This window comes from Burkholderia sp. MSHR3999, from assembly GCF_000833595.1.
In the GTDB taxonomy this organism is placed as follows: domain Bacteria; phylum Pseudomonadota; class Gammaproteobacteria; order Burkholderiales; family Burkholderiaceae; genus Burkholderia; species Burkholderia ubonensis.
The window spans coordinates 1-114,736 of sequence record NZ_JRFO01000006.1 but is presented as its reverse complement, the minus strand read 5'-3'; the positions used below and the strand labels follow the sequence as shown (position 1 = coordinate 114,736).

Sequence of the window (114,736 nt, the reverse complement as noted above, 5' to 3'; positions counted from 1 at the left end):
CCGTGTGCACGAGCGCGACGTGCGAGAACGCCTGCGGGAAGTTGCCGACGAGGCGGCCCGCGACCGGGTCGTACTCCTCGGCGAGCAGCCCGAGGTCGTTCGACAGCGACAGCAGCCGGCGGAACAGGCGATGCGCTTCGTCGATCCGGCCGAGCAGCGCATACGCGTCGACGAGCCAGAAACTGCATGCGAGAAACGTGCCTTCGCCGGGCGGCAGGCCGTCGTCGTATTCGCTCGTGCGGTAGCGCAGCACGAGGCCGTCGTGCAGCAGTTCGCGTTCGATCGCGTCGATCGTGCCGACGATGCGCGGGTCGTCCGGCGGCAGGAAGCCGAGCTGCGGCAGCAGCAGCACGCTCGCGTCGAGCTCGTCGCTGCCGTAGCTCTGCGTGAATGCCTGCTTGTCCGCATGCCACGCGTTTGCGCAGACGTCCGCGTGGATCTGTTCGCGCAGGTCGCGCCAGCGCTCGAGCGAGCCGGGCAGGCGGAACATTTCCGCAGACTTGATCGCGCGGTCGAACGCGACCCACGCCATCACCTTCGAAAACGTGAAGTGGCGGCGGCCGCCGCGCGTTTCCCAGATGCCTTCGTCGGGCTGCCGCCAGATTTTCTCGAGATGGTCGAGCAGCGTGCACTGCACCGACCATACGGTGTCGTCGGCCTGCAGGCCGCCCACGCGCGCGAGGTGCAGCGCCGCCATCACTTCGCCGAACACGTCGAGCTGCAACTGGTTCGCGGCGCCGTTGCCGACCCGCACGGGCTTCGAATCCTGGTATCCGGGCAGCCAGTCGAGCTCCATTTCCGGCAGCCGGCGCTCGCCCGCGATCCCGTACATGATCTGAATCTGCTCGGGCGAGCCGGCCATCACGCGGCCGAGCCACGCGCGCCATGCGCGCGCCTCGTCGTAATGGCCGCCGCGCATCAGCGCGAGCAGCGTGATCGTCGCGTCGCGCAGCCAGCAGTAGCGGTAATCCCAGTTGCGGGTGCCGCCAAGGTGCTCGGGCAGCGACGTGGTCGGCGCCGCGACGATGCCGCCCGTCGGCTCGTACGCGAGCGCCTTCAGCGTGATCAGCGAGCGGCGCACCGCGGCTTCGTAGCGGCCGTGCACCTGGCAGCGCCCCGACCATTCGAGCCAGTAGTTCTCGGTGCGCCCGAGCATCGACAGCGGGTCGCGCGCGGGCGGCAGCCGCAGGTGCGACGGCGCGTAGCCGAGCGAGAACGGCACGCGTTCGTCGGCGCTCACCGTGAATTCGGCGAGCGTGTGCAGGTTCTTGCCGGTGAGCGGCACGCTCGTGCGCAGCACGACGGTGTCGGGCCCCGCGATCGCCTTCACGCCGTCCTCGCGCGACAGCTGCGTGACCCACGGAATCGAGAAGCCGTAGTCGAAGCGCAACACGAGCTCCATGCGCATCTTCATCGTGCCGTGCCGGCCGACGACGATCCGCACCAGCTCCGACCAGCCGTTGCCGGGCGGCATGAAATCGATCACGGTGACGGCGCCGTCGGCGCTCTCGTAATCGGTTTCGAGTATCAGTGTGTCGCCGCGATAGCGGCGCGTCGTGTGCGTGATCGCGACGTCGGCGGCCGGCGCGAGCAGCCAGCGGCCGTGCTCGGGCGTGCCGACGAGGGCCGCGAAACAGGCGCCCGAATCGAAGCGGGGCCAGCACAGCCAGTCGACGGAGCCGTCTTTCGCGATCAGCGCGGCCGTGTGGCCGTCGCCGACGAGGGCGTAGTCTTCGATCAGGGCGGGCATGGGCGGCGATCCTTGTTACGCGTTCACTATCCGGACGACGGCAGCCGGGCTTCACGTCCCGGCTTCGCGCCCCGTATACTCGGCCGGGCGGCGGAGCGCGCAACGGCCGGCGTTTCGTCACATATCAACACTTGACGCGGCTCGATGCAAGGAGGATTCAATGCCCAGCCGTTTACGCGCACGTGACGCGCGCGCTTCGACCCGAGGGTTTCCGCTTAGGCTCGCGCACTGGATGAAAGGTTTCGCGATCGTGCTTTCCTTATCCGCGACCCATGCGTTCGCGCAACAGTCCGCGACGGCGCCCGCGGACGGCGTCTACAATCTGCTGGTCGGCACCTACACGGACGGCGGCAGCGACGGGATCTACGTGTATCGCTTCGACACGAAGACGGGCAGCGTCGCGCCGGTGTCGTCGACGAAGACCGTCAATCCGTCGTACCTGTTGCCGAGCCGCGACGGCCGCACCGTATACGCGGTCAACGAGTTGCCCGGCGACAACGGTCCGGCCGGCCAGCGCGGCGGCATCAGCGCGTTCCGCTTCGACGCGAAGACGGGCGCGCTGGCGTTCATCAACCGCGTGTCGTCGGAAGGGAACGATCCGTGCTACCTGAGCCTGTCCCCGGACGGCAAGTACCTCGTGACCGCGAACTACTCGGTCGCGGCCGACCCGGGCGGCAGCTTCGCGGTGTTTCCGCTGCGCGAGGACGGCGCGGTGGGCCAGGCCGCGCTGACCGTGCATCACGCGGGCAGCGGGCCCGTGAAGGGGCGCCAGGACGGCGCGCACGCGCACTCGGCGGTGTTTTCGCCGGACGGTCGCATCCTGTTCGTGCAGGATCTCGGCGCGGACAGGATCTTCGGCTATCGTTACACGGTCGACGGCAGCCGCGGCCTGATCAGCCCGACCGACACGCGCTACACGCCCGTGAAGCCGGGTTCGGGCCCGCGCCACATGGTGTTCGACGCGAACGGCCGCTACGCGTACGTGACGAGCGAGCTGAACGCCGCGGTCGAGGTGTTCGGCCACCAGGACGGCAAGCTGACGCCGGTCCAGACCGTGCCGATGGCCGCGCCCGGCTTCAAGGGCAAGGTCGGCGGCGCGGCGCTCCACCTGTCGCCGGACGGCCGCTTCCTGTACGCGAGCAATCGCGGCGACGCGAACGAGATCGTCATCTACGCGGTGAACCCGGCCGACGGGCGCCTGAAGACGGTCGGCCGCCAATCGAGCCTCGGCAGGACGCCGCGCGAGTTCCTGATCGACCCGACCGGCCAGTGGCTGATCGTCGGCAACCAGGACAGCGACACGTTCTACGTGTTCAGGCGCGATGCGGAAACCGGCAGGCTCGACGCGAACCCGCAGAAGGTCACGGTCGGCAAGCCGGTCGATTTCAAGCTCGTTCCGGCGCTGTAAGACGCTTTACGCCGTAGATGCAAGAAGGGCGCTGCCGATGCAGCGCCCTTCTTGCTTGTGCGGGGGGCGGAGCGCCGCTTACTCCGCGGCGGCCGGCACCAGCACCTCGCGGCTGCCGTTGATGCCCATCGGCGACACGAGCCCGGCTGCCTCCATCTGCTCGACGAGGCGCGCGGCGCGGTTGTAGCCGATGCGCAGCTGCCGCTGCACCGACGAGATCGACGCGCGGCGCGTGCGCACGACGAACGCAACCGCCTCGTCGTACAGCGGGTCCGCTTCCGCGTCCGGCGCGTCGCCGAACAGGTCCTGCGCCGCGCCTTCCGACGCCGGGCCGTCGAGAATCCCTTCCTCGTACTGCGGCTCGCCGAACTGCTTCAGGTACTCGACGATCCGGTGCACTTCCTCGTCGGCGACGAACGCGCCGTGCACGCGCTGCGGGTAGCCGGTGCCCGGCGGCAGGAACAGCATGTCGCCCTGGCCGAGCAGCGACTCGGCGCCCATCTGGTCGAGGATCGTGCGCGAGTCGATCTTCGACGACACCTGGAACGCGACCCGGGTCGGGATGTTCGCCTTGATGAGGCCGGTGATCACGTCGACCGACGGACGCTGCGTCGCGAGGATCAGGTGGATGCCGGCCGCGCGCGCCTTCTGCGCAAGGCGGGCGATCAGCTCCTCGATCTTCTTGCCGGCGACCATCATCAGGTCGGCGAGCTCGTCGATCACGACGACGATCAGCGGCAGCGTCGACAGCGGCTCGGGATCTTCCGGCGTCAGCGAGAACGGGTTGCCGATCTTCTTTTCCTTCGCCTCGGCGTCGCGGATCTTCTGGTTGAAGCCGGCGAGGTTGCGCACGCCGACGGCCGACATCAGCCGGTAGCGCTTCTCCATCTCGCCGACGCACCAGGTGAGCGCGTTCGCGGCGAGCTTCATGTCGGTGACGACCGGCGCGAGCAGGTGCGGGATGCCTTCGTAGACCGACAGCTCGAGCATCTTCGGGTCGATCATGATGAGCCGCACGTCCTCGGGCGTCGCCTTGTACAGCAGCGACAGGATCATCGCGTTGATCGCGACCGACTTGCCCGAGCCCGTCGTGCCCGCGACGAGCATGTGCGGCGCCTTCGCGAGATCGGTGACGACCGGATGGCCGGTGATGTCCTTGCCCATCGCGATCGTGAGCTGCGACGTCGAATGCTGGTACTGGCGCGACGCGAGGATTTCCGACAGGCGGATCATCTGGCGTTTCGCGTTCGGCAGCTCGAGGCCCATGCAGGTCTTGCCGGGGATCGTCTCGACGACGCGGATCGACGTGAGGCCGAGGCCGCGCGACAGGTCCTTCATCAGGCCGACGATCTGGCTGCCGCGCACGCCGAGCGCGGGTTCGATCTCGAAGCGCGTGATCACCGGGCCGGCCGACGCGCCGACGACCGTCACCGGCACCTTGAATTCCTGCAGGCGCTGCTCGATCACCTGGCCGGTCTGGGCGAGCTGTTCGTCGGAGATCGTCTGGACGTCGTCCGATGCCGGTTCGAGCAGGTCGAGCGTCGGCAGCTCGACGCTGAACGTGGCCGGCGCGTGGAATTCGAATGCGTTCGGCCGCGGCTGGGGTGGGGGCGGCGCGGCAGGGGCGGCGTCGGGCGTCGGGGCGGCGATCGTTGCCGTGGGCGCTCCTGGCATGGACGTGCCGACGATTGCGGCGGCGGGCGCAGCCGGGGTGACCGGAACGGCTGCGGGTGCTGCCGGCGCGTCAGGCGCGGCGAATGCCGTGGCGGCAGGCACTGCAACGTGCGCCGGAGCGACCGTCGTCGTAGCGGGCGTCGCCAACGTTGCTCCGACGACTGTAGCAGCGGCTGTCGAAGCGGCCGTGTTTGCCGCCGGCACCGAGGGAATGGCGATTGCCGCAGTGGGTGCTGCGGCCTGCGCCGGAACGGCGGCCGCCGCCGCGGGCGTCGTCATCATCAGTGCCGGCGCACCGCCGATTACAGCGGCGGGTGCAGCGACAGACGCCGGAGCGGCAGCCATCGACGACGGCTGCGCGGGCGTGGCAGTTGTCGTGGCAGCGGAGTAGGGTTCTGCAGCGGGCATTACGCGTGCCGACGTGTCGACGATTGCGGCGGCAGGTACCGCAACGGTCGCCGTCGGGGTTGCCTGAGTGGAAGTTGTCGCCGCAGGCGTTGAGGGCGCAGCCGTGCCCGATGTCGCGGACAGGCCGTACAGCGACGGCGTGGCTGGCGTCGAGGACGAAAGCACCGGTGCAGTCGAAACGACCGGGGCAACCGGCGAGGGGGCTGCGGACGTCGGCGGGACGGCAGGCATGACAGTCCACCCGCTTGCGATGGACGGCGCCGACGGTTGTGCCGTCGCACTTGCGACTGCCGGTTGCTTGGTTGCGCCGGGCAGCCCTGCCGCACCTGCGGCGGGCGAATTCGTCAACGTCGACCAAGCGGGCGCGGCCGCCGGTGTGGGCACCGGTTCCGCGGCCGGTAAAGCGAACGACGGCGTCATGGCGGGTTCGACCGCCACCGAAGAGGGGAGACCTGCGCCCGCAATCTCGGACTTCGCTGCGCGATCGGTATCGTCCGGGCCCGCGGTCATTGCAGCCGCAGCGGCCGCGAGCGCGGCCGGTTCGATGGCGGACGCGTCGCCCGTTGCGACAGGCGTCGGCGCGGCCGCGGCGAGCGTACCGGCCGGTTGCGCCGTCGCGCCGGACGCGTGCGGCGGCGTAGTCGTTTCGGTCGCGGCCGTCGTCGCAACGGATGCGAAGGCCTCCGGGGCGGCGATGGATTCGGCACGCGACGCGTCGGCAATCGACGGCGCGACGACGTTTGCAGTCGACGCAGGCGTCACGGCGCTCGCTTCGACGGCTGCCGGCTTCGGAGGCGGCGCGGTTTGGGCGGCGTCCGACGGCACTTCTCCGAGCGGCGGGGCGGCCGACGCGGACGCGTCTGCGGCCTGCGTGGCGGCGACGTTCGTCGCGACCTCGGGGGCGTCGCTCGTCATGCCGGCCGGCGTGAACGTATCGGCCCCGGGGGCATCGGCGTTGCGCGCGACGGTAGCGGTTCCGACGAAGACCGCAGGAGCGGCATCGATCGCCGACTGCGCGGCCTTGGCCGATTCGGCCGGCTGAAGGTGCGCGCCGATTGCCCCGGCCGACGTCGTGGCGGCGTCGGCTTGCGGCGCAAGCGACGGCGTGTCGATCGCAGGCGTGTCGGCGGGCACTGCGTTGGCCGTTTCCGTCCCGGCGATGTCTTCCCACGGGGCGAGGTCGATCGGGGCGTCAGTTTGCGGCACGGATTGCGTATCGGTCGTCGTCGCGAAGCCGGTTTCGATTTCCTGAGCGGCGTCGTCGGCGCCCGTAATGATCGGCGTGTCGGCAACGGCATCGGTCGCTGCGGCGATTGTGTCCGGCGCTGCGTCGACCGTCGCTTCCGGTGCCGATGCTTCGACGCCGGCTGTCACGATGGCGTGCGCTTCGGACCGGATCTCCGGCGCGGCGGCGTCGGCCGGCGCGAACGCAGGCAGCACGATTGCATCGTCGTGGCCGATGTCCGCCTTGAGGTCGTCGGCAATGCGCGTGGATTCGTCCGTCTCCACGGCGGATGGCACGGAAACCAGCCCGGCGGATGCCGCCGGCCACCTCGACGCAGCGGCGCCTGCCGCCGCGGCTGCGCCGGCCAGCGGCGCAGCCGCGCGTGCGGCTTCGGCCGGCGTCGCGTTGGCCAGCGACGCCCATTGAGCGGTGCTGGCCTCGATCGAACGCAGCGTCTCGTGGACGCTCGGCGCGGGGGTAATCGGCGTCGCGGGTTTTTCGGTCCATGCGTAAAGCGGCGCGCGCGCAGGCACGGCCGGTCGCTGGCGGGGTACGGCGGGCGGCACGGGGGCGGTCGTCGTCGCGGCAGGCGGGCGCGACAGCGGCCGTGCCGGCGCAGCGCCGGTCGGGCGGGGCGCGACGGTTGCGCGCGGCGCGACCGGCTGCCGGGGCGTCACGGCAGGGCGCGCGGGCGTTGCCGGCGCCGGCCGGGGGCGGGCCGGCTCGAGCTCGAGCGGGGCCGGAGCGGGGCGCAGCGACTGGATGTTTGCTGCGGGGCGTGCAGGAGCCGCCGCGCCAACCGTGCCGGAGGTCGAAGAGGGCTTCGCCGGGCTTGCCGCGGGCGTCACGGCCGGCCGGCTCGTCGGCGCGGGCTTCAGCCAGCCGGTGGGCGCAACCGGCTCGGTGTGCGCCCGGGGCGCCGTCTGGCCGCGCGTTTTCGGGCGCGCTTGCGGATCGGGCTTCCAGAGCGTCGGGCGGGAAAACCGGCCGTTCTGCCGGGGCGCCATCGCGTTGACGGTATGCGCGGTGGTCGGCTGGACGTCGCCGGCGCGGCGCACGCGGCGCTCGTCGTCGCGATGCAGCGCGCTGCGCGGCAGGTCGGCGACGCCGCGCGCATCGTCGTCGCCGTTGCGCGACAGCCGAAGCCCGAACGACGTGTCGAGCCACGCGGCGACGCGTTGCCAGCCGATGCCGGTCAGCCAGGGCAGCCCCGCGAAGAACAGCACGACCATCGCGAGCGGCGTGCCGATGTGGCCGAGCACGCGCTCGAAGCCGGCGGACAGCGCATGGCCGAGCAGGTTGGCGTCGGCGCCGGACAGCGGGCTCGTCAGCGTGCAGCTCGCGACGAACACGCACGCGAAGCCGAGCCAGAGCCGGATCGAGCCGTGACCGGCGAGCCCGCCGCTGCCGGGCAGCATCGCTTTCGCGAGGCGCCAGATGAGAGGGATGAACCAGACGGCGGAGACGCCGAACCAGCCGAGGACAACCGTGTGCATGCTTTGAAACAGGAGTGGAGCGGGGAGCGCGGTGCGCGACCCGCCGAGTTTAACCGGCTGACGATGCAGAAGACTTTAAAAGACGATCAGACGCGCCGCCGTGGGGCGCGCGTGCGTGACGCTTCACGCGGCGGGACGCGGTTAGCCGGACGCGGTCGGCCAGACGCGGTCGGCCAGACGTCTTCCACGCGGGCCGCCGCATTACGGGCCGCGGCGCGTGAAGGTCAGCGTCGCGCCGCCGTCGGTCACGAGCAGCAGCTGCTGCGGCGCGCGCATCTGCACGCCGGCCTTCGCGACGTGCGCGAGCGCGTCGAGGTACGCGCGTTCGAGCTGGCCGCCGAGCGTGCCGGCGCAGGCCATTCGCGTGCCCGCGAGCGGGCCGAAGCTCAGCACGCCGTTCTTCACGTCGTAGGTGCCCATGTAGCGGTTGCAGCCGGAAAAGCCGCTCGCGCGGCGCACGCCGGACTCGGTGGACAGCGCGAGCTTGATCGGCTCGCCGTTGTCGCCGTGCGGGATCGTCCGCGGCGTGCCGTCGGCGTTCTGCCAGCCGGTGAGCTCCCAGCTCGTGTCGTCGAGCAGCTGGACGGCGGCGGGATTGAACGGATCGGGCGCGGGGGCGCTGGCGTCGGGGTGCGTCGGCATCGAGCAGGCAGCGAGAAGCGTGGCAAGCGTCAAAGCGCAGAGCGGCGCGCGCAACGGGCGAAACGGGCGGGTGCGCGTGCGTGCGGCTGCGATCGGTTGGGACATGAGCCTCGTTCCTCATCATCGGGTTCTGAACAAGGCGTAAGAGTAACGCACTCGCGTCGCGTCAGGCGAGGCGACCGTGCGCGCACGAAAACGTTCTCGGCCCGCCGGCGCGTCGCGCGCGGCGACGCGAAACCGGCCCGAATGCGGCCCGAATGCGGCCGGACCGGCGTCGATGCGCGTGGTAGCATCGCAGTCGTTTTCGACCTCCAACCAGAAGCGGGAAATCACATGCAGATCGGTCAGCGGCTCGGTACGCCGCTTTCGTCCTCGGCCACGCGCGTCATGCTGCTCGGCGCCGGCGAACTCGGCAAGGAAGTCATCATCGCGTTGCAGCGGCTCGGCATCGAGGTGATCGCAGTCGACCGCTATCCGGACGCGCCCGGGCACCAGGTCGCGCACCGCGCGCACGTGATCGACATGACCGACGCCGATGCGCTGCGCGCGCTCGTCGAGGCCGAGCGTCCGCACCTGATCGTCCCCGAGATCGAGGCGATCGCGACCGATGCGCTCGCGGCGATCGAGGCAGCAGGCATCGCCGAGGTGATCCCGACCGCGCGTGCGACCCAGCTCACGATGAACCGCGAGGGCATCCGCCGGCTCGCCGCCGAGGAGCTGGGCCTGCCGACGTCGCCGTACGCGTTCGCGCAGTCGTTCGACGAGTTCAGGGCCGCCGTCGCGAAGATCGGCATGCCGTGCGTCGTGAAGCCGGTGATGTCGTCGTCGGGCAAGGGCCAGTCGGTCGTGCGCAGCGAAGCGGACGTCGAACCCGCGTGGCAGTACGCGCTGGCGGGCGGGCGCGTGAATCACGGGCGCGTGATCGTCGAGGGCTTCGTGGATTTCGACTACGAGATCACGCAGCTCACGGTGCGCGCGATCGATCCGGCCAGCGGCGACACGCGAACCTATTTCTGCGAGCCGGTCGGCCACGTGCAGGTCGCGGGCGACTACGTCGAGTCGTGGCAGCCGCAGCCGATGTCCGCGGCGGCGCTCGCGCGTTCGCGCGAGATCGCGCACAAGGTCACCGAGGCGCTCGGCGGGCGCGGGCTGTTCGGCGTCGAGCTGTTCGTGCGCGGCGACGAAGTGTGGTTCTCCGAAGTGAGCCCGCGGCCGCACGACACGGGCCTCGTCACGCTCGCGTCGCAGCGCCAGTCGGAATTCGAGCTGCACGCGCGCGCGATCCTCGGCCTGCCGGTCGATCCGGCGCTCGGTTCGCCGGCCGCCTCGGCGGTGATCTACGGCGAGCTCGACGAGCGCGGCATCGCGTTCGAGGGCGTGCGCGACGCGCTGGCGGTGCCGGGCGCCGACCTGCGCCTGTTCGGCAAGCCGGAGAGCTTCGCGAAGCGGCGCATGGGCGTCGCGCTCGCGACCGGCGCCGACATCGACGAAGCCCGCGACCGCGCGAAGCGCGCCGCCGCGGCCGTCAAGCCCGTTTCCGGGCGCTGACGCCGCGCGAACACCGGCGCGCCCGCGCGGGCGCGCCTGCTCGCAACAACGTCTCGTGAGAGGACCTGCATGATTCGTCAAACCCTCGCCGCGCTCGCGCTGGCCGGACTGTCCGTTTCCGCTGCGCAGGCCGCGCAGCTGACCGTCGAGGAGATCGACGCGGACGCGCGCCAGAACGCCGTCTACCAGTGCGCGAACCAGAAGCAGCCGGTGCGCGTGTCGTACTGGCTCGCCGGCAACGGCCAAAGCTTCGCGCTCGTGCCGGTCAACGGCCAGCGGCTGCTGTTCGTCGACACCGTGTCGGCGTCCGGCGTGCGCTACCAGGCCGGTCGCTATACGTGGTGGACCAAGGGCAAGGAGGCGACGCTGCGCGACGAGATTGCCGACGAGAAGGCGCCGCCGCTGCTGTCCGATTGCGTGCAGGTCGAGAAGAAAAAGAAGAAGGGGTGATGCGAGCGGGGCGGTTTGCCGGGGAGGACTCCCGGCCGAATCCGGACCGAACCTGCCTGCGGACCGTTGCGCCGGCCGCGGCGCCTGAACGCCGGGTTTGAATGCCCGGTTTGACCGCTGCGCCCGGCTGTCACGGACACGTCGCCGCGCAGTGCTACAATACGGCCCTTTCCGCCGGCATTCGCGCCGGACGGAGTCCGCACGGCCCTGGGCCCTGATGGTCCATCGCGCCAGAGCGGCGCCGCGCGGCGCGCCGCGGCTCCGTCTACTTCCGAAATGTGATTTGCGCAGCGGCCCGCCGGGCCGAGCTGACGCGTGATGTCCCCGCCGCGCCTTTTGAGCGAAACGCCACCATGTCCGATTCTGTCGCCAAGCCAGTCGACGCAACCTTCGATCAATTCGGCCTTGCCGCCGACATCCTGAAAGCCATTGCGGAGCAGGGCTACACGACGCCGACGCCGATCCAGGCGCAGGCGATTCCGGTCGTGCTCGCCGGCCGCGACGTCATGGGCGCCGCGCAAACGGGCACCGGCAAGACCGCGAGCTTCTCGCTGCCGATCCTCCAGCGCCTGCTGCCGCAGGCCAACACGAGCGCATCGCCCGCGCGCCACCCGGTGCGCGCGCTGATCCTCACGCCGACCCGCGAGCTCGCCGACCAGGTCGCCGCGAACGTGCATGCGTACGGGAAGCACACGCCGCTGCGCAGCGCGGTGGTGTTCGGCGGCGTCGACATGAACCCGCAGATGGCCGAGCTGCGCCGCGGCGTCGAGATCCTGATCGCGACGCCGGGCCGCCTGCTCGACCATGTGCAGCAGAAGACCGCGAACCTCGGGCAGGTGCAGATGCTCGTGCTCGACGAGGCCGACCGGATGCTCGACATGGGCTTCCTGCCGGACCTGCAGCGCATCCTGAACCTGCTGCCGAAGGAGCGCCAGACGCTGCTGTTCTCGGCGACGTTCTCGCCGGAAATCAAGAAGCTCGCGTCGACCTACCTGCGCAACCCGCAGACGATCGAGGTCGCGCGCAGCAACTCGACGAACGCGAACGTCACGCAGATCGTCTACGACGTCGCCGAGGGCGACAAGCAGGCGGCCGTCGTGCAGTTGCTGCGCAGTCGCGGGCTCAAGCAGGTGATCGTGTTCTGCAACAGCAAGATCGGCGCGAGCCGGCTCGCGCGCAACCTCGAGCGCGACGGCGTGGTCGCGTCGGCGATCCACGGCGACAAGACGCAGATCGAGCGGATGCAGGCGCTCGACGCGTTCAAGCGCGGCGAAATCGAGGCGCTCGTCGCGACCGACGTGGCTGCGCGCGGCCTCGACATCGCCGAGCTGCCGGCCGTGATCAACTTCGACCTGCCGTTCAATGCCGAAGACTACGTGCACCGGATCGGCCGTACCGGCCGCGCGGGTGCGACCGGCGACGCACTGTCGCTGTGCAGCCCGAATGAGCGCAAGCAGCTCGCCGACATCGAAAAGCTGATCAAGCGTCCGCTCGAGGTGCAGACGCTGGCGATCGACAAGCCGGCGCGGCACCGTCACGACGAGCGCGGCAGTGAGCGTGGCGGCGAACGCGGCGGCCGGCGCGAGCGCGACGAGCATCGCGGCGCAGCGGGGCGTCGCCCGGCCGGCGCCGAGCGCGGCCATCATCGCCGCCACGAGGCGCCGATCGACGATTTCTTCCTGAAGCCGTACGAGCCGTCGGCGTCGGCGAAGCAGCCGGAAGAGGCGAAGCCCGCGCCGCACGAGAAAAAGGGGCCGAAGCGCCAGGTGGCTGCGCTGCTCGGCGGGTTCGGGATGCCGCGCAAGCCGTCGGCGTAAGCGTAACAAGCGATCGGCCGCGATCGAAAGGTCGCGGCAAGGCGGGCGCATGCAGGCAGCATGTGCCCGTTTTTCATTTGCGGGGGCGCAAGGCCGTCCCGGAATCGCTGAGAATCGGTGCCGGATCGATTGCGGCGGCGCAGGGCGACGCCCGCGTCGGCGCGCGAGCTAGTTCGCCCGAGGCCCGAAGCGCCGCGCCCACGCGGCCGTTGCCGCTGCGAGGAACGCGTCGAGCGTTGCGCCCGGCAGCGCGCCGTGGTCGGGCGCCAGGCCGAGATGGGCGGCCGCGGCTTGCAGCGCGGGCAGCGGATCGTCGCGTTCGAGCGCGATCGCGCCGGTCTGCTTGCTGAGCTTCTCGCCGTTCGCGTCGACGACGACCGGCACGTGCAGGTACGACGGCGTCGGCGCGCCGAGGCAGCGCTGCAGGTAGATCTGCCGCGCGGTCGAGTCGAGCAGGTCGGCGCCGCGCACGACGTGCGTGATGCCCGCATCGGCGTCGTCGACGACGACCGCGAGCTGGTAGGCCCACAGGCCGTCCGCGCGTTTCAGCACGAAGTCGCCGACCTCGGTGGCGAGATTCTGCGATTGCGTGTGCTGCCAGCGATCGTCGAACGTGACGATCGCGGCGTCGCCGTCCGGCACGCGCAGCCGCCATGCGCGCGCGGGCTTGCCGTGCAGGCCCGATCGGCAGGTGCCCGGGTAGGCGAGCGTCGTGTGGCGTTCGTGCGCGGCGCGCAGCGAATCGGCGATTTCCTTGCGCGTGCAGCCGCACGGGTAGACGAGCCCCGCCGCCTTGAGCCGCTCGAGCGCGGCCGCGTAATCGGCCTCGCGAGTGCTCTGCCAGACGGGCGGCTCGTCCGGCGTCATGCCGAAATGCGCGAGCGTCGCGAGGATGTCCTCGGCCGCGCCGGGCACCGTGCGCGGCCCGTCGATGTCCTCCACGCGCACGAGCCATGCGCCGCCGTGCGCGCGCGCGTCGAGCCAGCTCGCGAGCGCACCGACGAGCGAGCCGAAATGCAGCGGCCCGGTCGGCGACGGCGCGAAGCGGCCGCGATAGCCGTTCATCGATGGGCGGGCCGGAACGCGCTTACGCCGCGCGGACGTCGCTGGCGGCGTTCAGGCAGGCCGGGCAGGACTGGCCTGCCACGTAAGCCGGCGATTGCTGCTGTTCCGGCGTGACGACTGCGCGGCACGCGAAGCAGGTGACGTTCGCGGTCGGTTCGAGCTGCGGGTTCAGCGCGGTGCGATAGTCGAACACGAAGCAGTCGCCGTGATAGTGCGCGCCGCCGACTTCCTCGAAATACTTGAGGATGCCGCCTTCGAGCTGGTACACGTTGTCGATGCCGACGTCCTTCATGTGGATCGCCGCCTTCTCGCAGCGGATGCCGCCCGTGCAGAACGACACGATCGTCTTGCCTTCGAGGTCCGCGCGGTTCGCTTCGATGACGTCCGGGAGCTCGCTGAACTTGGTGATGCGGTAGTCGAGCGCGTTGTCGAACGTGCCGACGTCGACCTCGAATGCGTTGCGCGTATCGAGCATCACGACCGGGCGGCCCGCGTCGTCGTGGCCGCGGTCGAGCCAGGCCTTCAGCGTGCGCGCGTCGACGAACGGTGCGCGACCGAGCTCCGGCTTGATCGCCGGCTTCTTCATCGTGATGATCTCGCGCTTCAGGCGCACGAGCATGCGGCGGAACGGCTGCGCGTCGGACAGGCTTTCCTTGAACTGCAGCGTCGCGAACTTGCCTTCGAACAGCGGGTCGTGGCGGATGTAGTCGATGAACGCGTCGGCCGCTTCGCGCGGGCCGGCGATGAACAGGTTGATGCCTTCCGGCGCGAGCAGGATCGTGCCGCGCAGGCCGAGTTCGTTGCAGCGGGCGGTGACGAGCGGGCGCCACTGTTCGATCGCGTCGAGCGAGACGAAGTGGTAGGCGGCGAGATTGACGATACTCATGGTGGTCGAACGAGAGAGCGGCCGCGGCCGTGCGACGGTCGCACGGAGGCTTGCAAAAAAGGGTGCGAAGCCGGGCGGCGGATTCGAAAACCCGTATTATCCCGCAAACCGCGCGCCGGCCGGCATTCCGCCGTTCGGCCAACGGCGCGGCGCACGGTCGCGGGCATCGGCCGAACGGCCAGCGGGGGGATTTTTTGGGCAGCCCGCGCGGCGGGGCGGCTACAATAGCGCCCATGTCAGATCCCCGCTTCGTCCATCTTCGCGTTCACTCCGAATTCTCGATTGCCGACGGCATCGTGCGTCTCGACGACATCGTCAAGGCGGCGGCCGCGGACGGCCAGGGCGCGCTCGCCCTCACCGATCTCGGCAACGCGTTCGGCCTCGTCCGTTTCTACAAGGAAGCCCGCGGCAAGGGCATCAAGCCGATCGCCGGCTGCGACGTCTGGATCGCCAATCCCGACGATCGCGACAAGCCGTCGCGGCTGCTGCTGCTCGTCAAGGACAAGCGCGGCTACCTGAATCTCTGCGAGCTGCTGTCGAAGGCGTGGCTCACGAACCAGTACCGCGGCCGCGCGGAACTCGACGCGAGCTGGCTTGACGGCGAGCTCGCGCAAGGGCTGCTCGCCCTGTCGGGCGCGCAGCAGGGCGACATCGGCCTCGCGCTCGCGGCCGGCAACGAGGAGGCCGCGCGCCGTCACGCGCAGCGCTGGGCGAAGGTGTTCCCGGGCGGCTTCTACATCGAGCTGCAGCGCTATGGCCAGCCGGGCGCCGAGGCGTACATCCAGCAGGCGGCGACGCTCGCCGCGGAGCTGAAGCTGCCGGTCGTCGCGACGCATCCGACGCAGTTCATGACCGACGACGATTTCACCGCGCACGAGGCGCGCGTGTGCATTTCGGAAGGCGACATCCTCGCGAATCCGCGCCGCCAGAAGCGTTTCACGACCGACCAGTACTTCCGCACGCAGGACGACATGGCCGCGCTGTTCGCCGACCTGCCGTCCGCGGTCGCGAACACCGTCGAGATCGCGAAGCGCTGCAACCTGACGCTCGAGCTCGGCAAGCCGAAGCTGCCGCTGTTCCCGACGCCGGACGGCATGTCGCTCGACGACTACCTGATCCAGCTGTCGAAGGAGGGGCTCGAGAAGCGCCTCGTGCAGCTGTATCCGGACGAAGCCGAACGCGACGCGCAGCGCGACACGTATTACAAGCGCCTCGAATTCGAGTGCGGGACCATCACGAAGATGGGCTTCCCGGGCTACTTCCTGATCGTTGCCGACTTCATCAACTGGGCGAAGAACAACGGCGTGCCGGTCGGGCCGGGCCGGGGTTCGGGCGCGGGTTCGCTCGTTGCCTACGCGCTCGGCATCACCGACCTCGATCCGCTGCGCTACAACCTGCTGTTCGAGCGCTTCCTGAACCCGGAGCGGGTGTCGATGCCCGACTTCGACATCGACTTCTGCCAGCACGGCCGCGATCGCGTGATCCAGTACGTGAAGGAGAAGTACGGCGCGGACGCGGTGTCGCAAATCGCCACGTTCGGCACGATGGCCGCGAAGGCGGCCGTGCGCGACATCGGCCGCGTGCTCGACCTCGGCTACATGTTCACCGACGGCGTCGCGAAGCTGATCCCGTTCAAGCCGGGCAAGCACGTGACGATCGCCGACGCGATGAAGGAGGAGCCGCAGCTCCAGGAGCGCTACGACCACGAGGACGAAGTGCACCAGCTGCTCGACCTCGCGCAGCGCGTCGAGGGCCTGACGCGCAACGTCGGGATGCACGCGGGCGGCGTGCTGATCGCGCCCGGCAAGCTGACCGACTTCTGCCCGCTCTACACGCAGGGCGACGACGGCGGCGTCGTCAGCCAGTACGACAAGGACGACGTCGAAGCGGTCGGCCTCGTGAAGTTCGACTTTCTGGGCCTCACGACGCTGACGATCCTCGACTGGGCGGAGCGCTATATCCGCCGCCTCGATCCGTCGAAGGCCGACTGGTCGCTCGCGCAGGTGCCGCTCGACGATGCCGCGTCGTTCCAGATCCTCAAGAAGGCCAACACGGTCGCCGTGTTCCAGCTGGAAAGCCGCGGCATGCAGGGCATGCTGAAGGACGCGCAGCCGGACCGCTTCGAGGACATCATCGCGCTCGTGTCGTTGTACCGTCCGGGCCCGATGGACCTGATCCCGAGCTTCTGCGCCCGCAAGCACGGCCGCGAGAAGGTCGACTATCCGGACCCGCGCGTCGAACCCGTCCTGAAAGAGACCTACGGTATCATGGTCTATCAGGAGCAGGTGATGCAGATGGCGCAGATCATCGGCGGCTACTCGCTCGGCGGCGCGGACTTGCTGCGCCGCGCGATGGGCAAGAAGAAGCCCGAGGAGATGGCCGAGCATCGCGAGATCTTCGCCGCGGGCGCCGCGAAGAACGGCCTGTCCCGCGAGAAGTCCGACGAGATCTTCGACCTGATGGAGAAGTTCGCGGGCTACGGCTTCAACAAGTCGCACGCGGCGGCCTACGCGCTGCTCGCGTATTACACCGCGTGGCTGAAGGCGCACCATCCGGCCGAATTCATGGCGGCCAACATGACGCTCGCGATGGACGACACCGACAAGGTGAAGATCCTGTTCGACGATTGCGTCGTGAACAACCTGGCCGTGCTGCCGCCGGACATCAACCAGTCGCATTACCGGTTCGAGCCGGTCGCGGAAGCCGACGGCAAGCGCTCGCGCACGATCCGCTACGGGCTCGGCGCGGTGAAGGGCAGCGGCCAGAACGCGATCGAGGAAATCCTGCGCGCGCGCGAGGAGAAGCCGTTCGCCGACCTGTTCGACTTTTGCGAACGGATCGACCGGCGCGTCGTGAACCGCCGCACGATCGAGGCGCTGATTCGCGCCGGTGCGTTCGATTCGCTGAACGCGAACCGTGCGCAGCTGCTCGCGTCGGTGCCGCTCGCGATGGAAGCGGCCGACCAGGCCGAGGCGAATGCGATGCAGGCGGGCCTGTTCGACATGGGCGCCGAGTCGCCGCATGCGCATGCGCTCGTCGACGAGCCGGCCTGGGACGACAAGCGCCGCCTGCAGGAAGAGAAGGGCGCGCTCGGCTTCTACCTGTCCGGCCACCTGTTCGATGCGTATCGCGACGAGGTGCGCTGGTTCGTGCGCCAGAAGGTCGGCGAGCTGAAGGAGGGGCGCGACAAGGTCGTGGCCGGCATCATCGCGTCGCTGCGCACGCAGATGACCCAGCGCGGCAAGATGCTGATCGCGCTGCTCGACGACGGCACCGGCCAGTGCGAGATCACGATCTTCAACGAGCAGTTCGAGGCGAACAAGGCGCTGTTCAAGGAAGACGAGCTGCTGATCGTGCAGGGGCAGGCGCGCAACGATGCGTTCACGGGCGGCATCCGCTTCACGGCCGATACCGTGATGGATCTCGAGCGTGCGCGCAGCCGCTATGCGCAGGCCGTGCGTGTGACGATGAACGGCAGTGCGGATGCAGCCGTGCTGCGTCGCGTGCTCGAGCCGCACGTGTCGAAGGCCGATCCGGCCGCGGCGAACGCCGTCGAAGCGCCCGCGCCGCGCGGCGGCGGGCGCGACGGCGGCCGCCGGCAGCAGGCGCCGCTGCCGAACGGGCTCGCGGTCCAGATCCACTACAGCAATGCGCGCGCGCAAGGCGAGATGCGCCTTGGCGAAGCGTGGCGCGTGAAGCCGAGTGATACGCTGCTGGCCGAGCTGCGTGCGGCGTTCAGCGGCAGCGTGGTCGAGATCACCTACTGAGCGCGCGGCCGGGTGCCGGCCGCGCGACGCGGGCCGGCCCCGTCGCACCGGCGCCGGCCGCCGCCTACCACCCCGCGCCGGCAGGCGCAAAATCCTGTACATTGCCGGCTTTGTTTGCCAGCTAGACGGAACGATTGCCGTGGCCCTGTTTTCTTCCGCCCGCCCGCCCAGAACCATCCTCGTCGCCGCGCCGCGCCGCATCGGCGACGTGCTGCTGACGACGCCGCTCGTGCGCTCGCTGAAGGCCCGCTGGCCGGACGCGCAGATCGACATGCTGGTGTTTCGCGGCACCGAGGGCGTGCTCGAGCACAACCCGGACGTGCGCCGCGTGATCGTGGTCGCGCAGCGCGCCGGGTTTCGCGAGCGACTGCGCGACGCGCTGTCGATGTGGCGTCGCTACGATCTCGCGTGCGCGGCGCTGAGCTCCGACCGGCCGCGCTTCTATAGCTGGTTCGCGGGCCGCAAGCGGGTCGGCCTCGTCGATCCCGAGCGCGTCACGTGGCTGACGCGGATGATGCTGAACGGGATCGCGATCAACCACCACCAATCCGCGCATACCGTCGTCAGCACGCTCGCGCTCGCCCCCGTGATCGGCATCGAGCCGGTTTCCGAGGTCGTCGCGCCCGGCATCGGCGACGACCCCGCGCGGCGCGCCCGTTTCGACGCGCTGCTCGCCGAGTCGCCCGCGGTGCGCGACGGCAAGCCGCTCGTCGTCCTGCATCCGTATCCGATGTTCCGCTACAAGCAATGGCGGCTCGACGGCTGGGTCGAGATGATCGACTGGCTGCGCGGGCACGGCTTCGCGGTCGCGCTGTCGGGTGGTCCGGCCGACGGCGAGCGCGAGTATGCGGCGCGGGTCGCGGCCGAGGCGGGCGGGGACGTGCTGAATCTCGTCGGCCGCCTGACCTTCGGCGAGAGCGCGGAACTCGTGCGGCGCGCGCGGCTGTTCATCGGTCCCGATACGGGCGCAACGCACGTCGCCGCGGCGACCGGCACCGACACGATCGCCCTGTTCGGGCCGTCCGATCCGGTGCGCTGGGGGCCGTGGCCGCAGCACTGGCCCGCGACCGAGAACCCGTGGCCGCTGCGCGGCTCGGGGCGGCACGGGAACGTCTGGCTGCTGCAGGGCGAAGGCGATTGCGTGCCGTGCCGGCATGAGGGATGCGAGCGCCACGTCGAGAGCCGCAGCGACTGCCTCGTCAACCTGGGCGCGCAGCGCGTGAAGGCCGCGGCGGCCGAAATGCTCGGGCTGAGCGGGCCGGATGCGGCGGCGGTTGTCGACACGTCGCGGCTGCGGCGCGCCGAATCGAACTGAATCGCGCGGCGGCGCGAGCCCGCGCGTGACGTGAGCCGGCGCTAAGTGTTGTGCCGGATCGCCGACGTCTCGCGCGGCAGCGACTCGCCGCGCTCGGCACAGCCGAGCAGGATGCCCGCGAGCAGCACGATCAGGTGGCCTTCTGCGAAGTCGAGCAGCAGCGAATTCGCGACGCTGCCGATCGTGAAGATCGCGAGCCACGCGAGCAGCAGGTGCCGCGAGCGCGGATCGAGCGCGAGGCTGCCGCGCGCGATCTGCACGATCAGGTTGACGAACAGCAGCAGGCCGAGCGTGCCGAGCTGGACGGCCATCAGCAGGTATTCGTTGTGCGGATTCGACGTGAGCTGCCCTTCGGCGGCGCTCTTGCCGGCCGCCAGCTTCTGGAATTCGAACTCGAGGCCGCCCGCGCCGTAGCCGATCACCGGCCGCGCGCGATACAGCTCGAGCCCCTTCTTGTACCACTCGAGCCGCAGCCCGGTCGACGTGACGGCATCGTTCTGCCGGTATTCCCGCACTTCGGACGCGACCTGCGCGAGTCGCCCGCCGTGGGGCGTGCCCACGGCGACGGCGAGCACGGCCGCCGCGACGAACGCGCCCGCCGCGAGGCCCGCGCGCAGCGGCGACTGCCTGCGCAGCACGAGCAGCAGGCGCACCGCGACGACGCCGATCAGCAGCAGTGCGATCAGCTGGCCCGTGCGTCCCTGCAGCATCACGAACACGTATGCGAGCGACCACGCGGCGATGCCCGCGCAGGCGGCGCGCGTCAGCGCCGTGCGCGCCGACAGCGCGAGATCGGCCGCCTGGTAGAACAGCAGCGCGCCGAACATGCCGGCCGCGATGTGGTTCTTGAACACCCATGCGCGCGAGACCGGCAAGTCGGCCGCGTGCGCGGGCCCGATCGCGGTCAGCCCGAGATAGTTGGTCGTCGACAGCAGGAGGATCACGCACAGCGTGCCGAACCAGCAGCGCCGCACGATCGGCGCCCAGTTCGCCGCACGGCGGAACGCGATCACCGCAAACGGCAGCAACAGCAGCTTGTCGTATTTCGCAACCCAGCTCCATGCCTTGTCGTGCGGCGCGACCGTATACGCGACGCTCGCGGTCAGCGCGGCGAGCACGAGCAGCGCAGCGAGCGATGCGGGGTGGGTGACGAACGAGCGCAGATTGCGCCAGAACTCGGGCGTGACGACGAGCGCGACCGCGAACAGCGCGCAGAACACGTTGGTCAGCGCGGTCGACACGGGCACCATGCACAGCGCGGCGACGGCGAATGCGCGGGCGGCGGTCAGGCGCCGCGGCGCGGGGGCGGAAAACGATAGCATCGGAACCTGTCGGTTGGGCCGGTGGCGGCACGCATCACGGTGCCGCCCGCCGTGCGTCCCGGCAGCGGGGCCGGGCCAAACCGCGAAGTATACGCGAACCGCCGGGCGTTTCCGGACGGTCGACGGGGCCGGATCAGCTGAACGCCCGCTTGATCCTCGAGCGCAGCAGCGCGCGTTTCAGGCCACCGGCGACAGGCGGCGTATCGAGCGCGACGCGCGTGCCGGCCGGTTCGCCGCGATGCAGGTAGTAGCGGTCGAAGGTTGCCTGCGTCATCCCCCATTTGTTGAGGAACTGGCGGCGTCCGTCGTTCTTGACGATCTTGCCGGTGCTCTTCTGCTGGAAGTGGTAGACGAGGCTGTCGCCGGCGCCGAGGAAGATCCGGCAGCCGGCGTCCCAGAATTTCATCGAGAAGTCGTTGTCGCTGCTCATGCCGGGCGACAGCTCGCTGCTGTAGCCGCCGATGCGGTTCCACCAGTCGCGGTGCACGAGCGTGGGCGGCCAGGTCGAGCCGAGCCAGTCGGCGCGCGCGAGCTTCGGCGCGGCCGCGACGAGTCCCGCCGCGTCGAAATGCTCGGCGTCCCGGCCGAAATCGCCGACGACGACGCACGGGTTGCGCGTGTCGACCGGCTCGACCATCGTGCCGGACAGCATGAACAGGTCGGTCGGCATCTGCTCGATGCGCCGCACGAGCGCGGCATCCCAGCCGGGAAGGCAATACATGTCGTCGTTCATGTAGACGACGTAGTCGCGCGTCGCGCGCGCCGCGGCGAGGTTCACCGCGTGGCAGATGCCGATGTTCGCCGGCGACGCCGTGTGCTCGATGCCTTCGCTGCGCACCCAGTCGAGCGTGCCGTCCGAGCCGTCGTTCACGTGCACGATGATCTGGTGTTCGTGCGCGGAGTGGCGGCGCAGGCTGTCGACGACAAGCTTGAGGTACGGCAGGTTGTTCCAGGTCGGGATGATGATGGAGAACATGGCGGTCGGATTCGGTGGTCGTCGTGTCGGGCGGCGCGGCCTCGTCGGCATGCGCGCCGCGCGGGCAGGCCGGCATTGTAACGCCGGGCGGGGCGGGCGCCGCCGGCGGCGCAGCGGCGGATGAGCCGGCGTCAGCGCGCCGGCTCGTGGCCGAGCTTCAGGAAGCGGTAGTAGACGGTCTCCGCGTTGAAGACCGCGATCATGAAGCCCGCGCGCCCGTCGAGAAAGCCGCGCCGGAGCACGTAGGTGCGCAGGAATGCCCACGCGCCGCGCGCGAGCGCCTTGCCGAAGCCGCCGCGCTGGCCGGCCGCGCGGCGCTGGCGCGCGCCGGCCGTCGAGTACGCGTCGAGCTTGCGCACGACGGTCTCGAAATCCTCGTACGAGTAATGCATCAGCTTGCCGGACAGGCGCTGCGCGGGCGTGTCGAACACGAGCCGCTCGTGCACGAGATCGTCGGAGAAGCGTGCGCTGCCGCGGCGGAACAGGCGCGGCACCCAGTCCGGATACCAGCCGCTGTGGTGGACCCACTGGCCGCAGAAGCTCGACAGCCGGTCGAGCGCGTAGACCTGCGCGGCCGGCGTCCGGATCGCGGCGCGGATCGACTGCGCGAGTTCGGGACTGACGATCTCGTCGGTGTCGAGCGACAGGATCCAGTCGGTGGCCAGCGCGTCGAGCGCGCGGTTCTTCTGCGGGCCGAAGCCGGGCCAGTCGCGCGCGACGATCACGCGCGCGCCGTGCGCCTGCGCGATCGCGACGGTGTCGTCGGTGCTGCCGCCGTCGATCACGACGATGTCGTCGGCGAAGGCCAGCGCATCGAGGCATTGGGCGAGCCGCGCGGACGCGTTGAGGGCGATGAGAGCGACGCCGAGGGTGGGTTCTGCCATGAAATCGTCGGAACTGCGGGTGGAACGGTGAGCGGCAGTATACCCGCGGCCCGGAGGCCGGCCGTGCCGGCAAGGGTGTGCGGCTATAATATCGGGCCTTTTCGGCACCCGCCCGGCGGGGTCGGAGTGCCGGTCGAAACCCGCCCGGGCGCCGCGCCGCGGCTCAAGAAGGATTGCCTTGGAAACCCAGAACACTCTTCGCAAATCGCTGAACGCCGGCGGCACGTCGCCGGTCACGGTCTTCAAGCGCCTGTGGCCGTACATCAAGCCGCTCGTCGGCATCGTGCTGCTCGCCGTCGTCACGATGGGCGTCGTCGCGGCGACGGAGGCCGGGATTCCGGCGCTGCTCAAGCCGCTCCTCGACCACGGCTTCGGCGCGCACGGCAGCGACCGCGCGAAGTGGTACGTGCCCGTCGCGGTGATCGGCCTCGCGCTCGTGCGCGGCGTGTCGCAGTACGCGTCGGGTTACCTGCTCAGCTACGTATCGAACCGCATCCTGCTGCAGCTGCGCCTGGAGATGTTCCAGCGAATGATCCATACGAGCGCGTCGTTCTTCCAGCGCGAGACCGCGAGCACGGTGATCAATGCGATCGTCTTCGAGGTGAACCAGATTCTCTCGGTGCTGACGGGCGTGATGGTCACGCTCGTGCGCGACTCGATGACGGTGATCTTCCTGCTCGGCTACCTGTTCTACCTGAACTGGCGGCTCACGCTGATCGTCGCGGTGATCCTGCCGGGCATCGGCTGGCTCGTCAGCAAGATCAACCGCCGGTTGCGCCGCCTGAACCGCGAGCACCAGACGCTCACCAACGACCTGTCGTACATCGTCGAGGAGACGGTGGGCGGCTACAAGGTCGTCAAGGTGCATAACGGCGAGCCGTACGAAATCGACCGCTTTACCGCGATGAGCAAGCGCCTGCGCGGCTATGCGATGCGGATGACGGTCTCGGGCGGCCTCGCGCAGCCGATCACGCAGTTTCTCGCGTCGATCGCGCTGGCGGTCGTGATCACGATCGCGGTCGTTCAATCGTCGAACGACCAGACGACGGTCGGCGGCTTCGTGGCGTTCGTGACGTCGATGCTGCTGGTGATCTCGCCGCTCAAGCACCTGATCGACGTGAACCAGCCGCTGCAGCGCGGGATGACGGCCGCCGAGCTGATCTTCGGCCTGATCGACGAGCCGGCCGAGCCGCAGGGCGGCGGCCGGCCGCTGCCGCACGCGCGCGGCGAGATCGAGTTCCGCGGCGTGACGTTCGACTACGGCGCGGCCGAGCGGCCGACGCTCGACCGGATCTCGTTCAAGGTCGCGCCGGGCGAGATGGTCGCGCTTGCGGGGCCGTCCGGCAGCGGCAAGACGACGCTCGTGAACCTGCTGCCGCGCTTCTTCGATCCGACCGGCGGCTCGGTTCTGCTCGACGGCGTGCCGATCGCCGACTACGACATCCATGCGCTGCGCAGCCAGATGGCGATGGTGAGCCAGGACGTCGTGCTGTTCAACGACACGATCGCCGCGAACGTCGCCTACGGACAGACGCCGGATCGCGCGCGCGTGCAGGCCGCGCTCGAGGCGGCGAACCTCGCGGACGCGGTCGCAGCGATGCCCGACGGGCTGGACACGGTCGTCGGCGGCAACGGGATGCGCTTGTCCGGCGGCCAGCGCCAGCGTCTCGCGATCGCGCGTGCGATCTACAAGGACGCGCCGATCCTGATCCTCGACGAAGCCACGTCGGCGCTCGATTCCGAATCGGAACGCCACGTGCAGGCGGCGCTCGAGCGGCTGATGGAAGGCCGCACGACGCTCGTGATCGCGCACCGGCTGTCGACGATCGAGCGCGCCGACCGCATCCTCGTGCTCGAGGCCGGCAAGATCGCCGAAGAGGGCTCCCACGACGAACTGCTGCGACACGGCGGCCTGTACGCTCACCTGCACCGCATCCAGTACCAGCAACAGGCGGCCTGACGGGCGCGCGGCGAGCCGCCGCGCGTCTGCCGTCACGCCGGCGTGATAGTCTTCACTGCGCAGTCCGCAGTCGTTTCATTCGACCGAACAACACGGAGGAAACGCATGAAGATGACGCACCGCATGATGTTTGTCGCATTGATCGCGGCGACTTTCACGGCGCCGCTCGCGATGGCCCAGGACGAGGACGGGAATGGCCACCACGGCGGCCCCGGGATGAAGCATGGTCATGGACCGAAGCATATGCCGCCCGGCCAGATGCGGCGCGGCGACGATGCGCCGCCGCGCTGGGCGGACGAGCCGCACCGCGAATGGCACAAGGGCGACCGGCTGCCGGACGAATTCCGCGACCGCCAGTACGTGGTCGACGACTGGCGCGGCTATCGCCTGAGCGCGCCGCCGCGCGGCTATCACTGGGTCGGCATCGGCGGGGACTACCTGCTCGTGCAGATCGGCTCGGGCGTCGTGCTGCGAGTCGGGCCGTAAGCGCCGCTCGCTGAGCCGGGCGTGCCAGCGTCCGGCGAAACCTTCCTTCCCCATTGCCGCGCTACGTGCGCGCCAGCCAGCGCCGCTCGATCTTCGACGTCGCCCAGCACACGCCGAGCGCGCACACCGTGCCGAGCGTCACCTCGCCGAGCCGCACGAGCGGAATGTCCCACAGCGGGCCGCTGCCCGGAAACAGCATCACGATCGTCGCGGTGACGCCGCCGAGCCGCGCCGCGCTGCCGACGTTCAGGCACCAGCAGCAGACGATCACGACCGCGACCGCGATCGCATAGGCGAGCATGTCGTGGCCGCCGCCCAGCGCGGCGCCCGCGAAGCCGAGCACGCCGCCGACCATCGCGCCGACGAACTGGTCGCGCGACAGCGACATCGTGTCCGCGTAGTTGTGCTGGGTGACCGCGATCGCGGTGATCGCGGCCCAGACCGCCTGCTCGGTGTGCAGCGCGCGGCCGATGCCGTAGGCGAGGCACGCGCCGCAGACGGCCTGCAGCGCCATCAGCCCGCCTTGCGCGAGCCGCTGGCGCAGCGACAGCCCCTTGAACAGGTCGAAGACCGACTGCTGGATCTGCTGCCGGGTTTCGTTGAGTGTCCTGAGCGTATTCATCGTCTGGCTGCCATGAATCGGGTGACGCGGGCGCCCGGCGTCAGTGCGCCTGTTCGGGCGACGCGGGGGCGGACGCCTCGGCCTGGTCGTCGCCGTTCTCGACGCGCGTTTCGGGCATCGCGAGCCACACGAGCAGCACCGCGAGCGCGCCGGCCGCGGCGAGCCCGAAGAAGCTGACCGCATTGCCGAAATGGTCGGCGATGTAGCCGGCCACGGCCGTGCTGAAGGTGGCGCCGATCCCCGCCGCGAGGCCGAACAGGCCGATGCACAGGTTGTAGCGGCCCTTGCCGCCCGCGACGTCCGCGGCGATCAGCGGCAGCATCACGCCGAACACGGCGGCGCTGATGCCGTCGAGCATCTGCACCGGCACGAGCAGGTACGGGCTGCTCACGCCGGCGAACAAGAGCGCGCGCACCGGCAGCGCCGAGAAGCCGAGCAGCAGGATCGGCCGGCGGCCCCAGCGCTGCGCGGAGCGGCCAACCCACGGCGACAGCATCGCGACGATCGCCTGCGGCACGATGATGCACGCGGCGATCACGAGCTGCACGTTCTCGCCCATGCCGGCCGTCACTTCGCCGGCCGCGAGGTTCAGCATCGCCGCGTTCGACAGGTGGAACAGCACGACGCACGCGGCGAAGGTCAGCATCCGCCGGTCGCGCAGCAGCTCGAGCAGCGTCTCGCGCTCCTCGCCGTCGTCCTTGTCGTCGTGCCTGGCGCCGACGTGCGGGATCACCGTATGGGTCGGCTGGATCATCGCGAGCGCGAACAGCGCGGGCAGCGCGAGCACGGCGGTCAGCCAGAACACCGCGCGCGCGGAGAAGTATTCGCCGGTGAGCCCCATCAGGCCCGCCGCGACCGCGCTGCCGATCGACGCCCAGCGCGCGTTGCGGCCGAGCCGGTCGCCGAGGTCCGCGCGGCCGACCAGCGAGAACGAGATCGCCGCCATCGCCGGCACCAGCATGCAGCTCGCGAAGCCGTGGAACACCTCGGCCGCGATCACCGGCACGATCGTCGGGCTGGCGGCCAGCAGCACCGCGGACAGGATGATCGCGGCGATCGCCCATGCGGCCGCGCCTTTCTTGTTCTTCAGCGCGTCGACGGCCGCGCCGCCCGGCACCTGGCTCACCATCGCGCTGATCGTGCCGATCGACAGCACCATGCCGATTTCGCCCTGCGTCCACTTGTGCGACGCGAGGTACGACGCGATGAACGGACCGAAGCCCGTTTGAACGTTTGCCACGAAGAAGTTGAGCCAGTCGAGCGCCCGGAGGCTGCGCACGCTGACGGTCTGGTGGATCGTCATCGCGTGGCACCCGCAGACGAGGCCGGCGCGGGGGCGGGCGGCGGCGAGACGGCGACGAGCGGCTTGTCTGCCGCGTAGGGCGGCGACGCCTTGATCTGCGCGTCGTTGAGGTCGAGCTGCGGGCGCAGCGTCTTGTCGCGCGTGACGAAGCGCAGCGCGGCCCAGTTCGCGGCGATCGAGCGGCGATCCGTGTTGACGAGCCCGCCGAGGTCGAGCACGACCGCCTGCGGTTGCGCGTCGCGGTCGATCAGCACGTCGACGACGCGGCCGATCTTCGTGCCGTTCGGCCGTTCGACGTCGCTGTCGAGCATCGGCAGGCGCGTGGCCGGCGACGCGGCGGACGAGCCGGACAGCGGCACCGCCTTCGGCCGGGCGGCCGGCGGCAGCTCGCCCGACGGCACGTCGAGCACGATCGGCTCGCGCTTGCCGCCCGGCAGGAAGCGGAACACGCTCCACGGGAAGCTGACCTTGCGGTCGCCGACGCCCATGAAGCCCTGCAGGTTGACGATCATCTCGCGCGGCTTGCCGCTCGGGTCGGTCACCATGTCGACCGCGCGGCCGATCACCTTGCCGCCGCGCCGCCGCACCTCGCTGTCGAGCAGCGCGTGGACCTCGTTGCGGTCGAGCGTGCGCGTCGCGACGAGCGGGGCCGGCGCGGGCGGCGCCGGCGGCGGCGATTCCGGACGCTGGACCGGCTTCGGCCGCGCGACTTCGCGTTGCGGCTTCTTCGGCGCCTCGGCTTCCGGCCGGACCGGCGCGGGCACGGGCGGCATCGTCAGCGGTTCGCCGGCGGTTTCCTCGACCGGCTCGACGAGCGCCTCGCTGATCGGCGCGGGCGGGTTCTGGGTCGGCAGCAGCCCGCAGCCGGACAGCAGCACGGCGGCGGCGAGGATCGGGAAGAGCGTCGTGGACGGGAATGACATGCGGGACGCGTGAAGCGGATATCCGCCGCTCATTGAAAACTCACTCCAAGGGTCGGGGGCGGGCCCGGAGGCACGCGGCTGGCGATGGAAGGCGGGTGCGTGCGGCGCACCACGCGAGGGGAGAGTTTACCGTGTCTCGCGGGAGAGGCCGAAGAACGGCGGGCGATCGACGCGAATCGGCGCGTGAGAGCCGCGTGCGGCGGCGCTCGCGCGGGCGTCGCCGCATCGCGGCGACCGGAGCCGGAAGGCCGGCGTGCCGGACCATGCGACATGGCGCCGCAGCGGCCGGCCCGGGGCGCGTGTGCGTCGATTCGCGCGACGCACGCGCGAAGGCTTACGCCTCCGGATACCAGGCGTCCGTGAAGTCGCTGACGGCGACGTCGGCCAGTTCGGGCCGGGCCTCGAGCCACCCGCGAACCGATTCGCGGTCCGCGTCGGTCGTCGTGCCGCGCGGCGCGCCGGAAATCACGTAGGCGCTGATGCCTTCGTCCGCGGACGCGACGGTCAGCAGCCCGTTCGCCTCGACGAAGTCGATGAATGCGTCGATCAGTTCGCCGCGCTGGAGGTCGCTCAGCTCGGTGCGGTATTGGGCCGATGCGCAGAAGGCCAGCTCCTGGAATTCGCCGATGTGGAGTTTCTTGCGCTGGCGGCGGTTGTGTTGCTTGCTCATGGTGCTTGATTGAATGCTGTAGGGATGGAAAAAAGAGGCTTCGTGCGGCGGGAGCGCGTGCGTTCACTTCACTTTACTTTACGCACTGCACATCCTTCCTGGGCACGGAGATGATCACCGGGTAGGTTCCGCGCTCGAGCTCCACGCGCGCGACCACGACCAGCGTCTGCGCGTCGCTGTCGTCGTAGACGCTGACCCGCTCGTGCCGAAGATACGTGACGCCGGTGCAGCCGGACGTGCGGCTGTCTTCGGAGACCTTGCAGTCGAGCGGATTGTCGGCGAGGTAGCGATACTTTTCCGGGGTCGCGAGGTATTCGCGCAGGCTTTGCGCGGATCCGCCGACACCGGTGACGGTCGCGATCGCGCACGATTGCTGCGACGCGTCGCCGGCGGCCGGCGTTTCGGCCGTTGCCGGCACGCTCGCGAACGCGAGCGCGGCGACGAATGATGTGGATGCGATGATGGACTTCATGGCGCGGTTACCCGTGTGCGGACTCAGCGCGGGATTGTAACCAACCCGCGCGGGGCGGGGTGTCGACAGGGCATCGCGCCGTGCGTCACATCAGCACGATGTCGTACTGCTCCTGGCTCAGATTCGACTCGACCTGCAGCGACACCGGCTTGCCGATGAAGTCGATCAGCATCGCGAGATGCTGCGATTCCTCGTCGAGGAACAGGTCGATCACCTGCTGCGCGGCGATCACGCGGAATTCGCGCGGATTGAACTGCCGCGACTCGCGCAGGATCTCGCGCAGGATGTCGTAGCACACGGTGCGCGACGTCTTCACCTGGCCCTTGCCCTGGCAGGTCGGGCACGGCTCGCACAGCACGTGCGCGAGCGATTCGCGCGTGCGCTTTCTCGTCATCTCGACGAGCCCGAGCTGCGAGAAGCCGTTGACGGTAACGCGCGTGCGATCGCGCGCGAGCGCCTTCTTCAGCTCGGCGAGCACCGCGTCGCGATGCTCGGCGTTCTCCATGTCGATGAAGTCGATGATGATGATCCCGCCGAGGTTGCGCAGCCGCAGCTGCCGCGCGATCGTGTGCGCGGCCTCGAGGTTGGTCTTGAAGATCGTGTCGTCGAAGTTGCGCGCGCCGACGTAGCCGCCCGTGTTCACGTCGATCGTCGTCATCGCCTCGGTCTGGTCGATCATCAGGTAGCCGCCCGACTTCAGGTCGACCCGCCGCGACAGCGCGCGCTGGATCTCCGTCTCGATGTTGTACAGGTCGAACAGCGGCCGCTCGCCGGTGTAGTGGTGCAGCTTCGGGCTCACGGCCGGCGTGAACTCGGCCGCGAATTCGGCGAGCCGCTGGTGCGTTTCGCGCGAATCGACCTGGATGCGCGACGTGTCGTCGTTGGCGAAATCGCGCAGCACGCGCTGCGCGAGGTCGAGATCCTGGTACAGCAGGCTCGTCGCCGGCAGCCGCTGCGCCTGGCCGACGATCGTCGCCCAGGTCTTGCGCAGGTAGGCGACGTCGCCGGCCAGCTCGTCGGAGGTCGCGTCCTCGGCGATCGTGCGCACGATGTAGCCGCCTTTCTCGTCCGCCGGGATCACCGCGGTCAGGCGCGCGCGCACCGCCTCGCGCTCGGCCTCGCTCTCGATCTTCTGCGAGATGCCGATGTGCGGCTCCTGCGGCAGGTAGACGAGCGTGCGGCCCGCGATGCTGACCTGCGTCGACAGCCGCGCGCCCTTCGTGCCGATCGGGTCCTTGATGACCTGGACCATCAGCGTCTGGCCCTCGAACACGGTCTTTTCGATCGGCTGATGCGGCGCGCTCGTGTGCGGTTCGCCGTTCAGGCGCGGCTGCCAGATGTCGGCGACGTGCAGGAACGCCGCGCGCTCGAGCCCGATGTCGATGAACGCCGACTGCATGCCGGGCAGCACGCGCACGACCTTGCCGAGATAGATGTTGCCGACGCGTCCGCGCGACAGCGTGCGCTCGACGTGAAGCTCCTGCACCGCGCCTTGCTGGACGAGTGCGACCCGCGTTTCCTGCGGCGTGATGTTGATCAGGATTTCTTCGTTCATGGCGGGATTCAGAAGTCGACGCGCGCGGCGCGCAGCAATGCTGCAGTCTCAAAAAGGGGCAGACCCATGATACCTGAATGGGAACCGGCGATTTGCTCGACGAATTCGGCCGCGCGCCCCTGGATCGCGTACGCGCCGGCCTTGCCGAACGGCTCGCCGGTCTCGACGTAGCGCGCGAACGCGTCGCGCGGCGCGGCCGCGAAGCGCACCGACGAGCGCGACAGCGCGGGCGGCAGCAGCGCGCCGCCCGCGTCGACCACGGCGACCGCGGTCAGCACTTCGTGCTCGCGCCCCGCGAGGCGGGTGAGCATCGCGAGCGCGTCGGCGGGATCGGCGGGCTTGCCGAGGATCGCGCCGTCGATCGTCACGGTCGTGTCGGCGACGAGCACCGGCGCGGCGGGCTTGCCGCTCGCGACCAGGCGCGCACGCGCGGCGTCGGCCTTCGCGACGGTCACGCGCAGCACGTAGTCGTCGGCAGATTCGCCGGGCAGCTCGGCTTCGAGCGCCTCGGCGTCCTCGTCGGGGCGGGGCAGCAGCAGTTCGAAGCGCACGCCGATCTGCTGCAGCAGTTCCTGGCGGCGCGGGCTTTGCGAAGCGAGGTAAAGGGTCGGGAAGAGTTCGCGGGAAACGCTGGACGGCATGGTGTCGTTATCTCGTGGGGCGCGCGGCGCGCGCGTCGCGAGGACGACGCGTCATGCGCGGTGATAGGGGTGATTCTGCGTGATGCTCCACGCCCGGTAAAGCTGTTCGGCGAGCAGCACCCGCACCATCCCGTGCGGCAGCGTCATGCTGGAGATGCGCAGCAGCAGGTCGGCGCGCGCCTTGAGCGCCGGGTCGAGCCCGTCGGCGCCGCCGATGATGAACGCGACGTCGCGGCCGTCCTGCTGCCAGCCGGGCAGCGCCTGCGCGAGCTGCATCGTGGTCCAGTCGCGGCCGCGCTCGTCGAGCGCGACGATCCGCGCGCCCTTTGGCAGCGCGGCCTCGATCTTCTGCCGCTCGGCGGCCATCACGCTTTCGGCGCTGCGCCCGCCGGAGCGCAGCTCGGGCTTGATCTCGCGCAGCTCGATGCGCAGCTCGGGCGGCATCCGCTTCGTGTACTCGTCGAAGCCGGATGCGATCCAGCCGGGCATCTTGTGGCCGACCGCGACGATGAAGAGCTTCATCGGGACGAGGCGTGACGACTCAGCGGCGGCGGGCGGGCGTCTTGCGCGCCGGACGGGCGACTTCTTCCTCGTCTTCGTCGTCGTCTTCGGCCTGCGCTGCCGCGCCGTTCGGGGCCTTGCCGCCGCCGAGCTTCATGCGCACCGGCTTGTCGCCCCAGATTTCCTCGAGGTTGTAGTACTGGCGCAGCGCGGGCTGCAGGATGTGCACGACCGCGTCGCCGCAGTCGACCAGCACCCATTCGCCGGTGTCCTCGCCTTCGGAGCTGACGACGTCGCCGCCGGCCTCCTTGACCTTGTCGCGCACGTTCGACGCGAGCGCCTTGGTCTGGCGGTTCGACGTGCCGGACGCGACGATCACGCGGTCGAACAGCTCGGTCAGGTGGCTCGTGTTGAAGACCTTGATGTCTTGTGCCTTGACGTCTTCGAGGGCGTCGACGATGACGCGCTGCAGTTTGCGGATATCCATGGATTCAGGATTGGTAGAGACGATGTTGAAGAATATAGGCCCAGACGGCAGGCGGCACGTGCTCGGCCGATGCGTCGGGCATTTGCGCGCGGCGCGCGATGCATTCGCGCAGGTGCGCGCGGATGTCGGTCGCGGCGATGTCGAACGCGAGCGTCGTGTCGATCAGCAGGCGCCCGGCCGGCGTGGCCATCAGCACGTCGGCGCCGGCCTGCCGCGCGGCGACTTCCTGCGCGACCGCCTGCGGCGCCGCGCCAAGATCGAAGCCGGGGCGGGTCGATACGCAGATGTGCGCGTAGTCGAACAGCCGGCGCCAGTCGCGCCAGGTGTCGAGCCGCACGAGCTGGTCCGCGCCGATCAGCAGCGACAGCGACGCGTCCGGGCCGACGCGCGCGCGCCAGCGCGCGAGCGTGTCGACGGTGTAGGTCGGCCCCGCGTGCTCGATCTCGTCGGTCGCGACGCTGACCGTCGTGCCCGGCAGCGCGAGCGATTGCGCGGCGGCGCGCGTCATCGCCAGGCGATGCTCGGCGGCCGACACGTCGCGCTTCTGGTACGGCTGCCCGGCGGGCAGCAGCACGAGCTCGGTTAGGCCGAGCACGGCGGCGAAGCGGCCGGCGAGCGCGAGATGACCGTCGTGGATCGGGTCGAACGTGCCGCCCAGCAGGCCTATGCGCCGCAAGAGCGGGCGCGGCAGCGGGGCGGGGCGGGTGGTGTTTTTCAGAGCGTGTCCCTTTCGTTGCGGTGGCGCGGGGGCTCAGACCCAGTCGCGCGGCACGAGGAAGTCGCTGGTGAGGCGCGCTTCGGGCGTTCCCGGCTCGGGCTGCCAGTTGTAGCGCCAGTTCGCGACGGGCGGCATCGACATCAGGATCGACTCGGTGCGGCCGCCGCTTTGCAGGCCGAACAGCGTGCCCCGGTCGAACACGAGGTTGAACTCGACGTAGCGGCCGCGGCGGTAGGCCTGGAACGCGCGCTCGCGCTCGCCGTACGGCGTGTCGCGGCGGCGCTCGACGATCGGCAGGTACGCGGCGAGGAACGCGTCGCCGACGCTTTGCATCATCTCGAACGCGCGTTCGAAACCGGGCTCCGCGTAATCGTCGAAGAAGATCCCGCCGATGCCGCGTGCCTCATTGCGGTGCTTGAGGAAGAAATACTCGTCGCACCATTTCTTGAAGCGCGGATACAGGTCCGCGCCGAACGGATCGAGCGCGTCCTTGCAGGCCTGGTGGAAATGCCGCGCGTCGTCCTCGAAGCCGTAAATCGGCGTCAGATCCATGCCGCCGCCGAACCAGAACACCGGCGCCTCGCCGGGCTTGGTCGCGATCAGCATCCGCACGTTCATGTGCACGGTCGGGCAGTACGGATTGCGCGGGTGCAGCACGAGCGACACGCCGAGCGCCTCGAAGCCGCGGCCCGCGAGCTGCGGGCGCGCCGCGCTCGCCGACGGCGGCAGCGCGTCGCCCGCGACGTCGGAAAAGCCGATGCCGGCGCGCTCGAACACCTGGCCGTCCTCGAGGATGCGCGTGCAGCCGCCGCCGCGCAGACGTTCGCCGGGGCCGCGCTGCCATGCGTCGGTCGCGAGCGGCGTGCCGTCGAGCGCGCCGAGCGCGTCGGCGATGCGGGTCTGCAGGCCCTGAAGGTAGGCGCGCACGCGCTCCACGTCGTAGGTCGAATCGGTCATGTCTGAACTGCCTGCCCCTTCGGAAAGAGGGCGTAAGAAATGCATCTGCCGGGCATTCTATCGAACCCCGGCAGAGGAGACTGCGCCGCCGCGGGAGGCGGCGCCGGTTGCCAACGTTACGTGCTCTTGCGGTTCAGCGCGCGGTAGCCGATGTCGCGGCGGTACTGCATGCCTTCGAAATTGATCTGGTTGATCGTTTCGTATGCATGCTGCTGCGCCTCGCGCACCGAGTCGGCGAGGCCGACCACGCACAGCACGCGGCCGCCCGACGTCGTCAGCTTGTCGCCGTCGAGCGTCGTGCCCGCGTGGAACGTCACCGCCTGTTCGGTCTCGGCCGGGATGCCGTTGATGCGGTCGCCCTTGCGCGGCGCGTCCGGATAGCCGTGCGCGGCCAGCACGACGCCGAGCGCGGTGCGGCGGTCCCAGTCGAGCTCGACCGTGTCGAGCGTGCCCGCGATCGCCTGCTCGACGACCTTCGAGAAATCGCTCTTCAGGCGCGCCATGATCGGCTGCGTCTCCGGGTCGCCCATCCGGCAGTTGAATTCCAGCGTGCGCGGATTGCCGTCCTTGTCGATCATCAGGCCCGCGTACAGGAAGCCCGTGAAGCGGATGCCGTCCTTCTCCATCCCGCGCACGGTCGGCATGATGATCTCGCGCATCACGCGCGCGTGCATCTGCGGCGTGACGATCGGGGCAGGGGAATACGCGCCCATGCCGCCCGTGTTCGGGCCGCGGTCCTCGTCGAGCAGGCGCTTGTGGTCCTGGCTGGAGGCCAGCGCGAGCGCGTGCTTGCCGTCGACCATCACGATGAAGCTCGCTTCCTCGCCGTCGAGGAACTGCTCGATCACGACGCGCGCGCCGGCATCGCCGAGCTTGTTGCCCGACAGCATCATGTCGACGGCCGCGTGCGCTTCTTCCAGCGTCATCGCGACGACGACGCCCTTGCCGGCCGCGAGGCCGTCGGCCTTGACGACGATCGGCGCGCCCTTCGCGTCGAGGTACGCGTGCGCGGCGGCCGCGTCGGAGAAGGTCTCGTAGTCGGCGGTCGGGATGCCGTGGCGCTTCATGAACGCCTTTGCGAAGTCCTTCGAGCTTTCGAGCTGCGCCGCTTCGCGGGTCGGGCCGAAGATCTTCAGGCCGCGCGCGCGGAACAGGTTGACGATGCCGGCCGCGAGCGGCGCTTCCGGGCCGACGAGCGTGAACGCGACGCCTTCGCTTTCCGCGAAATCGGCAAGCGCGTCGAGCGACGTGATGTCGACATTCTTCAGGCGCTCGTCCTGCGCCGTGCCGCCATTGCCGGGCGCGACGTAGACCATCTGGACGCGCGGCGACTGCGCGAGCTTCCACGCCAGCGCATGTTCGCGGCCGCCGGAACCGACGACGAGTAGTTTCATGGGATTCCCCGCAGACTGGAAAACAGGGCGGCCGGCACGCTCAGGCGCGCCGGCCGCGATAATCGGTCGGGCCGCCGCCGCGAACGACGCACGGCGGCAGGCATCTCATTCCTCGACGACGACGGCGTTGGTATACACCTCCTGCACGTCGTCGAGGTTCTCGAGCGCGTCCAGGAGCTTCTGCATCTTCACCGCGTCGTCGCCGGTGAATTCGACTTCGTTCTGCGGCTTCATCGTCACTTCGGCGAGTTCCGCCTTGAAGCCGGCGGCTTCGAGCGCGTCCTTCACCTTCGAGAATTCCTGCCAGTCGCACAGCACTTCGATCGAGCCGTCGTCGTTCGTGCTGACGTCGTTCGCGCCCGCCTCGAGCGCCGCTTCCATCAGCGCGTCTTCCGACGTGCCCGGCGCGAACAGGAACTGGCCGACGTGATCGAACATGAACGCGACCGAGCCGTCGGTGCCCATGTTGCCGCCGAACTTCGAGAACGCGTGGCGCACTTCCGCGACCGTGCGGGTGCGGTTGTCGGTCAGCGTGTCGACGATGATCGCCGCGCCGCTGATGCCGTAGCCTTCGTAGCGGATTTCCTCGTAGTTCGCACCGTCCGCGCCGCCGACGCCGCGATCGATCGCGCGCTTCACGTTGTCCTTCGGCATGTTCGCGTCGGCCGCCTTGTCGACCGCGAGACGCAGGCGCGGGTTCGAGCCGATGTCGCCGCCGCCGAGGCGCGCCGCGACCTGAATTTCCTTGATCAGGCGGGTCCAGATCTTGCCGCGCTTCGCGTCGGCCGCTGCCTTCTTATGCTTGATGTTGGCCCATTTCGAGTGACCAGCCATACGTTTCTCCGTAGCCCCGGCGCTCTGCGCGGGCGTTTAAGCCAATGTGTCGTTGAATCGGCGGCCGTTGGGGCGGGCGTGAAGCCGCGGGGCCGCGCGTGTCGAGTGGACCGGGATTTTATCACGCGGCGGCCGTCCGCTTGGGGCCGTCGCGCATGGCCGAACGGCCGGGGTCGGCCGCCGCGAAACCGGCGGAGGGCCGGATGGCCGGTCCCGGGATCGCCGGCCCCCGGATGGCCGGCCCCCGGATGGCCATTGCTCAGTTCTTCGTGCCGAACAGCCGGTCGCCCGCGTCGCCGAGGCCCGGCACGATGTACGCGTGCTCGTTCAGGTGCGAATCGAGCGACGCGACGTACAGCTTCACGTCCGGATGCGCGTCCTGGAACACCTGCACGCCTTCCGGCGCGGCGACGAGCGCGACGAACATGATGTTCGCGGCCGGCACGTTGCGGCGCTTGAGCACGTCGACCGCGTGCACGGCCGAGTAGCCGGTCGCGACCATCGGGTCGCACAGGATGAAGATCCGGTCCTCGAGGTCCGGCAGGCGCACCAGGTACTCGACCGGGCGGTGGTCGTCCGCGCGGTACACGCCGATGTGGCCGACGCGCGCCGACGGGACCAGGTCGAGCAGGCCGTCCGACATCCCCACGCCCGCGCGCAGCACCGGGACGATCGCGAGCTTCTTGCCGGCGATCACCGGCGCGTCGATCTCGACGAGCGGCGTTTCGACCCGCTTGGTGGTGATCGGCAGGTTGCGGGTGATCTCGTAGCCCATCAGCAGCGTGATTTCGCGCAGCAGCTCGCGGAACGTGCGCGTCGACGTGTCCTTGTCGCGCATGTGGGTCAGCTTGTGCTGGATCAGCGGGTGATCGAGGATGAAGAGATTCGGGAAACGGCTGTCCTGTTTCATGACGGGGGCGCCCTGGCGCAAAAGGGGTTCGGGACGGCAGGCGGGCGGCGGGCCCGTCTGCGCGCAACGACGCAAGTTTACCAAGACGGGCCGCGCGATCCGGATATTATCGACGTCTGACCGACAACCCGCGCGCCGGCCGGCGCGCCGCAATCAACGGATATCGACGATGGATCTCGGCATCGCAGGGAAGACCGCGCTCGTGTGCGCGGCAAGCAAGGGCCTCGGGCGAGGCTGCGCGCAAGCGCTGGCCGCCGAGGGCGTCAATCTCGTGATCGTCGCGCGCACGCGCGACACGCTGGAGGCGACCGCGGACGCGATCCGCGCGGCGTCGGGCGTCGCCGTGACCGCGGTCGCGTGCGACATCACGACGCCGGACGGGCGCGCGGCCGCGCTTGCCGCCTGCCCGCAGCCGGACATTCTCGTGACGAATGCGGGCGGCCCGCCGCCGGGCGACTTCCGCGATTTCTCGCACGACGACTGGATCCGCGCGCTCGAGTCGAACATGCTGACGCCGATCGAGCTGATCCGCGCGACCGTCGACGGGATGATCGCGCGCCGCTTCGGCCGGATCGTCAACATCACGAGCTCGGCCGTGAAGGCGCCGATCGACGTGCTGGCGCTGTCGAACGGCGCGCGCTCCGGGCTGACCGGCTTCGTCGCGGGGCTCGCGCGCCGGGTCGCCGCGCACAACGTGACGGTCAACAACCTGCTGCCGGGCCTGTTCGACACCGACCGGATCGCGACGACGCTCGCCGCATCGGCGCAGGCGAAGGGCGTGACGGTCGACGAAATGCGCGAGCAGCGCGCGCGGGAGATTCCGGCGGGCCGCCTCGGCACGCGCGACGAGTTCGGCGCCGCGTGCGCGTTTCTGTGCAGCGTGCATGCGGGCTACATCACCGGGCAGAACTGGCTGCTCGACGGCGGCGCTTACCCGGGTACGTTCTGACGGGCGCCGCGCAGCCGGCTTTTACGACGACAACGAACCGAAGGACTTGGAGATGAGCACACCCCGCATCGCACTGATTGCGCACGACGCGAAGAAGGACGAGATCGTCGCGCTCGCGGGCGAGTATCGCGCGACGCTCGCGCGCTGCCGGCTGGTCGCGACCGGCACGACGGGCGGCCGCATCGCGGGCGCGCACGGGCTCGACGTCGAGCGCAAGCTGTCCGGGCCGCTCGGCGGCGACCTGCAGATCGGCGCGGAGCTGGCCGAGGGCCGGGTCGACATCGTCGTGTTCCTGCGCGACCCGATGACCGCGCAGCCGCACGACCCCGACATCACCGCGCTGGTGCGCGCGTGCGATGTGCACAACGTGCCGTGCGCGACCAACGTCGCGACCGCGCGGATGCTGCTCGACGATCTGATGAGGAAGATGGGTGCGGCCGGCTAGGTGCGACCGGCTAGGTGCGGCCGGCCGCGCGCATCCCGCACGCGACCCCGAATTACCCCTGCCGCCGACAGGGCGATGCACGAATCGTGACGACGCGCGAGAATCGGCCGTTGCGATGCGTGCCGACGGGCGGCTCGCCCGCCAGCGCCTGAACTTTTCAGTGACTGCAGACGAAACGAGGAGCGATACGATGCCGAAAGCAATCCGATACGACCAGGCGGGCGGCCCGGAGGTGATGAAGTGGGTCGACGTCGAGGTCGCCGAGCCGCAGGCGGGCCAGGTCCGCGTCAAGCAGCATGCGGTCGGGCTCAACTACATCGACGTGTATTTCCGCACCGGGCTCTATCCGCAGCCGCTGCCCGCCGGGCTCGGGATGGAGGCGGCAGGCGAGGTGACGGCGGTCGGCGACGACGTGACCGCGTTCAAGCCGGGCGACCGCGTCGCCTACGTGTGGTCGTCGCCGGGCGCATATGCACAGGAGCGCGTGCTGCCCGCCGATCGCGTGGTCAAGCTGCCCGACGCGATCACTTATGAAGACGCGGCGTCGGTGATGCTGCAGGGCCTGACCGCGCACTACCTGCTGCGCCGCACGTATCGGGTCAAGGCCGGCGACACGATCCTGATTCATGCGGCGGCGGGCGGCGTCGGCCTGCTCGTGTGCCAGTGGGCGAAAGCGCTCGGCGCGACCGTGATCGGCACGGTCAGCTCCGACGAGAAGGCGGAGATCGCGAAGGCGCACGGCTGCGATCACCCGATCGTCTATACGCGCGAGAACTTCACGGAGCGCGTGCGGGCGATCACGAACGACGCGCTGCTGCCGGTCGTCTACGATTCGATCGGCAAGGATACCTACGTCGGCTCGCTCGACTGCCTGGCGCCGCTCGGGCTGTTCGTCAGCTTCGGCAACGCGTCCGGCCCGCTGCCGCCGATCGACTCGAAGGAGTTCTCGTCGCGCGGCTCGCTGTTCTTCACGCGGCCGACGCTGTTCTCGTACATCGCGAAACGCGCGGACCTCGAAGCGGCCGCGGCCGAACTGTTCGACGTGATCCAGTCGGGCAAGGTGAAGACCAGCATCAACCAGCGCTATCCGCTCGCGGAAGTCGCGCGCGCGCACGCGGATCTCGAGGCGCGCAAGACCACCGGCTCGACGATCCTCGTGCCCTGACGCCGCCGCGCCGGCCGCCGGGCCGGCTCGCGATCTCCCCCGGGCGGCGCTGCGGCGCCGCCTTTCCGTTTACGCGCTTTTTACACGCCCCCGACGACCTTTGATCCGTCCTTTACGCGCGTTCCAATAAGGTTCTAGTCGTCCGATTTCGACGACGGAGAACACAAAAATGGATGGGGTTTTCATCGGCGCTCTGGTGCTGTTCACCGCGCTGATCCTCGGTTTGATCGCCGGTTGCGAGAAGCTCGCGCAATACGGCCGCGGGGGGCGGGCATGACCTGGATGCTGTGGTTGGCGGGCGCTTCGTCCGCCTTGCTGTTCGCGTATCTCGTCTTTGCGCTGCTGTGCGCGGAGGACATCGAATGAACGCGAACACGATCTTTCAATCGGTGCTGTTCATCGTCGTGCTGCTGGCGGCGGCCGTGCCGGTCGCGCGCTATCTGTCGGCGGTGATGGACGGCAGCTCGCGCGTCGTGCGCGTATTCGGCCCACTCGAGCGCGCGCTCTATCGCATCGCCGGCGTCGACGCCGGCAGCGAGATGAACTGGAAGCAGTATGCGATCGCGACGATCGCGTTCAACGCGCTCGGCGCGCTGTTCCTCTACGGTCTCCTGCGCCTGCAGGGCTTGCTGCCCGGCAACCCGCAGCAGTTCGGCCCGATGACGGTCGACGGCGCGTTCAACACCGCGGTCAGCTTCGTCACCAACACCAACTGGCAGGACTACACGCCCGAGCAGACCGTCAGCTACCTGACGCAGATGCTCGGCCTCACCGTGCAGAACTTCCTGTCGGCCGCGACCGGCATCGTCGTCGTGATCGCGCTGATCCGCGGCTTCGCGCGCCACACCGCGCAGACGATCGGCAACTTCTGGGTCGACCTCACGCGCGTGACGCTGTACGTGCTCGTGCCGATGGCGGCGCTCGTCGCCGCGCTGCTGATGAGCCAGGGCGTGATCCAGAACATGAAGGCGTACCAGGACGTGCCGGCGCTGCAGGCGAGCACCTACGCCGCGCCGAAGCTCGACGCGCAGGGCAACCCGGTCAAGGACGACAAGGGCAATCCGGTGACGGTCGCGACACCGCTCACGAAGCAGACGCTCGCGATGGGCCCGGTCGCGTCGCAGGAAGCGATCAAGATGCTCGGCACCAACGGCGGCGGCTTCTTCAACGCGAACTCCGCGCATCCGTACGAGAACCCGACGCCGTTCGCGAACTTCGTGCAGATCTTCGCGATCCTGATCATTCCGGCGGCGCTGTGCCTCGTGTTCGGCCGCATGATCGGCGACCGCCGGCAGGGCATCGCGGTGCTCGCGGCGATGACGGTCGCGTTCACGGTCGCGGTCGGCGTCGAGGTGAGCGCCGAGCAGGCCGGCAACCCGGCGCTCGCGGCGCTGCACGTCGACCAGTCGGCGGGCGCGCTGCAGGCGGGCGGCAACATGGAAGGCAAGGAGACGCGCTTCGGCATCGCGCAGACCGGCATCTTCACGGTCGCGACCACGGCCGCGTCGTGCGGCGCGGTCGACACGATGCACGATTCGCTGACGCCGCTCGGCGGCCTCGTGCCGATGCTCCTGATGCAGCTCGGCGAAGTGGTCTACGGCGGGGTCGGCTCGGGCCTCTACGGGATGCTGGTGTTCGCGCTGCTCGCGGTGTTCGTCGCCGGCCTGATGATCGGCCGCACGCCCGAATACGTCGGCAAGAAGATCGAAGCGTACGAGATGAAGATGGTGTCGATCGTCGTGCTGCTCACGCCGCTGCTGGTGCTGGTCGGCACGTCGATCGCGGTGCTCGCCGATGCGGGCAAGGCCGGCATCCTGAACCCGGGCCCGCACGGCTTCTCGGAAATCCTGTACGCGTTCAGCTCCGCCGCGAACAACAACGGCAGCGCGTTCGCGGGCCTGACGGTGGGCACGCCGTTCTACAACTGGATGACGGCGATCGCGATGTGGTTCGGCCGCTTCGGCACGATCGTGCCGGTGCTCGCGATCGCGGGCTCGCTCGCCGCGAAGAAGCGCATCGCGACGACGAGCGGCACGCTGCCGACCCACGGGCCGCTGTTCGTCGTGCTGCTGCTCGGCACGGTGCTGCTGGTCGGCGCGCTGACCTACGTGCCCGCGCTCGCGCTCGGGCCCGGCGTCGAGCACCTGATGATGTGGCTGGGCGCGTAACCCGCACGCCAGCAAGGACAAGCATTCAAGAGATTGCGATGACTCAACATTCCGCAACACGCTCCATGTTCGATCCGGCGCTCTTGCGCCCGGCGATCGTGGACGCGTTCAAGAAACTCACGCCGCGCACGCAGTTCCGCAACCCGGTGATGTTCTGCGTGTACGTCGGCAGCATCCTGACGACGATCCTGTGGATCGCCGCGCTGCAGGGGCAGGCCGAGGCGCCCGCGGGCTTCATCCTCGCGATCACGCTGTGGCTGTGGTTCACGGTGCTGTTCGCGAACTTCGCGGAGGCGCTCGCCGAAGGCCGCTCGAAGGCGCAGGCCGCATCGCTGCGCAGCGCGAAGAAGGACGTGATGGCGAAGAAGCTCAACGAGCCGCACCCGAAGTCGCCGATCCGCATCACGACCGCGTCCGACCTGCGCCGCGGCGACGTCGTGCTGGTCGAGGCGGGCGACGTGATCCCGGCCGACGGCGAGGTGGTCGACGGCGTCGCGTCGGTCGACGAATCGGCGATCACCGGCGAATCCGCGCCGGTGATCCGCGAGTCGGGCGGCGACTTCTCGTCGGTGACGGGCGGCACCCGCGTGCTGTCCGACTGGATCGTCGTGAAGGTCACCGCGAACCCGGGCGAGGCGTTCCTCGACCGGATGATCGCGATGGTCGAGGGCGCGAAGCGCAAGAAGACGCCGAACGAGATCGCGCTGACGATCCTGCTGGTCGCGCTGACGATCGTGATGCTGCTCGCGACCGCGACGCTGCTGCCGTTCTCGATGTTCTCGGTGGAGGCGATGAAGGCGGGGCACGTGGTGACGATCACCGCGCTCGTCGCGCTGCTCGTGTGCCTGATCCCGACGACGATCGGCGGCCTGCTGTCCGCGATCGGCGTGGCCGGCATGAGCCGGATGATGCAGGCGAACGTGATCGCGACGTCCGGCCGCGCGGTGGAAGCGGCCGGCGACGTCGACGTGCTGCTGCTCGACAAGACCGGCACGATCACGCTCGGCAACCGTCAGGCATCGGCGTTCGTGCCGGCGCCGGGCGTGACCGAGGAAGCGCTCGCCGATGCCGCGCAGCTGTCGTCGCTCGCCGACGAGACGCCGGAAGGCCGCAGCATCGTCGTGCTCGCGAAGGAGCGCTTCAACATTCGCCAGCGCGACATGGCGCAGCTGCACGCGACGTTCCTCGGCTTCTCCGCGCAGACGCGGATGAGCGGCGTCGACCTGTCCCCCGAGGGGACTTCCTCCGGGGCGCCGCACCGCGAGATCCGCAAGGGCGCGGCCGACGCGATCCGCCGCTACGTCGAGACGCACGGCAGCCGCTTTCCGGACGAAGTGCGCCGCGCGGTCGACGACGTCGCGCGGCGCGGCAGCACGCCGCTCGTGGTCGCGGAGCTGCGCGACGGCGCGGCACGCGTGCTCGGCGTGATCGAGCTGAAGGACATCGTGAAGGGCGGCATCAAGGAGCGCTTCGCGGAGCTGCGCAAGATGGGCATCAAGACCGTGATGGTGACGGGCGACAACCGGCTGACCGCGGCGGCGATCGCGGCGGAGGCCGGCGTCGACGACTTCCTCGCGGAAGCGACGCCGGAAACCAAGCTCGCGACGATCCGCGAGCACCAGGCGGCGGGGCGCCTCGTCGCGATGACGGGCGACGGCACCAACGACGCGCCGGCGCTCGCGCAGGCCGACGTCGCGGTCGCGATGAACACCGGCACGCAGGCGGCGAAGGAGGCGGGCAACATGGTCGACCTCGACTCGAACCCGACCAAGCTGATCGAGATCGTCGAGATCGGCAAGCAGATGCTGATGACGCGGGGCTCGCTGACGACGTTCTCGATCGCGAACGACATCGCGAAGTATTTCGCGATCATCCCGGCCGCGTTCGTGACGACCTATCCGCAACTGCGCGTGCTCGACATCATGCACCTGAGCTCGCCGGCGTCCGCGATCCTGTCGGCGGTGATCTTCAACGCGCTGATCATCGTCGCGCTGATCCCGCTCGCGCTGAAGGGCGTCACGTACCGGCCGCTCGGCGCCGCGTCGCTGCTGCGCCGCAACCTGCTGGTCTACGGCCTCGGCGGCGTGCTGCTGCCGTTCCCGTTCATCAAGCTGATCGACATGACGCTCGCCGCGCTCGGCTGGGCCTGAGGGAAATTCACCATGAAAACGTTGATTCGTCCGCTGCTCGTGATCTTCGTCGTGCTGACCGCGGTGACGGGGCTCGCCTATCCGGCCGTGATGACCGTGTTCGGCCAGGCCGTGTTCCCGTCGCAGGCGAACGGCAGCCTGATCGAGCAGGACGGCAAGGTGGTCGGCTCCGCGCTGATCGGCCAGCCGTTCGATGCGCCGCAGTACTTCTGGGGCCGCCTGTCGGCGACCACGCCGATGCCGTACAACGCGAGCGGCTCCGGCGGCTCGAACCTCGGCCCGCTGAACCCGTCGCTCGCCGACCAGGTGAAGGCGCGCATCGCCGCGCTGCGCGACGCGGGCACCGACCTGTCGAAGCCGGTGCCGGTCGACCTCGTGACCGCGTCCGCGAGCGGCCTCGATCCGGACATCACGCCGGCCGCGGCCGCCTACCAGGTCGAGCGCGTCGCGAAGGCGCGCAACCTGTCGCCCGACGCGGTCGGGCATCTGGTTGCCGCGAACACGACCGGGCGCCAGTTCGGCGTGCTCGGCGAGCCGCGCGTGAACGTGCTGAAGCTGAACCTCGCGCTGGACGCGGCGCAGGCCGCGCACTGAGCGCGATGCCCAACCGGCGTGCGGCGCGGCCCGACCCGCGCCGCACGCGCGTTTGCCCGACGGCGCTTGCGCCGTCTTTGCCTTTTATGACGATTTGGATCAACAATGCTCGTACGCGCGCGAATCGCGCGTTTCGTTCCTCTGACGCATGAACCGCCCCGATCCCGACCAACTCCTCGACAAGCTGCAGCGTGACGAAGAAAAGCAGCGGCGCGGCCAGCTCAAGATCTTCTTCGGCGCCTCCGCCGGCGTCGGCAAGACCTACGCGATGCTGCAGGCCGCGCGCCAGCGCAGGCAGGAAGGCGTCGACGTCGTCGTCGGCATCGTCGAGACCCACGGCCGCAGCGAAACCGCCGCGCTGCTCGACGGCCTCGACGTGCTGCCGCTCGCGAAGCTCGACTACCGCGGCCGCGCGCTCGCCGAATTCGATCTCGACGCCGCGCTCGCGCGCAAGCCCGAACTGATCCTCGTCGACGAGCTCGCCCATTCGAACGTGCAGGGCGCGCGCCACCTGAAGCGCTGGCAGGACGTCTACGAACTGCTCGACGCGGGCATCGACGTCTACACGACCGTCAACGTCCAGCATCTCGAGAGCCTGAACGACGTGGTCGGCGCGATCACCGGCATTCGCGTATGGGAGACCGTGCCCGACCGCGTGTTCGACGCGGCCGACGAGGTGACGCTCGTCGACCTGCCCGCCGAGGAGCTGCTCGAGCGGATGCGCGACGGCAAGGTCTATCTCGCGCAGCAGGCCGAGCGCGCGGTGCGCAACTTCTTCCGCAAGGGCAACCTGATCGCGCTGCGCGAGCTGGCGCTGCGGCGCACGGCCGACCGCGTCGACGCGCAGATGCGCGAGTACCGCGCCGACCGCTCGATCCAGCGCATCTGGCAGGCGCGCGAGCGGTTGCTGGTGTGCGTCGGGCCGGGGCCCGAGGCGCCGACGCTGGTGCGCGCGGCCGCGCGGCTCGCCGCGAGCCTGAAGGCCGACTGGATCGCCGTCTACGTCGAGACGCCGCGGCTGCAGCGGCTGCCCGACGCGCAGCGCGAGCGCACGCTGAACGCGCTGAAGCTCGCCGCCGAGCTGGGCGCGGAGACGGCCACGCTCGCCGGCGGCGACGCGGTCGCCGCGCTGATCGGCTATGCGAAGGTGCGCAACGTGTCGAAGGTCGTCGCGGGCGGCTCGCGCAAGACCGGGCTCGCACGCTGGTTCGCGCGGCCGTTCGGCGAGAAGCTCGCGGAGCGCGCGGGCGACGTCGACCTGATGCTGATCCGCGCGTCCGCGAGCGACGAGGTGCGCGCGGCCCCCCTCGACGCGCGCGCGCGCGACTGGCGCGACGCGTTCGCGCGCCTCGGCGGCCGCCGTTCGCCGCCGCGGCACTATGCGTACGCGGCCGCGATCTGCGCGGCGATCACGATGGTCGCGACCGCCGTGTCCGAGCGGCTCGACCTGACCAACCTCGTGATGCTGTACCTGCTGGGCGTCGTGTTCTCGGCGGTGCGCCTCGGGCGCGGGCCGGGGGTGCTGCAGTCGTTCCTGTCGGTGGCCGCGTTCGACTTCTTCTTCGTGCCGCCGCGCATGTCGTTCTCGGTCAGCGACACGCAGTACCTGCTGACGTTCTTCGGGATGCTGCTGACGTCGCTCGTGATCAGCCACCTGACGTCGACGCTGACCCGCGAGGCGAGCATCGCGCAGCGGCGCGAGCGCCGCACGGGCGCGATCTATGCGATGGCGCGCGAGCTGGCCGCGGCGCTGACGACCGAGCAGATCGTCGAGATCGGCAGCCGGCACGTGAGCGAGGTGTTCCGCGCGCGCGTCGCGATCCTGCTGCCGGACAGCGCGGACAAGGTGCAGCAGAAGATCGAGGAGCCGGACGCGGCCGTCACGCTGACGGGCCCCGACCTCGACAACGACGTCGGCCAGTGGGTGTACGACCAGCAGAAGCCGGCCGGCCACGGCACCGACACGCTGCCGGCGACGGCCGCGCTGTACCTGCCGCTGAAGGCGCCGATGCGCACGCGCGGCGTGCTCGCGATCGTGTCGACGGACCCGCGCGAGCTCGAGGAGCCCGAGCAGCAGCGGATGCTCGACGCCTTCGCCGCGCAGATCGCGCTCGCGATCGAGCGCGTGCATTACGTCGAGATCGCGCGCGACGCGCTCGTCAGCATGGAGTCGGAGCGGCTGCGCAACTCGCTGCTGTCGGCGATCTCGCACGACCTGCGCACGCCGCTCACGACGATCGTCGGCTTCTCGTCGATGCTCGCGAACGCGCGCGCGGCCGCGCCGCACGGCGACGCGACGGCCGCGCCGCGGCACGGGCCGCGCGAGGACGAGCTCGTCGAGGCGATTCACGACGAAGCGCTGCGGATGACGGGGATCGTCACGAACCTGCTCGACATGGCGCGGCTGCAGGCCGGCAGCCTGCAGCTGAAGCGCCAGTGGTCGCTGCTCGAGGAGACCGTCGGCGCGGCGCTCGCCGCGTGCCGGCGCGTGCTCGCGCGGCATCCGGCGCGCGTCGCGCTGCCGGCGGACCTGCCGCTCCTGCAGATGGACGCGGTGCTGATGGAGCGCCTGTTCACCAACCTGTTCGAGAACGCCGCGAAGTACACGCCGGCCGACACGCCGCTCGAGATCGGCGCCCAGTGCGTGACCGAGGACGGCCTGCCCGACGGGAACCCGTTCGTGCGCGTGCACGTCGACGATCACGGTCCGGGCCTGCCGCCGGGCATGGAAACGCGGATCTTCGACAAGTTCACGCGCGGCGAGAAGGAATCGGCGACGCCCGGCATCGGCCTCGGGCTCGCGATCTGCCGCGCGATCGTCGAGGCGCACGGCGGTAGAATCGGCGCGCTCAACCGCATCGGGCCCGACGGCCGCGTGACGGGCGCGCGCTTCTGGTTCACGCTGCCGGTCGACACGCCGCCGGCGGCGCCCGCCGTGTCCGACGACGAAGCCGACGCACTGCGCGCGCTGCCGTTCGCGCCGTCATCATCCGAACCTCCGCAAGACCATGAGTGAACCGAGCCTGACCGTCGTCCTGATCGAGGACGAAAAACAGATCCGCCGTTTCGTGCGCGCCGCGCTCGAGGAGGAGGACATCGCCGTGTTCGAGGCCGAGACGGGCAAGCAGGGGCTGATCGACGCGGCGACCCGCAAGCCCGATCTCGTGATCGTCGATCTCGGCCTGCCGGACACCGACGGCCTCGACGTGATCCGCGAGCTGCGCGGCTGGTCCGAGGTGCCGGTCATCGTGCTGTCCGCGCGCACGCAGGAGGACGAGAAGGTCGCCGCGCTCGACGCCGGCGCGGACGACTACCTGACCAAGCCGTTCGGCGTGTCCGAGCTGCGCGCGCGGATTCGCGCGCAGCTGCGGCGGCGCAACCAGGGCGGCGCGAGCGAGTCGCCGAAGGTGAGCTTCGGCGCGGTGAGCGTCGATCTCGCGATGCGGCAGGTCTGGCGCGACGGCGAGATCGTGCACCTGACGCCGCTCGAATACCGGCTGCTCGCGACGCTCGTGCGCCACGCGGGCCGCGTGCTGACGCACCGCCAGCTGCTGCGCGACGTGTGGGGGCCGTCGCACGTCGAAAGCCATCACTACCTGCGCATCTACATGGCGCACCTGCGCCAGAAGCTCGAGCGCGACCCGGCGCAACCCGAATACATCGTCACCGAGACGGGCGTCGGCTACCGGCTGGTCGGCGCGGCCTGAGCGCCGCGCCCGGGGAGCCGCCCGCCCGGGCGTCGGCGTGCCATCCGCGTGAACCGGCCCCGAAGTCGCACACCGGCAGCCGATTCCCCGCTATGCTGGCCGTTGCGCAAACCGAACGAGGAGCATGCGATGACCGTCCGTCTGGCTTTCTCCTGTGTGCTGGCCCTCGCCGCGTCCGGCGCAGGCGCGCAACCGCTGCCGCCCGGGCAGCCGGCGTCGCCCGCGCCGAAGGCCGCGCTGCCCAATCCGGCGTCGGTGAACTGCGTGAAGCTCGGCGGGCGCCATGCGATCCGCAACACGCCGGGCGGCGACGTCGGCATCTGCGTGTTCAAGGACGGCCGCGTGTGCGAGGAATGGGCGCTCTACCGCGACGATCGCTGCGTGGGCGCCGGCGCGCCGAAACGCGTATCGAAGTGAGCGCGCCGCGGCGATGCCGCGCCGTCGCATCCGCCGGCCCCTTGCTATACTCGCCGCCGCCCGGGGACGACCCCGGGCCGTTCGATTCAACGGGGACGACCCCATTCGATCCATGGAGTCGCGTCGAGATGGCGTGGGTATGGTTGTTGATCGCCGGTTTGCTGGAAGTGGCCTGGGCGGCCGGCATGAAGTCGTCGGAAGGGTTCACCCGGCTCGGGCCGTCGGTGTTTACGATCGTCACGGCGCTGGCCAGCTTCGGGCTGCTCGCGCTCGCGATGCGCCAGCTGCCGCTCGGCACCGCGTACGCGGTGTGGACCGGCATCGGCGCGGTCGGCGCGTTCGTGTTCGGCATCGTGATGATGGGCGAGGCGCTGACCGTCGCCCGCATCGCGAGCGCGTCGCTGATCGTCGCCGGGTTGATCGGCCTCAAGCTGTCGTCGGCGGCCTGAGGTTTTTCCTCATGGGGATTTGTGCCGGACGCGCGGCGAGCCTGTCTATAATGGAACGCATTCGAGCCTGATTGCCGTTGCGTCGCGCGCCGCGCGGCCGGCCACATCCAGAATCGATCGGCGACGCGCAAGTCACGCGCAAGGAGAGGGCCATGATCGAAGCCATTTCGCTCGGCGCGGGGCTGGCGTGGGCGAGCGGCCTGCGCCTGTACCTGACGGTGCTGATCGCGGGCGTGCTGGCGCGCGCCGGCTGGCTCCACTTGCCCGACACGCTTGCCGTCCTCACGTCGCCGTGGGTGATCGGCGCCGCGGCGCTGCTCGCGATCGCCGAATTCCTTGCCGACAAGATTCCCGCGTTCGATTCGCTGTGGGATGCGGTGCACACCTTCATCCGCATTCCGGCCGGCGCCGTGCTCGCGGCCGGCGCGCTCGGCCATGCCGACCCGACCGTGCTTGCGGTCGCCGGGCTCGCGGGCGGCTCGCTCGCCGGCGCCGCGCACATCACGAAGGCCGGCACGCGCGCGCTGATCAACCTGTCCCCCGAGCCGATCTCGAACTGGATCGCGTCGTCGACCGAGGACGGCCTCGTGTTCGGCGGGCTCGCGCTCGCGTTCTTCGTGCCGCTGCTGTTCCTCGTGCTGCTCGCGGCCTTCATCGCGTGCTCGGCGTGGGCGCTGCCGCGCCTGTGGCGCGGCGTGTCGGGCGGCTTCCGGGGCATGGCGAACCACATGGTGTCGCGGCTGAACTCGGTCGGGAAGCGCGATTGAAGGGGCGGCCATCCGTGGGGCGGCCATCCGTGGGGCGGCCATCCGGTCGGCGCGATGACGCGGCCGGCGCGACGCATGCCGGGCGATTCGGCCGGCGCGACCTGATCCGGCAGGCCATCCGCATGACCGCGCGCGACTGGCGCGCGGGCGAGCTGACGCTGCTCGTGCTCGCGCTGGTGCTGGCGGTCGCCGCGCTGACGAGCGTCGGCTTCCTCGCCGACCGGCTGCGCCAGGGGCTCGAGCGCGATGCGCGCCAGATGCTCGGCGCCGATTTCGTCGTGCGCGGCGATCGTCCGGTCGACCCGTCGTTCGACCGGCAGGCCCGCTCGCTCGGGCTGCGCACCGCGACCACGGCCATCTTTCCCAGCATGATCGGCTCGACCGTCGGCGAGGCGACCGGCGACGCGCCGCCCGCACGGCTCGCGGCCGTGAAGGCGGTGTCGCCGGACTATCCGCTGCGCGGCGCGGTCGAGATCGCGCCGGCCGGGGGCGCGCCCGCGCGCAAGGCGGCCGCGATTCCCGCGCCCGGCACGGTCTGGGCCGATCCCGCGCTGCTCGACGCGCTGCACCTGAAGGCCGGCGACACCGTACGCGTCGGGCTGCGCACGTTCACGGTCGCGGCGTCGATCGTCCGCGAGCTCGATCGCGGCTTCTCGTTCGTCAATTTCTCGCCGCGGCTGATGATGCGCGCCGACGAGCTGGCCGCGACCGGGCTGACCGGCTACGGCAGCCGCGTCACCTATCGCCTGCTGGTGGCGGGCGACGCCGATGCGGTCGCGCGCTTCGAGGCGTACGCGCACATGCGCGTCGACGGCGGCAGGTTGCGCGGCGTCGGCCTCGAATCGCTGCAGGAAGGGCAGCCGCAGGTGCGCCAGACGCTCGACCGCGCCCGCCATTTCCTGACGCTCGTCGCGCTCCTGACCGCGCTGCTCGCGGCGGTCGCGATCGCGATGGCCGCGCAGCGCTATATGCGGCGCCATCTCGACGGCTGCGCGACGATGCGCTGCCTCGGCGTCAGCCGCCGCACGCTCGGCGCGCTGTTCGCGCTCGAATTTCTCGGCATCGGCATCGTGGGCGGCGTGGCGGGCGCGGTGCTCGGCTACGGCGGCCACTGGGTGCTGCTCGCGGCGCTCGGCGGCCTGATCGACGTCGTGCTGCCGCCGCCGACGCCGTGGCCGGCCGCCATCGGCATCGGCGCGGCGCTGGTGCTGCTGCTCGGCTTCGCGCTGCCGCCGCTCGCGCCGCTCACGCGCGTGCCGCCGGTGCGCGTGCTGCGGCGCGAATGGGGCGACGCGGCACGCATCGCGTGGGCGGCGTATGCGGTCGGCATCGTGCTGTTCGCCGGGCTGCTGATCGCCGCCGCAGGCAGCCTGAAGCTCGGGCTGATCGTCGCGGGCGGGTTCGCCGGCGCGCTGGTCGGTTTCGCGCTGATCGCGAGGCTCGCGCTGTTCGCGGCCGTGCGCGCGGTGCGCAACGGGCGCGTCGCGGCGGGCCTCGGCTGGCGCTACGCGCTCGCGTCGCTGCACCGGCGCGGCACCGCGAGCTCGCTGCAGATCACCGCGCTCGCGCTCGGCCTGATGTGCCTGCTGCTGATCGCGATCACGCGCAACGACCTGGTCGCCGGCTGGCGGCAGTCGACGCCGCCCGACGCGCCGAACCAGTTCCTGATCGATATCCAGCCGGACCAGCGCGCCGACGTCGCCGCGTATCTCGCCGCGCACGGCGTGCGCGATGCGGCGCCCGCGCCGATGGTGCGCGGCCGTCTCGTCGCGATCAACGGCAAGCCGGTGAATCCGGACGCCTACCAGGACGACGACGCGCGCCGGCTCGTCGACCGCGAGTTCAACCTGTCGTATACAACCGAGCTGCCGCCCGACAACCGGATCACGGCCGGCGACTGGTTCGGTACGGCGACGACGCCGCAGATCTCGATCGAATCCGGCCTCGCGCAGATGCTGAACGTAAAGCCCGGCGACGTGCTGCGCTTCGACGTGACGGGCCTGCCGGTCGAGGCGCCGGTCACGAGCGTGCGCAAGCTCGACTGGGGCACGTTCCGCGTCAACTTCTTCGTGCTGATGCCGCCCGCGACGCTCAAGGATTATCCGGCGATCTACCTGACGAGCTTCCACCTGCCGGCCGCGCGCGCGTCGCTGCTCGATCCGCTGATCGCGCGCTACCCGAACCTGACCGCGATCGACGTCGCGCCGATCCTCGCGCAGCTTCAGCGCATGATGGTTCAGGTGATCGGCGCGGTGCAGTTCCTGTTCGTGTTCACGCTCGCGGCCGGCGTGCTGGTGCTCTATACGGCGCTGGCCGGCTCGCGCGACGAGCGGGTGAGGGAGGCGGCGCTGTTGCGCGCGCTCGGCGCGTCGCGTGCGCAGGTGAGCGCGGTGCAGCGCGCCGAATTCATCGTCGTCGGCACGCTGGCCGGCGCGCTGGCGGCGGCGGGCGCGCTCGGCGTCGGCTGGGTGCTCGCGGCGCGCGTGTTCGATTTCCGGCTCGCGGTCGATCCATGGCTCGTGCCGGCCGGCATCGCGGCCGGCGTCGCGTGCGCGGGTGCGGCCGGCTGGCTGAGCCTGCATAATGTGCTGCGGCGCCCCGCGCTGCAGTCGCTGCGCGACGCATGAGCGTCGCCGGCAGCCCCGAATACCCGATTTCCGATTGATTCGTATGACCGATGTGAATGACGACGCGCCGTCGCAGCCGACGGCGTTCGAACTCGTGGGCGGCGAAGGCCGCGTGCGCGAGATGGTGGACCGCTTCTACGACCTGATGGACCTCGAGCCGGAATTCGCGCAGATCCGCGCGCTGCACCCGGCGTCGCTCGACGGCTCCCGCGACAGGCTGTTCTGGTTCCTGTGCGGCTGGCTCGGCGGGCCCGATCACTACATCAGCCGCTTCGGCCACCCGCGCCTGCGCGCGCGGCACCTGCCGTTCCCGATCGCGTCGGTCGAGCGCGACCAGTGGCTGCGCTGCATGGCCTGGGCGATGGAGGACGTCGGCCTGCCCGAGCCGCTGCGCGAGCGGCTGATGCATTCGTTCTACGACACCGCCGACTGGATGCGCAACCGGCCCGGTTGATCGGCCGGTACGCCGCCGCCCGGCTGCCGCCCGGAGTGCGTCTGGGCGTCGCCGCCGCCGCGCGCGACACTGATTGCTCCCCATTCACGACGAGACCCGCCAGATGACGACCCATGCCCTGTTTCGGGAAGACGCATACCTGACGCGCTGCGACGCGATCGTCACGGCGGTCGGCGAAGACGGCATCCAGCTCGACCGCACCGTGTTCTATCCGCTCGGCGGCGGCCAGGCGGGCGACTGCGGCATGCTGACGCTGCCGGACGGCGCATCGATCGCGATCGCCGATACGCGCAAGGCGAAATTCGACGGCGCGACGCCCGACGACGCCGCGCACGTGCCGGCGCCGGGGCAGGAGGCGGGCCTCGCGGCGCTCGCGCCCGGCGCGCGCGTGGTCGCCGAAATCGACTGGTCGCGCCGCTACCGGCACATGCGGCTGCATACGGCCGCGCACCTGATGTGCGCCGTGCTGCCGTATCCGGTCGACGGCTGCAGCGTGACGGCCGATTACGTGCGGCTCGACTTCGCGACGGCCGAGCCGATCGACCGCGACGACGTCGAGCGGCGGCTGGCCGAGCTGATCGGCGGCGCGCATCCGGTCACGACCGAATGGATCACCGACGACGAGATGGCCGCGCGGCCCGAGCTCGTGCGCACGATGAGCGTGAAGCCGCCGATGGGCCTCGGCCGCGTGCGGCTGCTGCGGATCGACGGCGTCGACCTGCAGCCGTGCGGCGGCACGCACGTGCGCAACACGTCGGAAATCGGCGGCCTGCGGGTCGCGAAACTCGAAAAGAAGAGCGCACGCACGCGGCGCGTCGTCCTGGAGCTTGCATGACGATGAATGACACGAACAACACGCACGGCGACGACGCGGCGCTCGATCCGCGCGCCCGCGACGTGCTGGATTTCTGGTTCGGCGCGCCCGGCTCGGCGGAATTCGGCCACCCGCGCAAGCTCTGGTTCAACGGCGGCGCGGCGCTCGATGCAGCGCTGCGCGAGCGCTACGGCACGCTGCTCGACGCGGCGTGCGACGGCGCCTGCGACCACTGGGCCGCATCGCCGCTCGGCGCGCTCGCGCTGATCGTCGTGCTCGACCAGTTCTCGCGCAACGTTCATCGCGGCACGCCGCGCGCGTTCGCCGCGGACCCGAAGGCGCTCGCGGTCGCACGCAGGCTGGTCGCCGCGGGGTGGGATGCCGGCCTGCCGAGCGGCCATCACCGCGCGTTTGCCTATCTGCCGTTCGAGCACGACGAGTCGCCGGACAGCCAGCGCGAGGCCGTGCGGCTGTGCGAGGGGATCAGGGAGGAGGCGGGGTGCGCCGGGTATCACGATTTCGCGCTGGCGCATGCGGACGTGATCGCGCGCTTCGGCCGGTTCCCGCACCGCAACGCGATTCTCGGGCGCGCGTCGACCGCGGAGGAGGCCGCGTTCCTGCGCGAGCCGGGGTCGTCGTTCTGAGTGATGGACGTCGGGTGTGCCGCCTGAAGGCGCGTCGCGCCTTCAACCACCGTCATTGCGGGTGCTGCTCCGGCGTGCGCACGTAGACGCGCAGCATCTCGTTGTCGTCGCCCGGCCGGGCGCCTGTCCAGAACAGCTTCCATTCGCTGCCCGGCGACGGATCGACGGCACGCACGCCCTGGACGATCATCCACGTGCAGCGCGTCGCCGCCGCGTCGGAGACGGGCCGGTGCAGGATGCCGGAGAAGTAGTAGAGCATCGGCGCTTCCGACTCGCCGAGCCCGTTCAGGCTCGCCATGCAGTCGCCGTCGTTCCATTCGAGCGCGAGGTGCGCGTTCAGGTCTTCGTACACCGAACGGTAGCTTTTGGCGACGTCGAGCCACGGCAGCAGCAGCGTGTAGACGAGGCCCCACGCGACGATCGCGCCCGACGCCCACGACAGCGCGCCGCGCCAGCGGCCCATCGTGCGCAGCGTCGGCAGCAGCCAGAGCCAGCCGACCGTCAGCGCGAGCGCGCCGAGCATGAGGCCCGGCTCGATCGGCATCGTCCAGTCGAGCGGCAGCCAGCGGCCGAGCGGCGCGAGGCGTTCGTGCGACGCGGCCGGATCGGCCATCACCGACCAGATCGTCCATGCGAGCACCGCGATGCTGCCGAACAGCGCGCGGCTCAGGTAATCCCACGCGACGTGCAGCTTTTGCGGCAGGCGGTCGATCGCCTGCGCGGCGACCAGCGCGAGCGGCGCGAAGAACGGCAGGATGTAGAGCTGGCGTGACGTCGCGGACACCACCAGCACCGTCAGCCCGACGCCGGCGAACACGACCGGCAGCGCGATGCGTGGCGCGCGCCAGTCGCGCCATGCGCCGCGGGCGAGCGCGACGATCGCGAGCGGCGTGACCGGGATGCCGACGGTCAGGAACGCGCGCAGGATGAACAGCGGCTTGTCGTTTTCCGCACCGAGCTGCGGCACCGAGAAGCCGAAGAAGCGGCCGACGTTGTTGTCCCAGAACCAGGTGAGGAAGAGCGTCTCGGAGCGCAGGAACAGCGCGGTCGGCCAGATGCTCGCGAACGGCGCGAACACCAGCGCGGCGATGCCGAGCGCGCGCGCGAACGCGCGGGTGCGGCATTCGGGATAGACCGCCAGCACGGCGGTCAGCGTGGCGCCGAACACCAGCGGCACGAACAATCCCTTCGCCATCAGCGCGACGCCGACGCCCGCGCCGAACATCGGGGCGGCCCAGCGGTTGCCCGACTCGACCGGCAGGCCGAGCTGCGCGTGCCGTGCGCGGGCGAGGTGCTGCATCACGAGTTCGAGCAGGCCGCAAAACGCGATTGCCGTGCCGGCGAACAGCGCGACGTCCGTCATCATGTCATGCACGTGCTTGATGACGACGAGGCTGCTTGCGCACAGCGCGACCGGCCCGATCACCTTCAGGTCGAACCAGCTGGCCGCGCCGCTCGCGACGCGCGCCGCGCGCGCGGTGAAGCTGAACGCGAGCGCCGCGAACAGCGCGCTCGCGAGCCGCGCCGCGTCGTGCAGCGGCAGCACGCGCTGCAGCAGCCATGCGAGGCTCGTCGCGACCCAGGCGTAGAGCGGCGGCTTTTCCATGAACGGCGCGCCGGCATTGGTCGGCACGACGAGGTCGCCGGTCTCGAGCATGTGCTGGATGATGCCGAACGTGTAGGTTTCGTCCTGCTTCCACGGATCGTGGCCGAGCACGCCGGGCAGCATGTACGCGCAGAATACGGCGGCGACCAGCAGCCATGCGCGCCAGCCGACGCGCGCGACGTGGCTGCGCGCGGGCGACGTCGTGGCGGCGCCCGTCGCGGCGGACGCGCGGCCGACGTGGACGGAACCGGAGAGGCCGGTTTCGGCGGATGCGCGGACGTGCTGAGCCGAGGCGGGCACGGACGCGCGCCGCCGGCTGGGTGCTGCGGAACCCTGCATGGAAAGATCTCTGGTCGAGCCGCCCGGCGGCATGGGCCCGGGGCAATAGGAGCCGCGCGCGGGCGGCGACGGACAGGCGGCGACGCCGGCTGTCGAAGTGCCTGCTAGTAGACCACGAAACTGTTACGGATGTTTACACAATCTGTTGCGGAATTGTGGAGATTTGTCGCGATGTAAGGCGGGGCAAGGGGAAGGGGTGGGGTGCGACATTCGGTCGCAGCGACGGGGCTATCGGCCGCCGCCGACGTCGAGGAGCGCGCCGGTCGTATACGACGCGGCATCGCCGAGCAGCCAGACGATCGCCTCGGCGACCTCCTGCGCTTCGCCCGCGCGGCCGAGCGGCGTCTGCGCGCCGAGGCGGCCGGCGCGGCCCGGCTGGCCGCCGCTCGCGTGGATCTCGGTTTCGATCAGGCCGGGCCGCACGGCGTTCACGCGCACGCCGTGCGGCCCGAGTTCCTTCGCGAGGCCGATCGTCAGCGCATCGACCGCGCCCTTCGACCCCGCATAGTCGACGTATTCGTTCGGCGAGCCGAGCCGGGCCGCGATCGACGACACGTTGACGATCGCGCCGCCGCGGCCGCCGCGATCGGTCGACAGCCGGCGCGCGGCCTCGCGCGCGCACAGGTACGCGCCGAGCACGTTGGTGTCGAACACCCGCTTCAGCCGTTCGACCGGCATGTCGGCGAGCGGCAGCGACGGCGCGACGATGCCGGCATTGTTGACGAGCGCGTCGAGCCGGCCGAGCGTCGCGACGACGGTGTCGAACATCGCGACGACGTCCGCTTCGCGCGACACGTCGCCGGCCACGACGCACGCGCGGCCGCCCGCGTCGCGCACGGCGGCCGCGGTCGCGTCGGCCGCCGCCGCGTCGCGCGCGTAGTTGATGCCGACGTCCCAGCCGCGCGCCGCCGCGAGCACGGCGCATGCGCGGCCGATGCCGCGGCTCGCGCCGGTGATCAGGACGACTTTGCGTTCGGACGGTTCGGTCATCGCGCGCGGCGCCACGTCATTCGGTTTCGTCGGGCGCCCACTTGTCGCGCGTGGGCGGCTGGTAGTCGCGCAGCTGCCCGATCAGCGCGGCCGGATCGGCGTCGATGCACAGCGAATCGAAATAGGCGGGCCGCATGAAGCCTTCGTCGATCGTATGCCGGAGCAGCGCGATCAGCGGATCGTAGAACGCGTCGATGTTGTAGAGCGCGATGGGCTTGCGGTGATAGCCGAGCTGCGCCCACGTGTAGACCTCGAAGAATTCCTCGAGCGTGCCGGCGCCGCCGGGCATCGCGACGAACCCGTCGGCGAGGTCGGCCATCATCTTCTTGCGATGATGCATGTCCGGCACCACGTGCAGCTCCGACAGGCCGGTGTGGCCGACTTCCTTGTCGACGAGCAGCTCGGGGATCACGCCGACCGCGCGGCCGCCGGCCGCCATCACTTCGTCGGCGATCGTGCCCATCAGCCCGACGCGGCCGCCGCCGTAGACGAGCGTGAGGCCGGCATCGACGAGCGCGCGGCCGAACGCGCGCGCGGCTTCCGCATAGACGGGCCGCACGCCGGGCGACGACCCGCAATACACGCATACGGCCTTCATTGCTTCGCGTCCTTTGCGAGGGCCGGCCCACCGGCGCGCGGCGAACCGTCGCGCGGCGGCAGGTAGTCGGCGAATTCGCGCTTGGGCAGCTTGCCGGAGACGAGATCGTCGAACAGCTGCCGCGAGCGGCCGCGCAGGTACGGCGCCATCACGGAGATCACGTGCATGCTGACCTGGTGCAGCTCCTCGCGGATCGCGTCCTGGTCGTTGTACTTGCGCGGGTGCATCACGTACTGATACGACAGCCAGTAGGTCGAGATCACGGCCATGTTGGTCGCGATGACCGCGATTTCGGCAGGCGTCGCGACCATCTCGGCATCGGATACGAGCAGCTCGCACATCTCGCGCGCGAAGCGCACCTTGTGGCTGATGATCTGCTTGAAGTGCGTCTCCAGCGTGCGGTTGCGCGCGAGCAGGTCGTTGAGGTCGCGATACAAAAAGCGGTAGGTCCACATGAAGTCGGCCATGTACTGCAGGTACGACCATGTTTCGTCGATCGTCGGACGGTGATCTTCGGGGAAGCGCAGGCGCTTTTCGATCGCCTGCTCGAACTGCGCGAAGATGCTGTTGATGATGTCGTCCTTGTTGCGGAAATGGTAATAGAGGTTGCCTGGGCTGATTTCCATTTCCTCGGCGATCGTCGTGGTGGTGACGTTCGGTTCGCCGATCTCGTTGAAGAGTTTCAACGACAGCTCGAGAATCCGTTCGCGGGTGCGGCGGGGAGGTTTCGCTTCCATGTCGTCCGGCCCTGTGTATGCCGGACTGGCGGGCGCTGCAATCGATGCTGCGTGAATCGTCCGGCGCGGGTTACTGTTCTATGTCTGGCGGACGATTATAAACCGGGGTTTCGCCGGTCCGGTGCATTTCGTGATCCGGGGGGGGGGGGGCTGCGCGGCGTTGTTGCGCCGCGGCACTGCTGCGCACCGGCCGCTAGAAGCCGAGCCAGCGCGCGACCACCGGGCCGAGCACGAAGCCCCACGTCGTCACGCACGCGAACAGCGCAACCGTGACGGCCGCGCTGCCGAGGTCCTTCGCGCGCTTCGACAGTTCGTGGCGCTCGAGCGAGATGCGGTCGATCGCGGCTTCGACGCTCGAGTTCAGCAGCTCGACGATCAGCACCAGCAGCACCGACGCGATCAGGAGCGCGCGCGACGCGGCGGGCACCGGCGCGAATGCGCCGATGGGCAGCATCAGCGCGGCGAGCGTCAGTTCCTGGCGGAATGCGCTCTCCTCGCGGATCGCGACCCGGAAACCGTTCAGCGAATGCTTGAGCGCGTACCACGCGCGCGTAAGGCCGCGGTTGCGCTTGTACGGATTCGGCGGCAGCGGCGCGAGCGGATCGTCGGTGCCGAGCGGTTCGTGCGCTGCCGCGTCGGCATGCGGCTCGCCGCCTGACGGTTCATCCTCGTCGAACGGCCGGTGCCGTTGCGGTTGCGCGGGCGGTGGGGGAATCTGGTCGTGCGGGTCTCGTTTCAAACGGCGGCACCTTCGGTGGTCGTGTATACGTCCTTCGGCAGCGGTTTCAGATGCGACGCGAACTGCTCGGACGCGGCGCGCCACGAGAAGCGCTCCGCCCACTCGCGGGCGGTCGCGCGCTCGATCTTCAGCGCTTCGAGGCAGGCTTCCTGCAGGTCCTCGTGCATCGCGCCCGCGTTGCCGCCGCCGAGCACGTCGACCGGGCCGGTGACCGGGTAGGCCGCGACCGGCGTGCCGCATGCGAGCGCCTCGAGCAGCACGAGCCCGAAGGTGTCGGTGCGGCTCGGGAACACGAACACGTCCGCGGCCGCGTAGACCTTCGCGAGCTCGGCCTGCGACAGCACGCCGAGGTAGTTCGCCTCCGGATAGCGCGACTTCAGCTCCGCGAGCGCGGGGCCTTCGCCCGCGACCCACTTCGAGCCGGGCAGGTCGAGCCGCAGGAACGCCTCGACGTTCTTCTCGATCGCGACGCGGCCGACGTACAGGAAGATCGGCCGGGCGGTGTTGAGGACCTTGGACTCCATGGGCCGGAAGATATCGAGATCCACGCCGCGTGTCCACAGGACGACGTTCGTGAAGCCGTACTGCTCGAGGTCGTGCTTGACGACCGGCGTCGGCGCCATCACCGCGAGCGACGGCGCGTGGAACCAGTGCAGGAAGCGGTAGGTCGCGGCCAGCGGGATGCCGAAGCGCGCCTGCACGTATTCCGGGAAGCGCGTGTGATACGCGGTCGTGAACGGCAGCTTGCGCGCGCGCGCATAGCGGCGCGCGGCGAGGCCGAGCGGCCCCTCGGTCGCGATGTGCAGCGCGTCGGGCGCGAACGCGTCGATCCGCGCGCGCAGCTTGCGGTACGGCAGGATCGAGAGGCGGATTTCCGGATACGTCGGGCAGGGCACCGTGCGGAATTCGAGCGGCGTCAGCAGTTCGACGCGGTGGCCGAGGGCCGTGAGTTCGCGGGACGTGCTCTTCAGCGTGCGCACGACGCCGTTGACCTGCGGTTCCCACGCGTCGGTGACGATCATGATCTTCATCGCGGCATGTGTCCTGTAAGTGAGTGCCGGGGAGGGGGCGGGGCGTCAGGCCGTAGCCTTGGTCTTGCGCGAGACGGCCGGCGACGGCGTGCGCATCGCCGTCCAGTAGACGACCTTCAGCTCGCCTTCCATCGTTTCGACGAGCGCGGACAGGCTTTCGACCCAATCGCCGTCGTTGCAGTACAGCACGCCGTCGATGTCGCGGATCTCCGCCTTGTGGATGTGGCCGCAGACGACGCCGTCGCAGCCGCGCCGGCGCGCTTCGTCGGTCATCACGGTCTCGAACTGCGAGATGAAGTTGACCGCGTTCTTCACCTGGTGCTTCAGGTACTGCGACAGCGACCAGTACTGGAAGCCGAGCCGGCTGCGGATCCGGTTGAACCAGCGGTTCAGCACGAGGATCAGCGTGTAGAGCGTGTCGCCGAGGTACGCGAGCCATTTCGCGTGCTGGATCACGCCGTCGAACAGGTCCCCGTGCACGATCCACAAACGTTTGCCCGACAGCGTCGTATGGAACGCCTCGCCGCGCACCTGGATGTCGCCGAACGCGAGGTCGCAGAACTGCCGCGCGCCTTCGTCGTGGTTGCCCGGGATGTAGACGACCTGCGTGCCCTTGCGGGCCTTGCGCAGAATTTTCTGCACGACGTCGTTGTGCGCCTGCGGCCAGTACCAGCCCTTTTTCAGCTGCCAGCCGTCGATGATGTCGCCGACGAGGTACAGGTATTCCGAATCGTTGTGGCGCAGGAAGTCGAGCAGGTACGTCGCCTGGCAGCCGCTCGAGCCGAGATGGATGTCGGACAGCCAGATGGTGCGGTAGCGATGCGCGGACGGCTCGTGATCGTCGCGCTGCGTGGCGGACGCGTCGGGCAGTTCATGTGCCGAGAGGGCGTCGGCCGCGGCCGAGCCGGACAGGAAGGCGGTGGCGGCGCGGGCGCCGAGGGGGTGACGAAACAGGGAGGTCGCGGACGGTTTCTGGCCCATGCATGACTCGCGCCGGTTGACATTATCGGCATTGCGCCATGCGGGCGTGACTGTGACGTGACAGTCACAAGACGTTCTTATTACGGCGTGCATGCGCCGTTCAGGGGTGAATTTTCGAGCGCCGCGCGAAGGCGGCGGGGCGGCCGGTCCGGGGCGGCGACGGTCAGCGCGGCAGCGCGACGACGCGGGTGCGCGCGAGCCGGTCGTGCGGGAACTGGCGGCCCGGATGCAGCCGCGCCGCGCCGGCCCACACGCCGATCCACGCGCCGGCGAGCGCGAGCGTGACGGGCACGGACAGGCCGAGGAGCGGGTGCAGCGCGAGCGGCGGCAGGAACCACAGCCAGCCGAGCGTGTAGCGGACGAGCGCGTGGCCGGCGCTCAGCGGCCGGCCGCTCGCCGACTCGATCTTCAGGCGCCAGGTCTTCATCGGCAGCGTCTGGCCGCCGTGCGTCCAGAACCAGACGAAATACGCGCCGACGACGAGCGCGATCCACGCGGCGAGCAGGTTGTGATGGACGAGGCCGTTGCGCTGCTGCGTCGCGAGCGCGAACGCGAGGCCCGCGAAGAACACGATGCCGAACAGCAGGACGCCTTCGTAGAGCAGCGCGGCGAGACGCCGCCGGACGGACGGCGGGGTGGCTGGAGACGGGTTCGTGCGCGGCACGGCCGCTCAGGAGCCCTTGAACAGCGACGGCGCGTCGGCGGGCGACACGGGCGCCGGCGCGGCCGTCGTCGGGGCTGCGCCGGAGGTGGCCGAGGCGACCACCGGCGGGGCGGCGGCGCTGCTCGGCGCGGGCGGCGCCGGCAGCACGACGCTCGCGCCGCTCGCCGGATGCTCGTGCGCGTTCACGAGGCGGCGGACGTCGCGGTCGCCCTTGCCGGTCGGCGGCGCGCTGACGACGGTCGGCCGGCGGCGGCGCTCGGCCGCCGCGAGGCGCTGCTTCTGTTCCTCGGGCAACTGCTGGTAGGCCTTCCACGCGCGCTCACGCGCCTGCGCGGACAGGTCCTTCGCGGTCTGGTAGTTCTCGCGCGCGACGCGGCGCTGCTCGGGCGTCATCCTGACCCATTCGGCCATGCGCTCCTGCAGGCGCTTCTGCGCATCGGGCGTCATCTTCGGGTAGCGTGCCGCGATCTTCAGCCATTTGCGCTTGCGGGCATCGCTGAACGAGTCCCATTGGTCGGCGAACGGCGCGAGCGCGACGTGCTGCGCGGGCGTCAGACGCGCCCACGACAGCGGACCGGCGGCAGCGGGCAGCGGGGCGAGGTCGGCGGTCAGCGCGATGGCGGCCGACGCGAGCGCAGGCGCGTTGGTCGCGACGGCGACCGCCTCGGGTTGCGGGTGGAAACGCGGGTACGTGGCGACGTAGGCGACGGCGATCGCGATCACGCATCCGAAAAATACGGCCAGGCCGCGCTTCTGACTCACCCGTGCGATCCCCTCGTTGCGTGTCTGATTAGTGGGCGTGCGAAAGATACGCGTTGAACCCGTGGTCGAGGTACGCGTTGAGCGGCAGGTCGTCGCTGAGCATCGCCGCGTCGATGTCGGCCAGCTCGGCGGTGCGCTGCATGTCTTCCCAGTACGCGATGCCGACGAGGCCGGCGAGCAGCAGCGCGAGCGGCCACGCGCGCAGCAGGCGGCGCGCGAGCGACACCGGCTGGCGCGCAGGCGTGACCGCCGGGCCGTGGGCGCCGGCCGCGCCTGCGAAGGCGGGGACGAACACCGGCGCCGCCACGGGCTCGGGCTTCTTGCGCGCGAGCGCGGCCTGGCGGGCGGCGGCCAGCCGGTCGGTGGTGGCGGCCGGCAGCGCGGCCGCGCGCTCATCGAGCGCGCGGCGCACCTTCAGCGCGATTTCGAGTTCTCGGTTCGAGGGAGCGGAGCTCATAGCGTGATTCCTTTGGCCTTGAGCGCTTCCGCCAGCGTGTGGGTGGCTCGCGAGCAATGCGTCTTGACGCTGCCTTCGGAGCACCCCATTGCGGCGGCAGTCTCGGCGACATCCATATCTTCCCAGTAACGCATCAGGAACGCTTCCCGTTGACGCGCCGGAAGTTTCTGGATTTCCTCGTCGATCAGGGCCAGAACCTGCTCCCGCTCGAGGCGGTGCTCGCTGCTCTCGACGCCTGGCGTCTGGTCGGCCGCCTCGAGCGTTTCGAGGGGGTCGAAGTCTTCGTCGTCCGTATTGTTCAGCGACGAGAAGAGCGTGACCCAGGTGTTGCGGACCTTCTGCCGGCGGAACCAGTCGTGGATCGCGTTCTGCAGGATCCGCTGAAAAAGCAGCGGCAACTCGGCGGCCGGGCGGTCGCCGTACTTCTCCGCCAGTTTGATCATCGCGTCCTGCACGATGTCGAGCGACGCATCGTCGTCGCGTACCGCGTACGCAGCCTGCTTGAACGCGCGCCTTTCGACGCCCGCCAGAAAGTCGGCGAGTTCCTTGTCTGATGCCATTCCGTGAAGGTATGCGCTGCGGACTGCCGCGTGAAGAAGGTCGAAAAATTTCGTAAAACCCGCGGATGCTAACAAATTTTCGCGCCGCTTGGCACCGGGTTGGGGGCGGCGCGTTGCGCGCGAACCGCGGCGCGGGGCTGCCCGCGGGCGGCGATGATGCACTGCGGGACATTTTGCTTGACGGCGTTCGCACGACCGGCTATCGTCGTCCGTTCGCAACATAAGTGATGGTCTCATTTGAGGCTGGCCCAAGAAGCCCGCCCTTCAAACTGGACGCGCCGCTTGAACCCGAGCCACAAGCCCGGCAGAGAGCACCCGATCAATTTTTTGCCGAAAATTCGATAGGTCAACGATGAACATGCCCAGCGCGGAATTCTCCACGTCGGAACCCCTTTCCCTTCCCGATAGCGACTCGATCGGCGCCACCGTGCTCATGCAGGCACTGGCCGACGAAAACGTCGAATTCATCTGGGGCTACCCCGGCGGCTCGGTTCTCTATATCTACGACGAGCTGTACAAGCAGGACAAGATTCAGCACGTGCTGGTGCGCCACGAACAGGCGGCCGTGCACGCAGCCGACGCGTATGCGCGTTCCACCGGCAAGGTCGGCGTCTGCCTCGTGACCTCCGGCCCCGGCGTCACCAATGCGGTGACCGGCATCGCGACGGCCTACATGGATTCGATCCCGATGGTCGTCATCAGCGGCCAGGTGCCGACTGCGGCGATCGGCCAGGACGCGTTCCAGGAATGCGACACGGTTGGCATCACGCGTCCGTGCGTGAAGCACAACTTCCTCGTGAAGGACGTTCGCGAGCTCGCGGAAACGGTCAAGAAGGCTTTCTACATCGCACGCACCGGCCGTCCGGGCCCCGTGCTGATCGACATCCCGAAGGACATCTCGAAGACGCCGTGCCGCTATGAGCCCGTCAAGAGCGTGTCGCTGCGCTCGTACAACCCGGTTACGAAAGGCCATTCGGGCCAGATCCGCAAGGCGGTGTCGCTGCTGCTGTCGGCAAAGCGCCCGTACATCTACACCGGCGGCGGCATCATCCTCGCCGACGCGTCGCGCGAGCTGAACCAGTTCGCGGACCTGCTCGGCTACCCGGTCACCAACACGCTGATGGGCCTCGGCGGCTATCGCGCGTCGGACAAGAAGTTCCTCGGCATGCTCGGCATGCACGGCACCTACGAAGCGAACATGGCGATGCAGCACTGCGACGTGCTGATCGCGATCGGCGCGCGCTTCGACGACCGCGTGATCGGCGATCCGGCCCACTTCGCGTCGCGGCCGCGCAAGATCATCCACATCGACATCGACCCGTCGTCGATCTCGAAGCGCGTGAAGGTCGACATCCCGATCGTCGGCGACGTGAAGGAAGTGTTGAAGGAGCTGATCGAGCAGCTGCAGACGGCCGAGCACGGCCCGGACACCGAAGCGCTCGCGCAGTGGTGGAAGGACATCGAAGGCTGGCGCGCGAAGGACTGCCTGAAGTACGACCGCGAAAGCGAGATCATCAAGCCGCAGTACGTGGTCGAGAAGGCGTGGGAGCTGACGGACGGCAATGCGTTCGTGTGCTCGGACGTCGGCCAGCACCAGATGTGGGCCGCCCAGTTCTACCGTTTCAACAAGCCGCGTCGCTGGATCAACTCGGGCGGCCTCGGCACGATGGGCTTCGGCCTGCCGGCGGCGATGGGCGTCAAGATGGCGCACCCGGACGACGACGTGCTGTGCATCACGGGCGAAGGCTCGATCCAGATGTGCATCCAGGAGTTGTCGACCTGCCTGCAGTACGACACGCCGATCAAGATCATTTCGCTGAACAACCGCTACCTCGGCATGGTCCGCCAGTGGCAGCAGATCGAATACAGCAAGCGCTATTCGCATTCGTACATGGATGCGCTGCCGGACTTCGTGAAGCTCGCCGAGGCGTACGGCCACGTCGGCATGCGCATCGAAAGGACCGCGGACGTCGAGCCGGCGCTGAAGGAAGCGCTGCGCCTGAAGGACCGCACCGTGTTTCTCGACTTCCAGACCGATCCGACCGAAAACGTCTGGCCGATGGTCCAGGCCGGCAAGGGCATCACCGAGATGCTGCTCGGATCGGAAGACCTGTAACGGCGCGGCGCGCGCGAGGCCGCGTGCGGCCGCCTTCACGAAGGGCGGCGCGGCACGCGGCGGCGCGCGACGCGGGCTTATCGACACGGACACATTCTGGAAGAAGCGAACATGAGACACATCATTTCCGTCCTGCTTGAAAACGAACCGGGCGCGCTGTCGCGCGTGGTCGGCCTGTTTTCCGCACGCGGCTACAACATCGAAACCTTGACGGTGGCGCCGACCGAAGACCAATCGCTGTCGCGGCTCACCATCGTTTCCATCGGCTCCGACGACGTGATCGAACAGATCACGAAGCATCTGAACCGCCTGATCGAGGTGGTGAAAGTGGTGGACCTGACCGACGGTGCACACATCGAACGCGAGCTGATGCTGATCAAGGTACGTGCAGTGGGCAAGGAGCGCGAAGAGATGAAGCGGATGTCGGACATTTTCCGGGGCCGCATCATCGACGTGACCGAAAAGACCTACACGATCGAATTGACGGGCGCGAGCGACAAGCTCGACGCATTCATCCAGGGGCTGGACGCGGGCGCGATCCTCGAGACCGTGCGCACCGGCAGCTCCGGCATCGGACGCGGCGAGCGCATCCTGAAGGTGTGATGCCGAACAGGCACGCCGGGTGCGCCGTCATGTCCCGGCCCGCAGTACTCCATCTGAACGAATTGTTGAATTTTTGAATTAGCGAAGGAACCATCATGAACGTTTTCTACGACAAAGACGCCGACCTCTCCCTCATCAAGGGCAAGCAAGTCACGATCATCGGCTACGGCTCGCAAGGCCACGCCCACGCGCTGAACCTGAAGGACAGCGGCGTGAACGTGACGGTCGGTTTGCGCCGCGGCGGCGCGTCGTGGAGCAAGGCCGAGAACGCCGGCCTCGCGGTCAAGGAAGTCGCGGAAGCCGTGAAGGGCGCCGACGTCGTGATGATGCTGCTGCCGGACGAGCAGATCGCCGACGTGTACGCGAAGGAAGTGCACGCGAACATCAAGGAAGGCGCGGCGCTCGCATTCGCGCACGGCTTCAACGTCCACTACGGCCAGGTGATCCCGCGCGCCGACCTCGACGTGATCATGATCGCGCCGAAGGCGCCGGGCCACACGGTGCGCGGCACGTACTCGCAGGGCGGCGGCGTGCCGCACCTGATCGCGGTTGCGCAGAACAAGTCGGGCGCGGCGCGCGACATCGCGCTGTCGTACGCGGCGGCGAACGGCGGCGGCCGTGCGGGCATCATCGAGACGAACTTCCGCGAAGAAACCGAAACCGACCTGTTCGGCGAGCAGGCCGTGCTGTGCGGCGGCACCGTCGAGCTGATCAAGGCCGGCTTCGAGACGCTGGTCGAAGCGGGCTACGCGCCGGAAATGGCGTACTTCGAGTGCCTGCACGAGCTGAAGCTGATCGTCGACCTGATCTACGAAGGCGGCATCGCGAACATGAACTACTCGATCTCGAACAACGCCGAATACGGCGAGTACGTGACGGGCCCGCGCGTCGTGACGGAAGAGACGAAGAAGGCGATGAAGCAGTGCCTGACCGACATCCAGACCGGCGAATACGCGAAGAGCTTCATCCTCGAGAACAAGGCCGGCGCACCGACGCTGCAGTCGCGCCGCCGCCTGACGGCCGAGCATCAGATCGAGCAGGTCGGCGCGAAGCTGCGCGCGATGATGCCGTGGATCGCGAAGAACAAGCTCGTCGACCAGTCGAAGAACTAAGCACGGACTGAGCAACAAGCGCTGTTCCGGCCCTTCGAGAGGAGGGTCGGTAGCAAAAAGCCGCCCGAAGGCAGCAGTGCCCCGGGCGGCTTTTGCTATCCTACGGGCTTTGCAATTCACCGAACACAGAACGAATCCATGAACTATCCTCATCCGATCATCGCGCGCGAAGGCTGGCCGTTCATCGCGATTGCAGCCGTCATCGCGCTGTTGATCCATGCCGTCGGGGGCTTCGGCTTCGCGTGGCCGTTCTGGCTGCTGCTCGTCTTCGTCGTCCAGTTCTTCCGCGATCCGCAGCGCCCGATCCCGGCGCAGCCGAACGCGGTGCTGTGCCCGGCCGACGGCCGCATCGTCGCGGTCGAGACCGCGCAGGATCCGTATGCGAACCGCGAAGCGCTGAAGATCAGCGTGTTCATGAATGTCTTCAACGTCCACTCGCAGCGTTCGCCGGTGGACGGCGCCGTGACCAAGGTCGAGTACTTCCCGGGCGCGTTCCTGAACGCGGCGATCGACAAGGCGTCGACCGAGAACGAGCGCAATGCGGTCGTGATCCAGACGGCGAGCGGCAAGACCGTCACCGCGGTGCAGATCGCAGGCCTCGTCGCGCGCCGCATCCTGTGCTACGTGCGCGCCGGCGAGCCGCTGTCGCGCGGCCAGCGCTACGGCTTCATCCGCTTCGGCTCGCGCGTCGACGTGTACCTGCCGCTCGGCAGCCGCGCGAAGGTGTCGATCGGCGAAAAGGTCTACGCGTCGTCGACGATCCTCGCCGAGCTGGAACAGTAAGCGGCGGGGCGCACGATGGCCGCATTCAAACCGCGCCGGCCGCGCAATGGCACCCTGCGGCCGTTCCGCCGCAACAAGTCGGTCGCGCCCGACCCGGCGCCGATCGTCGAGAGCCGCCGCGCGAAACGCCGCCAGTTCCTGAAGACGCGCGGCATCTACCTGCTGCCGAACGCGTTCACCACGGCCGCGCTGTTCTGCGGGTTCTTCGCGGTGGTGCAGGCGATGAACGTGCGCTTCGAGATCGCCGCGATCGCGATCTTCGCGGCAATGGTGCTCGACGGGATGGACGGGCGGGTCGCGCGCATGACGCATACGCAGAGCGCGTTCGGCGAGCAGTTCGACAGCCTGTCCGACATGGTGTCGTTCGGCGTCGCGCCGGCGCTCGTGATGTACGAGTGGGTGCTGAAGGACCTCGGCCGCTGGGGCTGGCTCGCCGCGTTCGTCTACTGCTCGGGCGCCGCGCTGCGCCTCGCGCGCTTCAACGCGAACATCGGGGTGGTCGACAAGCGCTTCTTCCAGGGGCTGCCGAGCCCGGCCGCCGCGGCGCTGATCGCCGGCTTCGTGTGGCTCGCGACCGACAACCGCGTGCCGATGAAGCTCGGCTGGCTGCCGTGGGTCGCGTTCGTGCTGACCATCTATGCAGGCGTGACGATGGTGTCGAACGCGCCGTTCTACAGCGGCAAGGCGCTCGACGTGCGCCACCGCGTGCCGTTCGCGGCGACCCTGCTGGTCGTCGTCGCGTTCGTGCTGGTGTCGTCCGATCCGCCGCTGATGCTGTTCTGCCTGTTCGTGCTGTACGGGCTGTCGGGCTACGCGTTCTGGGCCTACATGGCGGTGCGCGGGCGTCCGAACCCGGCGCGCTCGTCGCAGCGCGAGCATTGACGCGCGACGCGTTCCGAAACGGCGGCCTGCGGGCCGCCGTTTTTTATGCGCCCCTTTTTCCACGCGCGCTTCGGGCGTCGTCCGATTGCGCGGTCTGCGGAATGCCGCTATAGTCGTCGGCATGACTGCATTTTCCCGCCTCTCCCTCCTTCTAGCCGGTGCGCCGCTAAGCGCGCGAGCGCTAGCGCGCCTGCCGCGCTGACCGTTTTCGCCCCCCGTCCAGGCTCGTCTGTCGTTCAGCGTCGCCAGCGGTGGCGCGAATCCATCTCGTTGTACCCCCGAACAAAGAGCCTTGGAGCCCCCCATGACAGACAAGCTGATCATTTTCGATACGACGTTGCGTGACGGTGAACAGTCGCCCGGCGCGTCGATGACGAAGGAAGAGAAGATCCGGATCGCGAAGCATCTCGAACGGATGAAGGTCGACGTGATCGAGGCCGGCTTCGCCGCCAGCTCGAACGGCGACTTCGACGCGATCCACACGATCGCGGGCCTCGTGAAGGACAGCACGATCTGCTCGCTGGCGCGGGCGAACGACAAGGACATCCAGCGTGCGGCCGACGCGCTGAAGCCGGCGAACAGCTTCCGGATCCACACGTTCATCGCGACGTCGCCGCTGCACATGGAAAAGAAGCTGCGCATGACGCCGGACCAGGTGTTCGAGCAGGCGCGCCTCGCGGTGCGCTTCGCGCGCAAGTTCACCGACAACGTCGAATTCTCGCCGGAAGACGGCAGCCGCTCGGACATGGACTTCCTCTGCCGCGTGCTGGAAGCCGTGATCGCGGAGGGTGCGACGACGATCAACATCGCCGATACGGTCGGCTACGGCGTGCCGGAGCTGTACGGCAACCTCGTGAAGACGCTGCGCGAGCGCATCCCGAACTCGGACAAGGCGATCTTCTCGGTGCACTGCCACAACGACCTCGGGATGGCGGTCGCGAACTCGCTCGCCGGCGTGAAGATCGGCGGCGCCCGCCAGGTCGAATGCACGATCAACGGTCTCGGCGAGCGCGCGGGCAACACGTCGCTCGAGGAAATCGTGATGGCCGTGAAGACCCGCAAGGACTATTTCGGCCTCGACGTCGGCATCGACACGACGCAGATCGTGCCGACCTCGAAGCTCGTGTCGCAGATCACCGGCTTCGTCGTGCAGCCGAACAAGGCGGTGGTCGGCGCGAACGCGTTCGCGCACGCGTCCGGCATCCACCAGGACGGCGTGCTGAAGGCGCGCGACACGTACGAGATCATGCGTGCGGAAGACGTGGGCTGGACCGCCAACAAGATCGTGCTCGGCAAGCTGTCGGGCCGCAACGCGTTCAAGCAGCGCCTGCAGGAGCTCGGCATCGCGCTCGACAGCGAAGCCGACCTGAACGCCGCGTTCATGCGCTTCAAGGATCTGGCCGACCGCAAGGCGGAAATCTTCGACGAAGACATCATCGCGATCGTGTCCGAGGAAGCCGCGCAGGCGGCCGAGCAGGAGCACTTCAGGTTCGTGTCGCTCGCGCAGCATTCCGAGACGGGCGAGCAGCCGCACGCGAAGGTCGTGTTCGCGGTCGACGGCAAGGAAGTGACCGGCGACGCGCGCGGCAACGGCCCGGTCGACGCGACGTTCAATGCGATCGAAGGCGAAGTCGGCAGCGGTTCCGAGCTGCTGCTGTACTCGGTCAACGCCATCACGACCGGCACGCAGGCGCAGGGCGAAGTGACGGTGCGCCTGTCGAAGAGCGGGCGGATCGTCAACGGCGTCGGCACCGATCCGGATATCGTCGCGGCGTCCGCGAAGGCCTACATTTCGGCGCTGAACAAGCTGCACGCGAAGGACGACAAGGTGAATCCGCAGCGCTCGTAAGCGCGTCGCGCGCGATCGAAACGCCCCGTGCGGCTCCACGCCGCCGGGGCGTTTTTTTCATTCCGCGCCCGCTCACTCCGCGGTGGGCGAGCGGAATTGCCAGCGCCGCGCGGCGGCGCGAGGCGGCGGGCACGGCCGGCGGAACTCGACCGCGATCCCGCGACGCGGCGCGTCGGCGATGAACGCCTCGAGCAGTTCGAGCACGTCGTGGTCGATGTAGTCGGCGCGCGTCGCGTCGATGATCACCGCCGCGCGGTCCGGAATGTGCCGCAGGTGATGCTTGACCTGCACCTTGCCGAGAAACGACACGTCCTTGCGGAACGACAGCAGGAAGTGGTCGTCATGCTGCGCGAGCGTGACCGGGCTCTTCAGGTTCGCGACGGCGACCGTGAGGACGCTGCACGCGAGGCCGAGCGCGATGCCGAACAGCAGGTCGACGGCGAGCACGCCGGCGATCGTCGCGACGAACGGCGCGAACGCGGCCGGGCCCTGTTTCGCGACCGAGCGGAACAGCGCCGGCTTGGCGAGCTTGAAGCCGGTGTGGATCAGGATCGCCGCGAGACTCGCGAGCGGGATCAGGTTGATGAGGCCCGTGAGTGCGAACACGCTGACGAGCAGCAGCACGCCGTGCACGATCGCCGACAGCCGGCTTTGCGCGCCCGCGTTGACGTTGACCGAGCTGCGCACGATCACCGACGTGATCGGCAGCCCGCCCATCGCGCCGGCGACGAGATTGCCGACGCCTTGCGCCTTCAGTTCGCGGTCAGGCTGGGTCTGCCGGCGCTTCGGATCGATCTGCTCGACCGCTTCGAGGCTCAGCAGCGTTTCGAGGCTCGCGACGATCGCCAGCGTGATCGCGACCCGCCAGACGTCCGGATTGACCAGCTGCGCGAAATTGGGGCCGAGTTCCGCATGCTTGAGCGATGCCGCGAACGCCGCAAACGACGCGAGTTCGGGCAGCGCGACCCGGTGCGCGGCGCCGGGCGCGAGCGCGGGCGCCAGCGCGCCGAGCACGAGCGTCGCGCCGATGCCGAGCGCGACGACCGCGAGCGGCGCGGGCACCGCGCGCACGATCGCGAAACGGCGCAGCGCGGGCCGCTCCCATGCGACCAGCAGCGCGAGCGACGCGAGCGCGATCGCCGCCGCGATCCACGCGGCGCTCAGGCCGGGCAGCGCGGAGAGCGGCTGCGCGGCACTGCCGCCGATGCCGAGTGCGAACGGGATCTGCTTGACGATCAGCAGCAGCCCGATCGCCGCCAGCATGCCCTTGATGACGGGGGACGGCACGTAGGCCGCGATGCGGCCGGCGCGCAGCATGCCGAAGCCGAACTGCAGGATGCCGGACAGCAGCACGGCGAGCAGGAACGCCGGGAAGCTGCCGAGTTGCGCAATGCCTTCGACGACGATCACGACGAGCCCGGCGGCGGGGCCGCTGACGGACAGCGACGAGCCGCTCAGGAGCGCGACGACGAGTCCGCCGACGATGCCGGACACGAGTCCGGCGAACGGCTCGACGCCGGATGCATTGGCGATGCCGAGACACAGCGGCAGCGCGACGAGGAAGACGACGATGCCGGCGATGATGTCGCGCGGCAGTAGGGACAGGCGCTCGTTCAGTTTCATGATCGGGGGCGGTTTCGTTGGCGTGTGGGTCGGGATGGGGTTCAGCCGAGCGCCGGTGCGGGCGCTGCCTGCGTGGGTGCGGCGTCCGCCGGCTGCGTCGCGTAGCCGGAATCCAGTTCCTTGAGGCGGCCGTCGGCGAGCGAAAAGATCCAGCCGTGCACGAGCGGCGGCCGTTCGCGGTCGCGCACGATCGGCGACGCGCGCAGCAGCCGGACCTGCTCGAGCACGTTCAGCTCGGCGAGATGGTCGGCGGCCGCCGCATCGTCGAGGCCGGCGAGCGTGTCGTGGTGCCGGCGCGCGAGCGCGCAAAGCGGCGCGATCCGGCGGCTGACGTGCGGCAGGTCGGTCGGCGGCGGCAGCAGCGACGCGCGCACGCCGCCGCAGCCGTAGTGCCCGCAGACGATCACGTGATCGACCTCGAGCACGCGCACCGCGTACTCGAGCACGCTCGCGCTGTTGTCGTCATCGGGCTGGAACAGGTTCGCGATGTTGCGATGGACGAACAGGTCGCCGGGCGCGCTATGCGTGATGGTCTCGGCCGGCACGCGGCTGTCCGAGCAGCCGATCCACAGCACGCGCGGATTCTGGCCGCGCGCGAGCGCGTCGAAGAAGCCGGGCGTGCGCTCGCGCGTTTCGCGGGCCCAGGCGATGTTGGCGACCAGCATGCTCTTGGGGCGATTCATGAGGACTCCTTTTTGATGAAAGCAAATGAAAATCCATCGAAACGGACGGATTAGGATGCTTTCTGAACTGAAAGGTTCAATTTCGGCCGATATTAGGGGTATGCCCTAGATCAAGGGGGCAATGAAACAAATTGTTTCAAATTAAATCGAGATGGTGCATGGATTGCACCAGCTTGATGCATTCGATGCATCGCCGATGCAATTTCTCTCGGAGCTATGTGTGGCGGGGGATTCCGGTTAATGGTTATTGAGTTTCATTGGCCCCGGAAAGGATTGCCGCTCTATTTTGAGATTAAATAGGGTGGCGGTAAAAAAGAAAGGCCATTCGCGCAATAATTCGTGAATGGCCGTTGCGGAAATGCACTGGAATCGCGCCGCGCGCTCAGAAAAGATTGCGGCGATCGGGATCGTGCAGCGGATCGGGGGTTTTCTGCGTGAGCCGCAGGATGCCCTGGCTGTCGAAATAGAAGCTGTACATCATGTACCAGACGTTGTCCTCGAGGTAGCGGTAGGTCCACGCCTCGCGCTTCATCAGCGGAAAGTAGGACGTCTCGACCGGGCGGCCGAAATTGACGAGGACGTCGGTCTTGGTCCACTTGCCGATTTCCGCGCGGTAGAACTCGTTCGGCTGCAGCACCTGCCGAACGTTGACGATCTTGCCGGACCCGTCGACGTCGGCCGCGACCGTGATCTCGCCCATCGGCTGGGTGGGCCACATCAGGCGCTTGCCGCCGCCGGGCAGGTCGTAGATTTCGCGCGGCGGGCCCATGCGCGCGACGATCGCCGACTGGTCCTGGCCGGCCTGATATTGCTGCCACGGTTGTGCGCAACCGGCGAACAGCGCCGCCACGCAGGCGAGCAGCACCGGGACACGAATACGCATGTGTTTCTCCAAGAATCACGGGGAATACGCGTGTTGTATCACGGACCGCGCATTCCGGCGCGCGGCCCGGAAAAATTCGGTGCGGGATCGCGCAAGCGCGCCCGCTTGCCCGCGCGGGGCGCCCGGGCCTATGATCCGCGCTTCTCACGCGGATTCGGGGGCAGGCAAGCCGATGCAGATATGGAAGCGTTGCGCGCTCGCATGGAGCGCGGGCTGGGTGCTGGCGTCGTCGGCGTTCGCGGGCGGCGAGCCGGTGCGCATCGCGCTGATCGAGGGCATGTCCGGCCCGTTCGCGAACGCGGGCGCCGCGGTCGAGCGCAACCTGCGGTTCGGCGTCGAGCGGGTCAATGCGGCCGGCGGCGTGAAGCTGCGCGACGGCGCGCATCCGCTCGAACTCGTCGTGCTCGACAGCAAGGGCAGCCCGGAAGAGGCGCTGGTGCAGCTGCGCGCAGCCGCGGACCGGCACATCGGTTTCGTCGCGCAAGGCAACAGCTCCGCGGTCGCGGCCGCGCTGGTCGCGGCGCTCGACAAGCAGAACGCCCGCAACCCGGACGTCCGGATGCTGTTCCTCAATTACTCGGCCGACGACCCGGCGCTGACGGGGGCGCGCTGCAGCTTCTGGCACTTCCGCTTCGACGCGCACGCGGGGATGCGGATGGCGGCGCTCGCCGACGTGATGGCGCGCGATCGCGCGCTGCGCAAGGTCTACCTGCTGAACCAGGACTACAGCTTCGGACATGACGTCAGCACGCTCGCACGGCAGGCGCTGGCCGCGCGGCGGCCGGACGTGGCGGTGGCCGGCGACGAATTCCATCCGATCGGGCGCATCAAGGATTTCGCGCCGTACGTCGCGAAGATCCGCGCGAGCGGCGCGGACGCCGTCGTGACCGGCAACTGGGGCAACGACCTGACGCTGCTCGTCAAGGCCGCGCGCGAGCAGGGCCTGAACGCGAAGTTCTACACGTTCTACGGCAATAGCCTGGGCGCGCCGGCGGCGCTCGGCGATGCGGGCGTCGGGCGAGTCGTGGCGGTCGCCGACTGGCACCCGAACGCGGGCGGCGCGAAGTCCGACGCGTTCTACCGCGCGTTCCGGACCCGCTTCCCGGCCGCGCAGGACGATTACCCGGTGCTGCGGATGAGCCTGATGATCGAGATGGTCGCGGCGGCCATGAACCGGGCCGGCTCGGCCGATCCGGTGGCGGTCGCGCGTGCGCTCGAGGGCCTGTCGTTCGATAACGGCTTCCACGCGTCGCGAATGCGCGTACAGGACCACCAGCTGATCCAGCCCCTTTACGTGATGGAGATGGACAAGGCCGGCACGCCGGGCGTGCGCTTCGACAACGAGGGTTCGGGCTACGGGTTTCGCACCGTGCTGGCGGTCCCGCCGCCGCAGACGGACGCGCCGTCGACGTGCTCGATGACGCGTCCGTGACAAAGCGGTTCGGATCGTTGCGGAGTTGTGCTAGAATGCGGGCCGGTTGTAAATCACGGCACGGCCATTCTTCCGTGTCCGCCTGTTCAGTTAGAAAGGAAATCAAATGTCTGTCGCAGATATCAAGAAGTCGGAAGTCGTTGCTCAGTTCGCACGTGGCACCAATGACACGGGTTCGCCCGAAGTGCAGGTCGCACTGCTGACCGCACGCATCGTGGAACTGACGGGTCACTTCAAGACCCACGCGAAGGATCACCACAGCCGCCGCGGCCTGCTGCGCATGGTGAGCCGCCGTCGCAAGCTGCTCGACTACCTCAAGGGCAAGGATGCCGACCGTTACCGCGCACTGATCGAGAAGCTGGGTCTGCGTAAGTAATCGGCGCGATTGCCGTCGTCAAGATGCCTGTGTCAGTGCGCTGATGCAGGCATTTTGTTTTTGCGCGGTGCGTAGCGTCGCACGCACCGCGGGTTGTCCGGCCGTCTGGCGCCGGACTGCCCGAACGGCCGATACCGGGGGCGGGATTTGTGTCATTCCAGCGCGGCGCTGCATGCGCGCCGCGCTGGAATGGCATAAAAAACACACCTTGCTCCGGGTGAATCGGCCGGGACGCCGCCGCAACGGTCCGCCGGCGCGGCGAATGTTATGAACGAATCCAAAGGAGCAACCATGTCCATGTTCAACAAGGTCGTGAAGGAATTCCAGTGGGGCCAGCACAAGGTGCGCCTCGAAACCGGTGAAATCGCCCGCCAGGCGAGCGGCGCCGTGATCGTCGACGTCGAAGACACCGTCGTGCTCGCGACCGTCGTCGGCGCGAAGTCGGCGAAGCCGGGCCAGGATTTCTTCCCGCTGACCGTCGACTACATCGAAAAGACCTACTCGGCCGGCAAGATCCCGGGCGGCTTCTTCCGCCGCGAAGGCCGTCCTTCGGAGCACGAGACGCTGACGTCGCGCCTGATCGACCGTCCGCTGCGCCCGCTGTTCCCGGAAGGCTTCTACAACGAAGTGCAGGTCGTGATCCACGTGCTGTCCGTGAACCCGGAAATCCCGGCGGACATCCCGGCACTGATCGGCGCATCGGCAGCGCTCGCCGTGTCGGGCCTGCCGTTCAACGGCCCGGTCGGTGCCGCGCGCGTCGCGTACATCGACAACGCCTATGTGCTGAACCCGACGCGTGACCAGATCAAGGCGTCGAGCCTCGACCTCGTCGTCGCGGGTACGGAACGCGCGGTGCTGATGGTCGAGTCGGAAGCCGACCAGCTGTCGGAAGACGTGATGCTGGGCGCCGTGGTGTTCGGCCACGAGCAGATGCAGATCGCGATCGACGCGATCCACGACCTGGTGCGCGACGGCGGCAAGCCCGAGTGGGACTGGCAGCCGGCGCCGAAGAACGAGGCGCTGATCGCACGCGTGACCGAGCTGGCGCAGAACGACCTGCTCGCCGCTTACCAGCTCCGCGACAAGCAGGCGCGCTCGGCGAAGCTGAAGGAAGTCTACGCGGCAACCTCGGCAAAGCTCGAGGAAGACGCGCTGGCGGCCGGTACGGTCGCGGCCGACAAGGCCACGGTCGGCAACGTGCTGTTCGACATCGAGGCGAAGATCGTCCGTTCGCAGATCCTGAACGGCGAGCCGCGCATCGACGGCCGCGACACGCGCACCGTGCGCCCGATCGAGATCCGCACCGGCGTGCTGCCGCGCACCCACGGCTCGGCGCTGTTCACGCGCGGCGAAACGCAGGCACTCGTCGTCGCGACGCTCGGCACCAAGGGTGACGAGCAGATCATCGACGCGCTCGAAGGCGAGTACCGCGAGCGCTTCATGCTCCACTACAACATGCCCCCGTTCGCGACCGGCGAAACGGGCCGCGTCGGCTCGCCGAAGCGCCGCGAAATCGGCCACGGCCGCCTCGCGAAGCGCGCGCTGGTCAAGTGCCTGCCGAGCGCCGACGAATTCGGCTACTCGATCCGCGTCGTGTCGGAAATCACCGAGTCGAACGGTTCGTCGTCGATGGCGTCGGTGTGCGGCGGCTGCCTCGCGCTGATGGACGCCGGCGTGCCGATGAAGGCGCACGTCGCGGGCATCGCGATGGGCCTGATCCTCGAAGGCAACAAGTTCGCGGTGCTGACCGACATCCTCGGCGACGAAGATCACCTCGGCGACATGGACTTCAAGGTCGCGGGCACCGAGCAAGGCGTGACCGCGCTGCAGATGGACATCAAGATCCAGGGCATCACGAAGGAAATCATGCAGGTCGCGCTCGCGCAGGCGAAGGAAGGCCGCATGCACATCCTCGGCAAGATGACGGCGGCGGTCTCCGGCGCGAACACGCAGCTGTCGGAATTCGCGCCGCGCATGATCACGATCAAGATCAACCCGGAAAAGATCCGCGACGTGATCGGCAAGGGCGGTTCGGTGATCCGCGCGCTGACCGAGGAAACCGGCACGACGATCGACATCTCGGACGACGGCGTCGTCACGATCGCGAGCACGAACAGCGAAGGCATGGCGGAAGCGAAGAAGCGCATCGAGAACATCACGGCCGAGATCGAAGTCGGCCAGGTGTACGAGGGCACGGTGCTGAAGCTGCTCGATTTCGGCGCGATCGTGAACCTGCTGCCGGGCAAGGACGGCCTGCTGCACATCTCGGAAATCGTCAACGAGCGCGTGAAGGACATCAACGACTACCTGAAGGAAGGTCAGCAGGTCAAGGTCAAGGTGATCCAGACGGACGAGAAGGGTCGCGTGCGCCTGTCGGCGAAGGCGCTCCTGAACGAAGCGGCGGCAGCGTCGCAAACGGATACGCCGCCGCAGCAGTAAGCGGAAGGGCGCAAGAACGGCCGGCTGCGCGAAAGCGCGCCGGCCGTTTTTTCTGTAGGATCGGGACGCGCGTAGCAGACGCATGTAACAGGCGCGCAATCCGATCCCGATCCCGGAGCAAAGCTCATGAAAGCCATCGAAATCACCGAATTCGGCGCCCCCGACGTCCTGAAGCTCGCCGAGCGTTCGCGCCCCGAGCCGCAGCGCGGCGAAGTGCTGATCAAGGTGGCGGCCTCCGGCGTCAACCGTCCGGACGTGTTCCAGCGCAAGGGCGCGTATGCGCCGCCGCCGGGCGCGTCGGATCTGCCGGGCCTCGAGGTCGCGGGCGAGATCGTCGGCGGCGATCTGTCCGATCCCGCGCTCAATCCGTTCGGCCTGAAGCTCGGCGACCGCGTGTGCGCGTTGCTGGCGGGCGGCGGCTATGCAGAATATGCGGTGGCGCCGCTGCCGCAGTGCCTGCCGGTGCCGGATGGCCTGACGGACATCGAGGCCGCGTCGCTGCCGGAGACGTACTTCACGGTGTGGAGCAACGTGTTCGACCGTGCGCTACTCGGCGCGGGCGAGGGCGGCGAGCACGAGACGCTGCTCGTGCAGGGCGGCTCGAGCGGCATCGGCGTGACGGCGATCCAGCTCGCGCACGCGCTCGGTTTCCGCGTGTTCGCAACGGCGGGCAATGCCGACAAGTGCCGCGCGTGCGAAGCGCTCGGTGCGGAGCGCGCGATCAACTACAAGACCGAGGATTTCGTCGAGGTCGTGAAATCGCTGACGCACGATCGCGGCGTCGACGTGATTCTCGACATGGTCGCGGGCGCGTACGTGCCGCGCGAGCTGTCTGCGCTCGCGGATGGCGGCCGCCTCGTGCTGATCGCGCTGCTCGGCGGCGCGAAGGCCGAGATCAATCTGAACGAGATCCTGCGCCGCCGGCTGACGGTGACGGGCTCGACGCTGCGTCCGCGTCCGGTGGAGTTCAAGGCGCGCATCGCCGCGCAACTGAAGGCACGCGTGTGGCCGCTGTTCGGCGAGGGTCGCATCAGGCCGGTGATCTACCGCGTGCTGCCGGCCGCGGAGGCGGCGCAGGCGCATGCGCTGATGGAAAGCGGCGAGCATATCGGCAAGATCATGCTCGATTGGGGCGCGAACAGCTGACCGGCCGGCCGCGCCTTGCCGGTCACACCTGGTCGGCCGCGCTTGACATGCGTGGTTTGACCGGTTCAAGCGCTGCGCAGTAAAATCGCGGGTTTGCTTCGCCAGATCAAACCTGACGGCCGGTCGCCGGCCTGTCGATGACGAGACAAACACGATGTCGAAACAGAGAACGAAGCGGGTGATCGGCAACTGGAAGATGCACGGCCGGCTGGCCGGCAACCAGGCGTTGCTGAACGAAGTGGTGCAGGGCGCAGGCTCGGTCGCGGCGGAAACGGCGATCGGCGTGTGCGTGCCGTTCCCGTACCTCGCGCAGGTTCAGGGGCAGCTCGCCGGCGGCCGTATCGCGTGGGGCGCCCAGGACGTGTCCGCGCACGAACAGGGTGCGTTTACCGGTGAAGTGGCCGCGGCGATGGTTGCGGAGTTCGGTGCGCGCTATGCGCTCGTCGGCCATTCGGAGCGTCGCGCCTATCACGGCGAAAGCAGCGAGACGGTTGCGGCGAAGGCGCAGCGCGCGCTCGCGGCCGGGCTGACGCCCGTCGTGTGCGTCGGCGAGACGCTCGACGAGCGTGAGGCGGGCGCGACCGAGCAGGTCGTCGGCGCGCAGCTCGACGCCGTGCTAGCGGTGCTGACGGCCGACGAGGCGGTGCGCATCGTTGTCGCGTACGAGCCCGTCTGGGCGATCGGCACCGGCAAGAGCGCGACGTCGGCCCAGGCGCAGCAGGTGCATGCATTCCTGCGCGCGCGGCTCGCGGCGAAGGGTGCGGCGGACGTGTCGGTGCTGTACGGCGGTAGCGTGAAGCCGGACAATGCGGAAGAACTGTTCGCACAACCGGACATCGACGGCGGCCTGATCGGCGGCGCGTCGCTGAAGGCGGAAGATTTTCTGGCGATCTGCCGGGCCGCGCATTAAGCGGGCCCGGATCGTATTGAACCATGACGGCGGCCGGCGTGAGCGGGTCGCCCGATACAAGCTCGGGTGGGTGAGATGCTGTATTTGAAAACGCTGATTATTGTGGTGCAGGTGCTGGCTGCGCTCGGTGTGATTGGTCTGGTGCTGCTCCAGCACGGCAAGGGTGCCGACATGGGCGCGGCGTTCGGCAGCGGCGCGTCGGGCAGCCTGTTCGGCGCGACGGGCTCGGCGAACTTCCTGTCGCGCGCGACCGCTGTGCTGGCGACGATCTTCTTCGTTGCGACGCTGGCGCTGACGTACCTCGGATCGTACAAGTCGACGCCGTCGGCTGGCGTTCTCGGTGCCGCGGCGACCGCGCCGGCATCGGCGCCGGCCGCGTCCGCGCCTGCCGTGGCGGCGTCCGCGGCCGCGGGTTCGGCCGCGCACGCGCCGGGCCAGGATGTCCCGAAATAAAAAGTTAAAAATTCTTCGATTGTGCGTTGAACAAATCTGGAAGTCAGGTTAGAATTTAATTCTTGAAGCGATTCGCGGGAAACAGCAGTTACAACCCGAGTTGCATGCAGTGCCGACGTGGTGAAATTGGTAGACACGCTATCTTGAGGGGGTAGTGGCGAAAGCTGTGCGAGTTCGAGTCTCGCCGTCGGCACCAAAGTTACTCAATGCCAGCCGCTTCTAGTGGCTGGCATTTTTCATTTCTGGGGTGCGACTTGCGGTTGTCTTGCGATCGCATGCAGTCCGAAATGATTCCTTCCGCCGGATGATGTTATTCTCCGGACGCTCAGAACTAACCGATAGAGGATTGCCTTGAACCTCGCAGCCTATTACCCCGTCTTGTTGTTCCTCCTCGTGGGCACTGGTTTAGGTATAGCGCTGGTCAGCATCGGCAAGCTTCTTGGTCCCAACAGGCCCGACGTCGAAAAGAACGCGCCGTACGAGTGCGGCTTCGAAGCCTTCGAAGATGCACGGATGAAGTTCGATGTCCGGTACTATCTCGTCGCCATCCTGTTCATCATCTTCGACCTCGAGACCGCGTTCCTGTTTCCGTGGGGCGTCGCGCTGCGTGACATCGGCTGGCCCGGTTTCATCGCAATGATGATTTTTCTGCTCGAATTCCTGCTGGGCTTTGCCTATATCTGGAAGAAAGGCGGCCTCGACTGGGAGTGATGGGCTAATCGCCGGTTTGCATGGGTGGCCACGCTCGGTCGCCCGTCTGGAGTGGAAAGCAAATGAGTATCGAAGGGGTCTTGAAGGAAGGGTTTGTCACCACTACGGCTGACAAGCTGATCAACTGGACGCGCACCGGCTCGCTGTGGCCGATGACGTTCGGGCTTGCGTGTTGCGCCGTCGAGATGATGCATGCGGGCGCGGCCCGCTACGATCTGGACCGGTTCGGGGTCGTGTTCCGCCCGAGTCCGCGCCAGTCGGACGTGATGATCGTCGCCGGCACGCTCTGCAACAAGATGGCGCCCGCGCTGCGCCGCGTCTACGACCAGATGGCCGAGCCGCGCTGGGTGATCTCGATGGGGTCGTGCGCGAACGGCGGCGGCTACTACCACTACTCGTATTCGGTGGTCCGGGGCTGTGACCGGATCGTCCCGGTCGACGTCTACGTGCCGGGCTGTCCGCCCACCGCCGAGGCGCTGGTCTACGGCGTGATCCAGCTGCAGGCGAAGATTCGTCGCACCAATACCATCGCCCGTCAATAAAAGCCCCGAGCGTCCCCTCAATATGGCAAGCAAAATCGAGACCCTCAAGGCGAACCTCGAAGCCGCGCTCGGCGCGCGCGTGGTGAGCCTCACCGAAGCAGTCGGTGAACTGACGCTCGTCGTGAAGGCGAGTGATTACCTCGAAGTCGCAACGACGCTGCGCGACGATCCGAAGCTCCGTTTCGAGCAGCTGATCGACCTGTGCGGCCTCGACTACCAGACGTACGGCGACGGCGCGTACGACGGCCCGCGTTTCGCGGCCGTGTCGCACCTGCTGTCGGTGACGAACAACTGGCGCCTGCGCGTGCGCGTGTTCGCACCGGACGACGATCTGCCGATCGTGCCGTCGGTCGTCGACATCTGGACCTCCGCGAACTGGTACGAGCGTGAAGCGTTCGACCTGTACGGCATCGTGTTCGAAGGCCATCCGGACCTGCGCCGCATCCTGACCGACTACGGCTTCATCGGCCATCCGTTCCGCAAGGACTTCCCGGTGTCGGGCTACGTCGAAATGCGCTACGACCCGGAAGAGAAGCGGGTCGTCTACCAGCCGGTGACGATCGAGCCGCGCGAAATCACGCCGCGCGTGATCCGCGAGGATCGCTATGGCGGTCTGAAACATTAAGAGGGCGTCATGGCAGACATCAAGAACTACACGCTCAACTTCGGCCCGCAGCACCCGGCAGCGCACGGCGTGCTGCGCCTCGTGCTCGAGCTCGACGGCGAAGTCATCCAGCGTGCCGATCCGCACATCGGCCTGCTGCACCGCGCGACCGAAAAGCTCGCGGAATCCAAGACCTTCATCCAGTCCGTGCCGTACATGGACCGTCTCGACTACGTGTCGATGATGGTCAACGAGCACGGCTACGTGCTCGCGATCGAGAAGCTGCTCGGCATCGACGTGCCGGAGCGCGCGCAGTACATCCGCGTGCTGTTCGACGAAATCACGCGCGTGCTGAACCACCTGATGTGGATCGGCGCGCACGCGCTCGACGTCGGCGCGATGGCGGTGTTCCTCTACGCGTTCCGCGAGCGCGAAGACCTGATGGACGTGTACGAAGCGGTGTCCGGCGCACGGATGCACGCGGCGTACTATCGTCCGGGCGGCGTCTATCGCGATCTGCCTGACGCGATGCCGCAATACAAGGCGTCCAAGATCCGCAACGAGAAGGCGCTCGCGAAGATGAACGAGGCGCGCCAGGGCTCGGTGCTCGACTTCATCGACGATTTCTTCACGCGCTTCCCGAAGTGCGTCGACGAATACGAAACGCTCCTGACCGACAACCGGATCTGGAAGCAGCGTCTCGTCGGGATCGGTGTCGTCAGCCCGGAGCGTGCGCTGCAGATGGGCCTGACGGGCCCGATGCTGCGCGGCTCGGGCATCGCGTGGGACCTGCGCAAGAAGCAGCCGTACGAAGTGTACGACCGCCTCGACTTCGACATCCCGGTTGGCGTGAACGGCGATTGCTACGACCGCTACCTGGTGCGTGTCGAGGAAATGCGTCAATCGGTCCGCATCGCGAAACAATGTATTGAGTGGCTCCGCAAGAATCCGGGCCCCGTGATGACGGACAATCACAAGGTTGCGCCGCCGTCGCGCGTCGGCATGAAGACGAACATGGAGGACTTGATCCACCATTTCAAGCTCTTCACCGAAGGTTTTCACGTGCCGGAGGGCGAGGCGTATGCGGCGGTCGAGCATCCGAAGGGCGAATTCGGCATCTATCTCGTGTCGGACGGCGCGAACAAGCCGTATCGCCTGAAGATCCGCGCACCGGGCTTCGCGCATCTGGCGTCGCTCGACGAAATGGCGCGCGGCCACATGATCGCCGACGCCGTCACGATCATCGGTACGCAGGACATCGTGTTCGGCGAGATCGATCGCTAATGGTTGCGCCGCCCGCGAGGCGGGCGGCGAGCAGTAAGTCACACGCGAAGCCACATGCGGTATGCGCTGAACCGGCGCGGCTTCGCAAGCTGTCAAAACAGTGAGCGCCAGGTCTGCCCCACGCATGCCGTGCGGCAGGTTGTTCGTTCGGTAGGAATTGAAAGAGTCGTGTCTGAAAATGATCTCAGCTGAAGGCCTGAAAGAAATCGATCGAGCGATCGCGAAGTATCCCGCCGATCAGAAACAGTCCGCCGTGATGTCGGCGTTGGCCGTTGCCCAGGAAGAGCACGGCTGGCTGTCGCCCGAACTGATGCAGTTCGTCGCGGACTATCTCGGCATGCCGGCCGTCGCCGTGCAGGAAGTCGCGACGTTCTACACGATGTACGAGCTCAAGCCGGTCGGCAAGCACAAGATCACGCTCTGCACGAACCTGCCGTGCCAGCTTGGTCCGCACGGCGGCGCGGAAGCGACGGCCGACTACCTGAAGCAGAAGCTCGGCATCGATTTCGGCGAGACGACGCCGGACGGCAAGTTCACGCTGAAGGAAGGCGAATGCATGGGCGCGTGCGGCGATGCGCCGGTGCTGCTGGTGAACAATCACAAAATGTGCAGCTTCATGAGCCGCGAGAAGATCGACCAGCTGCTTGAGGAGCTCTCGAAATGACGTCCCTTCACGACCGCCACATCAAACCGCTGATCCTCGCCGGTCTGAACGGCGAGAACTGGCATCTCGAAGACTACGTTGCGCGCGGCGGCTACAAGCAGCTGCGCCGCATTCTCGAAGAAAAGATCCCGCCCGAGCAGGTGATCGCCGATGTCAAGGCGTCGGGCCTGCGCGGCCGCGGCGGCGCGGGCTTCCCGACCGGCCTGAAGTGGAGCTTCATGCCGCGTCAGTTCCCGGGGCAGAAGTACCTCGTCTGCAACTCGGACGAAGGCGAGCCGGGCACGTTCAAGGATCGCGACATCCTGCGCTGGAACCCGCACGCGCTGATCGAAGGCATGGCCATCGGCGCGTACGCGATGGGCATCACCGTCGGCTACAACTACATCCACGGCGAGATTTTCGAAGTGTATCGACGCTTCGAGGCCGCGCTCGAGGAAGCGCGCGCAGCCGGGTTCCTCGGCAACAACATCATGGGCTCGGAATTCTCGTTCCAGCTGCATGCGCACCATGGTTACGGCGCGTACATCTGCGGCGAGGAAACGGCGCTGCTCGAGTCGCTCGAAGGCAAGAAGGGCCAGCCGCGCTTCAAGCCGCCGTTCCCGGCGAGCTTCGGCGTGTACGGCAAGCCGACCACGATCAACAACACCGAGACGTTCGCCGCGGTGCCGTTCCTGCTGACGGTCGGCCCGCAGGCCTACGCCGAGCTGGGCAAGCCGAACAACGGCGGCACGAAGATCTTCTCGGTGTCGGGCGACGTCGAGCGTCCGGGCAACTATGAAGTGCCGCTCGGCACGCCGTTCGCGACGCTGATGGAGCTCGCCGGCGGGATGCGCGGCGGCAAGAAGATCAAGGCCGTGATTCCGGGGGGCTCGTCCGCGCCGGTGATCCCGGGCGACATCATGATGCAGACCGACATGGACTACGACTCGATCGCGAAGGCGGGCTCGATGCTCGGCTCCGGCGCGGTGATCGTGATGGACGAGACGCGTTGCATGGTGCGCTCGCTGCTGCGCCTGTCGTACTTCTACTACGAGGAATCGTGCGGCCAGTGCACGCCGTGCCGTGAAGGCACCGGCTGGCTGTATCGCGTCGTGAATCGCATCGAGCACGGCGAAGGCCGCCAGGAAGATCTGGACCTGCTGAACTCGGTCGCCGAGAACATCATGGGCCGCACGATCTGCGCGCTCGGCGATGCGGCGGCGATGCCGGTGCGCGGCATGCTCAAGCACTACTGGGACGAATTCGCGTACCACGTCGAGCATAAGCATTGCATGGTCGGCGGTCACACACCGCATGTGGCTTCGGCTGCGGCGGCCTGAAGCGAAACACCCGGTTGCGGAATTTGAGCGCACGGTCGGGCGAATGCGCGAACGAGCGGAAATAGGTTAAGGACCATTCACCATCATGGTTGAACTTGAAATAGACGGCAAGAAGGTCGAGGTGCCTGAAGGCAGCATGGTGATCCAGGCTGCGCACAAGGCGGATACGTACATCCCTCACTTCTGCTATCACAAGAAACTGTCGGTTGCGGCCAACTGCCGGATGTGTCTCGTCGAAGTCGAGAAGATGCCGAAGGCCGTGCCTGCCTGCGCGACCCCCGTGTCGGCCGGCATGATCGTCCGCACCCAGTCGGACAAGGCGGTGAAGGCGCAGCAGTCGGTGATGGAATTCCTCCTCATCAACCATCCGCTCGATTGCCCGATCTGCGACCAGGGCGGCGAATGCCAGCTGCAGGATCTCGCGGTCGGCTACGGCAAGTCGTCGTCGCGCTACAGCGAAGAGAAGCGCGTGGTGTTCCACAAGAACGTGGGCCCGCTGATCTCGATGGAAGAGATGTCGCGCTGCATTCACTGCACGCGCTGCGTGCGCTTCGGCCAGGAAATCGCCGGCGTGATGGAGTTCGGCATGCTGGGCCGTGGCGAGCACTCCGAAATCACGACGTTCGTCGGCAAGACGGTCGACTCCGAGCTGTCGGGCAACATGATCGACCTGTGCCCGGTCGGCGCGCTGACCAGCAAGCCGTTCCGCTACAGCGCCCGCACGTGGGAGCTGTCGCGCCGCAAGTCGGTGAGCCCGCACGATTCCGTCGGCGCGAACCTCGTCGTGCAGGTCAAGAACAACCGCGTGATGCGCGTGCTGCCGTTCGAGAACGAAGCGATCAACGAGTGCTGGATCTCGGACAAGGACCGCTTCTCGTACGAAGGCCTCAACAGCGACGAGCGCCTGACCAAGCCGATGCTGAAGCAGGGCGGCCAGTGGATCGAGACCGACTGGCAGACCGCGCTCGAATACGTCGCGAAGGGCCTGAAGGGCATCAGCGCGGATCACGGCGCGAATGCGCTGGCGATGCTCGCGAGCGCGCACAGCACCGCTGAAGAGCTGTTCCTCGTGAAGCAGCTCGCGAACCAACTGAAGACGCCGAACGTCGACTTCCGCCTGCGCCAGCTCGATTTCTCGGCGCCGGTGCAAGGCGCGCCGTGGCTCGGCATGCCGATCGCCGAACTGTCGAACCTGAGCGCAGCGTTCGTCGTCGGTTCGTTCCTGCGCCGCGACCATCCGCTGTTTGCCGCGCGCCTGCGTCAGGCCGCGAAGAACGGCGCAAAGCTCCACTTCCTGCACGCGACGGGCGACGACGCGCTGATTCCGACCGCGCAACGCATCGTCGCCGCGCCGTCGGCATGGCTCGACGAACTCGCGGGTGTGGCGGCCGCGGTCGCGCAGCTGCGCGGCGTCGCGCTGCCGGACGCGCTCGCGGGCGTCACGGCGTCGCCGGCGGCCCAGCAGGTCGCGCAGTCGCTCGCGAACGGCGAGCGCCGCGCGGTGCTGCTCGGCAACGCTGCCGTTCGTCATCCGCAATTTGCCCAGCTCCACGCGATCGCGCAGTGGATCGCCGACAACACCGGCGCCACGTTCGGCTTCCTGACCGAAGCAGCGAACACGGTCGGCGCATACGCTGTCAACGCGCTGCCGGGCGAAGGCGGCCTGAATGCGCGCGAAGCGTTCGCGCAGCCACGCAAGGGCTACGTGCTGCTCAACGTCGAGCCGGAATTCGACACCGCCGACCCGGCGCAGGCGCTGACCGCGCTGAACCAGGCGGAAATGGTCGTCGTGATGTCGCCGTTCAAGCACGGCCTCGATTACGCGGACGTCCTGCTGCCGATCGCGCCGTTCACCGAAACGTCCGGCACGTTCGTCAACGCGGAAGGCACGGTGCAGGGCTTCAACGGCGTCGTGCGCCCGCTCGGCGACACGCGTCCGGCATGGAAGGTGCTGCGCGTGCTGGGCAGCCTGCTCGGCCTGCCGAACTTCGAATACGAGACGGCGGAAGAGGTGCGTCTCGCGGCGCTCGGCGACGCTGGCGTCGCCAGCCGCCTGTCGAACAAGACGTCGGTCGCGGCGGCGCGTGTCGTGGCTCCGGCGGCTCCGGCGGCGAACGGCAGCTTCGAACGCCTCGCCGACGTGCCGATCTATCACGCCGACGCACTGGTGCGCCGCGCGGGTGCGCTGCACCTGACGGCCGCGGCGAAGGCAGCGAACGCCGCCGGCCTGCCGGCTGCGCTGTTCGACAAGCTGGGCTTGAAGGAAGGCGACGCGGTGCGCGTGCGCCAGGGCGAGCGTGCGGTGCAGTTGCCGGCCGTGCGTGACGAGAATCTTGCGGAGACGGTCGTTCGCGTGTCGGCGGCGACGCCTGCCGGCGCAGCGCTCGGCAGCCTGTCCGGTGAACTGGTGGTGGAGAAGGCGTAAATGAGCTTGTTCGATACGATCAACTCGGGCGGAGCCCAGCTTCTCGGCGTCGCATGGCCGACCGTGTGGGCGGTGGTGCGCATCCTCGTCGTCTCCGTCGTGATCCTGCTGTGCGTCGCGTACCTGATTCTGTGGGAACGCAAGCTGATCGGCTGGATCCACGTGCGTCTCGGCCCGAACCGCGTCGGCCCCGCCGGCCTGCTGCAGCCGATCGCCGACGTGCTGAAGCTGCTGCTCAAGGAAGTGATTCAGCCGACCGCGGCAAGCAAATGGCTGTACCTGATCGCGCCGATCATGACCGTGGTGCCGGCGTTCGCGGTGTGGGCGGTGATTCCGTTCCAGGCCGAAGCCGTGCTCGCGAACGTCAACGCGGGCCTGCTGTACGCGATGGCGATCTCGTCGATCGGCGTGTACGCGGTGATCCTCGCCGGCTGGGCGTCGAACTCGAAGTACGCGTTCCTCGGCGCAATGCGCGCGGCCGCGCAGATGGTCTCGTACGAAATCTCGATGGGCTTCGCGCTGGTGCTCGTGCTGATGACCGCCGGCAGCCTGAACCTGTCGGAAATCGTCGGTTCGCAGCAGCACGGCTTCTTCGCGGGCCACGGCGTCAACTTCCTGTCGTGGAACTGGCTGCCGCTGCTGCCCGCGTTCGTCGTCTATTTCATCTCGGGCATCGCCGAAACGAACCGTCACCCGTTCGACGTGGTGGAAGGGGAGTCGGAGATCGTCGCCGGTCACATGATCGATTACTCGGGCATGGCGTTCGCGCTGTTCTTCCTCGCCGAGTACATCAACATGATCGTGATCTCGGCGCTCGCCGCGACGATGTTCCTCGGCGGCTGGGATGCACCGTTCGAATTCCTGTCGTTCATCCCGGGCATCTTCTGGCTGGTGCTGAAAGTCTTCGCGCTGCTGTCGGTGTTCATCTGGGTCCGTGCGACGTTCCCGCGTTACCGTTACGACCAGATCATGCGTCTGGGCTGGAAGGTGTTCCTGCCGGTGACCGTGATCTGGGTGGTCGTGGTCGGCTTCTGGATCGTGTCGCCGCTCAACATCTGGAAATAAAGGTCGGACGAAATCATGACGGCAATCCAACATTTCTTTAAGACCTTCTTCCTGACCGAGCTGCTGAAGGGGCTTGCGCTGACCGGGCGTTACGCGTTCCGGCGCAAGTTCACCGTGCAGTTCCCGGAAGAGAAGACGCCGATCTCGCCGCGCTTCCGCGGGCTGCACGCGCTGCGCCGCTACGAGAACGGCGAAGAGCGCTGCATCGCATGCAAGCTGTGCGAAGCGGTGTGCCCGGCGATGGCGATCACGATCGAATCGGAAACGCGCGCGGACAACACGCGCCGCACCACGCGCTACGACATCGACCTGACGAAGTGCATCTTCTGCGGTTTCTGCGAAGAGAGCTGCCCGGTCGATTCGATCGTCGAGACGCAGATTCTCGAGTATCACGGCGAAAAGCGCGGCGACCTGTATTTCACGAAGGAAATGCTGCTCGCGGTGGGCGATCGCTACGAGAAGGACATCGCCGCGGCGAAGGCTGCCGACGCGCCGTATCGTTGATTGTGTTTGCAGTGCCGGCCCGGCATGTACGGGCCGAGCCGCCGCGACGGGTGCGGCTCGCGAGAGCGTTCCGCAAGCCGCGCCTGACTATGGCCTAACGATGAACCGGTAATCATGGAATTCACGACCGTACTGTTCTACATCTTCGCGCTGCTCCTGGTGGTATCAGGGCTGAAGGTGATCACTTCGCGCAACCCGGTGGCGTCTGCGCTTTTCCTTGTGCTGGCGTTCTTCAACGCCGCCGCGATCTGGATGCTGCTGGAAGCGGAGTTCCTCGCGATCCTGCTGGTGCTGGTCTACGTGGGCGCCGTGATGGTGCTGTTCCTGTTCGTCGTGATGATGCTCGACATCAACATCGACTTCCTGCGACGCGACTTCAAGAAGTTCGTGCCGATGGCGACCGTCGTCGGCGCGATCATCGTCGTCGAGACGGCGCTGGTCCTGTGGCACGGCTACGGCGCGACCGAAGCGCCGGTGCGCGCGATGGCGCAGGGCGCGATGGCGACCTGGCCGAATACCCGCCTGATCGGCAAGGTCATCTACACCGACTACATCTTCGCGTTCGAAATCGCGGGCCTCGTGCTGCTCGTCGCGATCATCGCGGCGGTGGCGCTGACCGAGCGCAAGGGCAAGGACAGCAAGCGCCAGCGCGTGTCCGACCAGGTCAAGGTGCGTCGCGGCGATCGCGTGCGCCTCGTGAAGATGGAAGCGGACAAGCCGCAGCCCGAGACGGCCCAGAGCGAAGCCGGCACGAGCGCCAACGGCTAAGCGGAGGAGAGAAAAACATGTTGACCCTTGCTCACTACCTCGTGCTCGGCGCGATCCTGTTTGCGATCGCGATCGTCGGGATTTTCCTGAACCGCCGCAACATCATCATCATCCTGATGGCGATCGAGCTGATGCTGCTCGCGGTGAACACCAACTTCGTCGCGTTCTCGCATTACCTCGGCGACGTGCACGGCCAGATCTTCGTGTTCTTCGTGCTGACGGTCGCCGCTGCGGAAGCCGCGATCGGCCTCGCGATTCTGGTGACCCTGTTCCGTAAGCTCGACACGATCAATGTCGAGGATCTCGATCAGCTCAAAGGTTAATTTCAGGCAACGCTGTTATGTCAACGACACTCAATGAAAACCTGCTGCTGGCGGTTCCGCTCGCTCCGCTGGCCGGCTCGCTGATTGCGGGGCTGTTCGGGAACGCAGTCGGGCGCAAGGGCGCACACCGGATCACGATCCTCGGCGTATTGATCGCGTTCCTCCTGTCCGCGAAAGTCTTCGTCGACGTGATGGGCGGCGCGAGCTTCAACGCGACCATCTACGAATGGATGCGCGTCGGCTCGCTGAAGCTCGAAGTCGGCTTCCTCGTCGATTCGATGACCGCGATGATGATGGTCGTCGTGACCTTCGTGTCGCTGATGGTGCACATCTACACGATCGGCTACATGTCGGAGGAAGACGGCTACCAGCGCTTCTTCTCGTATATCTCGCTGTTCACGTTCTCGATGCTGATGCTCGTCATGAGCAACAACTTCCTGCAGCTGTTCTTCGGCTGGGAAGCGGTGGGTCTCGTGTCGTACCTGCTGATCGGCTTCTACTTCACGCGTGAGAGCGCGATCTACGCGAACATGAAGGCGTTCCTCGTGAACCGCGTCGGCGACTTCGGCTTCCTGCTCGGCATCGGCCTGCTGCTCGCGTTCGCCGGCTCGATGAACTACGGCGAAGTGTTCGCGAAGCGCGCGGAGCTCGCGAGCCTGCACTTCCCGGGCACCGACTGGGGCCTGCTGACGGTTGCCTGCATCTGCCTGTTCATCGGCGCGATGGGTAAATCCGCGCAGTTCCCGCTGCACGTGTGGCTGCCGGACTCGATGGAAGGCCCGACCCCGATCTCGGCGCTGATTCACGCGGCGACGATGGTGACGGCCGGCATCTTCATGGTGTCGCGCATGTCGCCGCTGTTCGAGCTGTCGGACACCGCGTTGTCGTTCGTCACGGTGATCGGCGCGATCACGGCGCTGTTCATGGGCTTCCTCGGCATCATCCAGAACGACATCAAGCGCGTCGTCGCTTACTCGACGCTGTCGCAGCTCGGCTACATGACGGTCGCGCTCGGCGTGTCCGCGTATCCGGTCGCACTGTTCCACCTGATGACGCACGCGTTCTTCAAGGCGCTGCTGTTCCTCGGCGCGGGCTCGGTGATCATCGGCATGCACCACGACCAGGACATCCGCAACATGGGCGGCCTGCGCAAGTACATGCCGATCACGTGGATCACGTCGCTGCTCGGCTCGCTCGCGCTGATCGGCACGCCGTTCTTCTCGGGCTTCTACTCGAAGGATTCGATCATCGAGGCCGTGAAGGAATCGCATCTCGCGGGCTCGGGCTTCGCGTACTTCGCGGTCGTCGCGAGCGTGTTCGTCACGGCGCTGTACTCGTTCCGCATGTACTTCCTCGTGTTCCACGGCGAAGAGCGCTTCCGCAAGCCGAAGCATCCTGAATCGCCGATGGGCATGGCGGCCGCGCACGGCCACGACGATCACGGCCACGGCCATGGTCACGACGATCACGCGCACGAACCGCACGAGACCCCGTGGGTCGTGTGGCTGCCGCTCGTGCTGCTCGCGATTCCGTCGGTCGTCATCGGTGCGATCGCGATCGGCCCGATGCTGTACGGCAGCTTCTTCGAGCATGGCGTCGCGTTCGACAAGGTGATCTTCATCGGCGAGAACCACCCGGGCCTCGAGGAACTCGGCAAGGAGTTCCACGGCTGGGCCGCGATGGGCCTGCACTCGCTGACGACGCTGCCGCTCTGGCTCGCGATCGCCGGCGTTGCAACCGCATGGTTCCTGTACCTGAAGCGTCCTGAGCTGCCTGCCGTGATCCGCCGCGCGTTCGGCCCGATCTACACGCTGCTCGACAACAAGTACTACATGGACAAGATCAACGAGGTGGTGTTCGCCCGCGGTTCGGTGGCGATCGGCCGCGGCCTGTGGAAGGAGGGCGATGTCGTGGTGATCGACGGCCTCGTCAACGGCAGCGCCCGGTTCGTCGCGTGGTTCGCCGGCGTGATCCGCTTCCTCCAATCCGGTTACATCTATCACTACGCGTTCGCCATGATCATCGGCATGCTGGGGCTCCTGACCCTGTTTGTAACGCTCGGCGGCAAATAAGGCGGGGGACGACTAATGCACTCTTTTCCGATTCTCAGTACCGCGATCTGGTTGCCGATCGTATTCGGCCTCCTCGTGCTCGCGGTGGGTAACGACAAAAATCCGGGGCCGGCCCGCTGGGTCGCGCTGATCGGCTCGCTGCTCGGCCTCGCGGTGACGGTGCCGCTGATCACCGATTTCGATTCGAGCACGGCCGCGCTGCAGTTCGTCGAGCAATCGACCTGGATCGAGCGCTTCAACATTACGTATCACCTCGGCGTCGACGGCATCTCGATGTGGTTCGTCGTGCTGACCGCGCTGATCACCGTGATCGTCGTGATCGCGGGCTGGGAAGTGATCACCGAGCACGTGTCGCAGTACCTGGCGGCATTCCTGATCCTGTCGGGGATCATGGTCGGCGTGTTCTCGGCGGCCGACGGCCTGCTGTTCTACGTGTTCTTCGAGGCGACGCTGATCCCGATGTACATCATCATCGGGGTGTGGGGCGGCCCGAACCGCGTGTACGCGGCGTTCAAGTTCTTCCTGTACACGCTCGCCGGCTCGCTGCTGATGCTGGTCGCGCTGATCTACCTGTACACGGAAACGCACTCGTTCGACCTGACGACGTGGCAGAACGCGAAGATCGCGATGACGCCGCAGATCATGCTGTTCATCGCATTCTTCCTCGCGTTCGCGGTGAAGGTGCCGATGTGGCCGGTGCACACCTGGCTGCCGGACGCGCACGTGGAAGCGCCGACGGGCGGCTCGGTCGTGCTGGCGGCGATCATGCTGAAGCTCGGCGCGTACGGTTTCCTGCGCTTCTCGCTGCCGATCACGCCCGACGCGAGCCACTTCCTGGCGCCCGTCGTGATCACGCTGTCGCTGATCGCGGTGATCTACATCGGCCTCGTCGCGATGGTGCAGGCCGACATGAAGAAGCTGGTCGCGTATTCGTCGATCGCGCACATGGGCTTCGTCACGCTCGGCTTCTTCATCTTCAACCAGCTCGGCGTCGAAGGCGCGATCGTGCAGATGATCTCGCACGGCTTCGTGTCGGGCGCGATGTTCCTGTGCATCGGCGTGCTGTACGACCGCCTGCACTCGCGCCAGATCGCCGACTACGGCGGCGTGGTGAACGTGATGCCGAAGTTCGCGGCGTTCGCGATGCTGTTCTCGATGGCCAACTGCGGCCTGCCGGGCACGTCGGGTTTCGTCGGCGAGTTCATGGTGATTCTCGCCGCGGTCCAGTACAACTTCTGGATCGCGTTCGGCGCGGCGTTCACGCTGATCCTCGGCGCAGCCTACACGCTGTGGATGTACAAGCGCGTGTATTTCGGCGCGGTCGCGAACGACCACGTTGCGAAGCTGACGGACATCAACCGCCGCGAGTTCGTGATGCTGGCCGTGCTTGCCGCGTTCACGATGCTGATGGGCCTGTATCCGAAGCCCTTCACCGACGTGATGCACGTTTCCGTGGAAAACCTCCTCTCCCACGTCGCGCAGTCGAAGCTGCCGCTGGCCCAGTAATCGCGAGCGGAGGAAATCAAGATCATGCAAAACGCTCCTATGAATGTCCTGTTGCCTGACGCGCTGGTGATGGCCGCCATCGTCGTCGCCTGGCTGAACGACACCTTTACCGGCGCGGCCGGCCGCCGCCTGACCTATCTGATCGCGGTGGTGTCGTCGGTGGTCGCCGGCGTGTGGTTCGCGGTGCAGGCGCTCGACCCGCAGCAGTACTACTTCTTCTCGCGGATGGTCGTCGTCGACTCGTTCGCGAGCATGATGAAGGCGGTCGTGTCGATCGGCTTCGCGGTCGCGCTCGTCTATTCACGCAAGTACCTCGAAGACCGCGACATGTTCCGCGGCGACGTGTTCCTGCTCGGCATGTTCTCGCTGCTCGGCCAGCTGGTCATGGTGTCGGGCAACAACTTCCTGACGCTGTACCTCGGCCTCGAGCTGATGTCGCTGTCGCTGTACGCGGTCATCGCGCTGCGTCGCGACGCAGCGCAGTCGAGCGAAGCCGCGATGAAGTACTACGTGCTGGGCGCGCTCGCGTCGGGCTTCGTGCTGTACGGCATCTCGATGCTCTACGGCGCGACCGGCTCGCTCGACCTGGCCGAGGTGTACAAGGCGGTCGGCGGCAACACCGACGCTGCCGTGCTGATGTTCGGCGTGATCTTCATCGTCGCCGGCATCGCGTTCAAGCTCGGCGCCGTGCCGTTCCACATGTGGGTGCCGGACGTCTACCAGGGCGCACCGACCGCGATGACGCTGTTCGTCGGCGGCGGCCCGAAGGTTGCCGCGTTCGCGTGGGGCCTGCGCTTCCTGGTGATGGGCCTGCTGCCGCTCGCGCAGAACTGGCAGATGGCGCTCGTGATCCTGGCCGCGCTGTCGCTGATCATCGGCAACATCACCGGCATAGTCCAGCGCAACATCAAGCGGATGCTCGCGTACTCGGCGATCTCGAACATGGGCTTCGTGCTGCTCGGCCTGCTCGCGGGCATCGTGAAGGGCGACGCGACGGCGCCGGCGAGCGCGTACAGCTCGGCGATGTTCTACGCGATCGTCTACCTGATCACGACGCTCGGCTCGTTCGGCGTGGTGATGCTGCTCGCGCGCCGCGATTTCGAGGCGGAAACGATCGACGACTTCAAGGGCCTCAACAAGCGCAGCCCGGTGTTCGCGTTCGTGATGATGGTGATGATGTTCTCGCTCGCCGGCATCCCGCCGACCGTCGGCTTCTACGCGAAGCTCGCGGTGCTCGAGGCGACGGTCAACGCCGGCCTCACGTGGCTCGCCGTGCTGGCCGTGATCACGTCGCTGTTCGGCGCGTTCTACTACCTGCGCATCGTCAAGCTGATCTACTTCGATGCGCCGCAGGACTCGACCCCGATCACCGGCGATTTCTGCAAGCGCACGATCCTGGTGCTGAACGGCGTCGCGGTCGTCGTGCTCGGCCTGATCCCGAGCCCGCTGCTGACGGCCTGCCTGCAGGCGATTCGTCACACGCTGCCGCTGTAATGTCGGCAGCCGGCTGGTTTATCGTGCTGTTGGCGCTCGCGGGCGCCAACCTGCCGTTCCTGAACCAACGCCTCTTCGCCGTCGTGCCGCTCGGCGCGGCGAAGAAGAGCGCGTGGGTGCGGATCGGCGAGCTGATCGTGCTGTACTTCGTGGTCGGCGCGCTCGGCTTCTGGCTCGAATCGCGCGCCGGCAACCGTTTCGAACAAGGCTGGCAGTTTTATGCGATCACGTTCAGTCTCTTCGTCGTGTTCGCGTTTCCCGGCTTCACGTTCCAGTATCTCGTCAAACGACGCTGACGGCCCAGGGTCCGCTCCCCACGGCCGTCGCGCTCAACCCCGGAGCCGCCGATGGCCGAATTGCCCAATCACGACGCCGCTTTGACCGAAACCTGCCTCGAAAGCGAGGCGATTTTCGACGGCGCGTTCCTCAAGCTCAAGCGTGACACCGTGCGCCTGCCCGACGGCAAGCATGCGACGCGCGAATACGTCCAGCATCCGGGCGCGGTGATGGTGATTCCGCTGTTCGACGACGGTCGCGTGCTGATGGAAAGCCAGTATCGCTACCCGATCGGCAAGGTGATGGCCGAGTTTCCGGCCGGCAAGCTCGATCCGAACGAAGGGGCGCTCGCGTGCGCGGTGCGCGAACTGCGCGAGGAGACCGGCTATACCGCGCGCGAATACGTGTTCCTGACGCGCATCCATCCGATCATTTCCTATTCGACCGAGTTCATCGACCTGTACCTCGCGCGCGGCCTGACGGCCGGCGAGCGCAAGCTCGACGACGGCGAATTCCTCGAGACCTTCACCGCGACGCTGCCCGACCTGCTCGAATGGGTGCGGACCGGCCAGATCACCGATGTGAAGACGATCATCGGCACGATGTGGCTCGACAAGGCGCTGTCCGGCACGTGGCCGCTCGGCCCGGTGCTGACGCCCTGAAGGCGGCGTCAGCGGCGCGACAGGCGCCGCGCTACAATTCAATGACATCGGGCGCCCGCAGCAGCGGGCGTCGGTTTAGCACGACCGTTCACAAAAATTCTTTTTGCGCTACACTCGTCAAACGCCCTGATTCAGCATGAAGGTCCTCGATTTACAGTGCCCGCATGGTCATCGGTTCGAAGGCTGGTTCGCTTCCGCCGATGAATTCGAAGCGCAGTTGTCTCGCAAGCTGGTCGAATGTCCGGTGTGCGGGGCGACCGAGGTCAGCCGCATGCCGTCCGCGCCGCGCCTGAACCTGTCGGGCGAGACGCAGGCGAAGCCGGCCGATCCGCGCGCGTTGCAGGCGCAGGTGATGCGTGCACTGCGCGAGGTGCTGGAGAAGACCGAGAACGTGGGCGAGCGCTTCGCCGAGGAAGCGCGGCGCATCCATTACAACGAAGCGCCGGTGCGCAGCATTCGGGGCGTTACGACGCCCGAGGACGCGCAAGCCTTGGTCGAAGAAGGCATCGACGTGATGCCGCTGCCGATTCCCGGCGCGCTGAAGGAAACGCTGCAATAACGTGCGCGGCGTGTCCTCGCCGGGCCGGTCGGCCGCGGCGAGGAGACTTTTCGCATGGATCTGGATTATTCCCCCGCCGACGACGCGTTCCGCGCCGACATTCGCGCCTGGCTCGAGGCGAACCTGCCTCACGCGCTGCGCGCCAAGGTTCTCGATCACAAACGGCTCAACCGCGAAGACTACGCGAGCTGGCACCGGATTCTCGGCCAGCGCGGCTGGTCCGCGCCTGCCTGGCCGACCGAATACGGCGGGCCGGGCTGGAACGCGACGCAGCGGCATATCTGGGACGACGAATGCGCGCGGATCGGCGCGCCGACCGTGCTGCCGTTCGGCGTGTCGATGGTGGCCCCGGTGCTGATGAAATACGGCAGCGACGCGCAGAAGCGCCGCTATCTGCCCCGCATCCTGGACGGCTCGGACTGGTGGTGCCAGGGCTATTCGGAGCCGGGCTCCGGCTCGGATCTCGCGTCGCTGCGCACGCGCGCGGAGCGTCACGGCGACCATTACGTCGTCAACGGACAGAAGACCTGGACGACGCTCGGCCAGCACGCCGACATGATGTTCTGCCTCGTGCGCACCGATCCGGCCGCAAAGAAGCAGGAAGGCATCTCGTTCCTGCTGATCGACATGAAGACGCCCGGCATCACCGTGCGGCCGATCATCACGCTCGACGAGGATCACGAAGTCAACGAGGTGTTCTTCGAGGACGTCAAGGTGCCGGTCGAGAACCTCGTCGGCGACGAGAACCGCGGCTGGACCTACGCGAAATACCTGCTCGGTCATGAGCGGACGGGCATCGCGCGCGTCGGCAACTCGAAACGGGAGCTCGCGTTCCTGAAGCGGATCGCGCTGAACCAGCGGAAGAACGGCAAGCCGCTGCTCGCCGATCCGGTGTTCGCCGCGAAGGTCGCGTCGCTCGAAGTCGAGCTGATGGCGCTCGAGGTGACGGTGCTGCGCGTCGTCAGCCGCGAGACGAGCGGCAAGGGGCCGGGCCCGGAAGCGTCGATGCTGAAGATCAAGGGCACCGAGGTGCAGCAGGCGCTCACCGAGCTGATGTTCGATGCGATCGGCCCGCAGGCGGCGCCGTTCGACGTGCCGTTCCTCGAAGGCGAGCGCGCGCACAGCCTGGCGGGCGACGACGATGCCGCGCCGCTCGCCGCGTACTACTTCAACTTCCGCAAGACGTCGATCTACGGCGGCTCGAACGAAATCCAGAAGAACATCATCGCGCAGATGATTCTCGGACTGTGAGGAGCGGCATATGGACTTCACCTTTACCGACGAGCAGCAGCAATTCGCCGACGCGCTGCGTCGTTATCTCGACGAGCAATACGGCTTCGAAACGCGCCAGGCGATCGTGCGCAGCGAAGCCGGCGTGTCGGACGCGCAATGGCAGGCGTTCACGGAACTGGGGCTGACCGCGCTGCCGGTGCCGGACGCGCAGGGCGGTTTCGGCGGGAGCGCGATCGACATGCTGGTCGCGCTGCAGGCGCTCGGCCGCGCGCTCGTCGTCGAGCCGTACTGGGCGACGGCGGTCGGCGTCGAGGCGTTGCGTGTCGCCGGCTCGGGCGCGGGCGAGGACGCCGCGTTGCTGGAAGGCGTCGCACAAGGGCGGAAGCGTCTCGCGGTCGCGTTCCACGAGCCGCACGCGCGCTACGACCTGTTCGCGCTCGACACGCGCGCGAGCGGACCGGACGGCGCGCAGCGCCTGACCGGCATCAAGTCGATCGTGCAGCACGGCGCGCAAGCGGACGTGTGGATCGTGCCCGCGCGGCTCGACGACGGCGCGGTGGGCCTGTTTGCCGTCGAGCGCGGCGCGGCGGGCGCGGACGTCGTCGACTACCGGACGATCGACGGCCAGCGCGCGGCGACGATCCGGCTCAACGACACGCCCGCGCGCCGGCTCGCGGGGGGCGAACGCGATGCGGCGGCGCTCGAGCGGATCGCCGATTACGCGACCGTGCTGCTGTGCGCCGAGGCGATCGGCGCGCTCGACGAACTGAACCGCGCAACCGTCGAATACACGAAGACGCGCGAGCAGTTCGGCGTGCCGATCGCGCGTTTCCAGGCGCTGCAGCACCGGATGGTCGACATGCTGATCCACGCGGAGCAGGCGCGTTCGCTGACCTATCTTGCCGCGGTGCGCTACGCGAGCGACGATGCCGATGCGCGGCGCAAGGCCGTGTCGGCCGCGAAGGCGCGCGTCGGGCAGGCCGCGCGCTTCGTCGGCCAGCAGGCGGTACAGTTGCACGGCGGGATGGGCGTGACCAACGAGGTGGCGGCCGCGCATCTGTTCAAGCGCCTGTCGATCATCGAGACGACGCTCGGCGACACCGATCACCATCTCGCCCGCATCGCGGCGCTGCCTGATTTCATGCAGGCCGACGCGGCATAGCGGCAAATACGGCGCGTGCGCGCGCAAACCAAGGAGAGACTAGAGTGGGTATCAGTTACGAAGATCTGGTGGTCGGCGCCACGACCGAAGTCGGGCGCTACACGTTCGAGGCGGACGACATCAAGACGTTCGCCGGACGCTACGACCCGCAGCCGTTTCACATGGACGAGGCGGCGGCGGAAGCCTCGCCGTTCGGCGGGCTCGTCGCGAGCGGCTGGCATACCTGCTCGGTGTTCATGGGCATGCTGGTGCGCAACGTGCTGCCGGGTTCGACCAGCATGGGTTCGCCCGGCATCGACGAGATCCGCTGGCTGAAGCCGGTGCGCGTCGGCGACACGATCACGATGTACCAGAAGATACACGACAAGCGCGTGTCGGCGAGCAAGCCCGATCGCGGCATCGTGACGACCGAGTGGATCGGCGTCAACGGCGGCGGCGAGACGGTGATCACCGTGCGTTCGAAGGTGATCTTCGGGTTGCGCGATCCGGCCGGAGCGAGCGCGTGACGGCGGCGGCCTTGCCGCTGATCGCGTCGGCGCAGGCGCTGACGGCGCGCGTCGGCGAAGCGCCGCTCGCAAGCGGATGGATCGTCGTCGACCAGCCCCGCGTCGACGGGTTCGCCGACGCGACGGGCGATCATCAGTGGATTCACGTCGATCCCGAGCGTGCGCGACGCGAATCGCCGTTTGGCGGTCCGGTTGCGCACGGTTTCCTGACGCTGTCGCTGATCCCCGTGTTGATGACCGACGCGATGCGTTTCGAGCAAAAGATGGGCGTGAACTACGGACTGAACCGCGTGCGCTTCGTGAGGCCGGTGCCGGTCGGCGCGCGCATCCGCGCGCTGTTTGCCGTAAAGAACACCGCCGACGTGGAGAAGGGCGGCGTCCAGGCGACGTGGGCCGTGTCGATGCAGGTCGAAGGTGCCGAGACGCCGCGGCTCGCGTGTGCGGCCGAGTTCGTCACGCGGCACTATTTCTGAAGCGCCGGCGGGCTCGCGCATCGGGCGTCGCGCGATGTGCGGCCCCATGCGCGATGCCCGTAACGTTCAGTGCTTCGCGTACTGCGTTGCGCCGAATAGCACCTCGCGCGCCTTGTCGTCCTGCAGCGCCTTGCGCAGCGACGCCAGCACCTCGACGCCGCGCTGCACCGCCGGCCGCGCGGCGATCGCCTCATGCCAGCGCTTCACGTTCGGGAATTCGTCGAGCTCGATCCCCTGGTTCTGCCACGAGCGCGTCCACGGGAACGTCGCGATGTCGGCGATCGTGTAGTCGTCGCCGGCGAGATACGCGGTTTCGCCGAGCCGCTTGTCCATCACGTTGTAGAGGCGGTGCGCTTCGTTCGTATAGCGGTTGACCGCGTAGTCGATCTTCTCCGGCGCGTAGAGGCGGAAGTGATGCGCCTGCCCGAGCATCGGGCCGATGCCGCCCATCTGGAACATCAGCCATTGCAGCGTCGCGTAGCGCGCGGCAGGGTCCGCCGGCAGGAACCGGCCGGTCTTTTCCGCGAGATAGATCAGGATCGCGCCCGACTCGAACAGCGCGATCGGCTTGCCGCCGGGGCCGTCCGCATCGACGATCGCCGGGATCTTGTTGTTCGGGCTGATCTTCAGGAAATCCGGCTGGAACTGGTCGCCCGCGCCGATATCGATCGGGTGCACGCGATATTCGAGGCCGGTTTCCTCGAGCAGGATGTGCACCTTGTGGCCGTTCGGGGTCGCCCAGCTGTAGACGTCGATCATCGTCAACTCCTTCAATGCGTCCGCGATAGCGGCGCCGCCGGGGCGCCGCGACAGGCGGTCATTAGAGCACGGATCGACGCAGGCTGCCGGCGGCCGCCGCGCGCCGTTCGACGCAGCGTGCGAGCGCAAATTTCGTGATCAGCGTTTGTAGCGGGCCGGGCGTTTGTCGAGAAACGCGGTGATGCCTTCGAGCGCATCCGCGTGATACAGCGACGCGACGAAATGGTCGCGTTCGGTGACGAGATGCGCGTCTAGCGGCTGCGCGGCCGCGTCGTCGAGCAGCGCCTTGATGCGCGTCAGCGCGTTCGGCGAGATGTTCGAGAGCGCGTCGGCCCAGGCCAGCGCGTCGGCGAGCGCGGCGCCGGGCGTAACGAGACGGTTGACGACGCCGAGCGCATGCAGGCGCTCGGCCGCGACCGGTTTGCCTTCGAACAGGATCTCGGCCGCGAGCGCGCGCGGCAGCGCGCGGGCGAGGAACCACGAGCCGCCGCCGTCCGGCGTCAGGCCGACGCGCGCATACGACATCACGAACTTCGCATCGTGCGCGGCGACGATCAGGTCGCAGGCGAGCGCGAGCGAGAAGCCGGCCCCGGCCGCGGCTCCTTCGACCGCCGCGATGACGGGCTTCGTCGACGCGCGGATCGCGGCGACCCACGCACCGAGCAGGTCGATGCTGTCGGCCTGATGGGATGGGTCCTTCGAGCGGTTGTCGAGCAGCCGGTTCAGGTTGCCGCCCGCGCAGAAGAAGCGGTCGGCGCCGGTGAGCACGACCGCGCGAATCGCGGGATCGCGCTCGGCGGTGGCGAGCGCCTCGATGCCCGCCGCGTACATGTCGGGATGCAGCGCGTTGCGCGCACCGGGATTGGATAGCGTGAGGACGAGCGTCGATTCGCTTTCGGGCGGGCGTGACGCCAGCAGTTCAGCACTCATGCGAGTGTGTCTCCATCGAATGGCGCGGCTGTGATGCCGCATTCGCTGCACGGACAGACGACGACGTCGCGGCTGCGGAGGCGGCGCAGTCGTGACAGAATTGGAACTGCTTTAGACTAGCACGAACGTGCTTTTCAGCGCGACGAATCCCGATACGCCGGGCATCGGCCCGGCCACATCCCCGCGGGGAAGGAGACTCCGATGCTACAGCTGTGCGGTATTCCGTTGTCCAACTACTACAACAAGGTGAAGTTCGTCCTGCTCGAGTACGGCATTCCGTTCGAGGAAGCGCGGTGCGGCCTGCCGATCAGCGATCCGGCCGTGCTCGCCGATACGCCGCTCGGCAAGATTCCGTTCCTGAAGACCGAACAGGGCGCGCTGTTCGAATCGCAGGTGATCATCGAATATCTGGCGGCGCGCTATCCGGACAAGCCGATTTTCCCGTCCGACCCGTTTGAGGCGGCGAAGGTGCGTGAGCTCGTCGAGACGCTCGAGCTGTATCTCGAATGGACCGCGCGCGAGGTCTATACGGAAGCGTTTTTCGGCGGGAAGGTCAGCGACGGGATGAAGGCGCACGTCGAGAAGCGCCTGCCGCGCGCGATCGACGCGTTCAAGACGATGACGCGCTTCTCGCCCTACGTGCTCGGCGATTCGTTCGGCCTCGCGGACATCGCCGCGTCGATCCACCTGCCGGTCATCGGCATGGCGACGAAGACGGTCTACGGCCGCGATTTCCTGCTCGAAGCGGGCATCGACTGGAAGGCGCATGCGCAGAAGGTCGGTGAGCGCCCGGCCGCGCAACGCGTCGCCGAAGATCGCAAGGCGTATCTCGCGGCGGCGAACGGCAAGCTTCCTTGAGCGTCGCGTTCGCTTGACGCTGCCCTGCGCCGCGCAGGTTCGGGCGGCGCGGGCTTGCTTACAGCTTCGCGAGCCGTTCGAGCGCGGTGGCGAGCGTGCGCTCCTGCTTGGCGAAGCAGAAGCGCACGACGCCCGATTCATGCGGCGCGTGATAGAACGCCGACACCGGGATCGCCGCGACGCCGATTTCCGTCGTGAGCCACTTCGAGAATTCCGCTTCGGGCAGGTCGCTGATTGCCGAATAGTCGACGCACTGGAAATACGTGCCCGAGCACGGCAGCAGCTTGAAGCGCGTGCGTTCGAGCCCGGCGCGGAAGAAGTCGCGCTTGTCCTGGTAGAAGCCGGCGAGCGTCAGGTATGGCGCCGGGTCGCGCAGGTAGTCGGCGAGCCCGAACTGCATCGGCGTATTCACCGTGAACACGTTGAACTGATGGACCTTTCGGAATTCCGCGCTGAGCGCGGCGGGCGCGGCCACGTAGCCGACCTTCCAGCCCGTCACGTGATAGGTCTTGCCGAAGCTGGACACGATGAAGCTGCGCGCGGCCAGTTCCGGATAGCGCGCGACGCTTTCATGGCGCGCGCCGTCGTACACCATGTGCTCGTACACCTCGTCCGACAGGATCAGCAGGTTCGTGCCGCGAACGATCTCCTCGAGCTTGCGCATGTCCGCTTCGCGCCACACGGTGCCGGTCGGGTTGTGCGGCGTGTTGATCAGGATCATCCGCGTCTTCGGCGTGATCGCGGCCGCGAGGCGGTCGAACGGGATCGCGTAGTCCGGCGCTTCCAGCGTGACGAATACCGGCTTGCCGCCCGCGAGTTCGATCGACGGCAGGTAGCTGTCGTAGGTCGGCTCGACGACGATCACCTCGTCGCCCGGGTGCACCGCGCACAGGATCGCGGTGAGCAGCGCCTGCGTCGCGCCCGCCGTCACCGTGATCTCGGTCGCCGGGTCGTAGCGGCGGCCGTACACCTGAGCGATCTTGTCGGCGATCGCTTCGCGCAGCGGCGCGACGCCGGCCATCGGCGGATACTGGTTGTGGCCGTCGCGCATCGCGGCGGCGACCGCGTCGACGATCCGCGGGTCGCAATCGAAGTCCGGGAAGCCCTGGCCGAGGTTGACGGCGCCTTTCTCGGCGGCAAGCGCGCTCATGACCGTGAAGATCGTCGTGCCGACGTTCGGCAGACGCGAGGGGAAAACGGGAGTCGTTGGCATGTCGGAAGGAGCGTTCATCGGTGGCTGTCGGAAGTGATGGGCGTCGGCGGCTCAGGCCGGCGTGGCCGCGTCGGCAATGGCGACGTCGAGCGTGCACGCGTCGGTGAACGGCGCGGGCTGGGCGATCCGGAAGCCGAAGTCGCGCGCGGTGCGCTTCGCGAGCTTGAGCAGCGCCCGGTCCTTCGACACGAGCCACTCGGCTTGCGCGGCGCGCGCCAGTTCGAGAAACTTCTGATCGTCGCGATCCTTGCATTTCGGCAGCGGCGGCGCGTCGGCGGCGACCGGCGGCGGTTCGACCCGTTGCGCGAGGCGGGCGACGGTCGCGAGCGCGGCCGCCTTGTCGACCGCGCGCGCCTGGAACTGCGGATAGTCGAGCACGTGCTCGAGCTCGGTCAGGCAGCGGCCGTCGATCAGCGCGACGAGCGCGCCGCGCTCCAGTGCGGCCCGGATCGGGCGCGTGGCGGGATCGTCGAAGACGAGGATGTCGATCCAGACGTTCGAATCGAGCACGACGCGACATGCGGCGCGCGGGGCGGGGGAACTGGGCATTCGTTACAATCGGTGGTTTTCGTCTGACCGCACGGCACGGCGTGCCAGCGAGCCTCTATGATAATCGTTCTCTCTCCCGCGAAATCCCTCGACTACGACACCCCTGCCCATGTCGCGACCTACACCGAGCCTGCGTTCGTCGACGACGCGTCGGAGCTGATCGACGGGCTGCGCAAGCTGTCGCCGCAGGACATCGCGACGCTGATGGACATCTCCGATCCGCTCGCGCGCCTGAACTTCCAGCGCTACGCGGACTGGTCGCCGACGTTCTCGCCCGCGAACGCGAAGCAGGCGGTGCTCGCGTTCAACGGCGACGTGTACGAAGGCTTCGACGCGAAGTCGCTGTCGGCGGCGGACCTCGATTACGCGCAGCAGCACGTGCGCGTGCTGTCGGGACTGTACGGGCTGCTGCGCCCGCTCGACCTGCTGCAGCCGTACCGGCTCGAGATGGGCACGCGCTTCGCGAACGGGCGCGGCAAGGATCTCTATGCGTTCTGGGGCGACCGGATCACGCGTGCGTTGAACGCGCAGCTGGAAACCCGCAGCGGCGCGTCGCGGGTGCTGATCAACTGCGCGTCGACCGAGTATTTCAAGTCGGTCAAGCCGAAGCTGCTGGCTGCGCCGGTCGTCACGCCGGTGTTCGAGGACTGGAAGGGCGGCCGCTACAAGATCATCAGCTTCCACGCGAAGCGCGCGCGCGGCTTGATGGCCCGCTATGTCGTCGAGAACCGGATCGCCGAACCGCAGGCGCTGAGGGATTTCGCGGCAGAAGGCTATGCGTTCGACGAAGCCGCATCGAACGATTCGACTTACGTATATCGCCGGCGAGTCGGCGAGTGACCTGCGGGCGGTTCACGAGACCGCCGGCGCAGCCTTGCATGGGACAGGAGAGACGATGACTCTTTCGATCACCAGTAATTTCGACGCCGGCGCGATCGACGTCGTGTCGTGCGAGCGGCCGGACGCGATCCGTCTGCGCGTGCGCGGCGACAATCAGGCGGAATTCGCGCAGTGGTTCTACTGCCGCGTGACGGGCGTGCGCGGCGAGCGTTGCGTGATGACGTTCGAGAACGCGGCCGAATGCGCGTATCCGTCGGGCTGGCGCAACTACAGCGCGGTCGCGAGCTACGACCGGGTCGACTGGTTCCGCGTGCCGACGACGTTCGACGGCAAGGCGATGACGATCGACCATACGCCCGAGTTCGACAGCATCTATTACGCGTACTTCGAGCCGTACTCGGAAGAGCGTCATGCGGCGTTTCTCGGCGCGGTCCAGCAATTGCCGCAGGCAAGCGTGACCGAGCTCGGCCGGACCGTCGAAGGGCGGCCGATGTCGCTGCTGACGCTCGGCGCGCCGGACACGGACGGCGCGCCGAAGAAGAAGGTGTGGATCATTGCGCGCCAGCATCCGGGCGAGACGATGGCCGAATGGTTCGTCGAGGGGCTCGTCAAGCGTCTTGCCGGTTGGGGCGACTGGGCGGGCGATCCGGTCGCGCGCAAGCTTTACGACCGTGCGACGTTCTACGTCGTGCCGAACATGAATCCCGACGGCAGCGCGCACGGCAACCTGCGGACCAACGCCGCCGGCGCGAACCTGAATCGCGAATGGATGGAGCCGGATGCCGCGCGCAGTCCGGAGGTGTTGGTCGTGCGCGAAGCGATTCACGCGACCGGCTGCGATTTGTTCTTCGACATCCACGGCGACGAGGATCTGCCGTACGTGTTCGTCGCGGGCTCGGAAATGCTGCCGAGCTTCACCGAGCAGCAAGGGATCGAGCAGACGGCGTTCATCGACGCGTTCAAGGTTGCGAGCCCGGACTTCCAGGACGAGCACGGCTACGCGGCGAGCAAGTACAAGGAGGATGCGCTCAAGCTCGCGTCGAAGTACATCGGGCACCAGTTCGGATGCCTGTCGCTGACGCTCGAGATGCCGTTCAAGGACAACGCGAACCTGCCCGACGAGCGCGTCGGCTGGAACGGCGAACGCAGCGCGGCGCTCGGCGCGGCGATGCTGGCCGCGATCCTGCGACACATCGAGACGTTCGCGTAAGCGCGTTTTCGGCGGGGCAATAAGAAAGCCGGGGCATCACTGGATGTCCCGGCTTTTTTCACTTGGCCGTTGTCGCCCGTCGTGTCAGGACTTCTTCGCCGTTGACTTCTTCTTCACGGCCTTCTTCTGGGGCGTGGATCGCTTCGTTGCCGAAGCCTTCTTGGCGGTGCGGCCGGACGCTTTCGCCTTGGTCTTGCCCTTCGCCGACTTGCCCTTGACGCTCTTCTTCGATGGCGCAGGCCGTTCGGCACGCGGCTTGAGCGGCGGAACCGGATCGTTCCAGCTGAACGCGAGCATTTGCTGGCCGACATAGCCGCAACGGAATTTCAGCGGCGTCGAGTCGCTGCCGTCGTTGTGAATGCCGAGCCCGTCGACGGTGACGATGTTGTCGACCTTGACGCGCTGCTTGCCTTGGTCGAACGCGTCGTTCCACGGCGTGATCGTCGCGTTGCCGCTGCCGAACGCACTGGGCGGGAATTCGACGCGATCGAAGGCCGACGACGTGCTGGCGATGAAGCTGCCGTGGGCCGCGCAGTCCGCGACGAGCGGATCGGCATGCATCTCGTTGACGAACTTGTTGATCAGTTCGGAGCGCTGGTCGAGGAGGTCGGCAAAGACCGGCGCCGGAAGTGCAAGCGACAGACCCGCGACACAGGCTGCCAGCTTGCCGAACGCTCTGAGAATTCGGAGCGGGGCGGGTGAGCTGTCCATCTGGTTATTGGTGAGGAGCAAATAAGACATCGGGCACGTATAGATGCCCGATGAAGAACCGGAGTTCAATCTTAGCGCAAAAAAGTCGCGCGACAGTAGACGTGGTGCTCTCCCGCGTCGGGGAAGCAGCGCGATGACGCAAGAACCCGCAAGATTGTTGCCGCTGGCGCACGCTTACGCGCGGGGGCCACCGAGACGATAGCGCCGGACGTCGAAAGTCGTGACCCAGGCAGGGCGATAGACGGCGATGAGGGCTGTCGCCATGCCGGTGAACCATGCTTCGCCGAGCGCGAGCAAGGCCGTGTTCCACAGATAGCCGGACGGAATGACGATGGCGGTGCCGTCCGCGAGCGCGAGCTGCACCCCGGCCGCTGCAGCGGCGACCGCGACGATCGCGATAGCGGGCGACAGAAACCCCTGGCCCGTAATGAACGACGACAGATTGTGCGGCAGCCACGCGAGCGCCGCGCGCTGCAGCAACGACGATACCGCGACGGGCCATGCGCCGTAGATCAGGTAGGTCAGGCCGATTCCGTGCCACGGCGCGTCGAAGATGATCGCGGCGACTACCGTCACGACCCCCATCGCGATCAGCGCGAGCGTCCAGTCGAATAATGTGACGAGCAGGGTCGCGCCGAGCAGGTGCATGACGAGTCCGTCTTCGAGCCAGGCGTTCGACGCCCAGAGCACCGTGATCGCCGTGATGAGCGCGAGCCATACGTGCTGGAGCGTCGCATCCTGGAGGCGGACGAACGGGCGCTTCCAGATCGCCAGCGCGAGCAGGGCCGCGGCGGCGATCCAGCCACCGACGCCAACCCATAGCGGAAGCGGTGTGAAGAGAAAACCCATGCGTCCATATTACTCGTTGAACATCAAACATGGGAATCCGCTCGCACGTCGACCGTCGCGATCGCGATACGGTCAACCCTAGCGATCGCGGCGGAACCGGGCGGGCGGTTCGGCGGCGTGGAGCGTCTTCTGCATGCCGTCGTTCGCAGCCGGCGACGGGTACTTGTGTTTGTCGTGCTTGTCGCGCACGGCGCGCAGCGACACCGGCCCGCGTTCGCCCAGCACCGGCCGGCGCGTGCCGTCGCGGCTCGACAACAGGACTTCGAGGTGCGGAGACAGCCAGCCGTTGTAGATCGCAACCGCGGCGGCCCGATTGGTCGCGCCAAGTTGCTGGAAAATGCTCGCGAGGTGGATTTTCACGGTGCCTTCGCTGATGCCGAGCGTGCGCGCGATCATCTTGTTGGTATTGCCCATGTGGACGAAACGCATGATCTGCGCTTGCCGCGGCGACAGCACGCGGGTGGCCGAACGGCGGGGAATCGACCCGGCGAGCTCCTGGACGTGCGCTTCGTGACGGGTCACGAGCAGCGAAGGCAGGAGGTTGAGAGCGATCGGCGGGATGTAGTGGCCGCCGAGCAGCACCATTTCGAATGCGCGGACGATCAGGTGCGGCCGTGTCGAGCGAGGAATCACGCCGGTGACGCCGCAGTCGAAGAGGCCGCGGACGGTTTCGGGCGTGGCGTCGTCGATCAGGACTGCGGCAGGCGAAGGCGAGCAGGCGTTGCAGAGCGCCTGAAGCTCGCTGAGCCGACCGACGTCCTGCCAGTCGATGGCGACCAGGTCGAAACGCTCGTTGCGCAACAACCGGCGCGCCTGGAAACCGTCAGGCGCGTCGTTGTATGCGGCGTGACGGTCGATCTGCCGCAACAGGGCTTTCAGTCCGTCACGTCGCTCCGCGTCTGAATTGAGAACCAGGAACCGCATAGTCTGACCTCCGTAAGGTTGTAAGTCGCACCGAGCTGCTGGTGTCATGTCTCGAGCTCGATCATGACAAACACCTTACATGATGTCTGCTTGGCCGAATGGCTTAGGAAAAGTCAGAAATTTTTTTAGGACAAGAAAAAAGCCGCTCCGGTGGCAACCAGGAGCGGCTTTCGACGAGCCGGCCGTTCGGGAGACGCGGCGGGTTCAGTGGAAGTGCGGCTGCGCGGGCGACGCGTCTTCCGGCATCTCGGCGTGAACGATCTCCCCGAGCGGGTCCGAGTACAGCGGTACGCCGCAGTCGTCGCAGTATTCCGGTTCGAAGCGGCCCGCGTGCCGGCGAACGTCCGTCACGCCGCATTCCTTCAGCAGGCTGACGATTTCCTCGAGCGGCCCGTCGATCGGCATGTCGCCTTCGAGCGCGCCGTTATCGGTCGCCACGTCCCCATTCTCACGGCCGTAGAGCGGCCAGACGACGCCGTAGATCACGTCGTTGTTGCCGCGGCGCGTGAAGCCGATTCGATATTCGTCGACACGACGTTCGCCGAAGCCGGCGACCACCGCGCGCAACTCCTGCGGCGCTGCACCAAGTGTGTCAAAAAGATAACGAATCGCCGTTCGGACCGTGTGCGGACGAATTCTTTCGTCGGCATCGCGGCAGGCCGAATAGTACGCGTCCGGAAGCAGGCATTCGAATTCGCATCCGGGCAGGGCGATTGCGAGGTTCGGGCCGCCTTGTGCAGTCCATTGCTCGAGGCACTGGCCGCGTTCGATCCGGGAGCCGTGCTCTTCCTCTTGCCAGCGGAACAGCGGGGCGCCCGCTGGGGCGGCCACGACGGCAAGCAGGAAACGCGGATCGGCCAGGATCGGCGAAGTCTCGGGCAGGTCGCCGAAGTTGAGCTTGGCGGCGTGCTGGCCGAGCGCGGCATGCGCGAGTTGCTGGGCGAGGCGGTAGGTTTCGACGTGATGCCGCGGCAACTGGTCGATGCTGTAGAGGAACGGGGCAAGCCCGACGAGCGTGCCGTTGGCGAGGACGTGCGCCTGCAGATGCGTGCGCAGGGCTTCGGCGGTGTCCGTCTTCAGCGGGCCCGACGGGATCACGTAGCGCGTCCACGCCAGCACGGGCACCGCGATCAGCAGCGCATCGTGCGGCTGGCCGTCGTGTTCGATCACCATCGACTCGCTGTGCGTCTCGGCCATGTCGGCAAGCGCACCGTATGCATCCGGATGGTTCTGCTGGAGATGGTCGAGGGCCGCATCGAGCGTGGTCTGGTTGCCATTGCGAACGATCTTGGCGAGCAGCGCGTCGAGCTTCGCTTCCCAGAAGCGATCCTCGATGCGGCTGCCGGAGGCGAAGAGCGCAAGCGACAGGCCGACCAGTTTGTCGGCATCGGGAGGAAGACGTTTGGCGATTCGCTGGCGCATATTAAATTCGTATGGAAAGGGGCGAAGAACCTCATATTCTAGTCCGTTCTGCGCACAATAAGCGGTCTCGCGCTGCGGCATCGAGTGTGCCCGAATCAGGGACTATGTAAAAAACTGCTTCGAACCCCTTGTGCGGAACGCGGGAGGCGCCTAGAATCACGCCTCTTTCGCGCTGACGGCAACGCGGCGCGGAAGGGGGAAGGCAGATGAACCCCGCAGTCGCAACGAGCTAGTAAAAAAGTTGTTGACGAACTGCGAAACAGTGTTCATAATCTCTCTTCTCTGCTGCTGACAACGCAGCGCTGCCGGGAAAGACGGTTTTCTCGCAGAAACGTTCTTTAAAAATTAACAGCCGATAAGTGTGGGCGCTTGATGACAGCGAGCCGATCGTCAGATCGGATTAGCAAAAGTATCAAGAGTCTCACACTAAAGTAAGTCAGGTTTATGAAGCAATTCATATTCCTGTCAGCTTTGAGTGAGCGACCGGTTCTACGGAACCGAAAACAGTAACAGGTTTGAACTGAAGAGTTTGATCCTGGCTCAGATTGAACGCTGGCGGCATGCCTTACACATGCAAGTCGAACGGCAGCACGGGCTTCGGCCTGGTGGCGAGTGGCGAACGGGTGAGTAATACATCGGAACATGTCCTGTAGTGGGGGATAGCCCGGCGAAAGCCGGATTAATACCGCATACGATCCACGGATGAAAGCGGGGGACCTTCGGGCCTCGCGCTATAGGGTTGGCCGATGGCTGATTAGCTAGTTGGTGGGGTAAAGGCCTACCAAGGCGACGATCAGTAGCTGGTCTGAGAGGACGACCAGCCACACTGGGACTGAGACACGGCCCAGACTCCTACGGGAGGCAGCAGTGGGGAATTTTGGACAATGGGCGCAAGCCTGATCCAGCAATGCCGCGTGTGTGAAGAAGGCCTTCGGGTTGTAAAGCACTTTTGTCCGGAAAGAAATCCCTGGTCCTAATACGATCGGGGGATGACGGTACCGGAAGAATAAGCACCGGCTAACTACGTGCCAGCAGCCGCGGTAATACGTAGGGTGCGAGCGTTAATCGGAATTACTGGGCGTAAAGCGTGCGCAGGCGGTTCGCTAAGACCGATGTGAAATCCCCGGGCTCAACCTGGGAACTGCATTGGTGACTGGCGGGCTAGAGTATGGCAGAGGGGGGTAGAATTCCACGTGTAGCAGTGAAATGCGTAGAGATGTGGAGGAATACCGATGGCGAAGGCAGCCCCCTGGGCCAATACTGACGCTCATGCACGAAAGCGTGGGGAGCAAACAGGATTAGATACCCTGGTAGTCCACGCCCTAAACGATGTCAACTAGTTGTTGGGGATTCATTTCCTTAGTAACGTAGCTAACGCGTGAAGTTGACCGCCTGGGGAGTACGGTCGCAAGATTAAAACTCAAAGGAATTGACGGGGACCCGCACAAGCGGTGGATGATGTGGATTAATTCGATGCAACGCGAAAAACCTTACCTACCCTTGACATGGTCGGAATCCTGAAGAGATTCGGGAGTGCTCGAAAGAGAACCGGCGCACAGGTGCTGCATGGCTGTCGTCAGCTCGTGTCGTGAGATGTTGGGTTAAGTCCCGCAACGAGCGCAACCCTTGTCCTTAGTTGCTACGCAAGAGCACTCTAAGGAGACTGCCGGTGACAAACCGGAGGAAGGTGGGGATGACGTCAAGTCCTCATGGCCCTTATGGGTAGGGCTTCACACGTCATACAATGGTCGGAACAGAGGGTCGCCAACCCGCGAGGGGGAGCCAATCCCAGAAAACCGATCGTAGTCCGGATTGCACTCTGCAACTCGAGTGCATGAAGCTGGAATCGCTAGTAATCGCGGATCAGCATGCCGCGGTGAATACGTTCCCGGGTCTTGTACACACCGCCCGTCACACCATGGGAGTGGGTTTTACCAGAAGTGGCTAGTCTAACCGCAAGGAGGACGGTCACCACGGTAGGATTCATGACTGGGGTGAAGTCGTAACAAGGTAGCCGTATCGGAAGGTGCGGCTGGATCACCTCCTTTCCAGAGCTATCTCGCACAAGTTGAGCGCTCACGCTTATCGGCTGTAAATCAGGACAGACTCAGGGGTCTGTAGCTCAGTCGGTTAGAGCACCGTCTTGATAAGGCGGGGGTCGTTGGTTCGAATCCAACCAGACCCACCAATTGTCTGGCGGAAGTACCCTGGGAAGTCTCTGTATGGGGGCATAGCTCAGCTGGGAGAGCACCTGCTTTGCAAGCAGGGGGTCGTCGGTTCGATCCCGTCTGCCTCCACCACAATCTTCAATGACAAGCGTTCGACTTGATCGAACTTTTGCCATTGGCGATTGAGCCAGTCAGAGTGATATGAGTAACACCATATCGGCTGTCGTTCTTTAACAATCTGGAAGAAGCAAGTAATTTGGATAGCGGAAGCGTCTTTGAGATGGACGTGGAAACTATCCGGGTTGTGATTGTATCGATGTATCTCAAGATGATTCGAACTTCATGTTCGGCTCAATTGGAATACGGCACAACGCGAGAACTCAACCTGTAACGAGACAGACTCGTTATAGGGTCAAGCGAACAAGTGCATGTGGTGGATGCCTTGGCGATCACAGGCGATGAAGGACGCGGTAGCCTGCGAAAAGCTACGGGGAGCTGGCAAACGAGCTTTGATCCGTAGATGTCCGAATGGGGAAACCCACTCCTTATGGAGTATCCATGGCTGAATACATAGGCCATGTGAAGCGAACGCGGTGAACTGAAACATCTAAGTAACCGCAGGAAAAGAAATCAACCGAGATTCCCAAAGTAGTGGCGAGCGAAATGGGATGAGCCTTGCACTCTTTATTTGTATTGTTAGCCGAACGCTCTGGAAAGTGCGGCCATAGCAGGTGATAGCCCTGTAGGCGAAAACAGTATGAAAGAACTAGGTGTGCGACAAGTAGGGCGGGACACGTGAAATCCTGTCTGAAGATGGGGGACCATCCTCCAAGGCTAAATACTCGTGATCGACCGATAGTGAACCAGTACCGTGAGGGAAAGGCGAAAAGAACCCCGGGAGGGGAGTGAAATAGATCCTGAAACCGCATGCATACAAACAGTCGGAGCCTCGTAAGGGGTGACGGCGTACCTTTTGTATAA

General features: G+C 67.7%; 104 protein-coding genes, 3 tRNA genes and 2 rRNA genes (1 of these 109 cut by a window edge). 65 read left to right on the top strand and 44 right to left on the bottom strand.

Annotated elements, in window-relative coordinates:
- Positions 1-1,750 carry the 5' portion of a glycoside hydrolase family 15 protein gene (locus KY49_RS17830; RefSeq protein WP_042585973.1) on the bottom strand. The gene continues 80 nt to the left of window position 1, outside the view, so only the first 1,750 of its 1,830 coding nucleotides appear in the window; its start codon is at positions 1,748-1,750; its stop codon lies beyond the left edge, outside the window.
- Between the two features lie 160 nt (positions 1,751-1,910).
- Here KY49_RS17830 and KY49_RS17825 point away from each other — a divergent pair, with 160 nt between their 5' ends.
- Positions 1,911-3,158 carry a lactonase family protein gene (locus KY49_RS17825; protein ID WP_442854631.1) on the top strand — a complete coding sequence of 416 codons (1,248 nt, stop codon included), beginning with the start codon at positions 1,911-1,913 and terminating at the stop codon, positions 3,156-3,158.
- A gap of 78 nt (positions 3,159-3,236) precedes the next feature.
- On the opposite strand, the gene KY49_RS38645 is transcribed toward KY49_RS17825, so the two are convergent.
- On the bottom strand, positions 3,237-7,961 hold the full coding sequence (locus KY49_RS38645; protein WP_042585971.1) for a DNA translocase FtsK: 4,725 nt from the start codon (positions 7,959-7,961) through the stop codon (positions 3,237-3,239).
- 201 nt (positions 7,962-8,162) lie between these two features.
- Positions 8,163-8,708, bottom strand: coding sequence for an META domain-containing protein (locus KY49_RS17815; protein WP_042585970.1), 546 nt, complete (start codon positions 8,706-8,708; stop codon positions 8,163-8,165).
- Positions 8,709-8,936: 228 nt separating this feature from the next.
- Between KY49_RS17815 and purT the strand changes: the two genes are divergently transcribed.
- From purT to KY49_RS17800, 3 genes are all read left to right on the top strand, one after another.
- On the top strand, positions 8,937-10,151 hold the full coding sequence (gene purT / locus KY49_RS17810) for a formate-dependent phosphoribosylglycinamide formyltransferase (RefSeq protein ID WP_042585969.1): 1,215 nt from the start codon (positions 8,937-8,939) through the stop codon (positions 10,149-10,151).
- Between the two features lie 69 nt (positions 10,152-10,220).
- Positions 10,221-10,601 (top strand): MliC family protein, encoded by a 381-nt coding sequence (locus KY49_RS17805; RefSeq protein WP_010091116.1) that lies wholly within the window; start codon positions 10,221-10,223, stop codon positions 10,599-10,601.
- A 278-nt stretch (positions 10,602-10,879) separates the two neighbouring features.
- Positions 10,880-12,418, top strand: coding sequence for a DEAD/DEAH box helicase (locus tag KY49_RS17800; protein WP_308411194.1), 1,539 nt, complete (start codon positions 10,880-10,882; stop codon positions 12,416-12,418).
- A gap of 168 nt (positions 12,419-12,586) precedes the next feature.
- On the opposite strand, the gene gluQRS is transcribed toward KY49_RS17800, so the two are convergent.
- Together gluQRS and KY49_RS17790 are read right to left on the bottom strand one after the other, a co-directional pair.
- Positions 12,587-13,483: a tRNA glutamyl-Q(34) synthetase GluQRS gene (gene gluQRS / locus KY49_RS17795; RefSeq protein WP_042585967.1), complete on the bottom strand. Its 897-nt coding sequence runs from the start codon at positions 13,481-13,483 to the stop codon at positions 12,587-12,589.
- A 22-nt stretch (positions 13,484-13,505) separates the two neighbouring features.
- Positions 13,506-14,369 (bottom strand): sulfurtransferase, encoded by an 864-nt coding sequence (locus tag KY49_RS17790; RefSeq protein ID WP_042585966.1) that lies wholly within the window; start codon positions 14,367-14,369, stop codon positions 13,506-13,508.
- A gap of 233 nt (positions 14,370-14,602) precedes the next feature.
- On the opposite strand from KY49_RS17790, the gene dnaE reads away from it, so the two are divergent.
- Both dnaE and KY49_RS17780 read left to right on the top strand, forming a co-directional pair.
- Positions 14,603-18,136 (top strand): DNA polymerase III subunit alpha, encoded by a 3,534-nt coding sequence (gene dnaE / locus KY49_RS17785; protein ID WP_042585965.1) that lies wholly within the window; start codon positions 14,603-14,605, stop codon positions 18,134-18,136.
- 139 nt (positions 18,137-18,275) lie between these two features.
- Positions 18,276-19,451, top strand: a complete 1,176-nt coding sequence (locus KY49_RS17780; RefSeq protein ID WP_042585964.1) for a glycosyltransferase family 9 protein — start codon at positions 18,276-18,278, stop codon at positions 19,449-19,451.
- Between the two features lie 41 nt (positions 19,452-19,492).
- Here KY49_RS17780 and KY49_RS17775 read toward each other — a convergent pair whose 3' ends face one another.
- From KY49_RS17775 to KY49_RS17765, 3 genes are all read right to left on the bottom strand, one after another.
- Positions 19,493-20,773, bottom strand: coding sequence for an O-antigen ligase family protein (locus tag KY49_RS17775; RefSeq protein ID WP_042585963.1), 1,281 nt, complete (start codon positions 20,771-20,773; stop codon positions 19,493-19,495).
- Between the two features lie 133 nt (positions 20,774-20,906).
- A complete protein-coding gene (locus KY49_RS17770; protein ID WP_042585962.1) occupies positions 20,907-21,749 on the bottom strand; it encodes a glycosyltransferase family 2 protein in 843 nt (280 codons plus the stop codon).
- 131 nt (positions 21,750-21,880) lie between these two features.
- A complete protein-coding gene (locus KY49_RS17765) occupies positions 21,881-22,633 on the bottom strand; it encodes a glycosyltransferase family 2 protein (protein WP_042585961.1) in 753 nt (250 codons plus the stop codon).
- A 178-nt stretch (positions 22,634-22,811) separates the two neighbouring features.
- Between KY49_RS17765 and msbA the strand changes: the two genes are divergently transcribed.
- Together msbA and KY49_RS17755 are read left to right on the top strand one after the other, a co-directional pair.
- Positions 22,812-24,593, top strand: coding sequence for a lipid A export permease/ATP-binding protein MsbA (gene msbA, locus KY49_RS17760; protein WP_042585960.1), 1,782 nt, complete (start codon positions 22,812-22,814; stop codon positions 24,591-24,593).
- Positions 24,594-24,698: 105 nt separating this feature from the next.
- Entirely contained in the window at positions 24,699-25,079 is a 381-nt protein-coding gene (locus KY49_RS17755; RefSeq protein WP_042585959.1) for an RcnB family protein, read from the top strand.
- A 61-nt stretch (positions 25,080-25,140) separates the two neighbouring features.
- Here the strand turns inward: KY49_RS17755 and KY49_RS17750 are convergent, their stop codons facing one another.
- From KY49_RS17750 to upp, 14 genes are all read right to left on the bottom strand, one after another.
- A complete protein-coding gene (locus tag KY49_RS17750) occupies positions 25,141-25,701 on the bottom strand; it encodes an FUSC family protein (RefSeq protein WP_042585958.1) in 561 nt (186 codons plus the stop codon).
- 40 nt (positions 25,702-25,741) lie between these two features.
- Positions 25,742-27,004, bottom strand: coding sequence for an MFS transporter (locus tag KY49_RS17745; RefSeq protein WP_042585957.1), 1,263 nt, complete (start codon positions 27,002-27,004; stop codon positions 25,742-25,744).
- Positions 27,001-27,960 (bottom strand): PRC-barrel domain containing protein, encoded by a 960-nt coding sequence (locus KY49_RS17740; protein WP_042585956.1) that lies wholly within the window; start codon positions 27,958-27,960, stop codon positions 27,001-27,003. The genes KY49_RS17745 and KY49_RS17740 overlap by 4 nt, the downstream gene beginning before the upstream one ends.
- Positions 27,961-28,261: 301 nt before the next feature.
- A complete protein-coding gene (locus tag KY49_RS17735; protein WP_010091129.1) occupies positions 28,262-28,597 on the bottom strand; it encodes a YggL family protein in 336 nt (111 codons plus the stop codon).
- Between the two features lie 73 nt (positions 28,598-28,670).
- Entirely contained in the window at positions 28,671-29,069 is a 399-nt protein-coding gene (locus KY49_RS17730; protein ID WP_042585955.1) for a hypothetical protein, read from the bottom strand.
- Between the two features lie 85 nt (positions 29,070-29,154).
- Complete coding sequence (gene rng / locus KY49_RS17725) at positions 29,155-30,624, bottom strand: ribonuclease G (RefSeq protein WP_042585954.1); 1,470 nt, start codon at positions 30,622-30,624, stop codon at positions 29,155-29,157.
- A gap of 8 nt (positions 30,625-30,632) precedes the next feature.
- Positions 30,633-31,265 carry a Maf family protein gene (locus tag KY49_RS17720; protein ID WP_042585953.1) on the bottom strand — a complete coding sequence of 211 codons (633 nt, stop codon included), beginning with the start codon at positions 31,263-31,265 and terminating at the stop codon, positions 30,633-30,635.
- Between the two features lie 51 nt (positions 31,266-31,316).
- Positions 31,317-31,787 (bottom strand): 23S rRNA (pseudouridine(1915)-N(3))-methyltransferase RlmH, encoded by a 471-nt coding sequence (gene rlmH, locus KY49_RS17715; RefSeq protein WP_042585952.1) that lies wholly within the window; start codon positions 31,785-31,787, stop codon positions 31,317-31,319.
- A 19-nt stretch (positions 31,788-31,806) separates the two neighbouring features.
- A complete protein-coding gene (gene rsfS / locus KY49_RS17710) occupies positions 31,807-32,253 on the bottom strand; it encodes a ribosome silencing factor (RefSeq protein WP_042585951.1) in 447 nt (148 codons plus the stop codon).
- 4 nt (positions 32,254-32,257) lie between these two features.
- Positions 32,258-32,971: a nicotinate-nucleotide adenylyltransferase gene (locus KY49_RS17705; protein ID WP_042585950.1), complete on the bottom strand. Its 714-nt coding sequence runs from the start codon at positions 32,969-32,971 to the stop codon at positions 32,258-32,260.
- Positions 32,972-33,004: 33 nt separating this feature from the next.
- Entirely contained in the window at positions 33,005-33,928 is a 924-nt protein-coding gene (gene hemF / locus KY49_RS17700) for an oxygen-dependent coproporphyrinogen oxidase (RefSeq protein WP_042585949.1), read from the bottom strand.
- A gap of 116 nt (positions 33,929-34,044) precedes the next feature.
- The gene (gene purD / locus KY49_RS17695) at positions 34,045-35,322 is read right to left on the bottom strand and encodes a phosphoribosylamine--glycine ligase (protein WP_042585948.1); all 1,278 of its coding nucleotides are present in this window, start codon (positions 35,320-35,322) and stop codon (positions 34,045-34,047) included.
- Between the two features lie 105 nt (positions 35,323-35,427).
- On the bottom strand, positions 35,428-36,156 hold the full coding sequence (locus KY49_RS17690; RefSeq protein WP_010091139.1) for a YebC/PmpR family DNA-binding transcriptional regulator: 729 nt from the start codon (positions 36,154-36,156) through the stop codon (positions 35,428-35,430).
- A gap of 259 nt (positions 36,157-36,415) precedes the next feature.
- Positions 36,416-37,066 (bottom strand): uracil phosphoribosyltransferase, encoded by a 651-nt coding sequence (gene upp / locus KY49_RS17685; protein ID WP_010091140.1) that lies wholly within the window; start codon positions 37,064-37,066, stop codon positions 36,416-36,418.
- A 169-nt stretch (positions 37,067-37,235) separates the two neighbouring features.
- Between upp and KY49_RS17680 the strand changes: the two genes are divergently transcribed.
- From KY49_RS17680 to KY49_RS17600, 16 genes are all read left to right on the top strand, one after another.
- Entirely contained in the window at positions 37,236-38,015 is a 780-nt protein-coding gene (locus tag KY49_RS17680) for an SDR family oxidoreductase (protein WP_042585947.1), read from the top strand.
- Between the two features lie 52 nt (positions 38,016-38,067).
- Complete coding sequence (locus KY49_RS17675; protein WP_042585946.1) at positions 38,068-38,460, top strand: methylglyoxal synthase; 393 nt, start codon at positions 38,068-38,070, stop codon at positions 38,458-38,460.
- Positions 38,461-38,650: 190 nt separating this feature from the next.
- On the top strand, positions 38,651-39,625 hold the full coding sequence (locus tag KY49_RS17670) for a quinone oxidoreductase family protein (RefSeq protein ID WP_042586839.1): 975 nt from the start codon (positions 38,651-38,653) through the stop codon (positions 39,623-39,625).
- A gap of 273 nt (positions 39,626-39,898) precedes the next feature.
- Complete coding sequence (locus KY49_RS17660; RefSeq protein ID WP_042585945.1) at positions 39,899-39,991, top strand: potassium-transporting ATPase subunit F; 93 nt, start codon at positions 39,899-39,901, stop codon at positions 39,989-39,991.
- Entirely contained in the window at positions 39,988-41,793 is a 1,806-nt protein-coding gene (kdpA, locus tag KY49_RS17655; protein WP_042585944.1) for a potassium-transporting ATPase subunit KdpA, read from the top strand. The genes KY49_RS17660 and kdpA overlap by 4 nt, the downstream gene beginning before the upstream one ends.
- Positions 41,794-41,831: 38 nt before the next feature.
- Positions 41,832-43,943, top strand: coding sequence for a potassium-transporting ATPase subunit KdpB (gene kdpB / locus KY49_RS17650; RefSeq protein WP_042585943.1), 2,112 nt, complete (start codon positions 41,832-41,834; stop codon positions 43,941-43,943).
- A gap of 12 nt (positions 43,944-43,955) precedes the next feature.
- Positions 43,956-44,537, top strand: a complete 582-nt coding sequence (gene kdpC, locus KY49_RS17645) for a potassium-transporting ATPase subunit KdpC (protein ID WP_042585942.1) — start codon at positions 43,956-43,958, stop codon at positions 44,535-44,537.
- A gap of 148 nt (positions 44,538-44,685) precedes the next feature.
- The gene (locus KY49_RS17640; protein ID WP_042585941.1) at positions 44,686-47,553 is read left to right on the top strand and encodes a sensor histidine kinase; all 2,868 of its coding nucleotides are present in this window, start codon (positions 44,686-44,688) and stop codon (positions 47,551-47,553) included.
- A complete protein-coding gene (gene kdpE, locus KY49_RS17635) occupies positions 47,546-48,244 on the top strand; it encodes a two-component system response regulator KdpE (RefSeq protein ID WP_042585940.1) in 699 nt (232 codons plus the stop codon). The genes KY49_RS17640 and kdpE overlap by 8 nt, the downstream gene beginning before the upstream one ends.
- Before the next feature lie 129 nt (positions 48,245-48,373).
- The gene (locus KY49_RS17630) at positions 48,374-48,661 is read left to right on the top strand and encodes a putative hemolysin (RefSeq protein ID WP_042586838.1); all 288 of its coding nucleotides are present in this window, start codon (positions 48,374-48,376) and stop codon (positions 48,659-48,661) included.
- A gap of 128 nt (positions 48,662-48,789) precedes the next feature.
- A complete protein-coding gene (sugE, locus tag KY49_RS17625) occupies positions 48,790-49,110 on the top strand; it encodes a quaternary ammonium compound efflux SMR transporter SugE (RefSeq protein WP_010091153.1) in 321 nt (106 codons plus the stop codon).
- Between the two features lie 152 nt (positions 49,111-49,262).
- Positions 49,263-49,877, top strand: coding sequence for a DUF4126 domain-containing protein (locus tag KY49_RS17620; RefSeq protein WP_042586837.1), 615 nt, complete (start codon positions 49,263-49,265; stop codon positions 49,875-49,877).
- Positions 49,878-49,999: 122 nt separating this feature from the next.
- Complete coding sequence (locus KY49_RS17615) at positions 50,000-52,504, top strand: ABC transporter permease (protein WP_231636451.1); 2,505 nt, start codon at positions 50,000-50,002, stop codon at positions 52,502-52,504.
- A gap of 43 nt (positions 52,505-52,547) precedes the next feature.
- A complete protein-coding gene (locus tag KY49_RS17610) occupies positions 52,548-52,958 on the top strand; it encodes a group II truncated hemoglobin (RefSeq protein WP_042585938.1) in 411 nt (136 codons plus the stop codon).
- Positions 52,959-53,061: 103 nt separating this feature from the next.
- The gene (locus tag KY49_RS17605) at positions 53,062-53,793 is read left to right on the top strand and encodes an alanyl-tRNA editing protein (RefSeq protein ID WP_042585937.1); all 732 of its coding nucleotides are present in this window, start codon (positions 53,062-53,064) and stop codon (positions 53,791-53,793) included.
- Positions 53,790-54,416, top strand: coding sequence for a DUF924 family protein (locus KY49_RS17600; protein WP_042585936.1), 627 nt, complete (start codon positions 53,790-53,792; stop codon positions 54,414-54,416). Before KY49_RS17605 ends, KY49_RS17600 begins: the two co-directional genes overlap by 4 nt.
- 52 nt (positions 54,417-54,468) lie before the next feature.
- On the opposite strand, the gene KY49_RS17595 is transcribed toward KY49_RS17600, so the two are convergent.
- The 11 genes from KY49_RS17595 to KY49_RS17545 form a co-directional block, all read right to left on the bottom strand.
- A complete protein-coding gene (locus tag KY49_RS17595; protein ID WP_042585935.1) occupies positions 54,469-56,361 on the bottom strand; it encodes an ArnT family glycosyltransferase in 1,893 nt (630 codons plus the stop codon).
- A gap of 228 nt (positions 56,362-56,589) precedes the next feature.
- Positions 56,590-57,351, bottom strand: coding sequence for an SDR family oxidoreductase (locus tag KY49_RS17590; RefSeq protein WP_042586836.1), 762 nt, complete (start codon positions 57,349-57,351; stop codon positions 56,590-56,592).
- Positions 57,352-57,367: 16 nt separating this feature from the next.
- Positions 57,368-57,949, bottom strand: a complete 582-nt coding sequence (locus KY49_RS17585; RefSeq protein WP_042585934.1) for a TIGR00730 family Rossman fold protein — start codon at positions 57,947-57,949, stop codon at positions 57,368-57,370.
- On the bottom strand, positions 57,946-58,686 hold the full coding sequence (locus tag KY49_RS17580; protein WP_010091167.1) for a TetR/AcrR family transcriptional regulator: 741 nt from the start codon (positions 58,684-58,686) through the stop codon (positions 57,946-57,948). Before KY49_RS17580 ends, KY49_RS17585 begins: the two co-directional genes overlap by 4 nt.
- Before the next feature lie 193 nt (positions 58,687-58,879).
- Complete coding sequence (locus KY49_RS17575) at positions 58,880-59,425, bottom strand: diacylglycerol kinase (RefSeq protein WP_042585933.1); 546 nt, start codon at positions 59,423-59,425, stop codon at positions 58,880-58,882.
- Positions 59,422-60,456, bottom strand: coding sequence for a glycosyltransferase family 4 protein (locus KY49_RS17570; protein ID WP_010091169.1), 1,035 nt, complete (start codon positions 60,454-60,456; stop codon positions 59,422-59,424). The genes KY49_RS17575 and KY49_RS17570 overlap by 4 nt, the downstream gene beginning before the upstream one ends.
- 45 nt (positions 60,457-60,501) lie before the next feature.
- Positions 60,502-61,437: a UDP-2,3-diacylglucosamine diphosphatase gene (locus KY49_RS17565; protein ID WP_042585932.1), complete on the bottom strand. Its 936-nt coding sequence runs from the start codon at positions 61,435-61,437 to the stop codon at positions 60,502-60,504.
- A 163-nt stretch (positions 61,438-61,600) separates the two neighbouring features.
- The gene (locus KY49_RS17560; protein WP_042585931.1) at positions 61,601-62,101 is read right to left on the bottom strand and encodes an RDD family protein; all 501 of its coding nucleotides are present in this window, start codon (positions 62,099-62,101) and stop codon (positions 61,601-61,603) included.
- Between the two features lie 6 nt (positions 62,102-62,107).
- On the bottom strand, positions 62,108-62,863 hold the full coding sequence (locus tag KY49_RS17555) for a DUF3106 domain-containing protein (protein ID WP_042585930.1): 756 nt from the start codon (positions 62,861-62,863) through the stop codon (positions 62,108-62,110).
- 28 nt (positions 62,864-62,891) lie between these two features.
- On the bottom strand, positions 62,892-63,320 hold the full coding sequence (locus tag KY49_RS17550; RefSeq protein ID WP_042585929.1) for a DUF3619 family protein: 429 nt from the start codon (positions 63,318-63,320) through the stop codon (positions 62,892-62,894).
- A complete protein-coding gene (locus KY49_RS17545) occupies positions 63,317-63,880 on the bottom strand; it encodes an RNA polymerase sigma factor (RefSeq protein ID WP_042585928.1) in 564 nt (187 codons plus the stop codon). The genes KY49_RS17550 and KY49_RS17545 overlap by 4 nt, the downstream gene beginning before the upstream one ends.
- A gap of 352 nt (positions 63,881-64,232) precedes the next feature.
- On the opposite strand from KY49_RS17545, the gene KY49_RS17540 reads away from it, so the two are divergent.
- The 6 genes from KY49_RS17540 to KY49_RS17515 all read left to right on the top strand — a co-directional run bounded on the left by KY49_RS17540 (position 64,233) and on the right by KY49_RS17515 (position 71,225).
- Positions 64,233-65,996: an acetolactate synthase 3 catalytic subunit gene (locus KY49_RS17540; RefSeq protein ID WP_042585927.1), complete on the top strand. Its 1,764-nt coding sequence runs from the start codon at positions 64,233-64,235 to the stop codon at positions 65,994-65,996.
- A gap of 111 nt (positions 65,997-66,107) precedes the next feature.
- Positions 66,108-66,599 (top strand): acetolactate synthase small subunit, encoded by a 492-nt coding sequence (gene ilvN, locus KY49_RS17535; RefSeq protein WP_006398781.1) that lies wholly within the window; start codon positions 66,108-66,110, stop codon positions 66,597-66,599.
- Positions 66,600-66,694: 95 nt separating this feature from the next.
- Positions 66,695-67,711 (top strand): ketol-acid reductoisomerase, encoded by a 1,017-nt coding sequence (ilvC, locus tag KY49_RS17530; RefSeq protein ID WP_042585926.1) that lies wholly within the window; start codon positions 66,695-66,697, stop codon positions 67,709-67,711.
- 138 nt (positions 67,712-67,849) lie between these two features.
- The gene (locus tag KY49_RS17525) at positions 67,850-68,494 is read left to right on the top strand and encodes a phosphatidylserine decarboxylase (RefSeq protein WP_042585925.1); all 645 of its coding nucleotides are present in this window, start codon (positions 67,850-67,852) and stop codon (positions 68,492-68,494) included.
- 15 nt (positions 68,495-68,509) lie between these two features.
- On the top strand, positions 68,510-69,376 hold the full coding sequence (pssA, locus tag KY49_RS17520) for a CDP-diacylglycerol--serine O-phosphatidyltransferase (RefSeq protein ID WP_042585924.1): 867 nt from the start codon (positions 68,510-68,512) through the stop codon (positions 69,374-69,376).
- A gap of 304 nt (positions 69,377-69,680) precedes the next feature.
- Positions 69,681-71,225, top strand: coding sequence for a 2-isopropylmalate synthase (locus KY49_RS17515; RefSeq protein WP_042585923.1), 1,545 nt, complete (start codon positions 69,681-69,683; stop codon positions 71,223-71,225).
- A 72-nt stretch (positions 71,226-71,297) separates the two neighbouring features.
- Here the strand turns inward: KY49_RS17515 and KY49_RS17510 are convergent, their stop codons facing one another.
- The 3 genes from KY49_RS17510 to KY49_RS17500 form a co-directional block, all read right to left on the bottom strand.
- Positions 71,298-72,848 carry a SulP family inorganic anion transporter gene (locus tag KY49_RS17510; protein WP_042585922.1) on the bottom strand — a complete coding sequence of 517 codons (1,551 nt, stop codon included), beginning with the start codon at positions 72,846-72,848 and terminating at the stop codon, positions 71,298-71,300.
- Positions 72,849-72,889: 41 nt separating this feature from the next.
- A complete protein-coding gene (locus KY49_RS17505) occupies positions 72,890-73,531 on the bottom strand; it encodes a carbonic anhydrase (RefSeq protein ID WP_042585921.1) in 642 nt (213 codons plus the stop codon).
- Between the two features lie 382 nt (positions 73,532-73,913).
- Complete coding sequence (locus KY49_RS17500; protein WP_010091185.1) at positions 73,914-74,414, bottom strand: hypothetical protein; 501 nt, start codon at positions 74,412-74,414, stop codon at positions 73,914-73,916.
- Between the two features lie 172 nt (positions 74,415-74,586).
- On the opposite strand from KY49_RS17500, the gene KY49_RS17495 reads away from it, so the two are divergent.
- The 28 genes from KY49_RS17495 (at position 74,587) to KY49_RS17360 (ending at position 101,322) form a co-directional block, all read left to right on the top strand.
- Positions 74,587-75,846, top strand: a complete 1,260-nt coding sequence (locus KY49_RS17495; RefSeq protein WP_042585920.1) for a branched-chain amino acid ABC transporter substrate-binding protein — start codon at positions 74,587-74,589, stop codon at positions 75,844-75,846.
- Positions 75,847-75,952: 106 nt separating this feature from the next.
- Positions 75,953-76,222, top strand: coding sequence for a 30S ribosomal protein S15 (rpsO, locus tag KY49_RS17490; RefSeq protein ID WP_006398792.1), 270 nt, complete (start codon positions 75,953-75,955; stop codon positions 76,220-76,222).
- Positions 76,223-76,513: 291 nt separating this feature from the next.
- Entirely contained in the window at positions 76,514-78,661 is a 2,148-nt protein-coding gene (gene pnp / locus KY49_RS17485) for a polyribonucleotide nucleotidyltransferase (RefSeq protein ID WP_042585919.1), read from the top strand.
- A 126-nt stretch (positions 78,662-78,787) separates the two neighbouring features.
- Entirely contained in the window at positions 78,788-79,807 is a 1,020-nt protein-coding gene (locus KY49_RS17480) for an NAD(P)H-quinone oxidoreductase (protein ID WP_042585918.1), read from the top strand.
- 154 nt (positions 79,808-79,961) lie between these two features.
- Complete coding sequence (gene tpiA / locus KY49_RS17475; RefSeq protein ID WP_042585917.1) at positions 79,962-80,717, top strand: triose-phosphate isomerase; 756 nt, start codon at positions 79,962-79,964, stop codon at positions 80,715-80,717.
- 75 nt (positions 80,718-80,792) lie between these two features.
- On the top strand, positions 80,793-81,170 hold the full coding sequence (gene secG / locus KY49_RS17470; protein ID WP_042585916.1) for a preprotein translocase subunit SecG: 378 nt from the start codon (positions 80,793-80,795) through the stop codon (positions 81,168-81,170).
- A 111-nt stretch (positions 81,171-81,281) separates the two neighbouring features.
- A tRNA-Leu gene (locus KY49_RS17465) sits at positions 81,282-81,366 on the top strand.
- A 155-nt stretch (positions 81,367-81,521) separates the two neighbouring features.
- Positions 81,522-81,881 (top strand): NADH-quinone oxidoreductase subunit A, encoded by a 360-nt coding sequence (locus KY49_RS17460; protein WP_010091191.1) that lies wholly within the window; start codon positions 81,522-81,524, stop codon positions 81,879-81,881.
- 62 nt (positions 81,882-81,943) lie between these two features.
- Positions 81,944-82,423: a NuoB/complex I 20 kDa subunit family protein gene (locus KY49_RS17455; RefSeq protein ID WP_006398799.1), complete on the top strand. Its 480-nt coding sequence runs from the start codon at positions 81,944-81,946 to the stop codon at positions 82,421-82,423.
- 22 nt (positions 82,424-82,445) lie between these two features.
- Positions 82,446-83,048, top strand: a complete 603-nt coding sequence (locus tag KY49_RS17450; RefSeq protein WP_010091192.1) for an NADH-quinone oxidoreductase subunit C — start codon at positions 82,446-82,448, stop codon at positions 83,046-83,048.
- A gap of 9 nt (positions 83,049-83,057) precedes the next feature.
- Entirely contained in the window at positions 83,058-84,311 is a 1,254-nt protein-coding gene (locus KY49_RS17445) for an NADH-quinone oxidoreductase subunit D (protein WP_010091193.1), read from the top strand.
- A 178-nt stretch (positions 84,312-84,489) separates the two neighbouring features.
- Complete coding sequence (gene nuoE / locus KY49_RS17440; protein ID WP_010091194.1) at positions 84,490-84,975, top strand: NADH-quinone oxidoreductase subunit NuoE; 486 nt, start codon at positions 84,490-84,492, stop codon at positions 84,973-84,975.
- Positions 84,972-86,294: an NADH-quinone oxidoreductase subunit NuoF gene (nuoF, locus tag KY49_RS17435; protein WP_010091195.1), complete on the top strand. Its 1,323-nt coding sequence runs from the start codon at positions 84,972-84,974 to the stop codon at positions 86,292-86,294. The genes nuoE and nuoF overlap by 4 nt, the downstream gene beginning before the upstream one ends.
- Before the next feature lie 85 nt (positions 86,295-86,379).
- Positions 86,380-88,719: an NADH-quinone oxidoreductase subunit NuoG gene (nuoG, locus tag KY49_RS17430; RefSeq protein WP_042585915.1), complete on the top strand. Its 2,340-nt coding sequence runs from the start codon at positions 86,380-86,382 to the stop codon at positions 88,717-88,719.
- Positions 88,720-89,784 carry an NADH-quinone oxidoreductase subunit NuoH gene (gene nuoH / locus KY49_RS17425; protein WP_042585914.1) on the top strand — a complete coding sequence of 355 codons (1,065 nt, stop codon included), beginning with the start codon at positions 88,720-88,722 and terminating at the stop codon, positions 89,782-89,784. It abuts the gene before it with no gap.
- A gap of 15 nt (positions 89,785-89,799) precedes the next feature.
- Positions 89,800-90,288 (top strand): NADH-quinone oxidoreductase subunit NuoI, encoded by a 489-nt coding sequence (gene nuoI / locus KY49_RS17420; protein ID WP_010091199.1) that lies wholly within the window; start codon positions 89,800-89,802, stop codon positions 90,286-90,288.
- 114 nt (positions 90,289-90,402) lie between these two features.
- Complete coding sequence (locus KY49_RS17415) at positions 90,403-91,056, top strand: NADH-quinone oxidoreductase subunit J (protein ID WP_042585913.1); 654 nt, start codon at positions 90,403-90,405, stop codon at positions 91,054-91,056.
- A gap of 17 nt (positions 91,057-91,073) precedes the next feature.
- Positions 91,074-91,379, top strand: coding sequence for an NADH-quinone oxidoreductase subunit NuoK (gene nuoK / locus KY49_RS17410; RefSeq protein ID WP_004185739.1), 306 nt, complete (start codon positions 91,074-91,076; stop codon positions 91,377-91,379).
- Between the two features lie 17 nt (positions 91,380-91,396).
- Positions 91,397-93,451 carry an NADH-quinone oxidoreductase subunit L gene (gene nuoL, locus KY49_RS17405; RefSeq protein WP_010091201.1) on the top strand — a complete coding sequence of 685 codons (2,055 nt, stop codon included), beginning with the start codon at positions 91,397-91,399 and terminating at the stop codon, positions 93,449-93,451.
- A 15-nt stretch (positions 93,452-93,466) separates the two neighbouring features.
- Positions 93,467-94,957 carry an NADH-quinone oxidoreductase subunit M gene (locus KY49_RS17400; protein ID WP_042585912.1) on the top strand — a complete coding sequence of 497 codons (1,491 nt, stop codon included), beginning with the start codon at positions 93,467-93,469 and terminating at the stop codon, positions 94,955-94,957.
- A gap of 39 nt (positions 94,958-94,996) precedes the next feature.
- Positions 94,997-96,451 carry an NADH-quinone oxidoreductase subunit NuoN gene (gene nuoN, locus KY49_RS17395; protein ID WP_042585911.1) on the top strand — a complete coding sequence of 485 codons (1,455 nt, stop codon included), beginning with the start codon at positions 94,997-94,999 and terminating at the stop codon, positions 96,449-96,451.
- Complete coding sequence (locus tag KY49_RS17390) at positions 96,451-96,747, top strand: DUF2818 family protein (protein WP_010091205.1); 297 nt, start codon at positions 96,451-96,453, stop codon at positions 96,745-96,747. The genes nuoN and KY49_RS17390 overlap by 1 nt, the downstream gene beginning before the upstream one ends.
- 51 nt (positions 96,748-96,798) lie before the next feature.
- The gene (locus KY49_RS17385) at positions 96,799-97,389 is read left to right on the top strand and encodes an NUDIX domain-containing protein (protein WP_042585910.1); all 591 of its coding nucleotides are present in this window, start codon (positions 96,799-96,801) and stop codon (positions 97,387-97,389) included.
- A 136-nt stretch (positions 97,390-97,525) separates the two neighbouring features.
- The gene (locus KY49_RS17380) at positions 97,526-97,948 is read left to right on the top strand and encodes a DUF1178 family protein (RefSeq protein WP_042585909.1); all 423 of its coding nucleotides are present in this window, start codon (positions 97,526-97,528) and stop codon (positions 97,946-97,948) included.
- A gap of 54 nt (positions 97,949-98,002) precedes the next feature.
- The gene (locus KY49_RS17375) at positions 98,003-99,199 is read left to right on the top strand and encodes an acyl-CoA dehydrogenase family protein (protein ID WP_042585908.1); all 1,197 of its coding nucleotides are present in this window, start codon (positions 98,003-98,005) and stop codon (positions 99,197-99,199) included.
- A gap of 10 nt (positions 99,200-99,209) precedes the next feature.
- Positions 99,210-100,343: an acyl-CoA dehydrogenase family protein gene (locus tag KY49_RS17370; protein ID WP_042585907.1), complete on the top strand. Its 1,134-nt coding sequence runs from the start codon at positions 99,210-99,212 to the stop codon at positions 100,341-100,343.
- A 44-nt stretch (positions 100,344-100,387) separates the two neighbouring features.
- Entirely contained in the window at positions 100,388-100,849 is a 462-nt protein-coding gene (locus KY49_RS17365) for a MaoC family dehydratase (RefSeq protein ID WP_010091210.1), read from the top strand.
- On the top strand, positions 100,846-101,322 hold the full coding sequence (locus tag KY49_RS17360) for a MaoC family dehydratase (protein ID WP_042585906.1): 477 nt from the start codon (positions 100,846-100,848) through the stop codon (positions 101,320-101,322). The genes KY49_RS17365 and KY49_RS17360 overlap by 4 nt, the downstream gene beginning before the upstream one ends.
- A gap of 66 nt (positions 101,323-101,388) precedes the next feature.
- On the opposite strand, the gene KY49_RS17355 is transcribed toward KY49_RS17360, so the two are convergent.
- Together KY49_RS17355 and KY49_RS17350 are read right to left on the bottom strand one after the other, a co-directional pair.
- Positions 101,389-102,081, bottom strand: coding sequence for a glutathione binding-like protein (locus KY49_RS17355; RefSeq protein WP_042586835.1), 693 nt, complete (start codon positions 102,079-102,081; stop codon positions 101,389-101,391).
- Positions 102,082-102,219: 138 nt separating this feature from the next.
- Positions 102,220-103,011 (bottom strand): oxepin-CoA hydrolase, alternative type, encoded by a 792-nt coding sequence (locus tag KY49_RS17350; RefSeq protein ID WP_042585905.1) that lies wholly within the window; start codon positions 103,009-103,011, stop codon positions 102,220-102,222.
- A 201-nt stretch (positions 103,012-103,212) separates the two neighbouring features.
- Here KY49_RS17350 and KY49_RS17345 point away from each other — a divergent pair, with 201 nt between their 5' ends.
- Complete coding sequence (locus tag KY49_RS17345; RefSeq protein WP_042585904.1) at positions 103,213-103,869, top strand: glutathione S-transferase family protein; 657 nt, start codon at positions 103,213-103,215, stop codon at positions 103,867-103,869.
- 58 nt (positions 103,870-103,927) lie between these two features.
- On the opposite strand, the gene KY49_RS17340 is transcribed toward KY49_RS17345, so the two are convergent.
- Positions 103,928-105,100: a pyridoxal phosphate-dependent aminotransferase gene (locus KY49_RS17340; protein WP_042585903.1), complete on the bottom strand. Its 1,173-nt coding sequence runs from the start codon at positions 105,098-105,100 to the stop codon at positions 103,928-103,930.
- Between the two features lie 33 nt (positions 105,101-105,133).
- Positions 105,134-105,631 (bottom strand): putative toxin-antitoxin system toxin component, PIN family, encoded by a 498-nt coding sequence (locus tag KY49_RS17335; RefSeq protein ID WP_029226397.1) that lies wholly within the window; start codon positions 105,629-105,631, stop codon positions 105,134-105,136.
- A gap of 57 nt (positions 105,632-105,688) precedes the next feature.
- On the opposite strand from KY49_RS17335, the gene yaaA reads away from it, so the two are divergent.
- Positions 105,689-106,471 carry a peroxide stress protein YaaA gene (gene yaaA / locus KY49_RS17330; RefSeq protein WP_042585902.1) on the top strand — a complete coding sequence of 261 codons (783 nt, stop codon included), beginning with the start codon at positions 105,689-105,691 and terminating at the stop codon, positions 106,469-106,471.
- A 55-nt stretch (positions 106,472-106,526) separates the two neighbouring features.
- Entirely contained in the window at positions 106,527-107,681 is a 1,155-nt protein-coding gene (locus tag KY49_RS17325; protein ID WP_042585901.1) for a M14 family metallopeptidase, read from the top strand.
- An 84-nt stretch (positions 107,682-107,765) separates the two neighbouring features.
- Here KY49_RS17325 and KY49_RS17320 read toward each other — a convergent pair whose 3' ends face one another.
- The 4 genes from KY49_RS17320 to KY49_RS17305 form a co-directional block, all read right to left on the bottom strand.
- The gene (locus KY49_RS17320; protein WP_071733100.1) at positions 107,766-108,422 is read right to left on the bottom strand and encodes a BspC domain-containing protein; all 657 of its coding nucleotides are present in this window, start codon (positions 108,420-108,422) and stop codon (positions 107,766-107,768) included.
- 144 nt (positions 108,423-108,566) lie between these two features.
- Positions 108,567-109,241, bottom strand: coding sequence for an energy-coupling factor ABC transporter permease (locus tag KY49_RS17315; RefSeq protein ID WP_042585899.1), 675 nt, complete (start codon positions 109,239-109,241; stop codon positions 108,567-108,569).
- A gap of 78 nt (positions 109,242-109,319) precedes the next feature.
- Positions 109,320-110,165, bottom strand: a complete 846-nt coding sequence (locus tag KY49_RS17310; RefSeq protein WP_042585898.1) for a response regulator transcription factor — start codon at positions 110,163-110,165, stop codon at positions 109,320-109,322.
- A 204-nt stretch (positions 110,166-110,369) separates the two neighbouring features.
- Positions 110,370-111,587: a DUF2863 family protein gene (locus tag KY49_RS17305; RefSeq protein WP_042585897.1), complete on the bottom strand. Its 1,218-nt coding sequence runs from the start codon at positions 111,585-111,587 to the stop codon at positions 110,370-110,372.
- A gap of 517 nt (positions 111,588-112,104) precedes the next feature.
- Between KY49_RS17305 and KY49_RS17300 the strand changes: the two genes are divergently transcribed.
- The 4 genes from KY49_RS17300 to KY49_RS17285 form a co-directional block, all read left to right on the top strand.
- A 16S ribosomal RNA gene (locus KY49_RS17300) occupies positions 112,105-113,635 on the top strand.
- Positions 113,636-113,698: 63 nt separating this feature from the next.
- Positions 113,699-113,775, top strand: a tRNA-Ile gene (locus tag KY49_RS17295).
- A gap of 36 nt (positions 113,776-113,811) precedes the next feature.
- Positions 113,812-113,887, top strand: a tRNA-Ala gene (locus tag KY49_RS17290).
- A gap of 278 nt (positions 113,888-114,165) precedes the next feature.
- Positions 114,166-114,736 (top strand): 23S ribosomal RNA (locus KY49_RS17285); the annotation flags it as partial.

Bases quoted from the DNA above. Each gene is read 5' to 3' on its own strand.
- KY49_RS17825 (WP_442854631.1), top strand. From the start codon at position 1,911: ATGCCCAGCCGTTTACGCGCACGTGACGCGCGCGCTTCGACCCGAGGG.
- KY49_RS38645 (WP_042585971.1), bottom strand. From the start codon at position 7,961: ATGCACACGGTTGTCCTCGGCTGGTTCGGCGTCTCCGCCGTCTGGTTC.
- KY49_RS17815 (WP_042585970.1), bottom strand. From the start codon at position 8,708: ATGTCCCAACCGATCGCAGCCGCACGCACGCGCACCCGCCCGTTTCGC.
- purT (WP_042585969.1), top strand. From the start codon at position 8,937: ATGCAGATCGGTCAGCGGCTCGGTACGCCGCTTTCGTCCTCGGCCACG.
- KY49_RS17805 (WP_010091116.1), top strand. From the start codon at position 10,221: ATGATTCGTCAAACCCTCGCCGCGCTCGCGCTGGCCGGACTGTCCGTT.
- gluQRS (WP_042585967.1), bottom strand. From the start codon at position 13,483: ATGAACGGCTATCGCGGCCGCTTCGCGCCGTCGCCGACCGGGCCGCTG.
- KY49_RS17790 (WP_042585966.1), bottom strand. From the start codon at position 14,369: ATGAGTATCGTCAATCTCGCCGCCTACCACTTCGTCTCGCTCGACGCG.
- dnaE (WP_042585965.1), top strand. From the start codon at position 14,603: ATGTCAGATCCCCGCTTCGTCCATCTTCGCGTTCACTCCGAATTCTCG.
- KY49_RS17775 (WP_042585963.1), bottom strand. From the start codon at position 20,773: ATGCTATCGTTTTCCGCCCCCGCGCCGCGGCGCCTGACCGCCGCCCGC.
- KY49_RS17770 (WP_042585962.1), bottom strand. From the start codon at position 21,749: ATGTTCTCCATCATCATCCCGACCTGGAACAACCTGCCGTACCTCAAG.
- KY49_RS17765 (WP_042585961.1), bottom strand. From the start codon at position 22,633: ATGGCAGAACCCACCCTCGGCGTCGCTCTCATCGCCCTCAACGCGTCC.
- KY49_RS17755 (WP_042585959.1), top strand. From the start codon at position 24,699: ATGAAGATGACGCACCGCATGATGTTTGTCGCATTGATCGCGGCGACT.
- KY49_RS17750 (WP_042585958.1), bottom strand. From the start codon at position 25,701: ATGAATACGCTCAGGACACTCAACGAAACCCGGCAGCAGATCCAGCAG.
- KY49_RS17745 (WP_042585957.1), bottom strand. From the start codon at position 27,004: ATGACGATCCACCAGACCGTCAGCGTGCGCAGCCTCCGGGCGCTCGAC.
- KY49_RS17740 (WP_042585956.1), bottom strand. From the start codon at position 27,960: ATGAGCGGCGGATATCCGCTTCACGCGTCCCGCATGTCATTCCCGTCC.
- KY49_RS17735 (WP_010091129.1), bottom strand. From the start codon at position 28,597: ATGAGCAAGCAACACAACCGCCGCCAGCGCAAGAAACTCCACATCGGC.
- KY49_RS17730 (WP_042585955.1), bottom strand. From the start codon at position 29,069: ATGAAGTCCATCATCGCATCCACATCATTCGTCGCCGCGCTCGCGTTC.
- rng (WP_042585954.1), bottom strand. From the start codon at position 30,624: ATGAACGAAGAAATCCTGATCAACATCACGCCGCAGGAAACGCGGGTC.
- KY49_RS17720 (WP_042585953.1), bottom strand. From the start codon at position 31,265: ATGCCGTCCAGCGTTTCCCGCGAACTCTTCCCGACCCTTTACCTCGCT.
- rlmH (WP_042585952.1), bottom strand. From the start codon at position 31,787: ATGAAGCTCTTCATCGTCGCGGTCGGCCACAAGATGCCCGGCTGGATC.
- rsfS (WP_042585951.1), bottom strand. From the start codon at position 32,253: ATGGATATCCGCAAACTGCAGCGCGTCATCGTCGACGCCCTCGAAGAC.
- hemF (WP_042585949.1), bottom strand. From the start codon at position 33,928: ATGACCGATTCGACCTACGACGTGGAGCGCGTGCGCGCCTACCTTCAG.
- purD (WP_042585948.1), bottom strand. From the start codon at position 35,322: ATGAAACTACTCGTCGTCGGTTCCGGCGGCCGCGAACATGCGCTGGCG.
- KY49_RS17690 (WP_010091139.1), bottom strand. From the start codon at position 36,156: ATGGCTGGTCACTCGAAATGGGCCAACATCAAGCATAAGAAGGCAGCG.
- upp (WP_010091140.1), bottom strand. From the start codon at position 37,066: ATGAAACAGGACAGCCGTTTCCCGAATCTCTTCATCCTCGATCACCCG.
- KY49_RS17680 (WP_042585947.1), top strand. From the start codon at position 37,236: ATGGATCTCGGCATCGCAGGGAAGACCGCGCTCGTGTGCGCGGCAAGC.
- KY49_RS17675 (WP_042585946.1), top strand. From the start codon at position 38,068: ATGAGCACACCCCGCATCGCACTGATTGCGCACGACGCGAAGAAGGAC.
- KY49_RS17670 (WP_042586839.1), top strand. From the start codon at position 38,651: ATGCCGAAAGCAATCCGATACGACCAGGCGGGCGGCCCGGAGGTGATG.
- KY49_RS17660 (WP_042585945.1), top strand. From the start codon at position 39,899: ATGACCTGGATGCTGTGGTTGGCGGGCGCTTCGTCCGCCTTGCTGTTC.
- kdpA (WP_042585944.1), top strand. From the start codon at position 39,988: ATGAACGCGAACACGATCTTTCAATCGGTGCTGTTCATCGTCGTGCTG.
- kdpB (WP_042585943.1), top strand. From the start codon at position 41,832: ATGACTCAACATTCCGCAACACGCTCCATGTTCGATCCGGCGCTCTTG.
- kdpC (WP_042585942.1), top strand. From the start codon at position 43,956: ATGAAAACGTTGATTCGTCCGCTGCTCGTGATCTTCGTCGTGCTGACC.
- KY49_RS17640 (WP_042585941.1), top strand. From the start codon at position 44,686: ATGAACCGCCCCGATCCCGACCAACTCCTCGACAAGCTGCAGCGTGAC.
- kdpE (WP_042585940.1), top strand. From the start codon at position 47,546: ATGAGTGAACCGAGCCTGACCGTCGTCCTGATCGAGGACGAAAAACAG.
- KY49_RS17630 (WP_042586838.1), top strand. From the start codon at position 48,374: ATGACCGTCCGTCTGGCTTTCTCCTGTGTGCTGGCCCTCGCCGCGTCC.
- sugE (WP_010091153.1), top strand. From the start codon at position 48,790: ATGGCGTGGGTATGGTTGTTGATCGCCGGTTTGCTGGAAGTGGCCTGG.
- KY49_RS17620 (WP_042586837.1), top strand. From the start codon at position 49,263: ATGATCGAAGCCATTTCGCTCGGCGCGGGGCTGGCGTGGGCGAGCGGC.
- KY49_RS17615 (WP_231636451.1), top strand. From the start codon at position 50,000: ATGACCGCGCGCGACTGGCGCGCGGGCGAGCTGACGCTGCTCGTGCTC.
- KY49_RS17610 (WP_042585938.1), top strand. From the start codon at position 52,548: ATGACCGATGTGAATGACGACGCGCCGTCGCAGCCGACGGCGTTCGAA.
- KY49_RS17605 (WP_042585937.1), top strand. From the start codon at position 53,062: ATGACGACCCATGCCCTGTTTCGGGAAGACGCATACCTGACGCGCTGC.
- KY49_RS17600 (WP_042585936.1), top strand. From the start codon at position 53,790: ATGACGATGAATGACACGAACAACACGCACGGCGACGACGCGGCGCTC.
- KY49_RS17595 (WP_042585935.1), bottom strand. From the start codon at position 56,361: ATGCAGGGTTCCGCAGCACCCAGCCGGCGGCGCGCGTCCGTGCCCGCC.
- KY49_RS17590 (WP_042586836.1), bottom strand. From the start codon at position 57,351: ATGACCGAACCGTCCGAACGCAAAGTCGTCCTGATCACCGGCGCGAGC.
- KY49_RS17585 (WP_042585934.1), bottom strand. From the start codon at position 57,949: ATGAAGGCCGTATGCGTGTATTGCGGGTCGTCGCCCGGCGTGCGGCCC.
- KY49_RS17580 (WP_010091167.1), bottom strand. From the start codon at position 58,686: ATGGAAGCGAAACCTCCCCGCCGCACCCGCGAACGGATTCTCGAGCTG.
- KY49_RS17570 (WP_010091169.1), bottom strand. From the start codon at position 60,456: ATGAAGATCATGATCGTCACCGACGCGTGGGAACCGCAGGTCAACGGC.
- KY49_RS17565 (WP_042585932.1), bottom strand. From the start codon at position 61,437: ATGGGCCAGAAACCGTCCGCGACCTCCCTGTTTCGTCACCCCCTCGGC.
- KY49_RS17550 (WP_042585929.1), bottom strand. From the start codon at position 63,320: ATGAGCTCCGCTCCCTCGAACCGAGAACTCGAAATCGCGCTGAAGGTG.
- KY49_RS17545 (WP_042585928.1), bottom strand. From the start codon at position 63,880: ATGGCATCAGACAAGGAACTCGCCGACTTTCTGGCGGGCGTCGAAAGG.
- KY49_RS17540 (WP_042585927.1), top strand. From the start codon at position 64,233: ATGAACATGCCCAGCGCGGAATTCTCCACGTCGGAACCCCTTTCCCTT.
- ilvN (WP_006398781.1), top strand. From the start codon at position 66,108: ATGAGACACATCATTTCCGTCCTGCTTGAAAACGAACCGGGCGCGCTG.
- ilvC (WP_042585926.1), top strand. From the start codon at position 66,695: ATGAACGTTTTCTACGACAAAGACGCCGACCTCTCCCTCATCAAGGGC.
- KY49_RS17525 (WP_042585925.1), top strand. From the start codon at position 67,850: ATGAACTATCCTCATCCGATCATCGCGCGCGAAGGCTGGCCGTTCATC.
- pssA (WP_042585924.1), top strand. From the start codon at position 68,510: ATGGCCGCATTCAAACCGCGCCGGCCGCGCAATGGCACCCTGCGGCCG.
- KY49_RS17515 (WP_042585923.1), top strand. From the start codon at position 69,681: ATGACAGACAAGCTGATCATTTTCGATACGACGTTGCGTGACGGTGAA.
- KY49_RS17510 (WP_042585922.1), bottom strand. From the start codon at position 72,848: ATGAAACTGAACGAGCGCCTGTCCCTACTGCCGCGCGACATCATCGCC.
- KY49_RS17505 (WP_042585921.1), bottom strand. From the start codon at position 73,531: ATGAATCGCCCCAAGAGCATGCTGGTCGCCAACATCGCCTGGGCCCGC.
- KY49_RS17500 (WP_010091185.1), bottom strand. From the start codon at position 74,414: ATGCGTATTCGTGTCCCGGTGCTGCTCGCCTGCGTGGCGGCGCTGTTC.
- KY49_RS17495 (WP_042585920.1), top strand. From the start codon at position 74,587: ATGCAGATATGGAAGCGTTGCGCGCTCGCATGGAGCGCGGGCTGGGTG.
- rpsO (WP_006398792.1), top strand. From the start codon at position 75,953: ATGTCTGTCGCAGATATCAAGAAGTCGGAAGTCGTTGCTCAGTTCGCA.
- pnp (WP_042585919.1), top strand. From the start codon at position 76,514: ATGTCCATGTTCAACAAGGTCGTGAAGGAATTCCAGTGGGGCCAGCAC.
- KY49_RS17480 (WP_042585918.1), top strand. From the start codon at position 78,788: ATGAAAGCCATCGAAATCACCGAATTCGGCGCCCCCGACGTCCTGAAG.
- tpiA (WP_042585917.1), top strand. From the start codon at position 79,962: ATGTCGAAACAGAGAACGAAGCGGGTGATCGGCAACTGGAAGATGCAC.
- secG (WP_042585916.1), top strand. From the start codon at position 80,793: ATGCTGTATTTGAAAACGCTGATTATTGTGGTGCAGGTGCTGGCTGCG.
- KY49_RS17455 (WP_006398799.1), top strand. From the start codon at position 81,944: ATGAGTATCGAAGGGGTCTTGAAGGAAGGGTTTGTCACCACTACGGCT.
- KY49_RS17450 (WP_010091192.1), top strand. From the start codon at position 82,446: ATGGCAAGCAAAATCGAGACCCTCAAGGCGAACCTCGAAGCCGCGCTC.
- KY49_RS17445 (WP_010091193.1), top strand. From the start codon at position 83,058: ATGGCAGACATCAAGAACTACACGCTCAACTTCGGCCCGCAGCACCCG.
- nuoE (WP_010091194.1), top strand. From the start codon at position 84,490: ATGATCTCAGCTGAAGGCCTGAAAGAAATCGATCGAGCGATCGCGAAG.
- nuoF (WP_010091195.1), top strand. From the start codon at position 84,972: ATGACGTCCCTTCACGACCGCCACATCAAACCGCTGATCCTCGCCGGT.
- nuoG (WP_042585915.1), top strand. From the start codon at position 86,380: ATGGTTGAACTTGAAATAGACGGCAAGAAGGTCGAGGTGCCTGAAGGC.
- nuoH (WP_042585914.1), top strand. From the start codon at position 88,720: ATGAGCTTGTTCGATACGATCAACTCGGGCGGAGCCCAGCTTCTCGGC.
- nuoI (WP_010091199.1), top strand. From the start codon at position 89,800: ATGACGGCAATCCAACATTTCTTTAAGACCTTCTTCCTGACCGAGCTG.
- KY49_RS17415 (WP_042585913.1), top strand. From the start codon at position 90,403: ATGGAATTCACGACCGTACTGTTCTACATCTTCGCGCTGCTCCTGGTG.
- nuoK (WP_004185739.1), top strand. From the start codon at position 91,074: ATGTTGACCCTTGCTCACTACCTCGTGCTCGGCGCGATCCTGTTTGCG.
- nuoL (WP_010091201.1), top strand. From the start codon at position 91,397: ATGTCAACGACACTCAATGAAAACCTGCTGCTGGCGGTTCCGCTCGCT.
- KY49_RS17400 (WP_042585912.1), top strand. From the start codon at position 93,467: ATGCACTCTTTTCCGATTCTCAGTACCGCGATCTGGTTGCCGATCGTA.
- nuoN (WP_042585911.1), top strand. From the start codon at position 94,997: ATGAATGTCCTGTTGCCTGACGCGCTGGTGATGGCCGCCATCGTCGTC.
- KY49_RS17390 (WP_010091205.1), top strand. From the start codon at position 96,451: ATGTCGGCAGCCGGCTGGTTTATCGTGCTGTTGGCGCTCGCGGGCGCC.
- KY49_RS17385 (WP_042585910.1), top strand. From the start codon at position 96,799: ATGGCCGAATTGCCCAATCACGACGCCGCTTTGACCGAAACCTGCCTC.
- KY49_RS17380 (WP_042585909.1), top strand. From the start codon at position 97,526: ATGAAGGTCCTCGATTTACAGTGCCCGCATGGTCATCGGTTCGAAGGC.
- KY49_RS17375 (WP_042585908.1), top strand. From the start codon at position 98,003: ATGGATCTGGATTATTCCCCCGCCGACGACGCGTTCCGCGCCGACATT.
- KY49_RS17370 (WP_042585907.1), top strand. From the start codon at position 99,210: ATGGACTTCACCTTTACCGACGAGCAGCAGCAATTCGCCGACGCGCTG.
- KY49_RS17355 (WP_042586835.1), bottom strand. From the start codon at position 102,081: ATGATCGACGTCTACAGCTGGGCGACCCCGAACGGCCACAAGGTGCAC.
- KY49_RS17350 (WP_042585905.1), bottom strand. From the start codon at position 103,011: ATGAGTGCTGAACTGCTGGCGTCACGCCCGCCCGAAAGCGAATCGACG.
- KY49_RS17345 (WP_042585904.1), top strand. From the start codon at position 103,213: ATGCTACAGCTGTGCGGTATTCCGTTGTCCAACTACTACAACAAGGTG.
- KY49_RS17340 (WP_042585903.1), bottom strand. From the start codon at position 105,100: ATGAACGCTCCTTCCGACATGCCAACGACTCCCGTTTTCCCCTCGCGT.
- KY49_RS17335 (WP_029226397.1), bottom strand. From the start codon at position 105,631: ATGCCCAGTTCCCCCGCCCCGCGCGCCGCATGTCGCGTCGTGCTCGAT.
- yaaA (WP_042585902.1), top strand. From the start codon at position 105,689: ATGATAATCGTTCTCTCTCCCGCGAAATCCCTCGACTACGACACCCCT.
- KY49_RS17325 (WP_042585901.1), top strand. From the start codon at position 106,527: ATGACTCTTTCGATCACCAGTAATTTCGACGCCGGCGCGATCGACGTC.
- KY49_RS17320 (WP_071733100.1), bottom strand. From the start codon at position 108,422: ATGTCTTATTTGCTCCTCACCAATAACCAGATGGACAGCTCACCCGCC.
- KY49_RS17315 (WP_042585899.1), bottom strand. From the start codon at position 109,241: ATGGGTTTTCTCTTCACACCGCTTCCGCTATGGGTTGGCGTCGGTGGC.
- KY49_RS17310 (WP_042585898.1), bottom strand. From the start codon at position 110,165: ATGCGGTTCCTGGTTCTCAATTCAGACGCGGAGCGACGTGACGGACTG.
- KY49_RS17305 (WP_042585897.1), bottom strand. From the start codon at position 111,587: ATGCGCCAGCGAATCGCCAAACGTCTTCCTCCCGATGCCGACAAACTG.